General features: G+C 67.5%; 102 protein-coding genes and 1 pseudogene (2 of these 103 cut by a window edge). 65 read left to right on the top strand and 38 right to left on the bottom strand.

Annotation, left to right across the window (positions count from 1 at the left end; genetic code table 11):
* On the top strand, positions 1–794 hold the 3' portion of the coding sequence (locus tag AB0M45_RS02975; protein WP_364322252.1) for an AarF/ABC1/UbiB kinase family protein. The gene continues 604 nt to the left of window position 1, outside the view; 794 of the gene's 1,398 nt are visible here — the last part of the coding sequence; its start codon lies off the left edge, out of view; its stop codon occupies positions 792–794.
* A gap of 136 nt (positions 795–930) precedes the next feature.
* Here AB0M45_RS02975 and AB0M45_RS02970 read toward each other — a convergent pair whose 3' ends face one another.
* Entirely contained in the window at positions 931–1,830 is a 900-nt protein-coding gene (locus tag AB0M45_RS02970; RefSeq protein ID WP_364322250.1) for an AfsR/SARP family transcriptional regulator, read from the bottom strand.
* 235 nt (positions 1,831–2,065) lie between these two features.
* Between AB0M45_RS02970 and AB0M45_RS02965 the strand changes: the two genes are divergently transcribed.
* From AB0M45_RS02965 to AB0M45_RS02925, 9 genes are read left to right on the top strand one after another with little or no spacing between them, the layout of a single operon-like run.
* Positions 2,066–2,311: an acyl carrier protein gene (locus tag AB0M45_RS02965; RefSeq protein WP_364322248.1), complete on the top strand. Its 246-nt coding sequence runs from the start codon at positions 2,066–2,068 to the stop codon at positions 2,309–2,311.
* 10 nt (positions 2,312–2,321) lie between these two features.
* Positions 2,322–3,935, top strand: coding sequence for a pyridoxal phosphate-dependent aminotransferase family protein (locus tag AB0M45_RS02960; protein ID WP_364322246.1), 1,614 nt, complete (start codon positions 2,322–2,324; stop codon positions 3,933–3,935).
* Complete coding sequence (locus tag AB0M45_RS02955) at positions 3,932–5,473, top strand: amino acid adenylation domain-containing protein (RefSeq protein WP_364322244.1); 1,542 nt, start codon at positions 3,932–3,934, stop codon at positions 5,471–5,473. The genes AB0M45_RS02960 and AB0M45_RS02955 overlap by 4 nt, the downstream gene beginning before the upstream one ends.
* A gap of 17 nt (positions 5,474–5,490) precedes the next feature.
* Complete coding sequence (locus AB0M45_RS02950) at positions 5,491–6,318, top strand: alpha/beta fold hydrolase (protein ID WP_364322242.1); 828 nt, start codon at positions 5,491–5,493, stop codon at positions 6,316–6,318.
* Positions 6,315–7,367 carry a class I SAM-dependent methyltransferase gene (locus AB0M45_RS02945; RefSeq protein ID WP_364322240.1) on the top strand — a complete coding sequence of 351 codons (1,053 nt, stop codon included), beginning with the start codon at positions 6,315–6,317 and terminating at the stop codon, positions 7,365–7,367. The genes AB0M45_RS02950 and AB0M45_RS02945 overlap by 4 nt, the downstream gene beginning before the upstream one ends.
* On the top strand, positions 7,364–10,027 hold the full coding sequence (locus AB0M45_RS02940; protein WP_364322238.1) for a PEP/pyruvate-binding domain-containing protein: 2,664 nt from the start codon (positions 7,364–7,366) through the stop codon (positions 10,025–10,027). Before AB0M45_RS02945 ends, AB0M45_RS02940 begins: the two co-directional genes overlap by 4 nt.
* Before the next feature lie 7 nt (positions 10,028–10,034).
* Positions 10,035–12,764: a polyketide synthase gene (locus AB0M45_RS02935; protein WP_364322236.1), complete on the top strand. Its 2,730-nt coding sequence runs from the start codon at positions 10,035–10,037 to the stop codon at positions 12,762–12,764.
* On the top strand, positions 12,761–13,921 hold the full coding sequence (redW, locus tag AB0M45_RS02930; protein WP_364322234.1) for an L-prolyl-[peptidyl-carrier protein] dehydrogenase: 1,161 nt from the start codon (positions 12,761–12,763) through the stop codon (positions 13,919–13,921). Before AB0M45_RS02935 ends, redW begins: the two co-directional genes overlap by 4 nt.
* 15 nt (positions 13,922–13,936) lie before the next feature.
* Entirely contained in the window at positions 13,937–14,254 is a 318-nt protein-coding gene (locus AB0M45_RS02925; protein WP_364322232.1) for a hypothetical protein, read from the top strand.
* 17 nt (positions 14,255–14,271) lie between these two features.
* On the opposite strand, the gene AB0M45_RS02920 is transcribed toward AB0M45_RS02925, so the two are convergent.
* The 3 genes from AB0M45_RS02920 to AB0M45_RS02910 all read right to left on the bottom strand — a co-directional run bounded on the left by AB0M45_RS02920 (position 14,272) and on the right by AB0M45_RS02910 (position 18,302).
* Positions 14,272–16,449 (bottom strand): MMPL family transporter, encoded by a 2,178-nt coding sequence (locus AB0M45_RS02920; protein ID WP_364322230.1) that lies wholly within the window; start codon positions 16,447–16,449, stop codon positions 14,272–14,274.
* A gap of 62 nt (positions 16,450–16,511) precedes the next feature.
* Positions 16,512–17,657: a hypothetical protein gene (locus AB0M45_RS02915; RefSeq protein ID WP_364322228.1), complete on the bottom strand. Its 1,146-nt coding sequence runs from the start codon at positions 17,655–17,657 to the stop codon at positions 16,512–16,514.
* A 15-nt stretch (positions 17,658–17,672) separates the two neighbouring features.
* The gene (locus AB0M45_RS02910; RefSeq protein WP_364322226.1) at positions 17,673–18,302 is read right to left on the bottom strand and encodes a hypothetical protein; all 630 of its coding nucleotides are present in this window, start codon (positions 18,300–18,302) and stop codon (positions 17,673–17,675) included.
* 340 nt (positions 18,303–18,642) lie between these two features.
* On the opposite strand from AB0M45_RS02910, the gene AB0M45_RS02905 reads away from it, so the two are divergent.
* Genes AB0M45_RS02905 through AB0M45_RS02895 form a run of 3 tightly spaced genes read left to right on the top strand, consistent with a single transcriptional unit; the run spans position 18,643 to position 24,383 of the window.
* The gene (locus AB0M45_RS02905) at positions 18,643–20,694 is read left to right on the top strand and encodes an AMP-binding protein (RefSeq protein WP_364322224.1); all 2,052 of its coding nucleotides are present in this window, start codon (positions 18,643–18,645) and stop codon (positions 20,692–20,694) included.
* A gap of 1 nt (position 20,695) precedes the next feature.
* Positions 20,696–21,736, top strand: a complete 1,041-nt coding sequence (locus tag AB0M45_RS02900; protein WP_364322222.1) for a 3-oxoacyl-[acyl-carrier-protein] synthase III C-terminal domain-containing protein — start codon at positions 20,696–20,698, stop codon at positions 21,734–21,736.
* A 25-nt stretch (positions 21,737–21,761) separates the two neighbouring features.
* Positions 21,762–24,383: an aminotransferase class III-fold pyridoxal phosphate-dependent enzyme gene (locus AB0M45_RS02895; protein WP_364322220.1), complete on the top strand. Its 2,622-nt coding sequence runs from the start codon at positions 21,762–21,764 to the stop codon at positions 24,381–24,383.
* A 52-nt stretch (positions 24,384–24,435) separates the two neighbouring features.
* Here AB0M45_RS02895 and AB0M45_RS02890 read toward each other — a convergent pair whose 3' ends face one another.
* Positions 24,436–25,059: a MarR family transcriptional regulator gene (locus AB0M45_RS02890; protein ID WP_364322218.1), complete on the bottom strand. Its 624-nt coding sequence runs from the start codon at positions 25,057–25,059 to the stop codon at positions 24,436–24,438.
* 85 nt (positions 25,060–25,144) lie between these two features.
* Positions 25,145–26,185, bottom strand: coding sequence for an AraC family transcriptional regulator (locus tag AB0M45_RS02885; protein ID WP_364322216.1), 1,041 nt, complete (start codon positions 26,183–26,185; stop codon positions 25,145–25,147).
* A gap of 167 nt (positions 26,186–26,352) precedes the next feature.
* Between AB0M45_RS02885 and AB0M45_RS02880 the strand changes: the two genes are divergently transcribed.
* Genes AB0M45_RS02880 through AB0M45_RS02835 form a run of 10 tightly spaced genes read left to right on the top strand, consistent with a single transcriptional unit; the run spans position 26,353 to position 36,492 of the window.
* A complete protein-coding gene (locus tag AB0M45_RS02880; protein WP_364322571.1) occupies positions 26,353–27,126 on the top strand; it encodes an ABC transporter permease in 774 nt (257 codons plus the stop codon).
* Positions 27,127–27,129: 3 nt separating this feature from the next.
* Positions 27,130–27,996 carry an ABC transporter permease gene (locus tag AB0M45_RS02875; RefSeq protein ID WP_364322214.1) on the top strand — a complete coding sequence of 289 codons (867 nt, stop codon included), beginning with the start codon at positions 27,130–27,132 and terminating at the stop codon, positions 27,994–27,996.
* A 25-nt stretch (positions 27,997–28,021) separates the two neighbouring features.
* Positions 28,022–29,344 carry an MCE family protein gene (locus AB0M45_RS02870; RefSeq protein WP_364322212.1) on the top strand — a complete coding sequence of 441 codons (1,323 nt, stop codon included), beginning with the start codon at positions 28,022–28,024 and terminating at the stop codon, positions 29,342–29,344.
* Positions 29,341–30,414 (top strand): MCE family protein, encoded by a 1,074-nt coding sequence (locus tag AB0M45_RS02865; RefSeq protein WP_364322210.1) that lies wholly within the window; start codon positions 29,341–29,343, stop codon positions 30,412–30,414. Before AB0M45_RS02870 ends, AB0M45_RS02865 begins: the two co-directional genes overlap by 4 nt.
* Positions 30,414–31,427, top strand: a complete 1,014-nt coding sequence (locus AB0M45_RS02860; RefSeq protein WP_364322208.1) for an MCE family protein — start codon at positions 30,414–30,416, stop codon at positions 31,425–31,427. Before AB0M45_RS02865 ends, AB0M45_RS02860 begins: the two co-directional genes overlap by 1 nt.
* Before the next feature lies 1 nt (position 31,428).
* Positions 31,429–32,658, top strand: a complete 1,230-nt coding sequence (locus AB0M45_RS02855; protein ID WP_364322206.1) for an MCE family protein — start codon at positions 31,429–31,431, stop codon at positions 32,656–32,658.
* On the top strand, positions 32,655–33,905 hold the full coding sequence (locus tag AB0M45_RS02850) for an MCE family protein (protein WP_364322204.1): 1,251 nt from the start codon (positions 32,655–32,657) through the stop codon (positions 33,903–33,905). The genes AB0M45_RS02855 and AB0M45_RS02850 overlap by 4 nt, the downstream gene beginning before the upstream one ends.
* Positions 33,902–35,143 carry an MlaD family protein gene (locus AB0M45_RS02845; RefSeq protein ID WP_364322202.1) on the top strand — a complete coding sequence of 414 codons (1,242 nt, stop codon included), beginning with the start codon at positions 33,902–33,904 and terminating at the stop codon, positions 35,141–35,143. Before AB0M45_RS02850 ends, AB0M45_RS02845 begins: the two co-directional genes overlap by 4 nt.
* A 25-nt stretch (positions 35,144–35,168) precedes the next feature.
* Complete coding sequence (locus tag AB0M45_RS02840) at positions 35,169–35,801, top strand: hypothetical protein (RefSeq protein WP_364322200.1); 633 nt, start codon at positions 35,169–35,171, stop codon at positions 35,799–35,801.
* Between the two features lie 10 nt (positions 35,802–35,811).
* On the top strand, positions 35,812–36,492 hold the full coding sequence (locus tag AB0M45_RS02835) for a hypothetical protein (protein WP_364322198.1): 681 nt from the start codon (positions 35,812–35,814) through the stop codon (positions 36,490–36,492).
* A gap of 211 nt (positions 36,493–36,703) precedes the next feature.
* On the opposite strand, the pseudogene AB0M45_RS02830 reads toward AB0M45_RS02835, so the two are convergent.
* Positions 36,704–38,783, bottom strand: a pseudogene (locus AB0M45_RS02830) (AMP-binding protein).
* 762 nt (positions 38,784–39,545) lie between these two features.
* Here AB0M45_RS02830 and AB0M45_RS02825 point away from each other — a divergent pair.
* Entirely contained in the window at positions 39,546–40,778 is a 1,233-nt protein-coding gene (locus tag AB0M45_RS02825) for a helix-turn-helix domain-containing protein (RefSeq protein WP_364322196.1), read from the top strand.
* 105 nt (positions 40,779–40,883) lie between these two features.
* Here AB0M45_RS02825 and AB0M45_RS02820 read toward each other — a convergent pair whose 3' ends face one another.
* Positions 40,884–42,110: a saccharopine dehydrogenase NADP-binding domain-containing protein gene (locus AB0M45_RS02820; protein ID WP_364322194.1), complete on the bottom strand. Its 1,227-nt coding sequence runs from the start codon at positions 42,108–42,110 to the stop codon at positions 40,884–40,886.
* A 30-nt stretch (positions 42,111–42,140) separates the two neighbouring features.
* Here AB0M45_RS02820 and AB0M45_RS02815 point away from each other — a divergent pair, with 30 nt between their 5' ends.
* From AB0M45_RS02815 to AB0M45_RS02800, 4 genes are all read left to right on the top strand, one after another.
* On the top strand, positions 42,141–42,734 hold the full coding sequence (locus tag AB0M45_RS02815; protein WP_364322192.1) for a TetR/AcrR family transcriptional regulator: 594 nt from the start codon (positions 42,141–42,143) through the stop codon (positions 42,732–42,734).
* A 379-nt stretch (positions 42,735–43,113) separates the two neighbouring features.
* A complete protein-coding gene (locus AB0M45_RS02810; RefSeq protein ID WP_364322190.1) occupies positions 43,114–44,334 on the top strand; it encodes a helix-turn-helix domain-containing protein in 1,221 nt (406 codons plus the stop codon).
* Between the two features lie 922 nt (positions 44,335–45,256).
* Complete coding sequence (locus AB0M45_RS02805) at positions 45,257–45,769, top strand: transcriptional regulator (protein ID WP_364322188.1); 513 nt, start codon at positions 45,257–45,259, stop codon at positions 45,767–45,769.
* A 206-nt stretch (positions 45,770–45,975) separates the two neighbouring features.
* Entirely contained in the window at positions 45,976–46,773 is a 798-nt protein-coding gene (locus tag AB0M45_RS02800; protein WP_364322186.1) for an SDR family NAD(P)-dependent oxidoreductase, read from the top strand.
* 121 nt (positions 46,774–46,894) lie between these two features.
* Here AB0M45_RS02800 and AB0M45_RS02795 read toward each other — a convergent pair whose 3' ends face one another.
* Positions 46,895–47,809 (bottom strand): serine hydrolase, encoded by a 915-nt coding sequence (locus tag AB0M45_RS02795; protein ID WP_364322184.1) that lies wholly within the window; start codon positions 47,807–47,809, stop codon positions 46,895–46,897.
* A gap of 244 nt (positions 47,810–48,053) precedes the next feature.
* On the opposite strand from AB0M45_RS02795, the gene AB0M45_RS02790 reads away from it, so the two are divergent.
* Positions 48,054–48,209 carry a hypothetical protein gene (locus AB0M45_RS02790; RefSeq protein WP_364322182.1) on the top strand — a complete coding sequence of 52 codons (156 nt, stop codon included), beginning with the start codon at positions 48,054–48,056 and terminating at the stop codon, positions 48,207–48,209.
* Positions 48,206–48,649 carry a pyridoxamine 5'-phosphate oxidase family protein gene (locus AB0M45_RS02785; RefSeq protein ID WP_364322180.1) on the top strand — a complete coding sequence of 148 codons (444 nt, stop codon included), beginning with the start codon at positions 48,206–48,208 and terminating at the stop codon, positions 48,647–48,649. Before AB0M45_RS02790 ends, AB0M45_RS02785 begins: the two co-directional genes overlap by 4 nt.
* 27 nt (positions 48,650–48,676) lie before the next feature.
* Here AB0M45_RS02785 and AB0M45_RS02780 read toward each other — a convergent pair whose 3' ends face one another.
* From AB0M45_RS02780 to mftR, 6 genes are all read right to left on the bottom strand, one after another.
* Positions 48,677–50,962, bottom strand: coding sequence for a SpoIIE family protein phosphatase (locus AB0M45_RS02780; protein ID WP_364322178.1), 2,286 nt, complete (start codon positions 50,960–50,962; stop codon positions 48,677–48,679).
* The gene (locus AB0M45_RS02775) at positions 50,959–51,633 is read right to left on the bottom strand and encodes a SpoIIE family protein phosphatase (protein WP_364322176.1); all 675 of its coding nucleotides are present in this window, start codon (positions 51,631–51,633) and stop codon (positions 50,959–50,961) included. The genes AB0M45_RS02780 and AB0M45_RS02775 overlap by 4 nt, the downstream gene beginning before the upstream one ends.
* A complete protein-coding gene (locus AB0M45_RS02770; protein ID WP_051020806.1) occupies positions 51,626–52,039 on the bottom strand; it encodes an ATP-binding protein in 414 nt (137 codons plus the stop codon). Before AB0M45_RS02770 ends, AB0M45_RS02775 begins: the two co-directional genes overlap by 8 nt.
* Positions 52,029–52,418, bottom strand: coding sequence for an STAS domain-containing protein (locus tag AB0M45_RS02765; RefSeq protein ID WP_040779629.1), 390 nt, complete (start codon positions 52,416–52,418; stop codon positions 52,029–52,031). Before AB0M45_RS02765 ends, AB0M45_RS02770 begins: the two co-directional genes overlap by 11 nt.
* Positions 52,419–52,434: 16 nt before the next feature.
* A complete protein-coding gene (locus AB0M45_RS02760) occupies positions 52,435–53,328 on the bottom strand; it encodes an STAS domain-containing protein (RefSeq protein WP_357732523.1) in 894 nt (297 codons plus the stop codon).
* Between the two features lie 139 nt (positions 53,329–53,467).
* Positions 53,468–54,064: a mycofactocin system transcriptional regulator gene (mftR, locus tag AB0M45_RS02755; RefSeq protein WP_364322173.1), complete on the bottom strand. Its 597-nt coding sequence runs from the start codon at positions 54,062–54,064 to the stop codon at positions 53,468–53,470.
* A gap of 64 nt (positions 54,065–54,128) precedes the next feature.
* Between mftR and mftE the strand changes: the two genes are divergently transcribed.
* Both mftE and mftD read left to right on the top strand, forming a co-directional pair.
* Entirely contained in the window at positions 54,129–54,830 is a 702-nt protein-coding gene (gene mftE, locus AB0M45_RS02750) for a mycofactocin biosynthesis peptidyl-dipeptidase MftE (protein WP_364322171.1), read from the top strand.
* Positions 54,827–56,053 (top strand): pre-mycofactocin synthase MftD, encoded by a 1,227-nt coding sequence (gene mftD, locus AB0M45_RS02745; RefSeq protein ID WP_364322169.1) that lies wholly within the window; start codon positions 54,827–54,829, stop codon positions 56,051–56,053. Before mftE ends, mftD begins: the two co-directional genes overlap by 4 nt.
* 1 nt (position 56,054) lies before the next feature.
* Here the strand turns inward: mftD and AB0M45_RS02740 are convergent, their stop codons facing one another.
* Positions 56,055–56,525: a MarR family winged helix-turn-helix transcriptional regulator gene (locus AB0M45_RS02740; RefSeq protein ID WP_364322167.1), complete on the bottom strand. Its 471-nt coding sequence runs from the start codon at positions 56,523–56,525 to the stop codon at positions 56,055–56,057.
* Between the two features lie 278 nt (positions 56,526–56,803).
* Here AB0M45_RS02740 and AB0M45_RS02735 point away from each other — a divergent pair, with 278 nt between their 5' ends.
* Entirely contained in the window at positions 56,804–58,480 is a 1,677-nt protein-coding gene (locus AB0M45_RS02735; RefSeq protein ID WP_364322165.1) for a fumarate hydratase, read from the top strand.
* Positions 58,481–58,618: 138 nt separating this feature from the next.
* Positions 58,619–59,095 (top strand): hypothetical protein, encoded by a 477-nt coding sequence (locus AB0M45_RS02730; protein ID WP_364322163.1) that lies wholly within the window; start codon positions 58,619–58,621, stop codon positions 59,093–59,095.
* Between the two features lie 85 nt (positions 59,096–59,180).
* Here AB0M45_RS02730 and AB0M45_RS02725 read toward each other — a convergent pair whose 3' ends face one another.
* Positions 59,181–59,552, bottom strand: coding sequence for a hypothetical protein (locus AB0M45_RS02725; protein WP_364322161.1), 372 nt, complete (start codon positions 59,550–59,552; stop codon positions 59,181–59,183).
* Positions 59,553–59,842: 290 nt separating this feature from the next.
* Between AB0M45_RS02725 and AB0M45_RS02720 the strand changes: the two genes are divergently transcribed.
* Positions 59,843–60,367 carry a M15 family metallopeptidase gene (locus tag AB0M45_RS02720; RefSeq protein ID WP_364322159.1) on the top strand — a complete coding sequence of 175 codons (525 nt, stop codon included), beginning with the start codon at positions 59,843–59,845 and terminating at the stop codon, positions 60,365–60,367.
* A gap of 118 nt (positions 60,368–60,485) precedes the next feature.
* Here the strand turns inward: AB0M45_RS02720 and AB0M45_RS02715 are convergent, their stop codons facing one another.
* The 4 genes from AB0M45_RS02715 to AB0M45_RS02700 all read right to left on the bottom strand — a co-directional run bounded on the left by AB0M45_RS02715 (position 60,486) and on the right by AB0M45_RS02700 (position 69,159).
* Entirely contained in the window at positions 60,486–64,676 is a 4,191-nt protein-coding gene (locus tag AB0M45_RS02715) for a TIGR02680 family protein (protein ID WP_364322157.1), read from the bottom strand.
* Positions 64,677–64,679: 3 nt separating this feature from the next.
* Positions 64,680–66,104 (bottom strand): TIGR02678 family protein, encoded by a 1,425-nt coding sequence (locus tag AB0M45_RS02710; protein ID WP_364322155.1) that lies wholly within the window; start codon positions 66,102–66,104, stop codon positions 64,680–64,682.
* Entirely contained in the window at positions 66,104–67,819 is a 1,716-nt protein-coding gene (locus tag AB0M45_RS02705) for a TIGR02677 family protein (protein ID WP_364322153.1), read from the bottom strand. The genes AB0M45_RS02710 and AB0M45_RS02705 overlap by 1 nt, the downstream gene beginning before the upstream one ends.
* A gap of 107 nt (positions 67,820–67,926) precedes the next feature.
* Entirely contained in the window at positions 67,927–69,159 is a 1,233-nt protein-coding gene (locus AB0M45_RS02700) for an XRE family transcriptional regulator (protein WP_364322151.1), read from the bottom strand.
* 239 nt (positions 69,160–69,398) lie between these two features.
* Here AB0M45_RS02700 and AB0M45_RS02695 point away from each other — a divergent pair, with 239 nt between their 5' ends.
* Positions 69,399–69,704, top strand: coding sequence for a hypothetical protein (locus AB0M45_RS02695; RefSeq protein ID WP_067475793.1), 306 nt, complete (start codon positions 69,399–69,401; stop codon positions 69,702–69,704).
* Here AB0M45_RS02695 and AB0M45_RS02690 read toward each other — a convergent pair.
* Together AB0M45_RS02690 and AB0M45_RS02685 are read right to left on the bottom strand one after the other, a co-directional pair.
* Entirely contained in the window at positions 69,606–72,200 is a 2,595-nt protein-coding gene (locus AB0M45_RS02690) for an AMP-binding protein (protein ID WP_364322149.1), read from the bottom strand. The genes AB0M45_RS02695 and AB0M45_RS02690 overlap by 99 nt on opposite strands.
* A gap of 111 nt (positions 72,201–72,311) precedes the next feature.
* On the bottom strand, positions 72,312–73,196 hold the full coding sequence (locus tag AB0M45_RS02685; RefSeq protein ID WP_040779604.1) for a PAC2 family protein: 885 nt from the start codon (positions 73,194–73,196) through the stop codon (positions 72,312–72,314).
* Positions 73,197–73,421: 225 nt separating this feature from the next.
* Between AB0M45_RS02685 and metH the strand changes: the two genes are divergently transcribed.
* From metH to hisG, 8 genes are all read left to right on the top strand, one after another.
* Positions 73,422–77,018 carry a methionine synthase gene (gene metH / locus AB0M45_RS02680; RefSeq protein WP_364322146.1) on the top strand — a complete coding sequence of 1,199 codons (3,597 nt, stop codon included), beginning with the start codon at positions 73,422–73,424 and terminating at the stop codon, positions 77,016–77,018.
* A gap of 470 nt (positions 77,019–77,488) precedes the next feature.
* Positions 77,489–79,321, top strand: coding sequence for a protein kinase (locus AB0M45_RS02675; RefSeq protein ID WP_364322144.1), 1,833 nt, complete (start codon positions 77,489–77,491; stop codon positions 79,319–79,321).
* Between the two features lie 19 nt (positions 79,322–79,340).
* On the top strand, positions 79,341–80,012 hold the full coding sequence (locus AB0M45_RS02670; protein WP_364322142.1) for an HAD family phosphatase: 672 nt from the start codon (positions 79,341–79,343) through the stop codon (positions 80,010–80,012).
* A gap of 147 nt (positions 80,013–80,159) precedes the next feature.
* Positions 80,160–81,023 carry an arpA protein gene (locus AB0M45_RS02665; protein ID WP_364322140.1) on the top strand — a complete coding sequence of 288 codons (864 nt, stop codon included), beginning with the start codon at positions 80,160–80,162 and terminating at the stop codon, positions 81,021–81,023.
* A 44-nt stretch (positions 81,024–81,067) separates the two neighbouring features.
* A complete protein-coding gene (locus AB0M45_RS02660; RefSeq protein ID WP_364322138.1) occupies positions 81,068–81,904 on the top strand; it encodes a class I SAM-dependent methyltransferase in 837 nt (278 codons plus the stop codon).
* Entirely contained in the window at positions 81,901–83,715 is a 1,815-nt protein-coding gene (locus tag AB0M45_RS02655; protein WP_364322136.1) for a choline/carnitine O-acyltransferase, read from the top strand. Before AB0M45_RS02660 ends, AB0M45_RS02655 begins: the two co-directional genes overlap by 4 nt.
* A gap of 117 nt (positions 83,716–83,832) precedes the next feature.
* Positions 83,833–84,096 carry a phosphoribosyl-ATP diphosphatase gene (locus AB0M45_RS02650; RefSeq protein WP_039798430.1) on the top strand — a complete coding sequence of 88 codons (264 nt, stop codon included), beginning with the start codon at positions 83,833–83,835 and terminating at the stop codon, positions 84,094–84,096.
* Between the two features lie 42 nt (positions 84,097–84,138).
* Positions 84,139–84,990: an ATP phosphoribosyltransferase gene (hisG, locus tag AB0M45_RS02645; protein WP_364322133.1), complete on the top strand. Its 852-nt coding sequence runs from the start codon at positions 84,139–84,141 to the stop codon at positions 84,988–84,990.
* A gap of 77 nt (positions 84,991–85,067) precedes the next feature.
* Here hisG and AB0M45_RS02640 read toward each other — a convergent pair whose 3' ends face one another.
* The 3 genes from AB0M45_RS02640 to AB0M45_RS02630 form a co-directional block, all read right to left on the bottom strand.
* Entirely contained in the window at positions 85,068–85,577 is a 510-nt protein-coding gene (locus AB0M45_RS02640; protein WP_364322131.1) for a hypothetical protein, read from the bottom strand.
* A 22-nt stretch (positions 85,578–85,599) separates the two neighbouring features.
* The gene (locus AB0M45_RS02635) at positions 85,600–86,040 is read right to left on the bottom strand and encodes a hypothetical protein (protein ID WP_364322130.1); all 441 of its coding nucleotides are present in this window, start codon (positions 86,038–86,040) and stop codon (positions 85,600–85,602) included.
* 232 nt (positions 86,041–86,272) lie between these two features.
* Positions 86,273–86,476 carry a hypothetical protein gene (locus AB0M45_RS02630; protein ID WP_364322129.1) on the bottom strand — a complete coding sequence of 68 codons (204 nt, stop codon included), beginning with the start codon at positions 86,474–86,476 and terminating at the stop codon, positions 86,273–86,275.
* A gap of 471 nt (positions 86,477–86,947) precedes the next feature.
* On the opposite strand from AB0M45_RS02630, the gene AB0M45_RS02625 reads away from it, so the two are divergent.
* Genes AB0M45_RS02625 through AB0M45_RS02615 form a run of 3 tightly spaced genes read left to right on the top strand, consistent with a single transcriptional unit; the run spans position 86,948 to position 88,654 of the window.
* Complete coding sequence (locus AB0M45_RS02625; protein ID WP_364322127.1) at positions 86,948–87,313, top strand: hypothetical protein; 366 nt, start codon at positions 86,948–86,950, stop codon at positions 87,311–87,313.
* The gene (locus AB0M45_RS02620; RefSeq protein ID WP_364322125.1) at positions 87,294–87,815 is read left to right on the top strand and encodes a DUF6879 family protein; all 522 of its coding nucleotides are present in this window, start codon (positions 87,294–87,296) and stop codon (positions 87,813–87,815) included. Before AB0M45_RS02625 ends, AB0M45_RS02620 begins: the two co-directional genes overlap by 20 nt.
* A complete protein-coding gene (locus AB0M45_RS02615) occupies positions 87,773–88,654 on the top strand; it encodes a helix-turn-helix transcriptional regulator (protein WP_364322123.1) in 882 nt (293 codons plus the stop codon). The genes AB0M45_RS02620 and AB0M45_RS02615 overlap by 43 nt, the downstream gene beginning before the upstream one ends.
* Positions 88,655–88,861: 207 nt before the next feature.
* Here AB0M45_RS02615 and AB0M45_RS02610 read toward each other — a convergent pair whose 3' ends face one another.
* Entirely contained in the window at positions 88,862–89,773 is a 912-nt protein-coding gene (locus AB0M45_RS02610) for a RecB family exonuclease (protein ID WP_364322121.1), read from the bottom strand.
* Between the two features lie 75 nt (positions 89,774–89,848).
* On the opposite strand from AB0M45_RS02610, the gene AB0M45_RS02605 reads away from it, so the two are divergent.
* Positions 89,849–90,682 (top strand): tRNA (adenine-N1)-methyltransferase, encoded by an 834-nt coding sequence (locus tag AB0M45_RS02605; RefSeq protein ID WP_364322119.1) that lies wholly within the window; start codon positions 89,849–89,851, stop codon positions 90,680–90,682.
* Positions 90,683–90,732: 50 nt separating this feature from the next.
* Here AB0M45_RS02605 and AB0M45_RS02600 read toward each other — a convergent pair whose 3' ends face one another.
* Positions 90,733–91,248, bottom strand: coding sequence for a hypothetical protein (locus AB0M45_RS02600; protein WP_364322117.1), 516 nt, complete (start codon positions 91,246–91,248; stop codon positions 90,733–90,735).
* A gap of 178 nt (positions 91,249–91,426) precedes the next feature.
* Here AB0M45_RS02600 and arc point away from each other — a divergent pair, with 178 nt between their 5' ends.
* Positions 91,427–93,187, top strand: a complete 1,761-nt coding sequence (gene arc, locus AB0M45_RS02595) for a proteasome ATPase (protein ID WP_067475854.1) — start codon at positions 91,427–91,429, stop codon at positions 93,185–93,187.
* Positions 93,188–93,291: 104 nt separating this feature from the next.
* Here arc and AB0M45_RS02590 read toward each other — a convergent pair whose 3' ends face one another.
* Positions 93,292–94,308 (bottom strand): RNA polymerase subunit sigma-70, encoded by a 1,017-nt coding sequence (locus AB0M45_RS02590; protein WP_364322115.1) that lies wholly within the window; start codon positions 94,306–94,308, stop codon positions 93,292–93,294.
* A 107-nt stretch (positions 94,309–94,415) separates the two neighbouring features.
* Between AB0M45_RS02590 and AB0M45_RS02585 the strand changes: the two genes are divergently transcribed.
* From AB0M45_RS02585 to AB0M45_RS02575, 3 genes are read left to right on the top strand one after another with little or no spacing between them, the layout of a single operon-like run.
* Positions 94,416–94,781, top strand: a complete 366-nt coding sequence (locus AB0M45_RS02585; protein WP_364322113.1) for a nuclear transport factor 2 family protein — start codon at positions 94,416–94,418, stop codon at positions 94,779–94,781.
* A 37-nt stretch (positions 94,782–94,818) separates the two neighbouring features.
* Positions 94,819–95,454, top strand: a complete 636-nt coding sequence (locus AB0M45_RS02580) for a TetR/AcrR family transcriptional regulator (RefSeq protein ID WP_364322111.1) — start codon at positions 94,819–94,821, stop codon at positions 95,452–95,454.
* Entirely contained in the window at positions 95,447–96,970 is a 1,524-nt protein-coding gene (locus AB0M45_RS02575; RefSeq protein WP_364322109.1) for a glycosyltransferase family 39 protein, read from the top strand. Before AB0M45_RS02580 ends, AB0M45_RS02575 begins: the two co-directional genes overlap by 8 nt.
* Positions 96,971–96,979: 9 nt before the next feature.
* Here the strand turns inward: AB0M45_RS02575 and AB0M45_RS02570 are convergent, their stop codons facing one another.
* On the bottom strand, positions 96,980–98,980 hold the full coding sequence (locus AB0M45_RS02570) for an acyltransferase family protein (RefSeq protein WP_364322568.1): 2,001 nt from the start codon (positions 98,978–98,980) through the stop codon (positions 96,980–96,982).
* A 309-nt stretch (positions 98,981–99,289) separates the two neighbouring features.
* On the opposite strand from AB0M45_RS02570, the gene AB0M45_RS02565 reads away from it, so the two are divergent.
* Entirely contained in the window at positions 99,290–99,772 is a 483-nt protein-coding gene (locus AB0M45_RS02565; RefSeq protein ID WP_364322107.1) for a TrkA C-terminal domain-containing protein, read from the top strand.
* A gap of 6 nt (positions 99,773–99,778) precedes the next feature.
* Positions 99,779–101,035, top strand: a complete 1,257-nt coding sequence (locus AB0M45_RS02560; RefSeq protein WP_364322105.1) for a cation:proton antiporter — start codon at positions 99,779–99,781, stop codon at positions 101,033–101,035.
* A gap of 321 nt (positions 101,036–101,356) precedes the next feature.
* On the opposite strand, the gene AB0M45_RS02555 is transcribed toward AB0M45_RS02560, so the two are convergent.
* Positions 101,357–102,085, bottom strand: a complete 729-nt coding sequence (locus tag AB0M45_RS02555; protein WP_364322103.1) for a peptidylprolyl isomerase — start codon at positions 102,083–102,085, stop codon at positions 101,357–101,359.
* A 227-nt stretch (positions 102,086–102,312) separates the two neighbouring features.
* On the bottom strand, positions 102,313–102,825 hold the full coding sequence (locus tag AB0M45_RS02550) for a nitroreductase/quinone reductase family protein (RefSeq protein WP_364322101.1): 513 nt from the start codon (positions 102,823–102,825) through the stop codon (positions 102,313–102,315).
* A 105-nt stretch (positions 102,826–102,930) separates the two neighbouring features.
* Between AB0M45_RS02550 and AB0M45_RS02545 the strand changes: the two genes are divergently transcribed.
* Positions 102,931–103,299: an arsenate reductase family protein gene (locus AB0M45_RS02545; RefSeq protein WP_364322099.1), complete on the top strand. Its 369-nt coding sequence runs from the start codon at positions 102,931–102,933 to the stop codon at positions 103,297–103,299.
* Between the two features lie 124 nt (positions 103,300–103,423).
* Positions 103,424–104,104 (top strand): TIGR00266 family protein, encoded by a 681-nt coding sequence (locus AB0M45_RS02540; RefSeq protein ID WP_364322097.1) that lies wholly within the window; start codon positions 103,424–103,426, stop codon positions 104,102–104,104.
* Here AB0M45_RS02540 and AB0M45_RS02535 read toward each other — a convergent pair whose 3' ends face one another.
* Positions 104,105–104,698 (bottom strand): NUDIX domain-containing protein, encoded by a 594-nt coding sequence (locus AB0M45_RS02535; protein WP_364322095.1) that lies wholly within the window; start codon positions 104,696–104,698, stop codon positions 104,105–104,107.
* Positions 104,699–104,751: 53 nt separating this feature from the next.
* Here AB0M45_RS02535 and AB0M45_RS02530 point away from each other — a divergent pair, with 53 nt between their 5' ends.
* Positions 104,752–105,132: a nitroreductase family deazaflavin-dependent oxidoreductase gene (locus AB0M45_RS02530; RefSeq protein ID WP_364322093.1), complete on the top strand. Its 381-nt coding sequence runs from the start codon at positions 104,752–104,754 to the stop codon at positions 105,130–105,132.
* A 186-nt stretch (positions 105,133–105,318) separates the two neighbouring features.
* On the opposite strand, the gene AB0M45_RS02525 is transcribed toward AB0M45_RS02530, so the two are convergent.
* The 5 genes from AB0M45_RS02525 to AB0M45_RS02505 all read right to left on the bottom strand — a co-directional run bounded on the left by AB0M45_RS02525 (position 105,319) and on the right by AB0M45_RS02505 (position 108,908).
* The gene (locus AB0M45_RS02525) at positions 105,319–105,969 is read right to left on the bottom strand and encodes a slipin family protein (protein WP_364322091.1); all 651 of its coding nucleotides are present in this window, start codon (positions 105,967–105,969) and stop codon (positions 105,319–105,321) included.
* A gap of 178 nt (positions 105,970–106,147) precedes the next feature.
* Complete coding sequence (locus AB0M45_RS02520; RefSeq protein WP_364322089.1) at positions 106,148–106,453, bottom strand: hypothetical protein; 306 nt, start codon at positions 106,451–106,453, stop codon at positions 106,148–106,150.
* A gap of 97 nt (positions 106,454–106,550) precedes the next feature.
* A complete protein-coding gene (locus AB0M45_RS02515) occupies positions 106,551–106,838 on the bottom strand; it encodes a DUF427 domain-containing protein (protein WP_364322087.1) in 288 nt (95 codons plus the stop codon).
* 106 nt (positions 106,839–106,944) lie between these two features.
* Positions 106,945–107,697, bottom strand: coding sequence for an NUDIX domain-containing protein (locus AB0M45_RS02510; RefSeq protein ID WP_364322085.1), 753 nt, complete (start codon positions 107,695–107,697; stop codon positions 106,945–106,947).
* A complete protein-coding gene (locus AB0M45_RS02505; RefSeq protein WP_364322083.1) occupies positions 107,694–108,908 on the bottom strand; it encodes a DUF418 domain-containing protein in 1,215 nt (404 codons plus the stop codon). The genes AB0M45_RS02510 and AB0M45_RS02505 overlap by 4 nt, the downstream gene beginning before the upstream one ends.
* Positions 108,909–109,029: 121 nt before the next feature.
* On the opposite strand from AB0M45_RS02505, the gene dop reads away from it, so the two are divergent.
* From dop to AB0M45_RS02465, 8 genes are all read left to right on the top strand, one after another.
* On the top strand, positions 109,030–110,529 hold the full coding sequence (gene dop, locus AB0M45_RS02500; RefSeq protein WP_364322081.1) for a depupylase/deamidase Dop: 1,500 nt from the start codon (positions 109,030–109,032) through the stop codon (positions 110,527–110,529).
* A gap of 136 nt (positions 110,530–110,665) precedes the next feature.
* Positions 110,666–110,860, top strand: coding sequence for a ubiquitin-like protein Pup (locus AB0M45_RS02495; protein ID WP_014986166.1), 195 nt, complete (start codon positions 110,666–110,668; stop codon positions 110,858–110,860).
* Entirely contained in the window at positions 110,857–111,711 is an 855-nt protein-coding gene (gene prcB, locus AB0M45_RS02490) for a proteasome subunit beta (RefSeq protein WP_364322078.1), read from the top strand. Before AB0M45_RS02495 ends, prcB begins: the two co-directional genes overlap by 4 nt.
* Positions 111,712–111,713: 2 nt before the next feature.
* Positions 111,714–112,511 (top strand): proteasome subunit alpha, encoded by a 798-nt coding sequence (gene prcA, locus AB0M45_RS02485; RefSeq protein ID WP_364322076.1) that lies wholly within the window; start codon positions 111,714–111,716, stop codon positions 112,509–112,511.
* A gap of 220 nt (positions 112,512–112,731) precedes the next feature.
* Positions 112,732–114,090 carry a Pup--protein ligase gene (pafA, locus tag AB0M45_RS02480; protein WP_174186519.1) on the top strand — a complete coding sequence of 453 codons (1,359 nt, stop codon included), beginning with the start codon at positions 112,732–112,734 and terminating at the stop codon, positions 114,088–114,090.
* Positions 114,091–114,132: 42 nt separating this feature from the next.
* Entirely contained in the window at positions 114,133–114,372 is a 240-nt protein-coding gene (locus AB0M45_RS02475) for an antitoxin (protein WP_364322073.1), read from the top strand.
* Entirely contained in the window at positions 114,365–114,769 is a 405-nt protein-coding gene (locus AB0M45_RS02470; protein ID WP_364322071.1) for a type II toxin-antitoxin system VapC family toxin, read from the top strand. Before AB0M45_RS02475 ends, AB0M45_RS02470 begins: the two co-directional genes overlap by 8 nt.
* 67 nt (positions 114,770–114,836) lie before the next feature.
* On the top strand, positions 114,837–115,343 hold the 5' portion of the coding sequence (locus AB0M45_RS02465; RefSeq protein ID WP_364322566.1) for a YafY family protein. It continues 492 nt past the right edge of the window; only the first 507 of its 999 coding nucleotides appear in the window; it begins with the start codon at positions 114,837–114,839; the stop codon falls past the right edge of the window.

Raw genomic sequence — 115,343 nt, 5'->3', positions numbered from 1 at the left:
GTGAACTCGACTACCTCCGCGAAGCGCGGACCCAGCATGCAGTCGCGTCGCGTTTCCACGATCATCCTTTCATCACCGTCCCCGACAGCATCGGAGAACACTGCGCCCACCACGTTCTCGTGACAGACTTCGTCGAAGGGAAGCCCTTCCAGGAGATTCAAGCTTTGCCCGGGACCGACCGCGATCGGATCGGTGAGCTGATCTACCGCTTCTACATCAATTCGATATTCTCCGACTACGAGTTCTGCGGCGACCCGCATCCCGGCAACATCCTTCTGGAGAGGGACGGTCGCCTCGCCTTCGTGGATTTCGGGCTCTATCACCGGATTGATCCCGCCGACGCCGAATTCGAGCGTGCGTCCCTGCTGGCCGCCGGTGAACACCGGGCCGGGGATTTGCACCAGGCGTGGGTCGGACGCGGCATCATCGACCCGGACGCGGGCGTCACCCCGCAGGAATGCCTGGAATACGTGTGGGCCGCCTCGGGTTGGCATCTGCTCGACGAGGAGATCACGATCACCCCCGAACTCGCCACCGGGGCAGTGGTGCTCGCCGTCGACCCGAGGGCGGCCGAATTCCGGGGTGTACGGCATCAGCGGCTGCCGGCCGAGCACGTGTTCTCGAGGCGTGCGGACCTGTTCACCTTCGCGGCACTCGGTCAGCTCGAGACGACCAACAATTGGCATCGACTGGCCCGTGAGTGGCTTTACGGCGAGCCTCCGGCAACCGATATCGGGCGGGCGACGGCGCGGTGGCGCGCCGGGCGACTGTCGGATCCACCTTCCCGCTGCTGACCAGGTCATCGCCGCGCTACGGAGAAGTTGACCGGCCTCTCGATTCATCCTCGCCGATGTTCCTGGCGGGCCGCGAGTATTGGCTGACTGCCGTGGCGTCGATCAGACGGAGTCGCGCTGGACCGCAGCGACCGTGTCAGGCTGTCAGGCGGTTCTTCGTCACCGGACGCGGGTCGACTTCCGCACGTCTCAGTACCGCCGCGGCCGAGTCGAGCGCGCTGTCCTGCGCGAGGATGCTCTCGTAGAGGCGCGATAGCGCGCGGCCGGGTTCGACCCCGAGCTCAGTATCCAGGCGCTGTCTGGTCCGATGGAACAGATGCAGGGCCTCGGACTGGCGGCCGGTGCGGTAGAGCGCCAGCATCAGCAGTTCACACAGGTGCTCGCGCGATGGGTCGGCCGCGACGAGCCGTTGCAGTTCGACGATGGCCTGGCGGTTGTTACCGAGCAACAGGTGCGCGCTGACCAGATCCTCCCAGGCCAGGATGCGCTGCTCCTCGAGGAAGGCGGCGGCGGATCGGCATCGTTCGCCGGCGTGGGTGTTCAGCAGTGCCGGCCCGCGCCACAGCCGCAGTCCCTGCTGCAGTGACCGCAGCGCGCGCACCGGATCGACGGCCAGGTCGCTGAATCCACGCGTGGTGTATTCGAGGAACCGGTTGGCATCCACGGCATCGCGTGGAATGTCGAGCACGTAGCCGTTCTGCACCGCACGCAACTCAATCGGTTCCCCGATCCCGTCCGTGCATTTCTCCATTGTCTTTCGGATGCGCGTCGCCTGCGCCTGAATTGCGTTTCGTGGATTCTTGAGCAGCTCGCCCGGCCACAATTCTTCGGTGAGCTCGTTGTAGTAGACGGTGTTCCCCGCCTTGAGGGCGAGAACGGCCAGCATCGATCGGATCTTGCTGGCCCGCAATTCTGTTCGGCTGTCGGCGGTGACGAGGGAAATGGACCCGAGTATATCGATGTGGACGGCGCCGGTGTGTCGCACATCGTCCCGTGCGGTGGTGGCGGATGCGTCCCAGGACAGACTGAGCGCCATTGGTGAACCTCTCTTACTCGACATTTCCCCTGGTGAGAACGATTCTAATGACGGGTCACAACTATCGCACAGAGGGCATTGTGGTTATTTGTCACCATTGTCGCAGCGCCGGAATGTGGCCACACGACACCGAGTGGTGTGTCAGTAGCTCGTCAGTGGTTTCGTCAGCGTTGTGGGTCAAGGTCGGATTGTTTATGAGACATCCGTAGCCGTTGACTGCGACATTGGAGTATTTGTGACAGCGCAAGTTTTCCTGCTGGAGTGCATCGCCGATTCGTGGCTGGATGGAAAAAGTGAAGGACTGTCCGTGGACACGCCGCTGCTGGAACTGAACATCATCTCTTCTGCCGAAGTGTTCGATTTGGTGCATGCCATTCAGGCGGAATTCGGGATTGTCATTCCGCTCCAGGAGGTCAGGCCGGAGAATTTCCGGTCCGTCGCGGTTATCGCGGACATGATCGAGCGCTTTCGCAGGAAGTAGGGGACATTCGATGGCTGAAACTACAGCGGCGGTGGATTCGGTGTCCGAGGTGGTCATCGCGACGGCCATGCGGCATACGCATTACCGGCGCGACCAACTCGATCCAACGGCCGATCTCGAGGGCGAGCTGGGTATCGACTCGGTTGTGCTCGTCGCGATCATCGGGGACGCGGCGAAGCAATTGGCCCTGCCCGCCAATCTCACCTCCGACATCTCGGTCACCACCCTGGGCGCGCTGATCGGGGAACTGGAAACCTACGCCGACCGTGCGGCCACCGATGCGGCGCCGCCGGACCCCCGCACGTTCGCCGAGCCGGAGCTGGAGCCGGCGATCGGCGAGGTGGATCCGATCGGGCCTGCGGGAATCACGGCCTGGGATGGCCGCTCGATGCGCGACTTCCTGGTCAGCGACGAACGTGACCTGTTCGCCAAGGCTGCGGAGTTCGCCGCGCATCGCCGTGATCGCGAAGCCGAGCGCCTGTACTGGTATGGCATGCCGCTGCGGTCGCGGTGCACCAACCGGGCCCGGATCTACGACGAAATCTCCGGTCGCACTCGCGAATTCCTGATGTTCGGCTCGAACAACTATCTCGGCCTGGCCAACCATCCGCAGGTCGTCGACGCGATCTGCGCCGCCACCCGGGAATTCGGTGCCACCAATACCGGGTGCCGCATCATCGGCGGAACCAACCACCTGCACAAGGAACTCGAGCGCAGGCTCGCCGCCTTCAAAGGGCGCGAGGCCGCAATCGTGTACCCGGGCGGCTACGCCGCCAACCTGGGCGCGATCTCGGCGCTGGTAGGGGCCAAGGACGCGGTCATCGTGGACAAGCTCAACCACATGAGCATCGTCGACGGCTGGAAACTATCCGGCGGGCTGCGCCGGATCTACCGCCACAACGATATGGCACACCTCGAGAGCGTCCTGGATCGGTGCGCCGAGCAGGCCCGGGGGATGCTGATCGTCACCGACGGCGTATTCAGCATGCACGGCGATATCTGCGAGCTGCCGCAGATCGTCCGCTTGGCCCGGTCCTACGGTGCGCGGGTGCTGGTCGACGACGCGCACGCCACCGGGGTCCTCGGGGCCCGGGGCACGGGCACGGCCGAGCACTTCGGCCTGAAGGGTGAGGTCGATCTGGAACTCGGCACGATGAGCAAGACCCTGGCGGGAATGGGCGGCTTCGTCGTCGGCGACGAGGAGGTGATCGATTACCTGCGCTTCTACTCCAACTCGTATGTGTTCGCCGCGACCATCCCGGCCGGTGTCGCGGCGGGACTGATCGCCTCTCTCGACGTGATGGAGCGCGAGCCGGAGCGAATCACCATGCTGTGGAACAATATTCGCAGCCTGACCGGGTACCTCATCGATGCCGGATTCGACCTGGAACGTACTCGGAGCGCGATCTTGCCGATCGTCGTCGGCGACGAGCGCCAGGCCATGGAGATGGGCCGTGCGGTTCGGGCGCGCGGATTGTTCTGCCAGACAGTGGTTTTCCCCGGCGTCCCGCTCGGCGAGGCCCGGCTGCGCGTCAGCGTCACCTCCGAGCACACGCCGGAGGATCTGGCCCTTGCGGCCCAGATCTTCATCGACGCGGGGCGGGAAACCGGGGTACTGCCGTGAGCGACCGCGTCATCTGCCTGCCGGATATCGATTCCGACGAGCACGCGGCTCGTCCGGCGCTGCTCGGGCGGACCACGCTCACCTACGGTGAGCTCGCCACCGCGGTGCACGCGGTGGCGCACCGGCTGCGCGAACTCGGTGCCGCGCTGGGTGATCGCGTGGTCATCTGGATGGACAAACGCCCGGAGTACGTCCAGACCATGCTGGGTGCGCTGCACCGCGGGTGTGCGTATGTCGCCGTCGACGGCGCGCACCCGGTGAGTCGGCTGACGACGATCGTCGAGGACACCGAACCGATCCTGCTCGTCACTGACGAGCGGCACCTGCCCCAACTCGCGAGTCTGGAACTGCCGGACTCGGTCCGCACGGTGGTGGTCGTCGACCAAGTCGGCGACGCTGTCGTGACGGTGCGGACGGTCAGCTGGTCGAACTTCGTCGCCGGCGCCGAGGCGATCCGGGTGCCGCGCGCGGCGATCACGCCGTCCAGCCTGGCCGCGATTCTCTACACTTCCGGGTCCACCGGGACGCCGAAGGGAGTGCAGATCTCCCATCGCAACCTTGGTGCGTTCATCGACTGGGCATGCGCCGAGCTGGCCGTGGGCGCCGCGGACGTTTTCGCCAACCATGCCTCGTTCAACTTCGACCTCAGCACATTCGACCTGTTCGTCGCCATATCGGTCGGCGCGGCGATGTGGATCATCGAGGACGAGCAAGCGCGTGATCCTGCGGCGCTGTCCGCCGGCATCCGCGAACACGGTGTCACCGTGTGGTATTCGGTGCCGTCGATCCTGACCCTACTGACGGCGTGCGGTGCGCTGGTGCCCGAGACCGTCCGCGGCCTGCGCTATGTGCTCTTCGCCGGTGAGGTATATCCGAAACCTCGACTGGCCGAACTCGCGCTGCTGCTGCACGAGCAGACACAGCTCTACAACCTGTACGGACCCACCGAGACGAACGTGTGTACCTACCACCGGGTGACCGCCCAGGATCTGGCCTGTGACGAGCCGTTGCCGCTCGGGCTAGCGGTGGGCGATGTCAAATTGCTGATCGTCGACGAGGACGGGCTGCTGATCGACGGGCCCGACGCATTCGGCGAGCTAGTGGTCGAAGGCGATTGCGTCACCCCAGGATATTGGCGGCGGGAGCGGGAACCTATGGCAGAGCAGCATCGGCAGCGCCGCCACCCGACCGGCGATCTCGTGAGTTGCGTCGACGGCCACATCATCTATCGCGGACGCAAGGACCGGATGGTGAAACTGTCCGGGTACCGCACCGAACTCGGCGAGATCGAATCGGTGATCGTGCGGCACTCCTCGATCGACGAGGCGGCGGCGATCGTCGCCGCGGAAGGCTCGACCGCGCGGCTCGTGGTTTTCTACACGATCCGAGCCGGCGCGCCGGAGCCGACGCTCATGGACTTGAAACGTCATTGTGCCGAGCACTTGCCTCGATACATGCTGCCGCGCAAGGCGATCCGCGTAAAAGCGTTGCCGCGCAATACCAACGGCAAGATCGACTATCGGCGACTCGCCGGGTGAGCAAGACCATGCCGACGGTGCCACTCGTACTCCGCACGCAACGGCCGGCGCTGGACCCGAGGGGTCTGTGGTTCTCCGGTGTCGACGCACGGCCGGCGGCTGTCCGGCTGGTGTGCTTCGCCCACGCGGGCGGCGCACCGTCGGTTTTCCGGGACTGGCCGGATCATCTGGGCCCGGATGTCCATGTCGTTGCGGTGTTGTTGCCCGGGCGCGGACTTCGCTTGTGGGAGCCGGCCTCGACCGATATCCGGGCGCTGGCGCGCGAGGTCGCCACGGCGCTGATCGAGCAGGGCTTCCTCGACCGCTACGCGTTCTTCGGGCACAGCATGGGCGCCCTGCTGGCGTACGAGGTGGCTTGCGTGCTGCGCGAGCGAGGTGCGCCCGCGCCCGCGCACCTGTTCGTCTCCGGCAGCCGGGCCCCGCATCTGTACGGGACTTCACTCGGCGCCGAACTGTCCGATGACGAGCTCCTGGCTTGGGTGCGCGAGCTGGGTGGTCTACTCGGTTCCGGTGCGAGATCACAGTTCGATCGCCGACTTCCAACCCTGCGCGCGGACCTGCGTGCGTGCGAGACCTACCGGCCGCAACCCCGGCCGCCGCTGGATTGTCCGCTGACCGTGTACTCCGCTGCGGGCGATCTCATCGCCGACGAGGAGCAGACCGGCCAGTGGCGTCGGTACACCACGGGCTCGATGCGCCGCGGGTATTTCCTCGGCGGTCATTTCTATCTCGTCGGCCCGCATCGGTTCAGCCTGCTCCGCCGGCTGCGGGATGACCTCGCCGGCTACACCTCCACCCCCGGATCGACGGCCCCCACCGTCGATCGCCGAAGGATGCACCGATGAAATTCTCCACGCTGACCAAAGCGAATGCCGCAGGCAGCCTGCCGCTGCTGTTGTCGCTGGCCAGGCGCTTTGCCACCCCGCTGTACAGAGCGAGCTTTCTGGTCGCGGCGCTGGACCAAGGTGTGCTGCAACAACTCGCCGGCGGCGCGCGCGATGTCGACGCCCTCGCCGACGCCGTCGGAATCATGGGTGACCGTCGGCTGTTGCGCGCCTGGCTGGATCTGGGCGTGCGGCTCGGCGAGCTCGGTATCTCCGACGGTCGCTATCGGTTGGCGAGCCGCCGGGCCAGAGCCCTGGCCCGGCCCCGCAACGACGCGGTCGCCGCGGCGCTGGAAGAGCTGGTGCGCTTTCATCTTCCGGTCCTGCTGAACGCGCCCGCCATGGTGCGCAGCGGCACCAAGCTGACGATGTCGGATCAGGACGGCTCGATCATCGCCCGTTCCAGCCGGATCGTGCAGCCGTTCCTCGAGGAAGCGGTTGAAAGCGTGCTGCCCCGCACCGGCCCGGTCAGCCTGTTGGAAATCGGTTGTGGCAGTGGGGTGTACGTGCGCCACGCCGCATCGCTCAATCTCGAGCTGACCGCCGTCGCCATCGACTATCAGGCCGAGGTCGCCGCGGCAGCCGCCGCCAATCTGGCGCAGTGGGGATTGGCGGATCGCGTCGAGGTCACGCGAGCCGATGTGCGGGAGTTCGCCTGCTCGGAACTGTTCGACATCGTCACGATGCACAACAACATCTACTACTTCACGGCGGACGAACGCACCGAGCTGCTCGCGCGCGTGCGGTCGCTGCTGAAACCCGATGGGCGACTTCTGCTCACCAGCGCGTGCAAGGGCGGAAATCTCAGCACCGAAGTGCTGGGTCTGTGGTTCGAGTTCGCCGACTTCGGCGGCCCGCTGCCCGATTCCACCGAGCTGGCCCAGCAGTTCGAGGACTCGGGCTTCGTCGATGTCGAGGTACGCCGTCTGATTCCCGGTGAGCAGTTCTGCTCGTTCGTCGGCCGCAATCCGTCCTCATCGAACACCGACGCCGAGGAGCGCCTGTCATGACTGCTACCCGACAGACCGCGCATGACCTGATCGTCGTACTCGGCGAACCGGTGGCCGCAGACCCGGAATCACTGGGCGGCAAAGGAGCTCGCCTCGATGAAATGATGCGGGCCGGGCTGCCGGTGCCGCCGGCCTTTTGCCTCACCACCGAATTGTTCGATCGTTTCCGGCGCGAGATCGGCCTCGATGCCCAAGCGCTGGCGGGCGAGCCCGGCGCCGTCAGAGCCCGGGTGCTGACCGCCGAGATTCCCGCGGATATCAGCGACGCCATCCTCGACGCCTATGCGGCACTCGGCGCGCGGCGGGTCGCGGTGCGGTCCTCGGCCTGCCGCGAGGATTCGGCCGCGCAGTCCTTCGCCGGACAACATGACACCGTGCTGAATATCTCCAGCGCCGCAGGCGTTCTCGATGCTGTCAAGGCGTGCTGGGCCTCGCTGTGGTCGGACCGGGCGGCCGTCTACCGGGGTGCCGCCGATGCCGGATCAATCGCCGTGGTGATCCAGCAGATGGTCCAGGCAGAGGCGGCCGGTGTGCTGTTCACCCGGGACCCGATCAGCGGGCGCACCGACCGCTTCGTGGTGGACGCGGTGTGGGGGCTCGGCGAGGGACTCGTTTCGGGACGGGTGAGCGCCGACTCGTTCACGGTGGATCCGGCCGGGTCACGCGTGACCGACCAGAACGTCCGCTACAAGGTCGCCAAGACTGTGTCGGTGGCACCGGGCATCGTGGAGCTGGTCAAGGTTCCCGAGGAGCTGCGCGGCGTCGCGTGCCTGTCGCAGGAGCAACTGACCGGGCTCGCCGCACTGGCGGTGCTGGTGCGCGAGCGGTACGGCGCCGAGCAGGACATCGAATGGGCGGTAGCGGGCGGTGCGCTGTATCTGCTGCAGACGCGTCCCATCACTGTGGCGCCACCGCAGCCCATGCGCCGCAGCCCCTACCGGGATCCCCAGCCCGAAGCCGTGCAGCAGGGCACCCTGTGGTCGCGGATGGACATCGGTGAGATCTTCACCGGAGTCATGACGCCGCTGGGCATTTCGTTCGCCGAGTACTACCAGTACAACGTGCACAGCGATTGTGTGCGGGCGACCGGTATTCGCGATACCGGCGACATCGCCGTGCAGATGGGGTACCTCCAGGGTTATGTCTACCTGAACATCTCCTACACCAGCTACCTGCTCAGCCAGAGCCTCGGGACCAAGGACGAGAAGCGCATCACGGCGCGCTTCGCTAGCGAGGACGTCGACCAGGCCGCCTACCGGAATCCCTTCGGCAGCTACCGGACCGGTGTCCCCACCGCCAAATCGACGGCGTTCTGGGGCAAGGCGACCGTGACCGAGCTGCGAGATATGCGCAAGCGCGCCCGCCAGATGGTCACCGCGCGGGTGCGCGAGTTCGACCGGGCCCGCGGCCTGGACCTGACCGCGCTCGACCGCCGCGCCCTGCACACCGAAATGCAGCGCCGCCTGACGTTCTTCCACGATATGCATGTCGGCTACATGCCGTACTTCATCAACGCGTTCACGCTCTACGGCGCGCTCGAGATGATGTGCGGCAGTTGGCTCGGCGCGGCGGGGGAGCGGTTGCAGAACCGCTTGAAGACAGACATGTCGAACCTGCGTACTGTCGCGTCCGCGCGCGAAGTGTGGGAGCTCGCCCAAATCGTGCGCCAGCGCCCGAGGGTGCATCGGATCATGACGTCCGGTTCGGTCGCGGACGTCGTCGAACGCCTGCGCGCCGACCAGGTGGGCCGGGTGTTCTGGAAGGCGCATATGGAGCCGTTCCTGCGGGAGAACGGCGCGCGGGCGCAGCAGGAGATGGAGCTCACCCATCCGCGCTGGATCGACGATCTGTCCTACGTGGTCAAGATGATTCGCCGCTACGCCGAGGATGGGTTCTGCTTCGACGACGCCATCGAATCCACCCCGGACCCCCGCGCCGACGAGACGGACGCGGCCATGAGACGGCTGCCGCGGATCAAACGCCGTGCGCTGAAATCCGTGATCTCGCTCTATGAGAAGTGCAGCTCCCTGCGCGAGATCGCCCGGATGTCGATGATCACGTCGGTGTGGCTGGTTCGCGAGGTCGTCTACGAGGTGGGCGTCCGGTTGGCCGCGGCGGGGGTGTTGCGCTCGCTCGACGAGGTCGCCTACCTCGACTTCACCGATATCCTGCGCTACCTGGCCGGCGAGGACGATCCGCATGAGATCTTCCCTCGCGCAGCGATCGACGAGGCCCGCCGCACGGTTCAGAACTACGCCCGGTTGCCCGCGCCGCCAATGAGTTTCGTCGGCGAATGGGACCCCGGTCAGGCCGTGCGGCCTACCCCGGATGGTGTCGACCTCGAAGGACTCGGCACCAGCCCCGGCACCGCCATCGGGCGCGCCCGCGTCGTGGAGGACCTGGCCTGGCAGGCCGACGAATTACAGGTCGGCGAGATCCTGGTGACGCGGTACACCGACTCCTCGTGGACCCCGCTGTTCGCCATCGCGGGCGGCATCGTCACCGATATCGGTTCGATGCTGTCGCACTCCGCGATCGTGTCGCGCGAATTCCGGCTGCCGTCGGTCGTCAACACCAAACATGCCACCGCCGTGATCAAAACCGGCGACCTGATCATGGTCGACGGCGACCGCGGTGTGGTCCACATCGTCGAGGAGTGAGACGGCCATGCGGAACGAGCCCATAGCGATTGTCGCAATGGCGGGCCTCTACCCAGGGGCCCGTGGCATCGAGGCGCTCTGGCAGCTGCTCGTCACCGCCGAGCCGGCCACAGCGCCTCCGGGTTTGGACGACCTGGACATCGACATCGCCGCATTCCGTATCCCACCGGTCCAGCGCGGCTCGATGAGCAGGATGCAAATACTCATGGTGGAGGCGGCTGGGCAATGCCTCGCCGATGCCGGATATCCGGACCGTCCGCTGCCGAGCGAACGCACTGATGTCGTGGTGGGCACATGTTTCGGGCTCGACCGCCAGTACAAGAACGCACTGCGAATCGAAAGCGCCCGCTACGCCCGGGAACTCGAGCGGGCAGCGGCGGCTGACCACGACGATCGGGTCCGCCGGATCGCGGGTCTGTTCATCGGCGAGTTGCGCACCCGCCTCGCGCATCGTCTCGGCGCCTCGCGCCACGATCGGGTCGGCGAGATGGCGAGCACGATCCCGGCGCGCATCGCGGCGACCTTCCAGCTGCTCGGCCGCACGATCGCACTGGAATCCGCCGACGCGACCTCGTTCGTGGCACTGGAGACCGCGATGACGAACCTGCGCGCGGGCGCCTCCGACGCGGTGCTGGTGGTGACGGGCCAGCGCCGGGAAGGCTCGTTCATCGAGGAAGCCTTGGCCGCAAAGGGTCTCACCACGAGCCAGGATGGGAGCTTCACGTTGTCCGACGGGGTCGGCGCGCTGCTGCTCAAACGGCAATCGACCGCCGTCGCCGATGGCGACCGCATCTACGCCTCGATTCTCGAGTGTGTCCTGCGCCATGAACCCCACCGTGGCGCCTTCCGATACTCGACGACGACGGATGAGCGGTACCTGCTTGCCCAGCAGTGCCATCTGGCCAGCTCGGTGGATCCGGCGGCGGTGCGCTATGTCGAGAACGTAGGACCGGGGATCGCGGCCGTCGGGGCGGCCGACGTCAAGGGGTTCGGCCAGTTGCTCGGTGACGCCGCGCCGGCTTCGGCGGTCTTCGGTAGTGCCATCGATCGGCTCGGCCACACCTTCGCCAATGCCGGCCTTGCCGGTGTCACCAAAGCCGCGCTGGCGCTGCATCACCGCACGGTGCCGCCTCAGCACGCCGGGCTCGCCGGCCCACCCGGTGCGCAATTCCGGATCGCCTCCCGCCGCGAAAGCTGGCCTGCCGAGCCGGAATCCGGGACCAGATACGCGGCCGTGTGTGGGTCCGCCTTGGGCGGCATGCTCAGCTATCTGCTGCTCGAAGGCCACCCAGCACCCAGGTTTGTGACTACTGCGCGCCCCCGCCCGGCAATGAGCACCGAACCGATCGCGATCGTCGGGTTCGGCGGGGCCTTCGCCGGGTCCGCGGACGCGGCGAGCTTCTGGGCCAACAGCCGGTCCGGTCACGGGGGAATCGGCCCGGTGCCCGCGACCGTGCTCGATCGCGACCTGTATTTCGCGCCCGGCGAAATCACGCTCACGCACAGCTATTCCGAGGTCGGTGCGGCCATGCGGATACCGGATCGGCCACCGGCCGCGCTGCGCATCCCCCCGCGCCGCTACGCGGCGATGGACCCCGCACATCGCATCGCACTGTCGGTGGCCGGCGAAACGCTCACCCGGTACGGGCGGGCGGCGGCGCTGCGCGATCGCACCGGTGTCGTGGCGATCGGGAGCACGCTGTGCCTGGCGACGGAGCGCAGGCGGGCCGGCGAGCGGTCGTTCCACGAACTGGAGTCCGCTGCCGCCGATGTCGAGGCCTTCGCAGATCTGCCCGCAGCCGCTCGCACCCGGATTCTCGAGCGGGCACGCCGCGCCTACGCTCCTGGTGCGGAGCCGCTCGTGCCCGCGGACCTGGACGGATGGCTCGCCAGCGGCGTGGCGGGTGTCATTGCGAGCGAATACCAACTGCGCGCTGTCCCCATGGCCGTCGAGGCCGCCTGCGCGTCGGCGCTGGCGGCGCTCGACCTTTCGGTCAGTGCCCTGCGGATGGGCCGCGTCGATTTCGCCCTCGCGGGGGGAGTCGAATTGGCCTGCACACCGCGTGACCTGGTGCTCTGCTCGGCGCTCGGCCTGCTGTCGCATACCAGGATCACCCCATTCGACAGTGCGGCCGACGGATTCAGCCCCGGCGACGGCTGTGCGCTGTTCCTACTCAAACGTCACTCCGACGCGCAGCGCGACGGTGACGAGATCTTCGGCCTGATCCGTGGCGTTGGCGCCGCCAACGACGCGAAATCGCTGATCGCGCCCTCCGTCGATGGCCAGATCAGAGCCATGCGGGCAGCTTTCGCGCAGGTGGACTACGAGCCCGCCGCGGTGGACTATCTCGAGGCGCACGGAACCGGAACCCGCGTGGGGGATCGGGTCGAAATCTCCGCCACGGCAGCTGTTTACGCCGCACCGCAGCGTACTCGCCCGCTGGTGATCGGCTCGGTGAAGGCATTGATCGGCCACACCTTCGCGGCAGCGGGCGGAGCCGGATTGCTGCACGCGCTACAGGCCATGCGCGCGGGCGTGTATCCGTACAACACACACCTGACCACGATCAACCCCGATTTGCCATTGCATGACATCCCCGCGTTGCTGCCTCGGGCGTCGGCTCCGTGGCAGGCGGAATCGGGCAGGCCACGACGGGCGGGTGTGAGCTCCTTCGGCACCGGCGGCATCAACTACCACCTTCTCCTCCAAGAAGACGGGCAGGACCGAGCCAGATGAACTTCGATCTCCCCGCGGACACCGAGGCGATGTGCGCGGCGCTGACCGCATTCGCCCGCCGCGACCTGGGCGGCACCGGAACCTTTTCTCCCCAGGACTTCCGGCGCCGCTGGCAGCTCGCCGGCAGCCAGGGGATCCTCGGCGCGACCGTGCCCGAGGAGCACGGTGGTAGCGGCCTGGATGCCGTGTCGGCGGTCGCGCTGATGGAAGCCCTCGGGTTCGGCACCGCCGATACCGGATTCGGCTTCTCGGTGGCGGCACACCTGTTCGCCTGCCTGATGCCGATCGTCGAATTCGGCACTCCCGAGCAGCAGTCGTACTGGCTGCCGCGGTTGAGTTCCGGGGAATTGATCGCGGCGCACGCCATCACCGAACCCGAAGCCGGTTCCGATATTTTCGCCATGCGCACCACCGCCGAGCGGCGCGGTGAGGAGTATGTCCTCAACGGCGTCAAGGCATTCACTACGAACGCACCCGTCGCCGATGTGTTCATCGTGCAGGCTGTCACCACCCCCGGCGGCGGATTCTTCGGGCTGACCACCTTCATCATCGAAGCCGGGACGCCGGGACTGCACACGGGCCCGGCCTATGACAAGGTCGGGCTGCGCGGTTCGCCGACAGGGGAGGTGCACCTGGACCACGTCCAGGTGCCCCTGGATTGCGTGCTCGGCAGTCCAGGGGCGGGCGCCGCGGTGTTCTCCGATTCCATGCAGTGGGAGCGCACCTGCCTGTTCGGCGTCTATCTCGGCGCCATGCGGCGCGTCCTCGACAGCACCATTGAATTCGCGAGTGAGCGTGTGCAGTTCGGTGTGCCCATCGGCGAGTTCCAGGCGGTGAGCCATCGCATCGTCGACATGGTCATGCGGGTAGAGTCCGCGCGGTTGTTGCTGTTCAAGGCGGCCGCGGACCTGACCCGGGGCGGTAATGGTGAGGTGTGGCCGGCGCTGGCGAAGATCGCGGTCAGCGAGGCGGCGGTGCAGGTTGGCCTGGACGCCATCGGGGTGCACGGCGGCCTCGGCATCACCGATGGCGCAGCCGAAACGCTGCTCCGCGATGCGCTTCCGTCACGAATCTTCTCCGGCACCAATGAGATTCAGAAGAACAATATTGCGCGCGCACTGGGACTCGGTCGGCGCGGGCCGGTCCGGCGGCGCTGAAAGGGGAGACCAGCCATGCAGGTCATCGTTCATCTCATTCAGCTTCATCCCGGCGTCGACCCAACTGCATTCGAATCGTGGGTGCGAACAACTGATTACGCCACCTGTCCCCAACTGCCCAGTGTCCGTGCCTTCAGCGTGCAGCGCGCGGCCCAGTCCGCGGGCGAGCCCTGGCACTATTTCGAGATCATCCAGGTGACCAGCCACACCGACTTCGAAGCCGATATGCGCACTCCGGCCTTCGCCGGCCTGGTGAGTGCCTTCGACACGATGGCGTCGGTGGTGCAGGAGTTCGCCGGGGTACGGCTGGACCCCGGCTACACGGCTACCTGATTCCATCTCAGCGTTTTTCAGCTCGCATCGACAGCATCCTGCGCCCGCTTCCCGACACGGGGGAGCACGCGGTCCAGACCGGCGGGCAGCCACCAGTTCCAGTCACCGAACAGCTTGATCAGCGCGGGCACCAGCACGAGGCGCACCAGGGTCGCATCGATGGCGATGGCGATGGCGAGCGAGAAACCGAACTGCTTCAGCTCCGGGACCGGGGCGATGAGGAAGCTACCGAAGACCGCGACCATGATCGCCGCCGCCGCGGTGATCGGGCGTGCGGTGTGCTCGATGCCGACGGCTATGGCCGAATCGGTGTCGTGACTGTCCTCCCAGGCTTCCTGAATGCGGCGGATGAGGAAGACCTCGTAGTCCATCGACAATCCGAACAGCAGCACGAACACCGTGATGGGAATGTAGACCTGTAAGAATCCGGAGCTGGTGAAACCGAGCAGTCCGGCGCCGTAACCCCATTGGAAGACCGCGACGGTGAGCCCGGTGGCCGCGGCGGTCGCGAGCAGATTCATCAGGACAGCTTTCACGGGCACGGCGATGCTGCGGAATATCACCAGCAGGAACAGCAGCGACATGCCGAGGACCAGCATGATGACCCAGGGCAGCTTCTGCGTGGTCTCGTCGGACAGATCGACGAAAGCCGCTGTCGCCCCGCCGACCAGAACCTGTGTATCCGGCATATCCCCGGCCAGGTCGTCGCGAATGTGGCGGACCAGGGCGATAGCTTCCCCCGAGTCGATGGCTACCTTCGGCACCACGTTGAGCAGAATCCGGCCATCATTGGTCAGGGTTTCGATATCACCGACGCGGTGATCCCCGGACAAGGTGGTCGCGAGGACATGGGCCTGCTGCCGGCCCGCATTGTCGAGCGCGTCGTCGCCGCGCCCGGTGATGACTACCTGAACCGGGGACACCGCGCCGGGGGAGAACGAACGGTCGAGAACGAGCTGCGCCCGGGCAGTCGGCTGGTCGCCCATGGACGTGGTACCGAGATCGATGCCGTAGCGCAGGCTACCGATCGGGAGCGCGGCGACCACCAGAATGGCCCCCGCCGCCGTCGCGAACAGGAGCGGACGGCGCATCACCAGGTGCGCCCAGTGTGCCCACAGGCCTCGCGCGGCGCCGGAGTCGGAGCGCACATCGGCGGGGCGCCATTTCGGGGGCAACTGCCACTTGTTCACCCGGGGCCCGAGAACGGCCAGGACGGCGGGCAACAGCGTCAGCGCGGCGATCAGCGTGCAGATCACCGACACGAGGACGCCGGTACCGACCTCCCGGAAGATCGGTGAGTCCATGATGAAGAACGAACACACCGAAATGCCCACCACCACACCGGAAAACGCGATTGTGCGGCCCGAGGTGGCGATGGCGACCCCGGTGGCCTCTGCGATCGCCGCCGGGTCGGGCCCGGTGATCGCGCGCCGGGCGAGTTCTTCGCGGAACCGGCTGACGATGAACATCGCGTAATCGATGCCGATTCCGGTGCCGATCATCGTGACGATGGTGATCAGGAAAGCGTCGAAGGTCAGCCCGAAGCTGAGCAGGTAGAGCACACCGAAGGTGAGGGTGAGCCCGGCGATGGCGAGCAGCAGCGGCAACGCGGCGGCCAGCGCGGCGCCGAAGGCCAGCACCAGGATCACCAGCGCGAGAGGCAGGCCGATCGACTCGGCTTCGGTTGTCGCTGCGGTCTCCACCGCGGTGAGATCGTTCGTAATCGGCGAGAAGCCGGTCACATTCGCCGTCACTCCCGCCCCGGCGGCCCCGGCGACTGCCCGCTGTAAGGCGGCCGCGCGCGCGGGCAGTGAGCTCGCGTCACCCTCCAAGCCGACCAGCGCCAAGGCCGCGTGCCCATCCTCGGATACCTGATTCTTCGCGATCGGATCGAACGGCCCGACCACGGTGACCACTCCGGCTTCGGCGCGGGCCGCCGCCAGCACGCGATCGATGACGGCCCGCCGGCCGGGATCGGCGACAGTGCCGTCCGGACTGTCGAACACAATGACGTCCTGCTCGTTACCCAGGCCGGAGAAATGCCGTTGGACCAGTGTCGAGGCTCGCGTCGACGCCGCTCGGTCCACCCCGTAGTCCGGGGCCTTCAGCTGGCCGGCCAGGAGCGGGAAAACTGCGCCGCACGCGATCGTCAGTACGACCCAGGCCGTGATGACCAAGCGGCGGTGGCGTGCCATCAGGGCACCCCAGTGGTGGCGTCTCATCCTGTGTCTCTCGCTAGTCGGGATGCGCATGCTCGTCAGAGCACACGCAACGATGCGGCCGGATCCCGGCGGGGTGACGGGGGGAAATATCGTGCTGAATAGCCCAGGCGTGCAACGAAGAACACCCGCCCGGTCAGCGCGAACTCGGTTTGGAACCGGGCGCGCAGGTCCTCGTGCTGGATGACGATGCTGATCGGGTGCAGCACCAGGCCCGCGTCGGTGGCCCGCAGCCATACATCGGTGAGTATCTCCCCGGCGGTGAGCAGCTCGTCGTCGCCGGCGGCCGAATCCGGCAGGCTCAGCGCGACCACCGCCGGCGAACGTCGGACGACAGCGGCGAGCTGTCCGGCGAGAATCCGCGGAAACCCGGTCGCACTCAGCGCCCGCATGGTGGCGGGTGCCAGCACGATGCGCCGCAGCAGCATTTGTGGGCGCGAGAGCGGGCCGAACAGGTGCGTGTAGGTGAAGCCATCGCCGCGATCCTGTGCTTCGGTTTCGGTGCGGCGGATGAAGGAGTGTGTCTCCCGCCACGCCGCGGAGTGTGCGAAATCCCGGCCGGCGTGGCGAGCGACGAAGCGCGCAAACCGGTTTCGGTCGACTTCAGACTTCAGATACCGTAGATGAATTCGTTGCCTACCCTCCGCGTCGCAGCGGGCCAGCATGTCCAGAACGCCCGCCGGGACTGGCTTGTCCAGGTACGGCCCCCGATCGGTCTGCCGCGCCACGGCGAGATGCCGTAACTGCGTGAGCGATTCGGCCGTCTCGCCAGCGCGCTGGAGCCGGACCAGTCGCAGCGGACGCCAGTCGGCGGGGAGGCCGAACACGCCGAGGTCAGCGGCTGCCGAGGTCACGACAGCGCGCACCATCCAGCCCTGGGCGGCCAACGCCCGCTGCGCGAGTCGCCAGAACAGCCCGCAGCTGAGCTGCATTTCCGCGTGATGGGCGGGCAGTGCCTCGAGCTCGCGGGCACGATCGGCTGCGAGCAGCAGGAACTCGTCACCGGCGTCGGAGTCGGCGCACAATGCCGCGGCGCGACGGCGGGCCAGGTCGCTGACGACCTGTGCCAAACCCCACGGCTGGCTGTTGTGCGAGGACGGTGATCGTGCCGCGATGTCCGCCGCTGTCGCCAGCGCCGCGCTGAACGAAAGTTCCGCCTGCCGACGCGAACTCCGGATTGTCATGGTCATCTCCGTGCTCTACCAGATCAGGGCCAGGGAGTAGCCGGTGCGCTCGACCGCCCAGGCACGCTGCGGCCATCGGTCGGCGGCGGCCGCGGTTCGCAAGTGCGGGCCTGCCGCCCAGTGGTATTCGCCGTCCGGGCGCCACCGGGTGAGCCGCACCTCGCGGGGATCCACGCGCAGGCCGAACCCGAAATACTTGAGTACCGCCTCCCGGCACGCCCACCGCAGCGGCGTCCCCATCGTGTCGAGCCGCGAGTGTCCGCCGCCGGTCTCCGCGGGGGTCGCGGACCCGAGCCCGGCCACCAGCAGCGGCGAGAACACCCGGTTTCGTTCCAGGTCGATCCCGACCGGACCGGACATGCACGCCGCGACGGCGAGATCACCGGAGTGCGAGATGCTGATCCCGACAGCGGCGTCCACCACCGGCATACCCGCGCGGGGCCCGGCGCCGATGGTCCGCACCACGATGTCATTGGTGGCGTCGCGGATGTCGAAATGCCGCTGCCGGTACGCCTGGACGGCATGCTTGGCGGCCAGCCGTCCGGCCAGCCACTCGGCGCGACGCTTGGGAGTCGGCAAGGCCGCCGCGTGGGCCGCCTCCGCGGCGGACATATGCAGTGCCGTGGACGCCGAATTTATCGACACGACGGCAATAGTCGGCCCCCGGGCCGCGTGTGAAATGTGCAGCGGCCGCGCGGGATCCAGTATGCAATTCTCGCGTAGCGGCATTTCCGAAATCTCCAGTTGGTGGATGGTGTCATTCTCGGTGCTGCCGTTGACGATTCCGCTGACCAATTGCTGACGTATTGTGCCGGATCACCGCAGGTAGGCTCGATCCTCGTCAGGATTGCGGAAAGTATTGACCTGCTGTCGTTTCCGTGGGTAGCTTGGCCCGAGTTCGTCCGAATCGATTATCAAGTACGACCCCGATTCCGCGAGTGTTCGATTCGCCGAATACATATCGGGTCGTTACGTAGGGGCTGGCATGAAGACCTCGTCCATGGATACTGTCGTCGCCGCGCGCAACTGGGTCGATCTCGTCGCCACGCGAGCTCGGCAATTCGGTGATCGCACGGCATATATCTTCCTCGATGGGAACGGTCGGGAATCCGACGTTCTCACCTACCGCGAGCTGGATCGGCGTGCCCGGGCGATAGCGGACCGATTGGCCACTCGGCTCGACCGCGGCGACCGTGCGCTACTGCTGTACCCGGCCGGACTGGACTATGTCACCGCGTTCTTCGGATGCCTCTACGCCGGCGTGATCGCGGTGCCGCTGTACGAGCCGACGCGCAACCGGGCCGAGCAGATCGACGCGGTCGCACGGGATTGCGCCGCCGCCGTGCTGACCACACACGACATCGTCCTGCACCGATTCGCGTACGGCACGCAGCACTCGTTCGCCGCCCTGCCGCGGGTCGCCACCGATGCGTTGCGGGGTATCGATGACCCGGAACCGGCGACGACGACAGTCGACGGCTCCACCGTCGCCTACCTGCAGTACACCTCCGGCTCCACGGCCACGCCCAAGGGCGTGATCATCGACCACGCCATGGCGCTGCACCAGAGCGCGGACATGGCCCACTGCTGGCAGGTCGTGCAGGACGACACCATCGTGTCGTGGCTGCCACACTTCCATGACTTCGGACAGGTCACCGGCATCCTGCTGCCTGTTTACGCCGGGTGCAGCGCTGTACTCATGGCACCGTCCACCTTCGTCAAGAACCCGGTCCGCTGGCTCGACGCCATCACCGCCTACCGCGGAACCCATAGTGGCGCACCGAATTTCGCACTCGACCTGTGCGTGGACAAAACCACACCGCAGCAGCGCGCCGCACTGGACCTCAGCAGCTGGCGGGCGTTGAGCAATGGCGCCGAGACTGTGCGCAAGGCCTCGCTCGACCGCTTCGAGGCCACGTTCGCGCCGTGTGGGCTCAGCGCAACCGCGCTTACGCCCGGGTACGGCCTCGCCGAGGCCACTCTCAAAGTGACGTGCGCCGATGTGCGCGGCAGGCGCCTGGCGGTGCGATTCGATCGACAGGCACTCGGTCTCGGCAAGGCCGAACCGACCGCCGCCGCGGATGGCGTCGACTGTGTCGGCCTCGGCGTCACCGCCTTGTCCACCGAGCTCGCCATAGTCGACTCGGCAACCGCGTTTCCCCTGCCCGACGGCCGGGTCGGCGAGATCTGGGTTGCCGGGCCTGCCGTGTCGCCCGGCTACTGGCAGCGGCCGGAGGACACTGCACGGACCTTCGGCGCCCGGATCGAGGGCGACGACCGCGGCTGGCTGCGGACCGGTGATCTCGGGTTCGTGTACGCGGGCGGGATGTTCATCTGCGGTCGCGTGAAAAACATGCTGATCGTCAACGGTGTCAACTACTACCTCGAAGACATCGAGGGCACGTTGGCCGACGGGCACGATGCACTGCGGGCGGGCAGTGTCCTGGCTTTCGGCATCGAGAGAGGCGGGCAGGAGGGCCTGGTCCTCGTGGCTGAGTACCGGCCGGAAAGCGGGACCGAGCCGGCGCCGCTGGCCGTAGCGATGGTTGAGCTCGTCGCCCGGCGGCACGGCGTCCATCCGGCGGCGGTCGTCCTGATCGCCCACGGCACGATACCGCGCACTACCAGCGGAAAACTGCGCCGCCAGCAGTGCCGCAACGACTTTCAAGCCGGCCGACTGTCCGAGATACACCGCTGGGAAGGCGTGACCACCACAATGACGGAAACCACCACTGAGCACAGTGCCCCTGATTCATCCGGCGTGCGGAGCATGAGCGAGCTGATGCGGCTCGGTTTGATCGAGCAGGTGCGGACCTGGATGGCGAACCGCCCAGGCGCCGATGGATCCGCCCTGGATCTGAGCCGATCGCTCATCGACCACGGCCTCGGCTCGATCGACCAGATCGATCTGCACGAAAGCCTCGAGACCTGGGCGGGTAAGCGGTTCCCCGCGGAACTGATCTGGGATTCGAGAACCGTCGAGGACATGGTGGAAGCCATTGCCGACGCCTTGAGCCCCGCGACCGCGAGGATGTGAGATGCGACTTCGTTCTGTAGCGGCCGGTCTGCCATCGCGCACGGTGACCAACGCGGATATCCTCCGGATGATCGCCGAACACAGCTCGGGCGGTTTCGATGGCAACCTCGACGACACGTTGCGCGCGATCGATTCCATGCTGCGTTACACCGGTTCGGACGAGCGTCGCTGGCTCGACGCCGGCGAGCGGCCGATCGACTTGCTCCGGAACGCCACGAAAACCGCGCTGGACCAGGCGCAGGTGCGCCCGTCCGAGGTCGATCTGCTGATCTACACCGGTATCGGGCGCGGATTCATCGAACCCGGTGGTGCCTACCATTGCGCCACCGCTCTCGGGTTCGGCGAACCGGACTGCTTCGACATCATCGACGCCTGCATGAGCTGGACGCGTGCCGTGCAGGTGGTGGAATCGATGATGCGGACGGGTCGCTACCGCACCGCGGTGATCGTCAATGCGGAGTTCAGTCTCCGGATGGGCGGGATGGTGTTCCCCCACCTGTTCACCTTGCCCAACCGGGAAGCGCTCGCCTCGATCTTCCCGGCCTACACCCTCGGGGAGGCCGCGACGGCGACCGTACTGAGCGCGGAGGATGACCCGTGGGATTTCCGGTTCGTCTCCCGTCCGGATCTGGCACCGCTGTGCAATGTGACGTTGCCGGGCTATGAGGGCTTCTGCGAACCGTCGGACGAGCTGGCCGCCAACGGTGTCGGGTACTTCAGCTCGTTCGGGGCGCAGATGCACGAAGTCGGCGTGGCCGACACGCTGGATGTCTTCCAGCGTCTCGCGGTGAATCCCGAGAAGGTCTCCGCACTGTTCACCCATGCCTCCAGTAAGCGCCAGTGGCAGCTGATGGCCGACAGCGTCGGGCTCGGCGAGGTGATCCATCACATCTTCCCCACGACCGGCAACATCGTGTCGGCGTCGGTGCCCGCCGCGATGGCCTCGGCGATCGCGGCCGGTGCACTGCGGCGAGGTGAGCGCGCGGTCGGTTGGGTCGGCAGTGCCGGAATGTCTTTCGGCGCTTTCTCTTTCGTCTACTGACGAGCATCGGAAACGGGGTAGTCACATGCTCACACATCTCGCCAAGGCCGTTGGCTGCGTGGCGCTCGGCGCTGCCGAGTACTCGATCGGTTCGATGCGCCCGCGTAAGCAGGACAACCGGGAGGAGCGGCGTGCCCACGCGATCGTCGACTTTCTGCTGCGGATGGGGCCGATCTACATCAAGATCGGCCAGATCGCGGCGACCAGATCGGATCTGCTGCCCGAATCCTGGGTGAACAACCTACGTGTGTTGCAGGACAACACCCCGCACATGAGCGAGGACCGGACCCGGCGGGCCATTGAGCGTGAGATCGGCGCCCCATTGGCATCGAGGTTTCGGTCGTTCGACCTGGTGCCGATCGCCAGTGCCTCGGTCGCCCAGGTACACATCGCCGAACTGATCGACGGCCGCAAGGTCGCGGTGAAGCTGGTCAAGGATTCGGTGCCCGCCCAGATCGAGAACAGCCTGCGGTCACTGCGCACCGCGGTGCGGGTGGCCCACGCCGTGGCGTGGCCGGTGCGGTACCTGGACCTGCCCACACGGTTCGACGAAGTCGCCAGGCTGCTGCGGCCACAGGCCGACATGACCCACGAAGCTACCCAACAGCGGCGCATCCACGCCGACTTCGCGGCGCACCCATTCGTGAAAGTACCCGCGGTGCTGGACGAATACGTCACCGAGCGGATGCTGGTGATGGAGTACATGGCGGGCATTCCGGGCAAGGACGCCGCCACGGTGGGGGTCCCCCCCGAGCGCCTCGCGCAGCGGCTGCAGGACGCGATCTACACGATGCTGTACATGCACGGCATCTGCCACGGGGATCCGCATCCGGGCAACGTCATGTTCACCACCGACGGTGAAGTGATACTGGTGGACTACGGCGTCACCGCCGAGCTCAGCGAGGACGAGAAGTGGGGTCTGTCCTCCTTCTACTACGCGTGCAGCCGCAAAGAATGGGGTGTTGCCGTCGAGCGGTTCACTCGGCACTTTGTGCTCGCCGCGCCGACCCTGGCCGAGCGTCGCGAAGCCTACGACGCGGAAATGGTGCAGGTATTGCGCCAGCATTTCGACATCGCCTACAACAGGTGGTCGACTGTTGCCTACTTCAACGACGTCAACGCGGTGCTGCGCCGCTATGATGCGCGGTACACGACCACGTTCACCAAGGTGGAGTTGGTCTTCCTGTCGGGTGAAGGTTTCGCGACCCAGATCGACCCTGACATCGATATCTGGTCGAATGCACGCAAATTCACCGATCGCTACGCGCCGTACATGAGCGCCGAGGTGGAACAGCGGTTCGAAGCCGAATTCCAGGAGCAGATGCCCGCGTCGCTGGCCATGCGCGATCGCGCTCGAACGACGCTCGTTGCGCCGACGCACATCGACCGCTACTTCTTCCCCAGTAACTTTCCGGTGTTCGTCGAGGAAGCCGTCGGCGGCAGCGTGACCGATTGCGATGGAAACACTTTCATCGACCTGTCCGGCGGCTACGGGCCGCACTTGCTCGGGTATGCGCATCCGGCGATCAACGCCGCGATCGCGGGCGGTTTGGCCAAGGGGCTGGTGAACGGGATCGGCAACACACCGGAGTTGGAGCTGGCCGAGAAGCTGGTCGCCGCCTTTCCAGCCGCAGAGAAGGCAGTGCTGTGCAATTCAGGTACCGAATCGGTGCTGTTCGCCATCCGGATGGCGCGCGGATATCGGCGGCGGACCCGGGTGGCGAAGTTCGAGGGGCACTACCACGGCTTTTCCGACCAGGCGATGGTGAGTTCGTGGTTCCGGTTCTCCGGCACCAAGGACCGTCCCGAACCGATGGCCGGCTCGCTCGGCACCGATCCGGCCGCGGTCGCGGGCACCATCGTGATGCAGTACGGCGATATCGCCGGTCTGGCCCGGCTGCGCGAACACGCTGACGAGCTGGCTTGCGTTGTCCTGGAACCCATGCCGACCTCGGTGGTCACACTGAACGTGGACTTCCTGCGCGAACTGCGCGGCCTGTGTACCGAACTCGATATCCCGTTGATCTTCGACGAGGTGGTTTCCGGTTTCCGGGTCGCTTACGGCGGCGCGCAGGTGCTCGCCGACGTGCCCCCCGATCTCACCTGCCTCGGCAAAGTGATCGGCGGCGGGCTGCCGTGCGGGGCGGTGATCGGCAAGGGCTATCTGATCGATATGGCCAAGAGTTCGCAGGATCCGTTCTACGACTACGAGAACAAAGTGTTCGCAGGTGGCACGCTGAGCGGCAATTCGCTCACCTGCACAGCGGGTCTCGCGGTGTTGGACCACCTCGACAGCCACCCCGAGATCTATCCCCGGCTCGAAGCCAATACCCAGCACCTCGCGCAGCTGATGCGAGAGGCGACGCAGTCTCGGGAGATCGCCTGCCGGATCAATGCCCAGCACTCGATCTTCTCGCTGAATTTCAGCCACCGCGCCGCAGGGCTGTATCGGGAACGGATGGCGGGCAGCAACTTCAAAGCTACGATCGCGCTGGCGTACTACATGCGCAAGCACTACGTCTACCTGCCCGAAATGCACAGCTTCTTGATCAGCGCCGCGCACGGTGTCGAGGACCTCGACCAGATCGCGCACGCCTTCGAGAAGAGCCTCGACGAAATGCTGGCCGACCAGCTGTTCGTCACCTAGGAGTGATGGGCGGACGGCAATCTGCGGTGCCGTCGGACCCATCGCAAACCACTCACCGCGGTACTCCTTCCAACCCCGAGGAGGTACCGCGGTGAGTGCTGTGCGGGTCGGTCGGTGCGAAGGCGACCCGTTCCAGCAGTTCCAATGCCTCGGCGAGGGTCGCCATTTCGGTTGGGGCGAGCTGCTCGGCCAGGGCGCGGGTGAGGAAGCCATCCGTGGCTGTGGTCCGTATCCCGCGCACCCAGCCGCGCCCTTCTTCAGTGAGCGTGAGCCGGATTCGGCGGGCGTCCATGCTGTCCCGCTTGCTGACGACCAGGCCGCGGTCCCGCAGACCATCGACGACATTGCGGATGGTCTGGGGTCTGAGTCGCTCGATCTGCGCCAGGTCCGCCGAGGACATCGGGCCGCCGCGCTCGAGGCGGCCGAGAACCGATATCTGGGTTAGCGTCAAACCCGCGAGTGCGCTGTCGTTGCGGGTGTGTCGCAGGATCAGACCGGAGACGATCCGCAGCCAGGCCGCCAGCGCTGTCACGTCGATGTGCTGCCGCTCCCCGTCCGGGTCGTCCCGTTCGGCGATCGCCGGTCGCCGGTCCGATACGGCCTGCGGCCAGGTGGTTTCGGTGATCGGTGGGTAGGACCTGCGGTAGCGGTGGATACGAGGGTGTCGATACGTCATTGCGTCCCTTCACGGCGGGCATGTGGACCGCAAACCAGTCTCGATGACAGCCGCCGTCGAATTCTGTACCGAGTGCGACAAACTCTTACCCCGATGCGACACCGGGTACGCCGAGGGCGGCCGCACGGACGGCACTGGGGGTCCGGCCCCACCAGCGGTGACTGCACCGGGTGAAGGCGGATTGACTCGAGAGGCTGAGCAATCCGGCGATCTGGTTCAGCGACAGAGTGGTCCCGGTCAGATAGCGGTGCGCGACCCGCTTGCGCACGTCGTCGACGATGGCGGTCAGGCTGGTGCCCTCCCGTTCGAGCCTGCGCTGCACGGTGCGCCGGTGCAGGTGCAGTGCGTCTGCCACCCGCTCGAGGTCGGGGGCCGTGCTACCGAGCAGTCGCGAGACCACGGCGGCGACCTGTGGCGCCAGCTCGGTGCGTTCCTCCGGGAGCTGGCGGGCCAGCATGGCCAGCGCGAGTTCGCGCACCTGCCGGTCGCCGGTCCCGGCGACCGGCCAGGTCAGCACGGCGTGTGGGATGCGCAACAGGGCCGCGGGCCGGCGGTCCCGCACCGGCGCCTCGAAGAAGTTCTCGTACACCGACAGTGGCGCCGGCGCTGGATAGGGCAGCTCGACGCTGCGCAGTCCGTAACTGCGGCCCGCCAGCGTCGCGATGATGCGGTGCATGCAGCCCAGGCCGAAGTCGTTGGCCTGCCAGGTCCCCTGATCGTAGGTCGGCGGACCGTACCGGAGCGCGACAACACCGGTGGCCTGATAGGGGTCCGGGACGACGGTGATGCGCAGCGACCGGCTGTGCACGGAGAGGTATCGCGACGCAGCATGCAGCGCGCCCGAGAGTGTCGAAGAGTTGTGCAGCGCCATCGCCAGGGCGCCGAGCATTCCGGTACCGGTGCGTTGGGCGAGGCGTAGTCCGATGTCCGGGCAACCCAGCTCGGTCGCCGCCAGCCGCAACGCTTCGGCTACCGCCAGTTCCGGTATCGGCAAGTCGTCTTCGTCCAATGCCCGAATCGGCAGCCCCGCCCGGGTGGCGTATCGCTCGGGATCACCTCCCAGTTCGTTGATGGTCGGGCGGAATGCTCGCAGCGAAGCGGATCTGGCAACGGATATATCGGACACGCCGGATAGCGTATGTCGCGCAGGGCGAAGTATCGGTCGCGAAGGCGGGGTGATTTCTCACATCGGTGTCCGATCCATATGTCGATATTGCACAGCAAATGCAACTGCACGGTGCCGCACCGCAATTCACTGATAGCCTTCGCCAGGTGAATCTGAACCCGGCGCATATGCGGACATCCTTAGATCCCGCCTTCAGCCAGGTCGGCAATATCTTTGCGCTGTCGAATGATGTGCTGCGCAAGACGTTCAAGCGGCCTTTTCAATTCAGGGAGTTCATCGAACAGTCGTGGTTCGTCGCGAGTGTTTCGATCCTGCCCAGTGCATTGGTTGCCATCCCGTTCGGCGCCGTCGTGGCATTGCAAACGGGATCGCTGATCAAACAACTCGGCGCCGAATCGTTTACCGGCGCGACCAGCGTGCTGGCCACCGTACAGCAGGCCGCGCCGGTGGTGACGGCGTTGATCATCGCCGGCGCCGCGGGTTCCGCCGTCGCCGCCGATCTCGGCTCCCGGACCATCCGCGAGGAGATCGACGCCATGGAGGTGCTCGGCATCGATCCCGTGCAGCGGCTGGTCGTCCCGCGAGTCCTCGCGATGATGCTGGTGGCGGCGCTGCTCAACGGCCTGGTCTCGGTGGTCGGCATCGGGGGCGGCTACTTCTACAATGTGCTCCTGCAAGGCGGCACACCCGGTGCGTACCTGGCCTCGTTCTCGGCGCTGGCCCAGCTGCCCGACTTGTGGGTCGGGGAAATCAAGGCGCTGCTGTTCGGATTCATCGCCGGCGTGATCGCCGCCTACAAAGGTCTGCATCCCGGCCGCGGCCCGAAGGGTGTCGGCGAGGCGGTGAATCAGTCGGTCGTCATCACCTTCATGATTCTCTTCTTCGTGAATTTGATCGTGACGCTGGTGTATCTGCAGATCATCCCCGCCAAGGGGGCGTGATCGATGGCGACGAAGTACCACCCTCCGCGTATTGCCAAGACGACCCGCCGACTCGGCGGAATCGTCCGTGCGCCATTGGATGTCATCGATCGTGCGGGCGAGCAGATGGTGTTCTACTCACGCACCGTCGCCTGGATACCGCGCACGGTCGTGCACTATCGCAAGGAGGTCATGCGGCTGCTGGCCGAAGTGACCTTCGGGAGCGGCGCGCTCGCGGTGATCGGCGGCACGATCGGCGTCATCGTCTTCATGTCCGGCTCGGTCGGCGTGGTTGTCGGCCTGCAGGGCTTCAAGGCTCTCGACGCGCTCGGCAGCTCGACCTTGACCGGCTTCCTGACCGGCTACATCAATACTCGCGAGATCGCGCCGCTGGTTGCGGCGCTGGCGCTTTCGGCGACGGTGGGCTGCGGTTTCACGGCACAACTGGGCGCCATGCGAATCTCCGAGGAGATCGACGCGCTCGAGGTGATGGCGGTACCCGGTGTGCCGTTTCTGGTGTCCACCAGGGTGATTGCCGGTTTCGTCGCGGTGATCCCGCTCTACGTCGTCGGGCTGCTCGGCACCTTCGTCGCCTCTCGGCTGATCAGCATCTGGTTCAACGGGCAGTCCAGCGGATCCTACGACCACTATTTCGGGCTGTTCCTCCCACCGCAGGACGTCCTCTATTCCTTCCTCAAGGTGCTGGTCTTCGCGTTCGTCATCATCCTGGTGCATTGCTACTACGGCTTCCACGCCACGGGCGGGCCGGCCGGGGTCGGCGTCGCGGTCGGCCGGGCGGTACGCGCGGCCATCGTGCTGGTCAATGTGCTGGATCTGTTTCTCGGCCTGGCCCTGTGGGGCACGACAACCACCGTCCGGATCGCCGGATGAGCAGGGAGCTGGAGCATTGAATACGATGCGGAAGACGCGTGTCCGGATGGCGGGTATGGCGTTCTTCACGATGGCCGGTCTGTTCCTGTGGACCACCATCGCGATCTACAACAAGGAATTTGTCCGAACCGTGCAGGTCACGCTCGTGACCGACAGCGCAGGAAACGCCTTGGCCCGCCACGCGGATGTGAAGGTGCGCGGAGTCACCGTGGGCGAGGTGCGGTCCAGTCGCAGCGACCGCGGCCAGGTAACGCTGGACCTGGCGATCGAGCCGGGCAAAGCCGGCCTGATCCCGGCGAACGCGACCGCCCGGCTGCTGCCGAAGACCCTGTTCGGGGAACGGTATGTGGCACTGGTCGTCCCGGCCGATCCCAGCCCGGCGCGGCTGGCCTCGGGCATGACCCTGCATCAGGACCGTAGCGGCAATGCAATCGAGGTCGGCAAGCTGCTCGACGACCTGATGCCTTTGCTGGACGCCATTCCACCGCAAGATCTCGCCGCTGTACTCGGCGCGCTCTCGCAGGCGCTGTCCGGGCAAGGTGACGCGCTCGGTTCGACTGTGGACCAGCTGGACACCATCTTCGGCGACGTCAACGCGGTGATGCCGGAACTGCAGCAGGGGTTGCAACGCTTCGCCACGGTGGCGGCAACCTACTCCGATGCCGCGCCGCATTTGGTCGAGGCGCTGAACAACTTCCGCACCACCAACGCGACCGTCATCGACCGGCGCACCGATATCGAAAACCTGTACGCGACAGTGACGCCGAGCTCGTCGAGGCTCGCCGACTTCCTGATCGCCAATCGCGACAACATCATCGACGTCGCGGCCGACTCGCGCCCTGCGATGGAGTTGCTGGCCAAACACTCTCCGACCTATGCCTGCACGCTGGCGAATTTCGCCCAGATCAAGCCGCGCATCGATGAAATCTTCGGCAAGGGGACGAAGATGCCGGGTACCAGGGTGACGATCGAACTGGTCAACAACCGCGGCCGGTATTTGCCCAACCAGGACGAGCCGCGCTGGCTCGACCCCCGTGGCCCATGGTGCCTGCCCGAGATGCCGCTCGGAATCGACCCGGGCCAGTACCCGAGCGGGCCCCCGAACGACGGCGGCTACCAGCCGCCCAGCCGCAACCCCGGCGACCAGACCAGCGGGCATCTGCCGGAGCCGCAGCTTCGGGTGTTCCCCGCCGCGCAGCCGCCGACACTGGCCGGATCACCCGGTGAACAGGATTCACTCGGCGCGATCTACGGGGCGGCACACGGTGTTTCGCCAGACTCCGTGCCCGGCTGGCTGACCAGGGCCGCCGCGCCCGCTTTTCGCGGCAGTGAGGTGAGTGTCCGATGAGCGGACGTCGGCGTGGCCTGGCCGGCCCCCTCGTCAAAATGGCCGCATTCGTGGTGGTGACGGTGTTCGTGACCACGATGCTGGCACTGTCGATCGCCAACTACTCCGGCGGCGGCACCGTGTTCAAAGCTCGGTTCACCGACGTGACCTCCCTCGCGCCCGGCGACGAGGTGCGTATCGCCGGAGTGCGGGTCGGCACGGTCACCGCGGTCGGGATCGTGGACCGGCGCGAGGCCGAGGTGGAATTCGAACTGCACGACCGGAATTGGCTGCCGGCATCCGTTGCGGCCACCATCCGGTACCGAAACCTGGTCGGGCAGCGCTACATCGCGCTCGAGCAGGGCGCGGGCGAGCAGGGTCGCAAGCTGAATGCGGGTGCCACGCTCGGGTTGGACCGTACCCGCCCCGCGCTCAACCTGACCACGTTGTTCAACGGGTTCCGGCCGCTGTTCCGCACGCTCACCGCGGAAGACGTGAACAAACTGTCCTACGAGATCATTCAGGTCTTTCAGGGCGAGCAGGGCACCATCCACGACCTGGTCGCCTCGACGGCGGCGCTGACCAACAGGATCGCCGACAAGGATGTGGTGATCGGGAACCTGGTGCGTGACCTCACCGCCGTGCTCACCACCGTCAACGACCACGACGACCAGTTCGACCAGTTGATCGTGAACACCGAGGCGCTGGTGAGCGGCCTGTCCGCCGAGCGCGACATGGTCGCACGGTCGGTGACCTCGATGGGCAATCTGGCCGCGGCCACCGCGGATCTGCTGGTTCCGGTGCGCCCGACCCTGCAGGGCTCGATCGCGGGTTTGAGTGAGCTGACCGCCACCCTCAACGAGCGTTCCGACGAGGTGAACACCGCACTGGCGACCCTGCCGGTGAAGCTGGAAAAGCTCGGCCGCGTCGGCAGTTACGGCGGCTGGTTCCAGTTCTATCTGTGCGGCCTCGACATTCAGCTCGGCACGGGCGCCAAGGACGCGCCGCAGCTCAACCTGCCCACCATGCCGACGATCAACCAGCCCTTGTACACCAACACGGCCACGCGCTGCCACGGAAAGGCCCGCTGATGGAATACCGGACATTGCACCGCGGCAAACGCAGTCCCGCCGCGCTGGGCCGCCTCGGCATTGCCCTGGTGCTGCTGGCCACGATCGGCGTCTTCTTCCTGGACCGGGTCCCGTTGCTCGGAGCGAGCACCAGCTACACCGCGGAGTTCACCGAAGCCGCCGGTCTGAAGACGGGCAATGAGGTCCGCATCGCCGGGGTGAAGGTCGGTCAGGTGTCCGATGTCCGCCTCGACGGTGACAAGGTACTCGTCGAGTTCCGCACCTCCGGCGCCTGGATCGGCAACGAGACCACGGCCTCGATCCAGATCAAGACGGTGCTCGGCCAGAAGTATCTGGCCCTGGACCCGAAGGGGTCCGCGCCTGCCGATCCGGACTCGCCGATTCCACTGTCGCGCACCCTGTCTCCCTACGACGTGGTCGACGCGTTTACCGACGCTGCCGACAATATCGACGGGATCGACACCGCGCAGCTGGCCACCAGCATGCAGGTGCTCTCCGAGGCGTTCGCGACCACACCGGCCGAGATCCGCAGCTCCATCGACGGCATGGCCCGGCTCTCGGCAACAATCGCCACCCGGGACGACCAGCTGCGGAAGATGTTCGACGCCACCAGCGCCACCACGGCCGTGCTGGCCGAACGCAATGCCGAGTTCGAGCGGCTGCTCGGTTCCGGCGGGGCGTTACTCGCCGAGCTGAACATTCGCCAGCAGGCCATTCACCAATTGCTCACCGGCGCAGAGTCATTGGCCGCGGAATTGAGTGCGCTGGTGAAAGACAACAAGGACCAGATGGGGACCGCCCTGACCAATCTGCGCACCGTGATCGGAACCTTGAACGACAACCAGGCCAACATTGCCAAGACTCTCGAGCTGGCCGGCCCCTTCTACCGGCTCTTCGCCAACGTGATGGGCAACGGCCGCTGGTTCGAGGCCGTCATTGTGAATCTGGCCCCTCCTGCCCTGCCGGAGATTCCCGGCGTCCGGCCACCGATCCGCACCATCGGAGGTAACTGACGTGGCATTCAGGATTCGCTCCCTGCCCAGCATCGCGATCGCAGTGGTCGTGGCGTTGGTCGCGACCTTCGCCCTGTGGTGGGGATACGACCGGGTCACCAGCACCCGGATCGCCGCCTACTTCGAACGCACTGTCGGCATCTACGAGGGTTCGGATGTGCGGATCCTCGGTGTGCCGGTGGGTTCGGTGGAGTCGGTGGAGCCGAGTGGCGACCAGGTGAAAGTAGTGCTGCGAGTGGAGCACCGCTTCGACGTGCCCGCCGACGCCAGGGCCGCACTGGTGACCCCTTCGGTGGTCTCGGATCGCTACATCCAGCTCAGCCCGGTCTACCGTGACGGCCCGAAAATGGAAAGCGATGCGGTCATTCCGCGCGAACGCACCGTCACTCCGGTGGAAGTCGACCAGCTCTACCAGAGCATCACCGAACTCTCCGATGCTCTCGGTCCCAACGGTGCCAATAAGGAAGGCGCGGTGAATCAGTTGGTCCGCACCGGCGCGGCGAATCTGGCGGGAAATGGCGAGGCGATGGCCGACTCCATCACCCAGCTCTCCCGCGCGGCGCGCACCCTGTCGGATTCGCGCGGCGATATCGTCGAGACGGTTCGCAACCTGCAGACTTTCGTGTCCATGTTGACCACCAACGATCAGCAGGTGCGCGAATTCAACACGCAGCTCGCTGATCTGGCGGGATTCCTGGCCGGCGAGCGCGAGAATCTCGGTAACGCACTGAATCTGCTCTCGGTCGCCCTCGGTGATGTCGCCGACTTCATCGCCGACAACCGTGACCTCGTCGCGGACAACGCGGATGCGCTGACCACACTGACCAGAACCCTCGCCGACCACCGCGACGACATCGCGGCGGTGCTGCCGGTGCTCCCGGTGGCGATGAGCAATGTGATCGGCATGCACAACGGTGAAGCCGGCACCCTGGACATGCGGTCGAACTTCTTCGACCAGCTTCAGGACCCGTTCGGGACCATCTGCAAGTTCATGGACTTGGGCAAGCTGATGCCGGGCAATCCGACCTTCGACGAGGTCAGCCGGCAACTGCGGCCGCTGCTGGACCATTGCTCGACCATCGCCGCCTCGCTGGCGGCCGCAGTGAAATCTCCGATGATCCTGCCGTTCGGCATTCTCAGCGCCGAGAACATGCAGCGCGACCCGGTGCCGGGGACCGTGCCCGGCACACCTTCCAACCAACTGCCACCCTCGGAACAGGGAGATCGATGATGAGCGGACTTCGCTGCACCGCACGCGATTTCGGTGCCGCGTTGGTGATCGCGGCGACCGCCGCGCTGGTGAGTTCGTGCGCCTCCGACGGCATCTACAGCGTCGCACTGCCCGGCGGGGCCGATATCGGTGCGCGTCCGATGACGATCGACATCGAGTTCGATGATGTGCTCGACCTGGTACCGCAGTCCGCAGTGAAGGTCGATGGCGTCCCGGTGGGCCGGGTCGAGGAGATCACCCTCGCGAGGGATATGTGGACCGCCAGTGTGCGTACCGTGGTGAACTCCTCGGTCGAGCTGCCGGTCAACGCGCGAGCCGAGGTGCGGCAGTCGAACCTGCTGGGGGAGAAGTACATTGAACTTTCCCGGCCCGATCATGGCGAGGATCCGGCCCGGCTCACCGATGGTTCGGTGATCCCGGTCGCCAATACCCGCCACGCGACCGAGGTCGAGCAAGTGCTCGGCGCGATGTCGCTGCTGGTCAACGGCGGCGGCGTGGCGCAGTTGCAGCCCATCGTCAGCGAGCTGAACAAAACCCTCGGCGGGCGCCAGGACAAGGCCCGCTCCCTGCTGGAGCAGGCCACTACTCTCATCGAGGGCCTGAACACTCAGGTGAACGACATCACGGCGGCGATCGACGGCCTCGCCACCCTGAGCGGGCGGGTGAGTACCCAGACCGAGCAGATCGGCGCGATCCTCGACGAACTGCCCGAGGGCATCAGGATTCTCGAGGAGCAGCGGCCCCAGCTGATAGCGCTGTTGACCCAGCTCGACCGGGTCGGGCAGGCCGGCTTCGACGTGCTGAACACCGCCAAAGCCGATCTGATCAAGGACCTGACCGCGCTGCGGCCCGTCCTGCAGGAATTGGGCAAGGGCTCCGACGATCTGGTGACCGCGCTGCCGCTGATGCCCACCTATCCATTCCCGGACGCGGTGCTGGAGAGCACCTTCGGCGGTTCGGTCAACACCTGGCTCTCGGTCGATATGGAGATCGGCGTTCTGATGAACAATTTTGGTGTGGGTAAACCTGATCCGGTCTATACCCCCCCGCCGTTCGGGCCCTCGGTTCCGGTGAACCCGGACAACCCGTACTACAACGGCAACGGCCCGCGTCCGGGCTGGCCGACCATCACATTGCTGCCGACACTGCCGATACCGCACCTTCCGACGCTGCCGGGTGTGCTGACACCGATGCTGGAACAACTCGGGTTGACGCCCGCTCCTGCTGGGGAAGGTGGTCCGCGATGACCCGTCTGGTTCGGTATCAACTGATCGCCTTCGTGCTGATCGCCGTGATCGGTGTCAGCTATGTCGGTGCCACCTATGTCCGGCTCGACGAAATGTTCGGGCTCGGGGTCTATCACGTGCGGGTCGAGTCGGCGGAGACCGGCGGCCTTTACCAGGGCGCGGAGGTGACCTACCGCGGCGTCCCAGTGGGCCGGGTCGGTGAGCTCGAACTCACCGAGGCGGATGTGACGATGCGGCTGGATATCAGCTCGGACGCGCCGAAGATCCCGGCATCGGCGACCGCGGTGGTCGCCAACCGCTCAGCCATCGGGGAGCAGTACCTCGACCTGCAGCCGGACAGTCCGAACGGGCCTTTCCTGCGGAATGATTCGGTGATTCGCGGTGCGGTGACACCGGTCGCGGTCGAGCAGCTGCTCGCCGAAGTGGACCACTTCACCAACTCGGTGGACCTGGCCGCGCTACACACCAGCATCACCGAACTCGGAAGAGCGTTCCACGGCAAGGGCGATGACCTGCAGGTTCTCGTCCAGTCGCTGAACAACATCACCGCCGACTTCCACACGTCCCTCCCGCAGACCATCAAGTTGATCCGCGACGGCCGGATCGCCTTGGGCACCCAGGCCGAACAGTCCGGTGCCATCCGCGAATTCAGTGATGGCCTCGACCAGCTCACCGCGCAATTGCGCGCGAGCGATCCGGATGTGCGTCGCATGATCGGTACCGGCACGGATGCGGGCGAGCAGATCGACGGACTGCTGGTCGAGAGCGGGGCCGCGATCACCCAGAATTTCGCCTCGTTGCGCACCATGCTGAAGACGGTGTCGCCGAAATTCTATGCACTGCAACCAATCCTGATGATGATGCCGCCGATCTCCTTCGGTGGTTCGGCCGCTGCACCTGGTGACGGCACGACCCACTTCGGCTACGTCTTCGAGCTGAACTACCCGCCGGCCTGCTCGGTCGGATACGAGGGTACCCGGAAAATCCTGGCGGATATGAAGGCCGCGAATCCAGACTTCGACGACACTCGCGACGACTTCCCGTTCAACACCGAAGCGCAGTGCACGGTGCCCTTCGGTAACCCGACCGCGGTGCGCGGTGGTGCGCGCGCCGAATTCGCCGACCCGAGCATCCCGCAGCCGTGGGACGGCACTCCGAAGTCCGACCCGGACAAGCTCGATGTGAGCCCGATCGCCATCCAAGTGGCGACCCTGCTCGGGGTCACGCCCAAGCGGTGACCGACAACAATGATGTGAGGTATATATGGTGAGTGAGTCGAGCGAATCTCCGGAAGCGGCGGCCCCTGTCGCCCACCCGCCGACCGCGGTCACCGCGGTCGCGGTCGGTGCGCTGGTCGTGGCGATGATCGGGGCACTCTGGTTCGGTGGGGGCTGGGTGCGCGCGGCCTACCTCACCGACGGCCCGCGCGCCGAAGCCCGTGACGCCGCACTTACCGCGGCGTCCCAGGCCGCCATCAACATGACCACGGTCAAGGTCGAGGATATTCCCGGTTCCCTGGCCGTGGCCCGATCCTCGATGACCGGCGCGATCCTGGATTCGGCGAACCAGAACCGACAGAAGTCCGAGGAGATGGCACAGCAGGCCGCCGTCGGTATGCAGTCGCAGGTTCTGAACGCCGCGCTCATCTCGCTGAACAGTGAACTGGACAAGGCCGCGGCACTGGTGGTGCTGAAGGTGACCGAGGTCAAGCAGGACAAGTCGGCATCGAACTACCGCTACTCCTGGAGCCTGGACATGACCAAAGAGGGGGATGTCTGGAAGACCGAACGGGTGGCATCGCTGACCCAGCCGGTGCTGCTGGACAACCCTGCCGCCACCGCCGCCGTGCCGCAGGTACCGACACCGGCCGCTCCCGCCCCGCGGCCTGGATCGTAGGAGGGTCCTGATGGCAAACCGTCGACCGGTCAACCGGGTCACCACCAAACGCCAGCCCGTGGACGCGGAAGTCATGACGCCGGAGCCCGCCGACTCGGGCGAGGACGTGGAGGTCAGCTCGGCACCCGCCGAAGACGCGGCGAAGGAATCCACTCCGAAGTCTCGCGGCCGGTTCACCTTTCCCCGCCTCGCTCCTGGCCGGACCGGCTCGTGGCGTCAGGTGGCGGCCGCTGCTGCGGGCGCGTTGGTGCTCGGTGGATTCGCGGTGTTCGCGGCCGCGCATCCCGGCGTGAACGACGCCAACACGGCGCTGATCGACTCGGCGTCCACCGAGGAAGTGAAGGCCGCGGGCGTGCACGCCTTGCGCACCATCTACGGCTATGACGCGACGACCATCGATGGCTACGACGCCGCGGTGCGCGGAGTGGTCACCGGCCAGATGCTGACCGATCTGAACAGATTCTCGGCCACCACCGTGGACGCCATCAGGCAGGCGCAGACGAGTGTGCAGGCCGCCGCCGACCCCGTCGGGGTAGCCATGCTCACCGCCGACCACGCCGAACTGCTGGTCAATCTCACCGTCGCCGCCACCAAGGACGGGGTTGCCCAGCAGAGTGTCTCTGGGACTGTTGTGCTGCGCATGCGGAAGGTGAACGGCGCCTGGCTGGCGGGCGAGATACTCGACCGGTAAGGCGCGGTGTGGAGTTGCGAAGGTGGCTGGAGGTTCGCCCGACGCAGTGGCTCCGCACATCGTGCCGCTGCTCGCGGTGTGAATCATCCAAAGCGCCGGGCATATCCCGTACCCGCCGACGGGTGAGAATTCAGCGTCTGAGTTGCGGCCGCTGCATTCTCTGCGACCAGGACTGCGGCAGCTGCCCTGCCGCAGTCTCTGGCATTGAATTTCACACTGTCTGATCGATGGCCAGCAGCCGTTTGACGATCTTGCCGCTGGCCCCGCGGGGCAACTCCGTCAGGAACGCCACATCGCGTGGAACTGCGATCCGGCCGAGTCGGCTCCGGATATAGTTGCGCACCATCGCCGAATCCAGTCCGGAGTCGTGGCTTTTGACGACGAACGCGGCCAGACGTTGACCGAACTCGGAATCCGGTACGCCGACCACCGCGACGTCGGTGACATACGGCAGAAACGACAGCGCCTCCTCGACCGGCCGCGGAAAGACGTTCTCGCCCCCGGAAATGATCATCTCGTCATCGCGGCCCGCGATGAACAACCGGCCCGCCACGTCCACGTAGCCGAGGTCGCCGGTATCGAGCATACCGTCGGCCTCGGCTGGTGGGATGGCGTTGACGTAGCCGTCGAAGAGCATGTGATTGCCCACGAAAATCCGGCCTACCGCACCCTTCGGAACCGGGCGTCCGTCCGGGCCGAGCACCGCGACTTTGGTGCCCAGCGGTGGGCGACCCGCGGTGGTGGGGGAGATACGCAGATCCTCGGGATCGGCGATCGTCGCCCACGACACCTCGGTGGAGCCGTAGACGTTGTAAAGGACATCGCCGAAGGAGTCCAGGAACCGCAGGACGGTCGCCGTCGGAAGTGGTGCGCCGCAACTGGCTACGATTCGCAGGCTGCTGGTGTCGTAGCGGGCTCGGACCGCGGGCGGCAGGCAGAGGATGCGATGCACCATGGTCGGCACGACGATCAGGGATGTGACCCGATGCTCGGCGACCAGCCGCAGGCAGTCCTCGGCGTCGAACTGTTCCGGCAGCACGACGGTGGCGCGCAATGCGGTACTGAGTTGGAGGGCGGCCAGGCCCCAGGTGTGGAACAGCGGTGCCGGGATGAGCATCGTCTCGTGCATCCGCAGCGGGATACGTGAGAGCAGCGCCGCGATCGTGCCAAAACCTTTGGCGTGCGGCCGCCGCGCGCATTTCGGTGCGCCGCTGGTTCCGGAGGTCAACACCAGCAGCCGGCCGGGATGGACCGGTCTGGGGGCCTTACTGCGCCCCAGTGCAATCAGGTTGTCGATGGTCGACCGGTCAGGCTGCGAGTCCCGAATTGCGGTGAGGTAGCGCGGGATACCGTCATGCAGGTACTGCACCAGCGGTTCCAGTTCGGCGTCGACGAACAGGGCTGCCAGGCGTTCGCGCTGGGCGATCTCCTCGAGCTGGCCGCCGGAGAGCCCGGCATTGAGCAGCACCAGATCAGCGCCGATTTTCCCAGCGGCAACCATGGTTTCGACCATGCCGGCGTGGTTGCGTGCCAGCACGCCGATCGACTGATGGGAGTCGATGCCGAGATCGGCCATGGCGGTCGCCAGAGCATTGGTGCGCCGGTGTAATTCGGCGAAGGTGCGGCTGCCGCGGTCGTCGATGATGGCGGGCCGGTCGGGTTTCGAGCGCGGCTCCCGCCGCGTAGCCGCCGGGCAAGGTGAAGCGCCACTTGGCCAGTTCGGCCAGCTGCCGCACGCCGCGGTCCGGCCGGCTCGGGGCCAGGACACCGGTGCGGATCATCTGGCCGGCCACACCCGCGCGTCGGCGAATCGGCAGGTTCTCGCCGTTGATCAGCACGGATTTCGGGGCCTGCTGGGCGAATTCCAGCACTTGACGCAGCCCGGTCCGGGTCCAGGCGAGCACCGCGGCCTTGGATACCCGCGTCAGGCCCGGATGCACCCGAGCGGCCGCGAAGTAGGTCACCCGGACTCTTGTCCGCTCGACCTGGTGGTAGCCGCTGAACTCGCGCTCGAGTCGAATTGCCGCGAGGGCGCCGACATTTGGCGCGGACAGCTCGAGGCGTTCGTACCACTGGTGGACGGTCAGCCGGACTTCGACGGTTTCGATTCCGATCGCGGGCGACCCGGCACGAAATGCTGCGCGCCAGTAGCTTTCGTCCTGTTCCAGCTGTTCCATTCCGCCGACACCGCCGAACAGCCGCGCGTAGTTCTCCGGTTGGATGAGGATGTTCCACACCACTTGCCGCGCCAGCGGCAGCTCATGAACCACTTCGACGATTTCGGCAACCATTTCGCAACTCCTAATCCGCCCGTGATCTGACGGCGCGAAGCGGAGGTTACCGCCAGCGAAGGCCCATCCCGGCGGTGTTCGCTGCAGGTCGGTGGAACGCACAGCGGCAGGTGGCCTCGCACTGGGATGTCGTCACGATGCTCCCTCCCGTCCTGAGCAGATCATTGAGTTCGTGCCGCCGGAATCCGTTGCACATACTCCGGCCCGGGGTACGGCAAACCGCTGGCTCGGCTCGGCCGATCCACTGGCGTGACGAGGGATCCACCGCCGATGAGCGCGGATTATCACAGGTGCCGGGCCTGCGGCGAACACTCACCGGCGGTGGAATGCGCCCGCCGGGATCGGGGATTCGGGCAGGTATCCCGGCGGGTGCGTGAGGGGAGAACAACGCTGTTCACCGCCCGCCGTTGGTAGCGGCGGGTGCGGCCACTCTATGGGCGCTTCAATGCCGGGTGGGCCCAGGCGGTCGGGTCTGAGCGATATCACAGCGGAGAGGGGCCTGCGTTGGGACCCGATCACGATCCATTCGGAATTGTGATCGGCGCTTCCGGGTCGTGAGTTCCGTACAAAAGTGAGCAACCACGTTAGAACTTTGGCTGTCGAATTGCGCCGGAACGTAGCCATCTCGGAATACTCACTGGTCACCGACATGATCGGCGGCGAACGCGCCGCAGGTCAAAGAGGAGTGGAATATGAGCCCTCGACCATTTTAAGGTTCCATCACCGCAGGAACCGCAGCAACTGGGCGGAAGGGAGTCGACGATGACAACCAATGGGACGCTTCGGCCGGGGCTCACTGTCTCGGGCAAACCGATGTCCACACCTTTGAAGGATGTGCGGAGGGTATCGCGGCAGCTGGTCGGGCACTTCGTCGACAATGTGATCACCTGCGGCACCCTGCCCGGTGACATCATCTCCGGTGACGTCACCGCGGTCACCCGGATCTGTCTGGAGCTGTCGGTCAGCATGCTCGACGGCCGCGATATTCCGGCGAAGACCGACCGGCTGGCCGCGGCCGCCGCCGGGTGGGCGCGCGAAGGCGTGCCGATCGACACGATCCTGCATGCCATCCACGAAGGCTTCAAGGTCGGCATAGATCTCATCGTCTCCAACGCGACGGCGCAGGATTACGCCAATCTGATGGACGGCGCTAAACGGGTGGTTGAGCTGCTCGACACCATGAGCGGGACGGTTGCCCGCGCCTATGTCCGCGAGCACAAGGCGGTGGTGAGCGAACACCACACCGCAGTGCACACACTCACCTCCGCACTGCTGGGCGGCTATCCGACCTCGACCATGGCGCGCGAATGCGGAATCGCCCTCGCGCAAGCATATTCCGTGCTGGCACTAGATATTCCGAATCACCCGGACGAGCGGGGTCCGATGCTCGACGGCAAGGTCGTTGCGCGCCGCAAACTGCGCCGCCTGCAGGCCGAACTCGCCTCCCGGTGCGGTGAGAGCGCGCTCGCCCTGCTCAGCGTGGACGGTGGGACGATCCTCATCCCGACCCAGACGTGCGCCGATGAGCAGCTCGATGACCTCATCGCCCAGCTGTCGGCCGCCGCGCACGTGCCCGTGACCGCGGCCGTTGTCACCGCCGCGGTGGCCGAAGTGCCCGGCGCCGCCGACCGCGCGCACGAATTGCTCGATATGGTGCAGCGTTTGCAGTGTGTCCCCGGCGTGTACCGATTCGCCGATATGGCGTTGGAATACCAGCTGACCCGGCCGGGCCCGGCCCGGGAAACGCTCGGCTCACTGCTCGATCCCCTCGACGCCCATCCGGAACTGCTGAAAACTCTGCACAGCCATATCAGCAACAACCTGAACCGCCAGCGCACGGCCCGGGTACTGCACATCCACACCAATACTGTCGACCACCGGCTCCGGCGCATCAGCCAGCTCACCGGCCTGGACCCAACCGCCACCTTGGGGCTGTGGCAGCTGCGTTCGGCATTCATCGCCCGTTCGTTCCGGGAGCGCACCGATTCCACGTGACGACTCCCTCATGGTGGCAGGGGGCGGCTGGTACTCGCAGCGTGGACGAGGCGGGTCCTGGCCGATATGCGCACGAAACCGTCTACGTCTACCTGCGCGCCGCCGTCACGGTGTGGCTGGTTGCGGCGCGAGGAACGCGGTGAGCAGCGCGGCGGAAAGGTTTTCGACGTTGGCCTCGGGTGTTGTCCACGAACGGGTCGTCACGGTCATCGCGGTCGCAGTGGGGTTTCCGATGCAGTGGGGCGCGAATGCGGCAAAGAACTTTTCCGGGTCGATCAGTGTTTCCGGCGGATGCACTCCGGGACGGCGGATCGAGGGGAGGAGCAGGGTGGTGACAGCCAGGGGGACGCCGGTGTTCTCGCCCATTGTCAAGCCGGGAAGTTGAGCCAGTGCGGTCGCCGCCGTGGCGTGCCTGCCGTTGCGGGTACCGCGGACCAGAGCGAACAGTGGCGGCGGGCCGCCGGGTTTGATGATGTCGGCTGGGTTGGTAGGCAACACGCGTTCGGCGTAGGACGCGATACGCGCCGCGCGGTGCTGGGTCAGAATCCGGTGATCCATGCCGACTCGCAACGCGGACAGCGTCGCGAGGGTAATTCTGTCCCCTACAGCGATATTGATGTTGTCACGCAGGCCGGGGAATGCTCGGTGCAGAGTTACCGCCTCTGGATGCCCGAAACTGCGACCCTGGACCGGGCCGATGCCCGGATAGTCCAGGTCGACCTTCTCCAGCGCGGGGCAATCCACGAGCCGGCCGTTGCGGGTAATCCGAATCGTCCCACTGATTTGCCGCATCCCGTGCTCAACGGCCGCACTGGGCTGGTTGGGGTGTGGCGAGCCCGGCTGTGCGGCGTCGGCGATGTTCCATCCCGTGACCACGCTCTCGACGGTATCGAGTTCACGCCCGGCGGTGACAGCGAGTAGATTCGCGACGCCCGGACTCGCGCCCATGCCGACCAGGGCGGTGACACCCGCGGCGCGGGCGCGATCGTCCAGCGCCAGCATCTCCAGAGTCGGCTCCCAGTCGTCGCAGATATCGACGTAGTCGCGGCCCGCCTCGACAGCCGCCGACAAGACCCGCATTCCGAATCGGAAGAACGGACCGACGGTGTTCACCACGACGTCGCATTCACGCAGCATCGCGTCCAATGCCCGCCGATCGGTCACATCCACACGCCGGCCGAATGTCTTGGGCCCCAGGCTCTGGGCTACCGACTCGGCCCGTCGGCCATGGAGATCGGCGACGACCACTTCCGTCACCGTCGCAGCGGCGCTCAGGACGCGCGCCGCGACCCGGCCTATCACACCCGCTCCGCCCAGTACCAGCACTCGCATGACGAACGCTCCTCGAATAGATTTACTGTTGTGATAGTAAATAAAGTAGGTCGGCCCAGCAAGGCACGGGAACGAACAGCCGAAATCCTGCGGGCGATGGCGGGCGTGGTCGCCCGGGACGGGCTGGCCAACGCGACTCTGTCACGGGTGGCAGAAGCGGCGGGAATGCAGCGCACGCTGGTATTGCACTATTTCGGTAGTCGCGATGAGTTGACGCGCGCCTTTGTTGCCGAGGCCGTCGCCGCCTACGGGTCGGCCATGCTGCGGACCACCGCGACCGAACCTGTGGCGGTGCGGATCGACGCGATGTTCGAGCCAGGCGCCTATCACAGTCGAGAAGACCTGATCGTCTGGATCGAGCTGGTAGCCCTGAGTGCCCGCGACCCGCAGGTCCGAGCGCAGTTGCGTGAGTTGTGGATGCATCGTTGGCTACCGGAGTTGGAACAGCAACTCCACGAGGAGTTTCCGCACGCCGATGACGACCGGATAGCCATGGCAGCGTATGCGCTAGCCTGCCTCTTCGAGGCTCACTGGGCGTTCGACCTCCAGGATGTCGCCGGACCCCAGCGTCATAGTCAGGCCAAACGCGCCGCGCACGCCGTACTCGCGACCCTGGCTCACTAGCCCCAGATCCGGGGCCATTCCAAGCCGTTGCTCAGTGGCGCCTCTGAGGTGCCGATACCTGCAACGAGAGCTCTGGCGGATATCCAACGCCCTCAATGACGTGGTGTCGACCCGGGGTTCGGCGGCTTCTCCCGGTCGTGCTCGACTCACTCCGGCATCTCGGCACATCGGTCGCAGTTCAGCCGACCGCCGTTGTGAACTATCACTGTCGCTTGCTGATCGCTCCTCCCGAAATATCACGTTACTCGGAGTAACCCGTCCTCACGAATCTTGTTCTGGTTACTCTGGTGCAATAGCGCAGTTAACGGGGATGGAAGGAAGTTTGGCTATGCCTGTCACCGCTCCCCGCCGGCAAGGACTTACTGTATCCGGTCGGCCCATGTCGTTGCCGTTGCAAGACGTGCGGGCCTTGTCACGGCAGATGGTCGGGCATTTCGTCGAAACAGTCGCCCCCTGCGGAACCTTGCCCGGTGACGCGATTCACGGCGACATCACCATCATCACGCGCGTGTGCTTGGAACTGGCAGTCAGCATGCTGGACGGCAGCAACATTCCAGAGAAGACCGAACAGCTCGAGGACGCTGCGGCCCAATGGGCTCGCGAAGGCGTGCCCATTGGGACCATTCACCACGCTATCCACGAAGGCTTCAAGATCGGCTTCGACCTGGTGGTATCCCCCGCTTTGGCCCAGCAGCGTGCCTCCGGCTCGGCCGACACCGAGCAGATGCTCACCCCCAGCATGGCCGACTACCAAAGTATCCTCGACGGCGCCAAACTCGTCGTCGAAATGCTCGACACCATGACCACGGCGGTCTCGGTGGCTTATGTGCGCGAACTGCGCGCGGTCGTGTCGGAGCACCATACCGCGGTGCACACGCTCACGTCGGCGCTACTCGGGGGGCACCCCACCTCCACCATGGCTCGCGAGTGTGGCATCGACATCTCCGACCGCTATCGCGTAATAGCCCTCGCCGTTCCGTCCCACCTGGACGAGTCCAACCCGATGCTGGACGCGAAAGTCGTTGCCCGGCGCAAACTCCGGCGCGTGCAGGCGGAACTGGCCACCCGCTGCGACGACGCCGTGCTGTCGCTGCTGTCGATCGACGGCGGCACCCTGCTCATCCCCGCCGAGCACATCACCGAGGGCGCCCTGAAGGAACTGATCGGACATCTGTCGCGGGCGGCCCGTGTGCCCATCACCGCCACGGTGGTCACCGCCCCCACCGACGCCGTGCCCACCGCAGCCGATCAAGCCCACCAACTACTCGACATGGTCACCCGGTTGCGGTCGGTACCGGGCCTGTATCACTTCGACGATCTGGCCCTGGAATACCAGCTCACCCGCCCGGGCCCCGCCCGCGAATATCTCGGGTCGCTGCTCGATCCACTGGACGAGCATCCGGAACTGCTGGAGACCCTGCAGGTACATATCGCGCACAACCTGAACCGCCAGCGCACTGCGCGGGTACTGCACGTACACACCAACACCGTGGACTACCGGCTCAAGCGGATCGGTCAGCTCACAGGGTTCGATCCGACCCAGGCAAGCGGGCTGTGGCACCTGCGTTCGGCATTGGTTGCACACACTTATCGCAGGTGAGCGGAGTGCGGTCGAGCGGGTGCGGAACTACTCCAGTCGATCAGCGTCCGCCGTTCCCGCCGCAGCACGGCGGCGCCCGCGCTGAGAGCGCCACCAGGAGCTTCCAATCGCAGACTTCACACGACCCGGTACGCCTATGAGTTTTCGAATATAGGGGAATATTGCAGCATTTTGTCACCCATGCCCGCACCTGACCCGACCGATAATATTCGTGCACCAGAAGCAGCAGGAGGTCGAAATTGACAACGGTCGAAAACGCTCTGGAACAAAGTCGACGAGTTGGAAACCAAACATGGATGATATGCGACGAACCGAAGCCGACGGATTGCGCGCGACATGGCGGCCGTTTCAGGACCACCTTATTTCCATTGTCGCCGTCCACGAGGCATCCGGCGCCACACCGATCGTATCCTTCGGCCCCGACGACTTTCCGGATCTCGCACAAGCGCGAGAACTACTTCCGGAAATGAACAGGTTGTGGGACGCAGTACGCCACGACTTCTGGACCAAACTCATCCCACCGCAACCGCAGTGTCGACAATGGCGACGGACGCGATCTTGAACCCCGCGCCCACTGCTGCGTGCGCATCGGGCTGTCAGCCGACGACCACCGCTATGTGGTTCGACGCGACGCAGCCGGAAAGGGGCAGGGCTCTCAGGGAGGGTGCTCGTACAGGAATGACTTCTGCTGATTGGAAAGCTGTCGCTTGTTGGCTCGACCCGGGCAGGAATCATCCGATAGGACAGATGGGATCGGAATAGTGTGGATCCGCGCAGCGTAATGAATAGAGATCTGCCGGCCACGTCGGTTGCACCGGCGCGGGCATTCGGGATACCGCACTCTTCGAGTGCCGCGGGAGCGAACACGACGAGCCGACGGCCGGTGGTGTCGGCGGCCAACAGCAGTCGATCGCCTGCTTCGATGCGCGCCCGTTATGAGGCGCCCGGCGGTGTGCGCCGGGTGGGGCGCGCCCCGAAGGTGTACGAGCCCACCGACGCCGACGTGCGGGTGAGCATTCCAGAACGCCGCTATGAGGTGCTCGCCGAGATCCTGATGGGCGCGGTGCTCGGCGAGCGTGACGGCGAAACTGCGCGTGCGGCGGCGAGGCGAGTCGCGCAGCGCCGCGGGGAAGAACTCGGTGAGGCCGAGCGGGAACGGGTCAGACCCGGCCGGCTGGGCGCCGAGCGTGCCCTGAGCCTGGTGCAAGGCATGCTGGCCCGGCACGGCTTCGAACCCAGCCGTGAAGCCCCGACCTGCGTGCGGTTGCGAAACTGCCCCTTCCACCCGCTGGCGAACACCGCCCCCGAGCTGGTGTGCGGGCTCAACCATGCCTTCTGCTCCGGCATACTCACCGGCCTCGGCGCCGACAGCGTGCAAGCGGTACCAGCGCCGCGGGTCGGCGAATGCTGCGTCGAAGTGCGCGCGCCGATCTGAATCAGACCGATTCGCGGTAATCCAGTGACCAGGCGTCGTAGCCCGGAGCGGGGCGCGGACATCGGTGTGGGGCTGCCGGCTCGGCGGGCGGCGTGTGCCGAGACAGCGGCGATCACATCGTCCTGGGTCACGCCGAGCCCAGGATCGAAGCGGGTTACGGAGACGATCCCGTGTCTGAGTGCGGCAACGGTGGGTAGCCGCAGCACATGACCGAAACATCGCCACTCGCACTCGTCACCGGAGCGTCCAGCGGTATCGGATTCGAACTGGCCCGGCAGTTTCTCGACCGCGGCTACGACGTCGTGATCGCCGCGGAGGACGCGGGAATCAAGGCAGCCGCGGCGGCATTGCACCACCCACAGCACGAGGTCCGGCCGGTGCAGGTCGATCTGCGCACCGCCGACGGCGTCGAACAGCTGTACCGGGCAGCTACCGAGAACGGCCGCCTGCCGGACGCGGTCGCGTTCAACGCCGGAGTGGGCCGCGGTGGGGCCTTCGTGGACAGCGACCTCGACGACGAGCTCGCCATCATCGAACTCAACGTTCGCTCGACGGTCCATCTGGCCAAACTGGTGCTCGGTGACATGGCCGAGCGCAACGAGGGCAAGCTACTGTTCACCTCCTCTGTAGCCGCCACGACGCCGGGCCCTGGCCAAGCCGTGTACCACGCGTCCAAATCGTTCGTGCAGTCTTTCGCCAAAGCGTTGCGCGAAGAATTGCGCGACACCGGTATCACCGTCACCGCCCTGCTGCCCGGCCCCACCGCCACGGACTTCTTCCGGCGGGCCGGGATGCTGAGCACCCGGCTCGGCCGCCTGCCCAAGGACGATCCCGCCGAGGTCGCCCGCCAAGGAGTCGAGTCCTTGCTGAACGGCCGACAGCAGGTCTTCGCCGCCTCGCTGGTCACCAAAGCCGCTGACCTCGCCGGCCGCGTCCTGCCCGACGCCGTCAAGGCCAGAGCCAACCGCATCATGTCCGCACCCGCCCACGCCGGCTCACACTGATCGGGGTGGGCTGAGAACCGAGGACAGCTGTGCATTGCGGGTTCGTGTTGGCGGGCGGGTGGCGGACACGGTCGTCCGTGTGGCAGCGGATCGTCCTGGTGCGCACCGGGTTCCGTCGGCGCTAACTGATCGGCAGCACGCTCAGGATCGGGTTGTAGACCCAGTTCAGCATGCGCTCGGCGTCGTCCTTTGCGGCGACGTCGCTGTCGGGGGAGCTGTGCAGGACCACACCGATCAGCGGTATTCCCGCCCTGACCGTCTCGAACAGCAGGCAGGTTCCCGCGGCGTCGGTGTATCCGGTTTTGATGCCGATGGTGCCGGGATAGTCGTGCAGCAGCAGGTTCGTGGTCTGCCAGAGGTGATCGCGGTTGCCCGGGCCTGCGGGCAGGTGATAGCTCTGCGAGCTGACGATGTCGCGGAACGCCGGCAGGCTCATCGCGCGCAGGCCGAGGGCCACCAGGTCCGCGGGTGTGGAGTATGTGGAGTGGTCGGTGGGGGCGGGCAGTCCGCTGGGGTCGGTGAAATGTGTTCCTGCCAGGCCCATGTGACGCGCGGTGTCGTTCATTGTGGCGATGAATTCGTCTTGGCCGGGCCCGTAGGCCTCGGCAAGGGTATAGGCGGCGTCGCAGCCTGACGGCAGCAGCATCGCATAGAGGAGCTGTCGCGCGGTGAGCACCTCGCCGGGGACCAGGCCTGCGTTGCTCCCGTCGTACCTGGTGCAGTAGGCGACGATTTCTTGCGGCACGGTAATCGTCCGGTCGAGGTCGCCGGCGTTGATCACGACCAGTGCCGTCATCACCTTCGTGATGCTGGCTATCGGGACCGGGGTGTTCGGCTGTCGCGACCACAGCACCGTGCCGGCGATTCCTTCCGCGAGCGCTGCCCCCGGCGCCTGCACTCCGTCCGGCTCAGGACTCAGCCAGGGCAGCTGACTGTGGGCGACGCTCGCGGCGGGAGCGGCTGCGACGCCATGACCGGCTGCCACGACCAGCATCCCGGCGACGGCAGTCAGCAACAATCGGGCAAATGTCTGCATGGGCCACATTGTGCCGTTCGACCCCGTAGACCAGCGGGATGCGAAGGCCCAACAGTCGATGGCGTGGCGCGCTACCGGCTCCCCTCTCGCTGACTGCACGCGGTGGTCGCGCCGCGTCCGGATCGGGCATTCAGCGGTGCTCTGGTCATCCGGCACGGGGACTTTCGGCCCTACTCGGGGCGGCGCCGATCCGGGGATATTCGCGTAGTGGTGATCGCGGGAACGGAAAGCGAGTCGGTGCCGGGTGAGTACTTCCGAATTGGAGTCGGCTGAAGCCGCGTCGGTTCCGGCCACCAGGCGCGGGAAACTGCTGCTGCGGCGATACGACGAAAACCTGACCCTCGTGGCTCCCGCGCAGGGCGCGTGCGGCCTCTCGGGCCCGAGGCAGGCCGTCTCGTGACCGAGCGAACCGCCGAGGGGCCCACGGCCCGTGAGACCGTCGCGCTGGACCGTGCGGAAGCGATGCGACTGCTGGCCGGGGTGCCGATCGGACGAGTGGTCTTCACCCGCAACGCCTTACCTGCCATCCGCCCGGTCGATCACCTGGTCGACGACCGCGGCGCGATCATCGTGCGAACCAGTCTGTCGTCGGGGCTCACCACCGCAGTGCGCGGAAACTCGCCCGTGGTGGTCGCCTACGAGGCCGACGAGATCGATCCGGTCCGGCATCTGGGGTGGTCGGTCGTCGTGGTCGGCCTTGCGCACACCGTTACCGATCCCGCCCGTGCCGCCCACTACGAGCAGCTGCTGCGGCCGTGGGCCGACCAGGTGACCGACGCGGTGATCGCCATCGAACCCGACATCGTCACTGGTATCCGGCTCATCGAAAAAGAAAGGTAGGCAACACCATGCGCGGCGCCCGCATCATCACCCGGGAATCCGCCGGTTCGTGCCACGCAGCGGGTTGGCCACCGGGAAGGTGATGGCGGGCAGCGTCACCGACATCCGGACCGTCGTGCCCGGTCCGGAGTTGTCGATGTCGAGTTCCTCCGTCAGTGCGCGCATCATGTCGATGCCGCGGCCGCGATAGCCGGGATCGGAGGCACGTGGCTTCCAGTCGCCCGTGTCGGTGACCACGATCACGACCGTGTCGATATCGCAGGTGGCCGACAGCAGGACCTGCCCGGCGTTCCCGTTGCGGTAGGCGTGCTCGATGCTGTTGCTGCACGCCTCGTTGGCCGCGGCGACCAGATCGGCGGCCAAGTCGTGCGGCACCGCCGCGGCGGCCAGCCAGCCTTTCAGCGTGCGCCGCAAGACCGCGAGTTCGTCCGCGTGCGCGGGTACGTCCAGTCGCAGCGGCGCGGGCGGCTGGCGGTAGACCACCATGGCCACGTCGTCGTCGTATCCGGCCGCGGGCCGCAGCCGGGACAGCACCGCGTCGGCGACCTCGCGCGGCAGCCGTCCCGACGTGTCGGCGAGCACCGCGGCGATCTTGGCGAACCCCTCATCGATATCGACGCCGCGCTGTTCGACCAGGCCGTCGGTGAACAGCACCAGCGTCGAGCCGGGGGACACTGCCGTGGTGGCCTCCGGGCGGCGCGGCGGATCGAACGTCGCCAACGGCACCGAGCGGCCGCCCTCGAGCAGCCTGCCGGTCCGGCCGACATCGGCGAGGATCGGTGGCATGTGCCCGGCGCTGCTGTAGCGGACCAGCCCGCGCACCGGGTCCAGCACGGCGGCGCACACCGTGGTGCACATGGCGCCCGGGATGCGTGCGGCGACCGTGTCGAGCTCGGCGAGCAGCTGCGCCGGTCCCGCGCCCCGCAGCAGCAGCGCGCGCGCCGCGGTGCGCAGCTGGCCCATCACCACCGCGGCGGACAGGCCACGACCGACGCAGTCGCCGACCACCACGCCGATGGTTCCGTCGCGCAGCGGCACCACGTCGTACCAGTCGCCGCCGATCTCCAGCGGCGGCAGCGCGGGCTCGTAGTGCACCGAGAAGCGCGGCGGAAGCTCGATCGGGCCGAGCATGGCGCGTTGCAGGGTCAGCGACGTGGCGCGGGCCTGGTCGAAGTTGCGCGCCCGCTGGACCGCGAGGCTGAGGTGGCCGATCAACAGGGAGAACAGCGTCCAGTCCGCGGCGCTGATCGCGCGGGGCGCGGCGAAACGCAACCACATGGCGGCGTCGCGAGTCTCGCCGAGCGGCGCGATGAGGCCCTCGGAGCTCTCGGCGCCTTCGGGGATGGCCAGCAGGCTGCGTGGCGGCCTGCGCCTGGCTCGGTCCAGCAGGGCGCGCGACCGATCGTCGAGGGCGGCGGCACCGTTGTGCGAAGCACCGTCCGCGCCCGCGCCGGAGACGTACACCTCGGGTGCGGCAGTGCGGCTCGGCCACACCGCCACCACCGCGGTCTCCGCGCCCACGGTGCGGCGCAGCTCGTCGAGCCCGACGGCGAGCACCTCGACCACGCTGGTCGCCGCACCGACCGCGGTCGCAAGCCGGGAGGCCGCCTGATCGCGCGCCTGCGCATCGTGTTCGGCGGTCACATCGCGGATGGTGCCGACGAAGATCCGCTCATTGCCCTCGGGCTTGATCAGCGCGCTGGTGCTGACCGCGAGCCACACGCTGCGCCCGTCGCGATGCCGGATCGGGATGACGAAACGCTGCGCCTCGGTTCCCAGATCGGGGTAGTGCGTGCCCTCCGGGCTCGACCACGGATGCGGCAGCGGATAGGGGACACCCGCGGCGCCGTAGCCGGTCAGCGCGCCGAAGGCGGTGTTGACCTCGATGATGGTGCCCTGCGCGTCGGCGACGAAGAAGCCGTCCTGCAGCGATTCGACCAGCGCGGTGCGGAAGGCATCCCGTCCGGCGAGATCATCGGCGCGCGAACGCTGTTGCTCGTATCGGCGAGTGCCGTCGAGATAGCCGCGGGTGGCGATATCCAACGGAACCAGAGTTTGCAACAGGAATTCGAGAGCGTTCTCGGGCACACGACTCTCGGACTCGCCGCCGTCCGGTGCGACCTCGTGCCGCTGCTGTTCGTCGTGGACAACCCGGAAGTGATTCTCGGTGAGATCGAGCAGGCTGATGCCCTCCACCAGCGCACGCCTGCCGAGTTCGTACCCTTCGGCGAGACCCGCTTGGCTGGGCGCATGCAGATGCCGCCGTAGCGCGTTCGCGTAGGCGTCCAGGAAATCGGCCAGCAGCGCACTCATGTGCCCGCCTCGCCGGCGCTCCGCTTCGCCATGACCGCGCGGCCCGGCGCTGCTCCCGCGCCGCGGTGCCGGGCGGCCAGCACGAGCGCGTCGTCGGTGTCCTTGGCGTGCGCGGCGAGGAGTTCGGCGGTGATGTCGGCGGTGGACTTGGAAAGGTCGATGCCCGTGGCGGATTCGGCGACGATGCCGTCGGTGCACATCAGCAGTAGGTCGCCGGGGCGGACGGACACGGACTGCGGCTGGAGGTTCGCCGGCAGCCGGTAGCCCACGATGCCCGCGGTGAGCAGCACGGTGGCGCGCACGGTCAGACCGGCGGGACCCGCGGTGAGCACCTGTGATTCGACATTGCCCACGCCGAGCCAGCGCACCCTGTCGCCCTCGTCGAACAGGGCCAGTGAGATCGCCGCCCCACGGGTGTCGGCCATCGCGCGGTGACACAGCACCATCAGCACGTCGAGCGGTTCGGCGCGGTTCTCCGCGAGCACCCGCACCGCGCGGTCGGCCGCGTCCGCGGCGGCGGCGCCGTGCCCGAGCCCGTCCATGACCGCGAAAAGTGCTGTGCCGCCGCCGGTGTCGAGGACGACGCTGCGGTCACCGGAGACCTGTTGACCGGGCAGTGCGCGACCGGCCACCGCCCACTCGATCCGGCCGATGAGCCCGTCCTCATGCACCGTTGGGCACCCACTTCCACATTTCCACCAGGGTGCCGCGGCCGGGCGCCGAGTCGACGGTGAGCCGGTCCATCAACCGCCGGGCGCCGGGCAGGCCGAGGCCGAGGCCGCGACCGGTGGAGTAGCCGTCCTCCAGCGCGCGAGCGATGTCGATGATGCCGGGCCCCTGATCTTCGGCCTGCACCACCAGCGCTTGGCGCCCTTCTCGGTCATCGACAAGCAAACGGATTTCGCCGCTGCCCGCGTAACTGGTGATGTTGCGGGCGATTTCGGAGATCGCCGTGGAGATCATGGTTCGATCGGTGAGCGTGAATCCGAGCTTTGCTGCCAGTTCGCGTCCGGCCTGACGTGCGGTCACGATGTCCCCGGACACCCTGACCGCGATCACCACGTTCTCAGCGGCCACTGTCACGACCGTCTCGCTGGCGACGGGCTGGGGTCTTGCGGTCCAACCAGGCGAGTCCCTCTTCCAGATCGAGGGCGGTGTGCATGTCCTCGAACGTGAGACCGAGCTGCACCATGGCGAACGCGACTTCTGGTTGCAGGCCGACGATCACCGTTTCGGCGCCGCGCAGCTGCGTCATGTGCGCGATGGTACGCAACGATCTCGCGGCGAACGAATCCATCACGTCGATCGCGGTGACATCGACGATGATGCCATGTGCCCGATATTTGCTGACCTGTTTCATCAGGTCGTCCTGCAGGCGCTCGGTATCGGCGTCGGTCAGCGCGGACTGCACCGAGGCGATGAGATACGTGCCCTGTTTGAGAATCGGAACCGGCATCTGCCCGCCTGCCTGATCAGCGGCCGTCGCGTTCGGTGACGCGGGAAACCTCGTAACCCAGCAGGCGTTCGGCTTCCTCGATACCGCCCTGCAGGTCGCCGACCGCGTTCATCTTCGACAGATCGAGGCCGATGGTGACCAGGGTCAGCGCGATCTCCGAGGACAGTCCGGTGATGATCACGTTCGCGCCCATCAGTCCGGACGCGTCGACGGTCTGCACCAAGTGGTTGGCCACCGTGGAGTCGATCGCGGGCACACCGGTGATATCGATGACGACGACCTTCGCGCGGTTGGCGCGGATGGCGCGCAGCAGCTGCTCGGTGAGCTGGCGGGCGCGCTGGCTGTCCAGCACGCCGATGATGGGCAGGATCAGCAGCTGCTCACGCACCTGGAGCACCGGCGTGGACAGCTCCCGGATGGCTTCCTGCTGCTGGCGGATGACGCGCTCGCGCTCCTGGACGAAGGACACGGTCACCGTGTTGGCGATGCGGTTGGCGGCCGGCTCGTAGGCGTCGAGCACCTTGTTGAGGAGTTCGAAGTCCGACTGATACTTCTCGAAAAGGCTGCGTGCCAGCACGTCGCGCAGCAGCAGCACAATGCCGATGACTTCGTCGGTCTCGACGCCTCTCGGGATGATGCGTTCGGACAGGTCGCGCGCGTAAGCCTGCAGCGCTTCGACGCTACCGGTCTCGAGCACGTCGACGTAGCCGTCGTAGATCGAGGTCGCCTCGGAGAAGATCTCCTCCGGGGTCATGGCGGTGAGTAGCTGGGCGTCGGCGATGCGGCGGGCCCACTCTTCGCGCAGCGCAGTGCGGTTCTGGCGCAGGTGTTCGACGAGCTGGGGCAGCAATTGGTCGATCGGTCCTGCGGCCAGGGAATCCGCCGAAAGGCTCATAGACACCTCGGACATGGAAACTCCTGCCCCTTTCGACGGTTGAGTCGGGATTTTCGTGCTTCGGCTGCTAGCCGATTCCGAGCCTAGTCATACCCCACCCGAGTCGCCGACGAAACCTGCCGGTTGTTCGCCTGCCGTCCGGATGTGGTGGTTCTCACGGCACCGTAGCGAACCCGCGCTCCAGCGCCGCGAGCGCCTCGTCCAAATACACGGTGAGGTCCGCGTCGGCGCGGGCCAGCCAGGCGTCGAACGCGGCCCGGGCGGCCGCGAGCGTGGTCCGCCCGACGGCCAGCGGAATGAGTCCGTTCTCCGGCTCGCCGAGCCGTTCCGCGGCGAACGCGCTCACCGCGCGTTCCCAGGCGTCGTAGTGCGCTCCCGCGGTAGCCGCCAGCGCGGGGACGGTGGCGACCAGCTGCATCCTGGTGCGCAGTTCGGGGACGTCCTCGGCGCGATATCGGTTGGCGTTCACCACGACTCGGCGTACGGCGGTCATCATCGGGACGTCGCCGGGCACGGTGGCGAATGCCGCGCGCAGGGCCGCGACCTCGTCGTCGAACTGCCACCAGAGCACCTCCGCCTTGGTGGGGAAGTAGCGGAAGAACGTGCGTCCGCTGATGCCGGCGGCGGCGGCGATCTGCTCGACGGTGGTCTCGTCGAAGCCCTGCTCGGTGAACAGCCGCATGGCGATCAGTTCGAGTTCGCGTTTGGTGGTGCCGCGTGGGCGTCCGCGCGTGGTCTGATTCTGCCGCATCGTCTGATTCTGCTCGGCCGCCACGACTCTTGATTATGTCAGTGACTGACGATAATCTCGCCGCATGTTGGCGGATCTGACCTGGCCCGAGGCGGGGGAGCGGGCCGCCGCGGGCGCAATCCTCGCGTTCGCAGTCGGGGCGACCGAGCAGCACGGCCCGCATCTGCCGCTGTCCACCGACACCGACGTCGCGGCGGCACTGTGTGCCCGGCTGGCCGCCGCACGATCCGATGTGCTCGTCGGACCGGCGATTCCGTACGGCGCCAGCGGTGAGCACGCGGGTTTTCCCGGCACGCTGTCGATCGGGCAGGCGGCGCTGGAGTTGCTGGTGGTCGAGCTGTGCCGCTCGGCGACCGACACCTTCGACCGCATTCTGCTGGTGAACTGGCACGGCGGCAATGTCGAACCGCTGCGCCGGGCGAAGGATCTGCTGCGCGCCGAGTCCCGCGACGTGCGCGTCTACCTGCCGCGCTTCGACGGTGACCTGCACGCCGGGCGGTCGGAGACCGGGCTCCAGCTGGCGCTCGCGCCCGGCCGGGTGCGGGCCGACCTGGCCGCCGCGGGGGACCCGCGTCCGCTGGCCGAGCTGCTGCCGGTGCTGCGCGCCGCAGGCGTACGCGCGGTGAGCGCCAACGGTGTGCTCGGCGACCCGGCGGGCGCGACCGAAGCCGAAGGTGCCGCCCTGCTCGATTACCTGGGCGCCGACCTGCTCGACCGAACCCGGCTCTGGTGGCCGGAGAACTCCCCGGAAAGGATCGGAACATGAACCCGTGGTTCGAGACCGTCGCCGAAGCGCAGCGGCGGGCGAAGAAGCGGCTGCCGAAATCGGTGTACGGCGCGTTGCTCGCCGGTTCCGAGCGCGGCCAGACCATCGAGGACAACCAGAAGGCGTTCACCGAACTGGGTTTCGCGCCGCATGTCGCGGGACCGATCGGTGCGCGCGACCAGTCGGTCACCGTGCTGGGGCAGCAGCTTTCGATGCCGGTGCTGATCTCGCCGACCGGCGTGCAGGCCGTGCATCCGGACGGCGAGGTGGCCGTCGCACGCGCCGCGGCCGCGCGCGGTATCGCGATGGGGCTGAGCTCGTTCGCCAGCAAGCCGATCGAAGAGGTAGCCGCGGCCAACCCGGCCACCTTCTTCCAGCTGTACTGGTGTGGTGGCAAGGACGAGATCCTGCAACGGATGGCGCGGGCCAAGACTGCCGGGGCGGTGGGGTTGATCCTGACGCTGGACTGGTCGTTCTCGCACGGACGCGATTGGGGCAGCCCGGTCATTCCGGAAAAACTCGACCTGCGCACCATGCTGAAATTCGCACCGCAGACTCTGGCGCGTCCGCGGTGGCTGGCCACCTACATGCGTTCGGGCCGCATCCCGGACCTGACCGCTCCGAACATGGCCGTCGGCGACGGCCCCGCACCCGGCTTCTTCGGCGCCTACGGCGAATGGATGGGCACGCCGGCGCCGGATTGGGCGGACGTGCGGTGGGTCTGCGAGCAATGGGACGGGCCGGTGCTGCTCAAGGGCGTCATGCGGATCGACGACGCGCTGCGGGCGGTGGACGCCGGTGTGGCGGCGATCTCGGTGTCCAACCACGGCGGCAACAACCTCGACGGCACTCCGGCCGCGATCCGCGCGCTGCCGGTGCTCGCCGACGCGGTGGGCTCGCAGATCGAGGTGCTGTTCGACGGCGGCATCCGGCGCGGAAGCGACGTGGTGAAGGCGGTGGCGCTCGGTGCGCGGGCGGTGCTGATCGGGCGGGCCTATCTGTGGGGCCTGGCCGCGAATGGGCAGGCCGGCGTGGAGAACGTGCTGGACGTCCTGCGCGGCGGCATCGATTCGGCGCTACTGGGCCTGCGCAAGACTCGCGTCACGGATTTGGACCGCTCGGATGTGGTGGTGCCCTGCGGTTTCGAGCTCGCGCTGGGGGTGCCCGAAACCTCCGGTGCGGCAGGCACTTCGGGGGATCGTGCGGAGGCAGCACCCGCCTGAGTCAGCTCTCGGTCGCCGATCGTCGATGGTGTGCGAGCAGGGTGTCGTAGATATCGGCCAGGGCGGCCAGCTGCTGGCGATCGAGGACGTCGATCATGTGCCTGCGCACACTGCGCACGTGACCGGGCGCGGCGCCGGTCAGCACCTCGGCGCCGTGCGGGGTGAGCCGCGCGGCGGTGCGGCGGGCGTCGTCGGGGATCGGCTCCCGCGCGACCAGGCCGCGCTTCTCCATCCGGGTGATCTGATGCGACAGCCTGCTCTGCGACCACTCGAGTTTGGCCGCCAGAGCGGCGAAGGTGAGCAGGTGGTCCGGGGCGTCGGCCAGATAGGCCAGCACCGAATATTCGACATAGGTGAGGTTGGACTCCCTGGTGGAGTCTCGCCCGACCGCCGCGGCGATGAGGTCGCGGGTGCGCACGAAACCTATCCAGGCGCGCATCTCGACCTCATCTAGCCAGTGTGGATCGGTCACGATAGCGCTCCAAACTCTGACGTGATCTCAAAGACCGTCCGGCGTCGCCGCGTGCGGCGCGCGAACAGTCTGCGCGCGGCCGGGCGATCGGACGCCCGAGCGCGTTCTCAGAGATGAGAGGTAGCATCACCGGGGTTGAACGTGCAACCCTTCTTGGCCAACTGTCCGAGATAGGGTTGCCTAACCGTCGGTGCGCGTGCAGTGGTGGCTAGGCTCGCTGTGCTCGTGACCAGCCCGGCCGCTCATGGCGCCCGGGCCCATCCGAAGGAGTGCGACTGGTGACCGCGCCGGACTTCCGCTATTCAGATCTGCTGCCGATCGGCGCGGACGACACCCCCTACCGGTTGCTCACCACCGAGGGCGTCAGCACGTTCGAACGCAACGGGCGCACGTTCCTGCAGGTCGAGCCGGAGGCGCTGCGGCTGCTCACCGAAACGGCGATGCACGACATCAGCCATTTCCTGCGCCCGGCGCACCTCGGCCAGCTGCGCAAGATCATCGAAGACCCGGAGTCCAGCGGCAACGACCGCTTCGTCGCGCTGGATCTGCTCAAGAACGTGAACATCTCCGCGGGCGGCATCCTGCCGATGTGCCAGGACACCGGCACCGCGATCGTCATGGGCAAGAAGTCCGAGGGCGTGCTCACCGGCGCCGACGACGCGGAATGGATCAGCCGGGGCGTGTTCGACGCCTACACCAAGCTGAACCTGCGCTACTCGCAGCTGGCGCCGATCACCATGTGGGAGGAGAAGAACACCGGCTCCAACCTGCCCGCGCAGATCGAGTTGTACTCCACGGCAGGCGATCCGGCGCACCCGTCCTACAAGTTCCTGTTCATGGCCAAGGGCGGCGGTTCGGCGAACAAGTCGTTCCTGTACCAGGAGACCAAGGCCGTGCTGAATCCAACGCGGATGCTGGAGTTCCTGGACGAGAAGATCCGCTCGCTCGGTACCGCTGCCTGCCCGCCCTATCACCTCGCGGTCGTGATCGGCGGTACCAGCGCCGAGTTCGCTTTGAAAACGGCCAAATACGCCTCGGCGCACTATCTGGACAACCTGCCCACCGAGGGGTCGCTGTCCGCGCACGCCTTCCGCGACTTGGAACTGGAGGAAGAGGTCTTCAAGCTGACCCAGTCCTTCGGCATCGGCGCGCAATTCGGCGGTAAGTACTTCTGCCACGACGTGCGGGTGGTGCGTCTGCCGCGGCACGGCGCCAGCTGCCCGGTCGCCATCGCGGTGTCCTGCTCGGCGGACCGGCAGGCGCTGGCCAAGATCACGGCCGAAGGCGTGTTCCTGGAGCAGCTCGAGCGCGAGCCGGCGCAGTACCTGCCCGAGCAGACCGACGCCATCCTCGGCGGTGACGTGGTGCGCATCGACCTGAACCGGCCGATGGACGAGATCCGCGCCGAGTTGTCCAAATACCCGGTGAAGACCCGGCTTTCGCTGAGCGGCCCGCTGGTGGTCGCGCGCGACATCGCGCACGCCAAGATCAAGGAGCGCCTCGACGCGGGCGAGCCGATGCCGGATTACCTGCGCGACATGGCCGTCTACTACGCCGGCCCGGCCAAGACGCCGGAGGGCTACGCGTCCGGTTCCTTCGGCCCGACCACCGCGGGCCGGATGGACTCCTATGTCGACCAGTTCCAGGCCGCGGGTGGCTCGTTCGTCATGCTGGCCAAGGGCAATCGGTCCGCGCAGGTGACCAAGGCGTGCAAGGAACACGGCGGCTTCTACCTCGGCTCCATCGGCGGCCCCGCCGCGCGGCTCGCGCTGGACTGCATCAAGTCGGTCGAGGTGCTGGAGTATCCCGAGCTGGGCATGGAAGCGGTGTGGAAGATCGAGGTCGAGGATTTTCCCGCGTTCATCGTGGTCGACGACAAGGGCAACGACTTCTTCGCCGAAACGCAGAAGCCCATCGCGTTGCGCGTGCGTACCCGCTCCAAAGAGCGCGTCTGAGCCACCCTCGGCCCGCGGGCGGCAGTCCGCGGACACGGTGATGTCACCCCGATCGCCGGGATGGCCTCGCCGTCGCACCGGGCACCCTGACCGCAGTACGTCGTTGATTCCGGTACCGATGCGGGTCGAGGAGTGGCAATGAGTACATCGAGGAGCAAGTCCAGGCCGGTGCCGCCGTCGTTGTGCGTCTCGGAGTCGGCCGCGCGCCGGTTGGCGGAACGCGCCGCGCGCGAGGGAACCACCTGCGCCGTCCTGCTCGATCGGCTGATCCGCGAGGGTGTGGACCAGCTCGACCATCCCGGGGTCGTCTTCCGTGGCCCGCTGCACGATCGGCGCGCGGCGCTGGCCGCCGGACCCGACATCTGGGAAATCGTTGCGCGCCTACAGGAGTTGGACGGCCCGGTGGAGCGCCGCATCGCGGTGCTCAGCGCGAAGTCGGATCTGCACACGAGCAAGATCAGGATCGCACTGGCCTACGCCCGGGCACACGGTGGCGAGATCCTGGACCGGATCGGACGCAATAGGCAAGCGGTGGAAGCGATTCGCCGCGGTCGTCGGCGAGTAGCCGCGAGGGCTACGCGACCGAGCGTACTGGACGGTCCGCCACGCGCGTGATTCGGCCGGATTGTCCGGTGCGGAAGGTCTTCACATACTGTGGAGCGAAATGTGGAAACGCTCACACTCTATGCACAGTCTCGGGTCACTCGCGGACGGCTATCCGGCGGAGCTCGGTAGCCGTCCGCGATGCGTCGGCGGAGTTGCTCTTCACCATGCTTGGGAAGCAAAGGGTTTCGCGCGGTGTGCGTCCGCCGTTGCCGCGCTCCGCGAAGGGCTGTGTGACACCCGACTCGATCTCCGCATGGGGACGGAGTGTGAAATTCGGATCGAACGGAATGCCTCCCGAGGTGGGAAGGTGCTCGCGGATTGGCCCGGATGTACCTTGACGTGATCGCGCGAGGTCACCGGACTCCTCCAGAAGTGCTGCGAAGTCCGACAATTCCGGAGTGATAGCGCCTATCCATCCGACGTGATCCACAACACTGGAATAGATTGTGGACAGCAGCCCTTCCATGTGAGCGAAATGTTTGCCGCCTGAGGATAATTGGGCACATATAGGACATACCAGGTCGCTATCATGTGAAGTAGCGCCGTTCTCTGTGGAATTCGCTGAATGTTGTCCACAAGACCTCTTGTGGATGGCCGGGCGCCACGCCGCCGAGCGGCGGACAGTCGGCGTGTCGGGTACTCGCCGTCCGGACCGGCCGCTCGTGCCGAGAATTTTGCCGCAGACGCGGCGGCGCTCCGCACCCGACGAACCAGGGCATACCCGGCATAGGCGACCGCGGGCGATAGCATCGGCGCATGGTGCTTCGGAATCGTGGTCGGAGTCGGTTGCTCGCGCGACTATCGGTGGCGGTGCTGCCCGTGCTGGTCGCGACCGGCGTTCTCGCGGGGCAGGCACAGGCCGACCTTCGCGGTATAGATCAGCGGGAGTCGGTGGGCTCAGCGACCGGGACCGAAGGGCTCGAGCCCGCGTTGGCGCTGGCGTACACGCTCGCCGAACGTGAGGCGCATGCGCAGGGTGTACCGCTGTCCATCACGTCCGGATATCGCACGCCCGCCGAGCAGCAGGCGCTGTGGGAGGACGGCGTGGCGACCTACGGCCCGGACGGCGCACGTCGCTGGGTGCTGCCGCCGGAGGAGTCGACGCACGTCTCCGGGCAGGCGATCGACGTCGGTCCGCGGCAGGGCGCGCAGTGGCTGGAGGCGAACGGCCACCGATGGGGGTTGTGCCGGATGTTCGAAAACGAGTGGTGGCATTTCGAACTGGCCACCCTACCCGGCGTGGACTGCCCGCCGATGAAGCCGGACGCGAGCGTGCGTTAGTCGCGTACAGCAGGCGGGTAGTCCGTTACACCGTGGGGCGAGTGGACGCCCGCGCGGGGCTGAGCCGAGTCGCGCCCGCGCATCGTTGCGGCCTCCTTCGCGCGGCGGTGCCGGAGGTTCAGGTCACCGGCGCGAGTTCGAGCCCTCCCTCGATCGTGGTGGGAACGCGGCGGCGATCCGGGGAGCCGAGCGCGGCGGTCAGATCGGTCCCGTCGTGTTCGGCGAGCAGCTCGCCACTGTCCCACACCAGCAGCGTCGCGCTGACGGTGTTCTCGGCCGCGGCGTGGGCAAGGTCGTAGTGCGCGCAGGCCGGAACGTGCGGATAGGTGATCCACAGGTCGTAGCCGGTCATGAACAGGTCGAGGTCGAACTGCACGCTCAGCCCGAGCAATTCGCTGCGGCCGTTGTCGTCGACGCCGGCGAACGCCTCGTCCAGCGCGAGTAGGCGCGGAGCCTGCGGATCGGCCGAATCGAGCATGACGTGCGCCGCGGCGAACAGCGGTAGGTGCAGCGACACCGACTGCTCGCCACCCGACAGCGCACTGTGCCGCGCCACGGTGAGCTTGTCCTCGCTGCCGTCGGCGGAGATCAGCGTGAACGAGAACACCCGCCAGCTGCGGTAATCCAGGGTGGCGGCGAGGATCTCGGGATAGGAGCGTTCGGGGTGCGCGGCCCGTGCCGCCCGGATCTCGGCGGCGAAATGCGCCCGGATCGCCGCCAGGTCCTCGGCCGTCAGGGCCGAAGCGTCCCGGTCGAGCAGCTTGCACATGGCCCGTGCCGCGTCGGACAGGTTGTCGGCGAGCAGCCAATGCACGCCGATGGTGTTGCCCGAGGACATCCGCCGCTGCTTCATCTCCGCGCCCATTCTGGCGATCAGATCGCGTGCGTCGCTGGTGCGCTCGTGGATCTGCTGGGCCAGGCCGGTCAGCAGCGCGTCCTCCAGGATCCGTCGCTCGGCGTCGGTGAGCAGCAGTTCTTGGTCGCGGCGCGCGGCGTCGACGCGGTCGGCGAACTCGGCGAGCGCCGAGACGCCGTGCTCGTCCTGCACCTGCACGACGGTGAGGCCGTCGGCCGCGTCCCACTGGAGCCGGTAGTCGCGGCCGGAACCGGCGAGAGCGGCGTCGAACTCCTGGAGCGCCGCGGTCACCGCGCTGCGGGTGGACTTGCGTGTCGACTCGCCGGCCCGGACCGAGGCGGTGGCGGCGGCAAGGGCTTCGAACAGCTCGGCGACCTCGTCGGGCAGCACCCGCGGCTGCGTCTGTGGTCCCGCCGTCGAGATCTGGTACAGCAGTTGCTCGGGCGTCGACCACGCGGCGTCGCTGCTGGGCCAGCGCCCGTCGGTGGATGCACCCAGCAGGGTGAGCAGATCCGGCTGGGCGTACGGCGCAAGGGCTTTCACCTCCGCGAGCACCTCGGTGAGCGCGGTGGCGAGCGATTCGTGCGCGGTGCGGTAGGCGGCCTCGGCGTCACCGACCGCCTCGATGGCTTCGTTGGCGGCCTTGCGGGCGGCTTTCTGCTCGGCCTTGGTCGCCTCGATCCGCTGCCTGGCCTGCTCCAGCTCACGGTCGATGTCGGCCGCGCCGGCACCCAGCGCCTCGCGTAGGGTCTCCAGCTTGCGGATCTGTTCCAGGTAGCCGGACCGCGCGGCTTCGGCCTCCTCCGCGAAGGCCTCGGCCAGGTCGGCGGCCTCGGCCAGGCGGTCTTCGGCTTCCCGTTCGCGCTCGCGTTCCCGCTCGTGGTCGCCGCGCAGCCGCAGCAGTCCGGCGCCGGTGTTCTCGAAGTGCCGGATGGCGGCGGCGAGGGCGTCGATCTCCCCGCCCGTGCGCGGGGTGCGGTGCGCCGCCGCGGTGGCGCGCAGCTTCTTCTCCGCGGCGGACGATTCCGCGATCGCCTGGTCGAGTTCGCGCTCGGCGTGGGCGGCGGCTTCGGCGCGGGAGCGCATCATGCCCGCGGCCTCCGACACCGCACGCAGCGCGGTGATCACCGCGGTCGGGCGCGGAAGCCCTTTGGCGGCGGCGGAGATCCGCGCGAGTTCGGCGACGGCGTCGGCCTCCTGCCGCTCGGCGACGCGCCGGCCCTCCTCCGCGGTGGCGATGGCGGCCGTCAGCTCGGCGGAGCGGATCTCGCGGCGCCTGGCCCGGGCGGTCGCGCCGATGTACTCAGCGTCGGCCTTACGGTGTCTGCCGACCTGCACACCTTGGCGGAATCCGCCGTCCGCCTCGATCGTCACCATTGCGTTCGGTTCGTCCGAACCGTCGTGCAGGGCGATGGAGGCGAGCACGTCGGTCACGGCCTGCCGGGGCACGGTGAGCGCGTCTGAATCCTCCTCTACGACCAGCACGTCGGCGAGGGTGCGGCCGACCGGCCGGTCCGCGGCGGGCAGCGGCACCAGGAATTGATCCGACTCGAAGTCCGATGGGAGCGCATCTTGAGGGCAGACCCAGCCGTCGAGCAGGTTCGCGGCGTCCAGTGCTGCCTCGATATTCGCCGCGGTCTCGGGCGACACATCATCGGCGAAGCGCACCAGACGCCACAGCGCGGCGCCCGGCCGTTCGCCGGTACGGCCGGAACGGGCGGCGAATGCCGGTGGAGCGTCGTCGCGTTGGGCCGAGACGCGCTCGCGTTCTTCGGTCAGCTCGCTGATTCGCGCGGCCGCCGTCGCCGCCCGCGTGCGGGCTTCCTGGCGGCGGCCGCGGATCTCGTCGAGCAGGGACTCGGCCCGCTCCGCCAGCACTTCGGCGACAGTGGCTGCGTCCGAACCGGCCTCGGCCACCGCGGAGTTCAGCGCCTCGAATAGGCCGGCGCGGACGGGGGAGTAGACCTCGCGGTGCTCGTCCCACCAGCCGCGCAGCGCGCCGGCAGCCTCGGTGCGGGCCAGCGCGACCGTCGCCTCGGCGTGCGCGACCTCGGCGGCGGCCGCGTCACGCAGTTCGCGGGCACGCTCGGCGAGCCGCTCGGCCCTGGTGCGTTCGGCGGCCGTGGTGTCCATCGCACCCAACGCCTTGCGCACCGCGCGCACGTCGGCGTCGCGCTCCTCGGCGTGGCCCCGAACGGCCGCGGTGAGCTGTTCGGCCCGTGCTGTCTCGGGCAGTGGCGTCCATGCGATGCCCGCGTCCTCGGCGGCGCCGCGCAGGTCGTCCTCGCCGCGGGCGAGCGCGGCCGCGGCGGCGCGGACCGTGCTGCGCGCGCGTTCCGCCTCCGCGGTGCGCTGGTCCAAGGCCTGCTGCGCTTTGAGCGCCTTGTCGGCGTGCACGCCCGCCGAGGTCTCCAGCCGCCGTACCGCGTCGGCCAGGTCGTCGAGCTGCTGCTTGCCCTCGTAAGCGCTGGAACGCCGCAGGTTTTCCCGATCGGCGAGGGCCTGCTCGTAGGCGAGGTCGGCGTCCTCCGCCCGGGTCTCGGCGGCGATGCGTTCGGTTTCCCTGCGCTCGCGCAGTGCGGTCGCCGCGAACAGTGCGGTGCTCGCGTGCGTGACCGCGTCCAGCCGGGCGCGCACCTGATCGACGTCCGTTTTCGCCTGGACCGCGAGGTATTTCCGATAGACCTCGACGAAAGCCCTGGTCGCCGTGTCGGCGTGGACCAGCCCCTCCAGGGTGCGGGCCACCTCCTCCATATCGCTGAACGAACGGGCGGCGTCCAGGATCAGTTGCTCGTCGAGTGGGCGCAGGCCGTCGGTGAGCGCCTGGGACAGCCCGCGCGGATCCAGGTTCTTGGCCAGCTGCGGGCGGCGCAGCGTGAGGATCAGGTTGATCAGCTGGTCGTAGCGCTGCGCGCCGAGACCGAACATGCGCGCGTCGATGGCATTGCGGTAGTCCACCGGCCGGTCGACGATCGAGTCGCTGCCGATCTGTTCGGCGAGTTGCTTGCGGGTGAACGGACGGTCGTCCGGACCGATCAGCGAGAAATCCACGCCGACGCGGCCGTCGGCGACGAAGTACCAGCGGGTCACCTTGTCCGAGGACCGGGTGGCGCGCATGCCGATGCCGACCGTGACCACTTCGGGCTCGTCCCAGCGACCGCGCGCGAACTCCATCCAGACGTAGGAGTAGGCCGAGTCCTGCTTGCGGTAGAGCAGGTTCGACTTCATCGTGCGTTCCTCGCCGGCGAACGGGTTGAGCCGGCGCGGCTCGATCCGCCCGTCCAGCACGAACGGGAACAGCACCTCCAGCGCCTTGGTCTTGCCCGACCCGTTCGGCCCGCGCAGCACCAATCTGCCGTCGGCGAAGCAGAATTCCTGATCGCGGTAGTCCCAGAGGTTGACGATCCCGGCGCGGGTCGGAGTGAACCGCACTCCTGCGTGAATGAGCGACATCCGTCAGTTCCCTTCCGTCCCGGTGCCGTCGGGCCCGTAGGTGTCGGCCGCGGTGACGAACAGTTCCGCGGCCCTCTTGGTGCGCACCGTCACGACCGCGCCGCGGTAGCGGGCCAGAGCGGGGAGCACGAGCAGTCCCTCGTCGACCGCCTGAACGAGCCGCAGCCGCTCCAGCAGCGCCACCACCTCCGTGGTGAGACGGGGGACGTCGGCCTGCCACTGCGCGGCGAAGGTGGCACCGTAGCGGTCGGCGAGCGCTTGCATCGTCTCGCGCAGCCAGGCCGGGCCGACAAGTGGATAGGTGCTCGCCACCGGCCCGCCCTGCTGCTCCGGCTCGACATCCGGCGAAGCGGACCCGGCCGGAAGCGAATCCGGCGACCGCAGCTGGGACAGCGGCGCGAACAGGGTGGATTCGGGGATGGCCGCGTCCAGTTGCTCGGCGAGCGCCCCGCCCGGGTGCGGGGAGCCGCCGCGGCGCGGCAGCGGGTTGTCGATGTCCAGCACGCGGTCGGCGATCTCCCCCGCCAGCAGCAGGGCGACTTGGGCGAGCGTGCCGGCCCCGGGGAAACGCGTGTCCGACAGCCGTCCCGAGGTGTCGATCAGCGCGACACCTTCGGCGCGGCGCTCGGCGCGCAGGCCGGTGAACAGCTCCACATCCGCGACGATCCGGTCCTGCGCGAGCACCGGACGTTCTTCGGGCGGGAGGTCATCGATATAGACCACCGGTCGTTCGACCAGCGCCCTGCGCACCCGGCGGGCGATCTCGGCGGTGGTCGGGGCATGCGCGGAAACGCCGGTGGCGGTGGCCTCCTCGGCGAACAACCCGCGCACACTGTGCAGATGCTGCAACGCTCGCGGCGGCCGGAACAGCGCGAAGACCACCGGCCGGTCGATGTCGTAGAGCGCTTCACCGGCCTCCGGATCGCTGGCCCAACCGCCGGCGTCGCCGTCGGCCAAGGTGAGCGCCCCGCGCACGGTCAGCCAGCCAACCGCGTCGACGAACGCGTCCCGATCGGAGGCCCGGTCCGTGGCCAGCTCGAGACCGTCCACCCGGCCCGCGTAGGCGGCGACCTGATCAGCCAGCTCGGACAGCGTGATCTGATCACCCGCGCGCCCCAGCGCGGCGAGCGCCAAGGCGAGATAGGCGTAGCGTCGGCGATCGAACACGCGCTCGGCAGGTGTGCGGGCCGGCCTGCTCGCGTCGAGACGGTCCAGCACGGGGAACACCCGCGCCGTGGTCTCGGAGACTTCCAGCCGGTAGCCGAACAATTCGGCGAGATCCTCACGCAGCTCGGTGGCCCAGCGGCGGATCAGGGGCAGCGCGATCCGATCCGGGTAGGTGCGGGTCACCAGATGATTGGCCAGGATGACCCGGGCGGCGCGCTGATAGTTGTCCAGTGCGAGCGTGTTGATGGTGCGCCCGTGCATCAGCCACGCTCCCTGCGGGTGCGCGAGCGCGTGGTGGTCGTCTGCTCGATCTTCAGCGCCCGGTTGTTCAAGTGCAGCAGCCCGCGCGTGGTGCGCACGACGGTCGGGCCCTCGTGCTCGGTCACCGTCAGCGTGACCCCGCTGTCCGAACCGGTGGTGCCCGCCACCCGGCCGCGCACCGGAACCCACGCGGTGGACGCGGCGTCCAGCAGGCGCAGCAGCACTTCGGTTTCCCGTTCGTCCAGGACCCGCTCGTGCACGTCGCCGGAGGCGAGCGACCGGGCGGCCTCGGCGCGGGACCGCTGCGCGTCCAACTGGGCCTCGCGCAGCCGCCGGATTCCGGCGTCGTTGCGGTGGATACGCGCGGGCGCGCCCGCGGACGGGGGTCGCCCGGTCTCGGCGAGCGTGCGCGAAATCTCCAATGGCGGCGCGTCCCACCAGGACCGGATCGCCGGAATCAAGTCGGCGTCCGGGTGCTCCATCGCCAGATGCCGCGGCTTGCCGAGCCCGAACACCGCGTCGAACAGCGCGTGGGCGCTGTCCGCGCTCGGCGCCGCGGTGAACCAGGCGGCCAGATGCCGCAGCGCCGATTCCCGGCTCACCCCGCCACGCCGCGTCTCGGTGACCCGCCGCAGCAGCGAGAGCACCGCGGCGATGGCGCTCATGGTTGCCTCGCGCAGCCGCTCGGCTTCCGTCGTCCCCGCCTGCTCGCCGCTGCCGGACGCGACGAACCAGGTCCGCAGCCCGTCCCATCTGGCCTGCCAGTCCGACCGGCGTTCGGCGATGCTCAACAACACCCGCTCGTCACAGCGCGCCGCACGAGCGATCAGCTCCTCGACGCCGGTCTCCTCGATCTCCGCGATCGCCGCCGCCAGTCGCGGCGTGAATCTGGCCAAGTCGAGGCTGAACTCCCGCATGTGCGCCAGCAACGCGTCCTTGTGCGCGAGAAACGATTCCGGGGTGACCTCGGTGGTCCGGACCAGGTCGCCGAGCCCGAGATAGAAGTGCGCGGCGCGGGCGGCCAGGTCCGACAGCGCGGCGTCGAGGCGTCGCAATGTGCGGTACACCCGCTCGGCGTCGCCTGCCCGGTTGGCCTGGGCCAGCGCGTGCAGATCGGCCAGCAGCTCCGGCAGCACCAGACGCGAGAGCGAGGCCTCGTCGAGGCGGGCGCTGAGCACACCGGCGACCGCCCGGTATGCCTGAAATCCCGCCTGGGAGAACTGGTATACGTAGTGCCGATTGCGATACTCGGCCAGGGTCGCGGCGCGGGTTCCGTCGTAACTGCGCTCCAGCACCCGCCATTGGTGGAGCTGGTCGAGCAAGGGGCCGATCTCGGCGGCGGTCAGGCGCGCCGCCGCCTCCTGGCGTTCGGCAGGCGGTGAATGGTCCGGCGCAGGGTTTTCCGATTCGTCCCGTGCCGCGCCGCGCGGATCGCTTGGACGATTTCGCCGCTGTTCGGTGCGATCGACCTCCTGCAGATTCGCGACCGGTTGGTTTGTATCGTCCAGATCGGGTGTCCGCAGCGTGCTTCCATTGCGCTCGATCCACTCCGCGACGTCGTCCGCGTGCAGCAGCACCACGTACGCCGCCCGCGCGCTGTCGAAGGCGCGCAGCACCCGCAGGTAGTCCGCGCGGCGCTCGGCGGTGGCGAAGGAGAACAGCCGCAGCCGCTCGTCCCAGCGGTCGTCGGCGCAGCCCTCATCGGAGTCGGTCACCGGGAACAGGGTAGTAGCGGGCTGGTCGCCGCCTGCACGACGTTCCGGTGTTCGGCGTGGCCGCGTCCGGTTCGCCACTGTTCGCCGAGGCTGCGGGCCAGGTCGGCTCACTCGACGGACAGCGAGCGCAGCTGGTCCAGATACGCGCGGGTGCGCGGATCGCCGGGATAGCGCTCGATGATCTCGCGCGCGACTTCGCCGGCGATCCACATCAGCGACGGCAGCGAGCGTCGCCTGCCAGCGAACGCGCGCATACCCTCGGCCACCGCCGTTTCCAGATCACGGTTGCGGACCGCGACCACGGCCAGCGTCAGGTGCGCCTCGGCGATCCGCATCGGGTTGCGCACGGTGCCGTCGGGGCGGGTCGCGTTCCGGATCACTTCACGGGCGTAGGATTCGGCGAGCCGATCCTCGCCCGCCACCCGGCAGCAGTCCATCGCGTAGAAATCGAACTTGTGCGCGTCGATGACGAAATGGTTGTCCAGATTCGCCGGATGTTCGAGTCGCTCCAGGATTGCTCGCCCCTCCGCGAGAGCGGACTCCACCTCCCGTGGGTTGCCCAGCCTGGCCCAGGCTTTGGCGCACTGGGCGGCCAGTTGCACGCCGACGCGCAGTTCTCGGCTCACTTCCAGCGCCGGCCGCACCGTCTCGATCACGCCACGGTAGTTGCCCTGGGTGAGCGCGAACCACGCGGCCATTTCCGCTGCCCACGCGGTGATCTCGGCGTTCTCGGCCTCCTGCCCCAGCGAGAGGGCCGCCCGGCGGGTGGCCTCCGCGGCGGTGCGTCGGCCGAGGTCGTAGTCGACGCATCCGACCAGCAGGGCGACCCATCCGGCGAGGATGAGGATTTCGCGGTGCTGGGCCAGTGTCAGGCGACCGTCCAGCAACGAGGTGATCCTGCGTAGCCACGCGGTGCCTTCGGTGTGCAGCTCATGGGGGTCGGCGTAGGAGTACTCGCAGCACAGGCGCTCGGCGGTGATCCGGATGGCCTCCAGCGTCACCGGGGACACGTCCGAGATGCGGAGTCTGCCGATGAACTCGAGCGTGTCCATGCCCGTCGCGGAGAGCAATTCGTCGTCCCGGTTCGGTCTGGCCTTGGGAAAGAACGCCGCGGTCACCGTGTCGAACGTGGCGGCGATGATGGGGGCGTAGAAGTCGTCCGGGCGCGATTCGCCCGATTCCCAACGGCGCCAGTTGCGTAGGAGGGTGCTGTCCGTCGGCAGGTTGTGTGATGACTTTCCGCGCATCACGCGAACGGCGTCGGCTTGCGACCACCCCCTCGCGTCACGCTCGGAACGCATCCGGACTGCCCAGACGGGTCGATCGTCAGTAGCGGCCACGTCTGTAGTATCGCACCAGTTAACGTTTGGTGGCCCCGATAGGGCAGACAGATGTCATGGGGTTGACAGCTCCATTCGCGCTGCCGCATGGTGCATGCTGGACATCGACGCGGAAAGTTTGCCAGGCATCCTTACCAGAGCAACTGCAAGTACATCTGCTCTTGCATGAAGCGCAGTAACCCCGTAAAACGGGTGGATCCACTTCAGAGAACAGCGATCCCAATCCAACGGAGGTTCGGGTGGAAGCGTTGATCTATGGATACTTGCGTGACGATCTGGCCGATGGGCACAGCAAAGAGCTGGAGGCAGCGATGAGCAGCCTCGCTCGCGAAGAAGGGCTCTGCTTCGCCGCAACGTTCCATGAATCGACCGGAGGTGACGGGACGGCTCTGGCGGAGCTGACCGCGGAACTCAAGCGCGCCGACGCGCACCACGTGGTGGTTCCCTCACTCGATCACTTTGCCGGCCAGACCATTCCGCGCGACATCCTGATCGCGAAACTCGCCCAAGAGGCAGCGGCTCGGGTCTGGACCGTGGAGAGCTGACCGGCTCGACCGGATTGCCCGAAATCTCCTCGATCCCCATCGCCGCAGTATCGCCACCATCTCGGCCGCGGCCACACCCGCCGCGAGAGACACGAGCAGCGCCACCAGGTGGTACCGGCCGAACAGTGGATACACCTGCCAGTGGAGCAGATAGGCGAACAGCGAGCTATCGGCCAGCACCGCGGCGCAGGCGGCGACGATGGCGGGAACCCGGATCGCGGCCACCCATACCAACGCGAGCAAACCCGCCATGACCAGCCTTTCCCGATCGGGAACGCCGAAATACCCGGGCACCGTGACCAGTACGACGGCACTGATCGCGACCCGCTGCCACACCGAACTCGCCTTCGCCGCCGCCCAGCCGAGCGCGAAGAGCCACACCGCCAGCGGGGAGAACGGAACATCCTTCGCCGGATACAGACCGAACGCCTGGTATCGGAACACGAGACTCACCGCGACGAGCGTCATCGCGAACCAGAACGGGTCGGCCCGTTGCATGCGGTCCACCCAGGGGATCCGGATCAGCAGCGCGGCGGCGAGCATGAAGTAGACGAGCACCTCGAGAAACCACAGGTGCCCGGCGGTCGGGCTATCGCTGGGGCCGAGAATCTTGTTCAGCAGCAGCACGTTCTGCCAGCCGTAGTAATCGCCGCACGCCAGGGTGAGCGCGACCCAGGCCGCGGTCGGGACCGCGATCGACGCCACGGTGCGCAGCGTGTGGCGCAGTCGCTCGGCGCGCGGTGCCGTGGTCACCGCGAAACGCGCGAAGTTGAATCCCGCGACGCCGAGCAGCACGTGCGCCGCACCCCACAGCACGAACACGCCCGCGTGTGACCCCACGATCAGCACGATGCCGACGGCGCGCAGCAGCGTTCCGGTATCCAGCGCACGTCCGAAGCGCCTGCGGCTCTCTGGAATCCGTTCCAGGTCCGCCACGGACGTGTTCGGCCAGTCGGTGGGGAGGTGGCCGAGCATACGCTCCAACCGGGCCGCGGTGGTCACATAGGTCAGCGAGTTGCCGCCGAGATCGACGAACGTGCGTTCCGGCCGGATCCGCGTGGGGTCGATGCCGAGGGTCGCGGCGTACAGGGCGCGTACGTCACGCATCTGCGGCGCGGGTTCGGCCAGTCGCCGGATAGCCGGGTAGTCGGGTTTGCCGCTGGGTAACCGCGGTATCCGCTCGACCGGAAGGATCCGGAGCGCCGCGGCGGGCAATCCGGCCAATCGTGCCGCGATTTCGGTGGGGTCCGTCCGGGGAGTGTCGACCGCGACGATCAGGTGTGCGTCGTCATCGGTGCAGCACACCGTGAATCCGGCATCGGCGAGACCGCATTCGAGGCGCTCCAGATCGATACGGAGGCCGAAGATCTTGGCGAACCGGCTACGCCTGCCGACCACCTGATAGAGCCCCTCCGGGGTGCGGCGGGCCAGGTCACCGGTGCGCAGCGCGCCGATGGTGCGGCCGAGGGCGAGCTCCTCAGCGGACCGGGCGTAGCCCATCATCACGTTGGGGCCGTGATAGACCAGCTCGGCTGGCCCCTCGGTGTCTTCCTCGATCGGTTCGAGGGTGAATTCGCCGCCGGGGATCGGGATCCCGATGCAGTCGGGATGCTCGGTCGCCAGATGGGCAGGCAGATAGGCCATCCGGGCGGTCGCCTCGGTCTGGCCGTACATGACGACGAAGTCCCAGCCGGATCGCCGGCCGAGCCCGGCGTACTCGCGTACCCGATCCGGCGCGAGCCTGCCGCCCGCCTGGGTGACATAGCGCAGGTGCGGCAGCGTCATGCGGGCGAAACCGATACGGTCGAGCAGGTCGATGGTGTAGGGGACGGCGGCGAATGACGTTGCGCGGCAGTCCCGGAACGCGTGCCAGAACTCCGCGTCCAATACCGACCGGTCGCTGAGGAGCAAGCTCGCACCGCGTAACAGATGACTGTGCACCACCGAAAGCCCGTAGCAGTAGTACATCGGCAGTGTGGTGGCCGCACAGTCGTCCGGGCCGATCGCCAGGTACTCGGCGATCGCAGCGGCGTTGGCCCGCAGGTTCGTCGCCGAGAGCCGGACCAGCTTCGGAGACCCGGTAGAACCCGACGTGCTCAGCAGCAACACGAGATCCGGGTGCAGGCGATGCGCGGAGTTCTCCCGGACCACGTCGGCACGGCCGGCCTCGATGACGACGTCCGGATCGTAGGTGGCCCGCAACTCCGCGGTGATCTCTCCGGTCAACAGCACCACGCATCCGGCGCTGAGCGCGCCGAGGTAGGCCACGAGCGAGGCGAGGTCGTTGCGTGCGGCGAGCGCGACGAGGCGGCGGGACGGCCCGAGCTCGGTCGCGTAGTCCTCGACGAGCGCGGCCAGCCGGGCGTACGTGACCCGCTGCGCGGCTTCGGGCATCGGCTCCGCCGCGATGTCGTTCGCCGCATCCGGGTCCGGGCAGCGGACGGCGATCCGGTCGTCGAAGCTGCGCAGATGCGCGACGATCGGGAGCACGGTCACCGGCGAGAGTGTAGGAGGCGGCCGTTTTCCGGTCCGAAGGCGGCCCCCCGGCGAACTTCCGGTGAATCAGCCGGGCGGCCGCGCGAGCCGAGGCCGCCACGGACCGGGAGTTCAGAGCCCGAAGCTGCCCGGGCCCCGCCTGCGCAGGTACTTTTCGAATTCGGCCGCGATGGCGTCACCGTCGATCTTGGCCATCGCCTCGTTCACGTCGGCCGCGGCGTCGCCGCGCTCCTCCAGCGAACGCACGTATTCGCTGATCTCATCATCGCCCACGGTCATCTCGTTCACCGCGGTTTCCCAGTCCTCGGCCTGTTTGGGCAGCTCGCCCAGCGGGACCTCGATGTCGAGCACGTCCTCCACCCGGTGCAGCAGCGCGATGGTCGCCTTCGGGTTCGGCGGCTGGGAGACGTAGTGCGGAACGGCCGCCCAGAACGACACCGCGGGCACACCCGCCTTCACACACTGATCCTGCAGCACACCGGTGATTCCGGTCGGGCCCTCGTAGCGGGTCTGCTCCAGGTTGAACCGCTCGGCCGCCTCCTTGCTGTAGGCCGAGCCGGTCACCGGCACCGGCCTGGTGTGCGGGGTGTCGGCGAGCAGCGCGCCCAGAATGACGACGGTCTGCACCCCGAGCTGTTCGATGAACTCCAGCAGGTCGCCGCAGAAGCTGCGCCAGCGCATGTTCGGTTCGATGCCGCGTAGCAGCACCACGTCACGATCGCTGCCCGGCGGCGAGCAGACCGACAGCATCGTCGACGGCCACTGGATTTCCCTGGTCACACCGTCCACCTGGCGTACCGTCGGGCGGTTGACCTGATAGTCGTAGTAGTCCTCGGAGTCGAGTTCGGCCAACGGTTCGGCGTCCCAGATCAGTTCCAGATGCTCGACGGCGCCGCTGGCGGCGTCCCCGGCGTCGTTCCAGCCCTCGAAGGCGGCGACCAGTACTGGATCCCGCAACGTCGGCAGTTCCGGATCGGGAGTTTCACTGGCGTTCACTCGGTCAGCCTACGGCGTCGGTCGACATGGCGTGCCGTATGCCGGTGGGATCGGGTGATATGTTCCCCGCGGCTGGGACGGACAAGGCGGCGGCAGCAGCGGCATGAACGGTGGCGTACAGCGCGACCCAGCAGTGTCCGGCAGCGGCATGAACAGTGTGGTGCAGGACACCGAGCTTCTACGTGGTGGCCTGGATTGTCCGGCCCGCCCACTACGCTGGAGCGCATGTCTGCGTCCATCCCCGCCGAGTTCGACACCACGCTACTCGATACGCTGCGCCGCCGTGTCGTCATCGGCGACGGTGCGATGGCCACGATGCTGCAAGCCACCGATCTGACCCTGGACGATTTCCGCGGGTTGGAGGGCTGCAACGAGATCCTCAACGACACCCGGCCCGACGTGCTGCGCGCGATCCACCGCGCGTATTTCGAGGCGGGCGCCGACGCGGTCGAGACCAACACCTTCGGCTGTAATCTATCCAACCTCGCCGACTACGACATCGCCGACCGGATCCGCGACCTGTCCGAGCGGGGTACCCGGCTGGCCCGCGAAGTCGCCGACGAGATGGGCCCGTCCTCCGATGGCACGCCGCGGTATGTGCTCGGTTCGATGGGGCCGGGCACCAAGCTGCCGACGCTGGGCCATGCCCCGTTCGCCGCGCTGCGCGACGCCTACACCGAGGCCGCGCTCGGCATGCTCGACGGCGGCGCCGACGCCATCCTCATCGAGACGTGCCAGGACCTGCTGCAGGTAAAGGCGGCGGTGACCGGCAGCAGGCGGGCCATGGCACGGCTCGGCCGCCGGATCCCGATCATCACGCACGTCACGGTGGAGACCACCGGCACCATGCTGGTCGGCAGCGAGATCGGCGCCGCGCTCACGGCGCTCGAGCCGCTCGGCATCGACATGATCGGCCTGAACTGCGCCACCGGCCCGGACGAGATGAGCGAGCACCTGCGGCACCTGTCCCGGCACGCGCGGGTGCCGGTCTCGGTGATGCCGAACGCCGGGCTCCCGGTGCTCGGCGCCGACGGCGCGGTGTACCCGCTCACCCCCGAAGAGCTGGCGGTCGCGCTGCGCGGGTTCGTCACGGAATTCGGGCTCGCGCTGGTCGGCGGCTGCTGCGGCACCACCCCCGAACACATCCGCCAGGTCACCGCCGCGCTGCGCGAGGTCGAGCCGACGCTGCCGCCGATCGCCGAGCGTCGCGACCCGGTGCACGAGCCGAGCGTGTCCAGCATGTACACCGCGGTGCCGTTCGAGCAGGACGCCTCGATCCTGATGATCGGCGAGCGCACCAACGCCAACGGCTCCAAGGCATTCCGCGACGCCATGCTGGCCGGGGATTGGCAGAAGTGCCTGGACATCGCCAAGGACCAGACCCGCGACGGCGCGCACATGCTCGACCTGTGCGTGGACTACGTGGGCCGCGACGGTACCCAGGACATGGCGGAGCTGGCCGGCCGGCTCGCCACCGCCTCGACCCTGCCGATCATGCTCGACTCCACCGAGACCCCGGTGTTGCAGGCCGGACTGGAACATCTCGGTGGGCGCTGCGCGGTGAACTCGGTGAACTACGAGGACGGCGACGGCCCCGAGTCGCGCTTCCAGCAGACCATGCGGCTGGTCGCCGAGCACGGTGCCGCGGTGGTCGCGCTCACCATCGACGAGGAGGGCCAGGCCCGCACCGCGGCGAAGAAGGTGGAGATCGCCGAGCGGCTGATCGCCGACATCACCGGCAACTGGGGCCTGTCGGAGAGCGACATCATCATCGACACGCTCACCTTCACCCTCGGCACCGGTCAGGAGGAGTCGCGCCGCGACGGCCTGGAGACCATCGAGGCCATCCGCGAGCTCGAGCGCCGCCACCCGCGGGTGCAGACCACGCTTGGTCTGTCCAACATCTCCTTCGGTCTCAACCCGGCGGCCCGGCAGGTGCTCAACTCGGTCTTCATGCACGAATGCGTCGAGGCCGGTTTGGATTCCGCGATCGTGCACGCGTCGAAGATCCTGCCGATCAGCCGGATTCCGGACGAACAGCGCCAGGCCGCCCTGGATCTGGTGTATGACCGCCGCGCCGAGGGCTACGACCCGCTGCAGAAGCTGATGGCGCTGTTCGAAGGCGTGTCCACGTCGTCGTCGAAGGCGTCGCGGGCCGAGGAACTGGCCGCGCTGCCGCTGTTCGAGCGGCTGGAGCGGCGGATCGTCGACGGTGAGCGGGCGGGAATGGAGGCCGATCTGGACGCGGCCATGACCGAGGTGCCGCCGCTGCAGATCATCAACGAGACCCTGCTGGCGGGGATGAAGACGGTCGGCGAGCTGTTCGGCTCCGGCCAGATGCAGCTGCCGTTCGTGCTGCAGTCCGCCGAGGTCATGAAGGCCGCCGTCGCGCATCTGGAACCGCACATGGAGGCGACCGACGACAGCGGCAAGGGCCGCATCGTGCTGGCCACCGTCAAGGGCGACGTGCACGACATCGGCAAGAACCTGGTCGACATCATCCTGTCCAACAACGGCTACGAGGTGGTCAACCTCGGCATCAAACAGCCGATCTCCACCATCCTCGACGCCGCGATCGACAAGAAGGCCGACGTCATCGGCATGTCCGGTCTGCTGGTGAAGTCGACCGTGGTGATGAAGGAAAACCTCGCGGAGCTCAACGCCAAGGGAGTGGCCGGGCAGTTCCCGGTGCTGCTCGGCGGTGCGGCGCTCACCCGCTCCTACGTGGAGAACGATCTCACCGAGGTATACGAGGGCGACGTGCACTACGCGCGCGACGCGTTCGAAGGCCTGCGGCTGATGGGCGACATCATGACCCGCAAGCGCGGCGGCGGCCCCGACCCGGACAGCCCGGAGGCCATCGCCGAGCGGGAGAAAGCCGCCGAGCGCAAGGCGCGGCATGAGCGGTCCCAGCGGATCGCCGCGGAACGCAAGGCGGCGGAGGTGCCCGTCGTGGTGCCCGAGCGCTCCGACGTCGCGGCGGACCTGCCGGTGCCCGTGCCGCCGTTCTGGGGCACGCGCGTGGTGAAAGGTCTCGCGCTGCACGAATACTCGGGCCTGCTCGACGAGCGGGCGCTGTTCCTCGGGCAGTGGGGCCTGCGCGGGCAGCGCGGCGGCGACGGGCCCAGCTACGAGGAACTGGTGGAGACCGAGGGCAGGCCGCGCCTGCGCGCCTGGCTGGACCGGCTGAGCACCGAGGGCGTGCTACAGCACGCCGCGGTGGTGTACGGCTATTTCCCCGCGGTGTCCGAAGGCGACGAGGTCATCGTGCTCACCGAACCGGATCCCGATGCGCAGGAACGGTACCGGTTCACCTTCCCGCGCCAGCAGCGCGACCGGTTCCTGTGCATCGCCGACTTCATCCGGTCGCGCGCCTACGCCAGGGCGACCGGCCAGGTGGACGTCCTGCCGTTCCAGCTGGTCACCATGGGCCAGCCGATCGCCGACTTCGCCAACGAACTGTTCGCTGGCGACAGCTACCGCGACTATCTCGAGGTGCACGGCATCGGCGTCCAGCTGACCGAGGCGCTCGCGGAGTACTGGCACCGCCGCATCCGCGAGGAACTCGTCCTCGAAGGCCACGCGGTCGCCGACTCCGATCCGGCCGACGTGCTGGAGTACTTCAAACTCGGCTACCGCGGCGCCCGCTACTCCTTCGGCTACGGCGCCTGCCCCGACCTGGAAGACCGCGCCAAGCTGGTCGACCTGCTCGAGGCCGACCGCATCGGCGTCGTGCTGTCGGAAGAGCTGCAACTGCATCCGGAGCAATCCACCGACGCGTTCGTCCTCCTGCACCCGGAGGCGAAGTACTTCAACGCCTGAGCGGGTGGCCGAAAGCGGCCTGCCGCGTGCCTCCCGGCGGACGAACCGGATCGGCTTCGCGGCAGGCTCTTCGAAACCGGGCGGCTCGGCGAGCCCGTATACGTTCGGCTCGGTTCGCTGATCGGCGCCGCCTGTCCTCGGACGGGCCGCAGCCGCGCCAAGGGCGTTTTCTACCTGCTCGGATGTCGTGTCCGGCGTGGATCCGCGCACCCGGACGGCGCGTCGCCTGAGGCGGGCGCGCGGTGTTGACCTGGGCGATCGCCCATCTCGGCGCGGGCAGGTGGATGTCTGTCGGGTGGATGTGCCATTGTCGAAGGCGTTGTAACTGCATCCGGAGCAGTCGGCGGATGCGTTCGCGTCCCTGCTCGGTGGTGCAAACACCCTCGGCGCGTAACTGTTTCGGAGATTTCTCGGGGCTTGCGCGCGGAGTGTGGAGCGGCTCGGCGCGTAAGTAGGAGAGGCACACCACGATGACGGCGGATCGATTGATCGCGGGACGATACCGGCTCACGGATCCGATCGGCACCGGCGCCATGGGTGTGGTCTGGCGAGCCACCGACGTGCGGCTGCAGCGCACCGTGGCGGTCAAGCAGTTGCTGCTCGGTCCGGGACTGTCCGGGTCGGCGGCGCTCGAAGCGAAGCTGCGCGCCATGCGAGAAGGCCGGATCGCGGCGCGCCTGCACCATCCGAACGCCATCACCGTCTTCGACGTCGCCGAGGAAGACGGTCAGCCCTGGCTGGTCATGGAGTATCTGGACGCGCCGAGCCTGGCGGCCAAGCTGTCGGGCAATCGGACCCTGCCCGCGGTGGAGGTCGCCAAGATCGGCGCACAGGCCGCGAGCGCACTGGCCGCCGCCCACGACGCCGGCATCATGCACCGCGACGTCAAACCGGCCAACCTCCTGGTCGCCGACGACGGCACGGTGAAGATCACCGATTTCGGCATCTCCCGCGCGGTCGGCGACGTGACGGTCACGGCCACCGGCTTTCTCGCCGGGACACCCGCCTACCTGGCGCCGGAGGTGGCGCGCGGCGAGAATCCGGAACCGGCCTCCGACGTCTTCGCTCTCGGTTCCACGCTGTACGCGGCGGTGCAGGGCAGCCCGCCGTTCGGCGAGGGCGACAACCCGCTCGCCCTGTTGCACGCGGTGGCCAGGGCCGAGATCCCGCCGCCCGAGTCCGCGGGCCCGCTCGCTCCGGTGCTGATGCGCCTGCTCGCTCCGACCATCGATGCCCGGCCGACCATGCACGAGGCGAAGGAAGCGCTGGAAGCCGTTGCCGCCGACCGGAATCCGGAGCTGCCCGCGCCGGTGACCATGGTGATGCCCGCACCGGGTGCGGCCGCGACGACGGTTCTGCCGCAACGGGCAGTGACCGCGTCGGCCGGGAAGTCCGGTGACAACGGCGCGACCGCGGTCGCGCCCGGCGCGGTCATGGGTCCGCCCGCGCCGCCGGTTGCCGCCCAGCGCCCTCCGATCGCGTGGCAAGGTCGCATGGCCGCGACCTTGCCGGGCGTTCTGGTCGGGTCCAACCGCGGCCGGATGCTCGCCATAGCCGCCGCGGCGGTGGTAGGGGTACTGATCCTGGCTGGAATCGTCGCGACGGTGAGCGCCGGGGACCGCGACGGAGATGGCGCCACACCGACATCGGCAGTCGTGCCTCCGGGTGTGGCCGCCGAGAATTCGCCACCGTCGGCCGATTCGGGTAGGCCGGTCCCGCAACAGGCCCCGGCGCAAGCCCCGGCACAGGCTCCGGGGCCCGCCACCGCCGCGTCCACGTCCGGATCCGCATCGGTGCCCACGTCCGGGCCCGCGCCGGCGACCACCTCAGCGGTCGCGCCGCCCCCACCCGCCCCTGCCACTACGCCCCCGGCGACACCGACCCCCGGACCGAGTTCCGCTTCGCCCACGCCGACTCCCTCGCCCCAGCCCACGACGCCGCCCGCCACGTCGACCACGACCGGCCCGGCCACGACCGCAACGACCACCCAGTCCGGCCCGCCGACGTCGGACCGGGTCGCCTCCTTCATCCAGGGCTACTACGGCATGCTGCCCGGGAACGTGTCCGGCGCCTGGACCCAGCTGTCGCCCGGCTACCAGGCGCAGACCGGCTACGACTCCTACGTGAACTTCTGGGGCACGATCCGTGCGGTGCGCGTGGGCTCGGTCACGCAGAACGGTGCGAATCGGGCGGTGGTCGCGTTGACCTATACCCTGAAGAACGGCACGACGACCTCCGAGAACCGATGGATCGAGGTCGTCGGGGACAGCGCCAAGCTGCAGATCGCCGCATCGGGAACCTGACAGAGGAGATACACCGCACGTGACAGCGCGACTGGCCGGAGTGCTCTGGGACATGGACGGCACGCTGCTCGATTCGGAAAAACTCTGGGATATCGCGGTGCGCGAACTGGCGCGCGAGCACGGCCACGAGATGACCGACGCGATCCGGCACGCGCTGATCGGCGCGTCCGGCCCGAACGCCCTGCGGATCATGTTCACCGGCCTGGGCATCGAGCCGACCCCGGCATCGCTGCGGGCGGCGGGGGAGTACCTGGAACGGCGGGTGACCGAGTTGATGACCGGCCCCATCCCGTGGCGGCCCGGCGCGAAGGACGCGTTGGCCATGGTTCGCGCGGCCGGTCTGCCCAGCGCGCTGGTCACCAATACCAAGCGGTCGCTCACGGAATTCGGGCTCGACACCCTCGGCCGAGACTTCTTCGATGTCTCGGTCTGCGGCGACGAGGTGGCGCACGGCAAGCCGGAACCGGATGTCTACCTGCGCGCCGCCGAGCTACTCGGCCTGGAACCGGGACACTGTGTGGCGGTGGAGGATTCTCCTACCGGTGCGCGCGCCGCACAGGCAGCCGGCTGCGCGGTGATGGTGGTTCCGTGCGAGATTCCGGTGCCGCAGGCGCGAGGGAGAGTATTCCGCGACTCACTGGTCGGGCTGACCTTCGGCGACCTCGAAACGATACTGCGTCTGCGCGTTTGAACCGCCCGGAGCGGCAGAGTCGATCTCGATTCACCGAGAGTTGCTGTGCCGCAACGGGAGTGAGTGCAGATCATACGTGTGACCGCGATCACCGGCAATCTCGCCGAATCTCGGGCGTGTCGGCAGGCGCTGCACCAAAATGACGCCATGGCAGCGTTGGGCGTACTCGACGAGATCGTGGACACCGCACGGTTTCCTCTTGCGGATCCGGACGGCCCCGGTCTGCGTGCTGTGGTGCGTCGCGCCCGCGCGGACCTGGCCGACAGTGGTTGCACCGTATTGCGCGGTTTCATCCGGCCGGAGCTGACCGACACCCTGCGAGCGCAGGGAGAGCAGATGGCCCCGCACGCGTACTACGAGGTCGAGCGGGTCAACGCGTACAACATTCCGCTGGATACCGAACTGCCGCAGGACCATCCCGGCCGGATCGTGCTGGAGCGCGGCAATGCCTTCGTGCCGCGCGATCGCATCCCTGCCGACGCGCTCATCCACCAGCTCTACACCGACGTGCTGTTCCAGCGGTTCGTCGCCGAGTGCTTCGGTCTGTCCGAGTTGCACGAGTTCGCCGATCCCCTCGCGGGACTGTGCCTCAACGTCGTCGCGCCGGGCATGTCGCATCCCTGGCATTTCGACACCAATGAATTCACCGTCTCCATGCTGACCCAGCCGGCGGACAGCGGTGGCGTCTTCGAATACTGTCCCAACATCCGCACGCCCGAGGCAGAGCACCTCGATGACGTGCGCGCGGTGCTGACCGGCTCCGGTGAGCGTTTCGTCCAGCGGCTGGATTTGCGTCCGGGCGACCTGCAATTGTTCCGCGGTCGTTTCTCGTTGCACCGCGTCTCGCCCGTCAGCGGTGCGCGCCAGCGCCATTCGGCCATCTTCGCCTACACCGATCGCCCCGGAATGGTCGGCACGGTGGAGCGTACTCGGCAGCTATTCGGCCGAGTGTTACCCGACCACCTAGCCGCCGCGGCCGACGCTGTCCGGGGCGATCGACTGCTCGACTGAGCCGAACGGCTCGACTGACCGAGCTCGACCCGAGAGGACCGACAGTGCCAGTGCCGTTACACACCACCGGGAAAGCGTCTTTCGACGATATCTATGACCGCCCCGATCCGCGCGCGTATTACGCGCGCATGTCCGATCTGGACTATCGCATTCCGGAACTGGCGAAGCCGTTCTTCCAGCAGCAGATCCGGGAGTACCGCGCCTCCGCCCGGGTCACCACACCGACGGTGCTGGACATCGGCTGCTCCTATGGCGTGAACGCCGCGCTGCTGCGCTTCGACACGACCATGCGCGATCTGGCCGAGCACTACGCCGATGCCGGCTCCGACCGAGCCGGTCTGGTCCGGCGCGACCGAGCCCGGGTGACGGCGGGCGGCGGACCGGCCGACGTCCGCTTCCTCGGCATGGACGCCGCCCGCCCCGCGCTCGAGTACGCGCACGAGGCCGGGCTGATGCACGACGTGGTGCACGCCGACCTCGAGTCCGGCGAGCCGACCGACGAGCAGCGCGCGCTGCTGGCCACCGCCGACCTGGTGGTCTCCACCGGCTGCGTCGGGTACGTCACCGAAAAGACCCTGACGCGCGTGGCCACGGCACACCCGCGCAGGCGGCCGTGGATGGCACACTTCGTGTTGCGCATGTTCGACTTCGCTCCGATCGCGGCGGAACTCGCCGCGCTCGGCTACCGGACCGAGCAGGCGCCGGGGCTGTACGAGCAACGCAGGTTCGCCTCCGAGGCCGAGCAGGCGCAAGTGCTGAACACCCTGTCCGCCAATGGGATCGACACGACCGGCCGGGAAGACCAGGGGTGGCTGTATGCCACCCTGTACGTGTCCAGGCCGCTGCCGAAACATCACGCCGACACCGAGGATCCGCATTGACCGAACGCACGTTCGCCGCCGACGACCACCTACCCCGGGTGCCCCTGCCGACGCTGGAGGACAGCTGCGGCCGGTTCCTGCAGTGGTGCGAGCCGCTGCTGACCGCCGATGAACTCGCCGCCACTCGCGCCGCGGTCGACGACCTGCTGCGCGCCGACGGGCCGGGCCGCGTCCTGCACGCGGCGCTCGCGGAATACGACGCCACACCCGGGGTGGGCAGCTGGCTCGATCTGTTCTGGCCGTCGCGGTATCTAGGCCGGCGGGACCGGATCGCGCTGAACGCGAACTTCTTCTTCCTGTTCCGGGACGACACGCCGCTGGCCACTTCAACGGCCGCGACTCAGGTGGATCGTGCCGCCGGCATCATCTCCGCCGCGGTCGACTACAAGCTGGCCCTCGACCAGGAGGCCATCCCGCCGGTGACCCAGCGCGGGCAGCAGCTGTCGATGTGGCAGAACAAGTACCTGTTCTCCGAGACCAGGATTCCCGGCGCCGAGCAGGACTCGGTGCGGGTTCCCTACAGCGCGGAGTGGCCGGGCCACTCGCAGGCCCGGCACATCGCGGTGTTCTTCCACGGCAGCATGTTCCGGATGGACGTGATCGGTCCGGACGGGGCGCCCTACTCGCCGGGGGATCTCGCCGACGGGCTGCGCGCGGTGCTGAAGGCGGGCGCGCGTCCGGTCCGCACCGACTCCGCCGTGGGACATCTGACGACCAAGGCTCGCGCGGAATGGGCGGCGAGCAGGCAGCGGCTGCTGGCCGAGCCCGCGAACGCCGCGCCGCTGGACACCATCGAGACCGCGCTGTTCGCCATTTGTCTCGAGGACTTCGCCCCACGGGACGAATTGCACGCCTGCGATCAGCTGCTGCACGGGGACAGCGCGAACCGGTGGTTCGACAAGTCGGTGTCGTTCATCGTCTTCGGCGACGGGCAGGCGGGCATCAACGTCGAGCACTGCGGGCTGGACGGCACCACCATCCTCTCGTTCGTGGACGCCCTGCTGGAAACCTCGGTCCAGGAACACGCCAACCGCTCCGGCGCGCAGGCGCAAGGGCTGCCCTCCGTCGAGCCGATCGAGTTCGTCCTCGACGCGGAGCAGCGCGCCGATATCGCAGCGGCGGGCGCCGACTTCGCCGGCTATGCCGCCGAGAACGCCACCCAGACGGTGTCCTTCGAGGATTTCGGCACCGCCCGCGCCAAGCAGCTGGGCATCTCACCGGACGCGTTCGCGCAGCTGAGCTACCAGCTCGCCCATCGGCGCAGCAAGGGACTCACCGGCGCCACTTACGAGTCCATCGCGACGAGGCAGTACCGCAACGGCCGCACCGAGGCCATGCGGGTGGTCACCCCGGAGATGGTCGCCTTCGTGGACACGATGCAGGACCCGTCCGCCGACGCCGCGGCGAAGCTCGCCGCGGCACGGGCGGCGGCGGCCGCGCATGTGCAGCGGGCCAAGCAGTGCCAGGCGGGAGACGCGCCCGAGCAGCACCTGTGGGAGCTGCAATGGATCCAGCGCCGCCGCGGTGCGGAACTGGACGTCACCGATCCGATCCCGCTCTACGACAGCCCCGGCTGGACCATCATGCGTGACGACTATCTGAGCACCAGCTCGGCGCCGTCGGTGAACATCCGCTACTTCGGTTTCGGCTCCACCAGCTCCCGATGCATCGGCGTCGCCTACGTCCTGCTCCCGGACCGCTGGAATATCTACCTCGCCACACCGACGCCGGTCGCCGACCAGATGTATGCCTTCGCCGACCACCTGCGCACGGCGGTGGCGGATCTGACGGCGCTGCTCGCCGGAAACTAGTCGCGTCCCGCCCGGCTCTTCCGCACCTCGAGCGTGGGGGAGCCGGGCGGGCGCCGTTCGCGGTCACCGTGGGCCGGAGCAACAGACCCGCATCCGGGTCTGAAACAATGGCTCATCGTGAAGAACTTCGAATCCCTGTTCGCCGAGCTGCAGGATCGTGCGGTCAACCGCCCCGAGGGGTCCGGAACTGTCGCGGCGCTGGACGCAGGCGTGCACACCCAGGGTAAGAAGGTGCTCGAGGAGGCCGGTGAGGTGTGGCTGGCCGCCGAACACGAGAGCGACGAGTCGCTCGCCGAGGAGATCTCCCAGCTGCTGTACTGGGTGCAGGTGCTGATGGTGGGTCGTGGGCTGAAGCTCGAAGACGTGTACCGACATCTGTGACGGCCGTCTCATACCCGGTTTCTCCTCCCGAAAGGACTCCCCATGCTGCGCGTCGCAGTCCCCAACAAAGGCGCTCTCTCCGAATCCGCCGTCTCCATCCTCGCCGAGGCGGGCTACCGCAGGCGCACCGACTCGCGTGACCTGACCGTCCTCGACCCGGCCAACCAGGTCGAGTTCTTCTTCCTGCGGCCCAAGGACATCGCGATCTACGTCGGTTCCGGCGAACTCGATCTCGGCATCACCGGGCGTGACCTCGCCCTGGATTCCGGCGCACCCGTGCAGGAACGGCTCGCCCTCGGCTTCGGCCGCTCCACCTTCCGCTACGCCGCCCCCGCCGGGCGGGAGTGGAAGGTCGAGGACCTCTACGACAAGCGCATCGCGACCTCCTACCCGAACCTGGTGCTGAGCGATCTGCGCCGCCGCGGCATCGAGGCCGAGGTGATCCGCTTGGACGGTGCGGTGGAGATCTCCATCCAGCTCGGCGTCGCCGACGCCATCGCCGACGTCGTCGGCTCCGGGCGCACTCTGCGCCAGCACAACCTGGTCGCGTTCGGGGAATCGCTGTGCGATTCCGAGGGCGTGCTCGTCGAACGCAAGGACGCCGATCAGAGCGACCGGGCGCGCAACCAGCTCGTCGCCCGCATCCAGGGTGTGGTCTTCGCCCAGCAGTACGTGATGCTGGACTACGACTGCCCCAAGGACCTGCTCGACGAGGCGTTCGTCATCACCCCGGGCTTGGAGTCGCCGACCGTGGCTCCACTGGCCGACACCGGCTGGGTCGCCGTGCGCGCGCTCGTCCCGCGCAAACAGAGCAACGAGCTGATGGACAAGCTGGCCGACCTGGGTGCGAAAGCCATCCTGGCCACCGACATCCGCTCCTGCCGCGCATTCTGAACGCCGGAATCGTCCGCCTGACCGACTCACGCTGAACACAATCGGCGTGCGCTGCGACCGAGCGTTGCTACTCGTGATCAGGCCACGAGTGGCCCGGCCGCGACTCGCCGCCCGTCTCGGGTGTGCACGTAGATTCGTGGGTCTTCGCTTGTCCGTGCCCGGACGACTACGAAGGCCAGCCCGTCAGTGCTGATGGGCACGGTTTGCTCGTCCAATTCAGAGGTCACCGACACTCGAACAGCATCCACAGCGGCGAGGCCGGTGACGGCGAACCAGCTTTCGTCTTGGGGTGTGCCGTCAGAGTTGGGGAGGGTAAACAGCTTGGCCGACTTTCGATGCAGCGGTTGGTGGTTCGGCGTGCGGTCCGCGCGGGGGCCGTCGGGTCGGGGCGAACCGGTGATCATGCTCGGCGCGATCCAACGCCCATGATCGAGCCGCACGAAGCTGACGTACCGCCCTCGCTCACCGTCGATGAGCACCGCGACGACCTCATCCCGGACGATGACGCTGACTGGGGTGAGGTCCCGGTCAGCGCCCGATAGGGTATCGATCGCTACAGTGACCGCTGGATGGTCCAGTGTGTCCATTGGCCTGCCCTTTCCGTTCAGGTCAGCACAGAGCCCCGATGGTAATGCTGTCGTCGTACTCCCGGTCCCAGTTGCCGTTGAACGCCACCATGGTCGCCTTGGTGTGGAACTGGTAGAGGATTGCCGCCGATGAGCACGACGCGCTGTAGAGCGTTTCGACATCTGGGTCGGTGGTGTCGTCGTTGCGCTCGGAGTGCACGTGGTGCTTACCGTCTCCCGGGTCGTATCGGTACAGCTTCGTGTTGACGCTACGCAAGGAGGGCCTGCCGGTGCAGTGCACCTTGAACCCGAAATTGATGGAGGCGATGCTTCCCGCGCCGGTCTTGTAGGGCGGGATAGCGCTGATGAAGCACACCACGTTGTCCTTGGCGGCGGAGATAGGTTCGGCGTGAGCGGCGGTGGCCGTGCCGAGCATCAGCGTGCTGGCGAGCACGGTAGTACGGATCGCGGTGGCGATGGTCATGGATTCCTCCCTTTCCGGCGGTGTCCTCGGTAGACCGGGCGACGGACCTCCGACTGGCCTCGCGTGGTAATCGACCAGTGGTCCCTGTGGTTGCAGCAGACGAGACCCCTCCGGCTCATGCGGTTCAACGCCTTGCGCACCGCCGCTCCGGAAAGACCGGTTCGGGCGCGCAGGTCGTCGAATGCCATCGACTTTTGCGGAAGCACGCTCAGCACGATTACCTCGGTGAGGGTCAGCACTCGAACCGTCCGATTGCCTCGGTGTCCACGACACCGGTCGGGGCAACGTCGATAACAGGCACGCCGAGAGTGCGTGCGACTGTGATGTCTTCGAGTTCGCCATAGGCGCGGATCGCGACGGGCCACCCGTCCGGACCGACGACAGACCATGTGCCGTCGTCGGATTGCATGAAGCCGAGGGGCTCGCCACCAGTCATCGGACGGCCCTCGCGGGAGTGACGCGTCCGGCGGCGATCAAGACGTCCAGAGCGGCGCGTTTGGCATCGCAAGTGTCTGTGTCGCAGTCGATTAAGCGCTGCATCACCCAGTGGGCCTCGTCAGGGCGGTAGGGCGTGTCCGGCGCCGCGTGGCACCCGCCTAGGCGCCCGATGATGGCAGGTAGGCCGAAGAAGATCGACCAAAGCATGAAAGCTACTGCTGCGACGACAATTAGGGCCTTTGCGTATTCGGGCATCGTGCACCCCCTGGCGCGTGTGTGCTCTGCTGGGATGGCAGCACCCGACGCCGGGGGCTCCGTGATCGGCACCGGCATCACCCCGACGTCGGGTGCTGCGTTCGACGGTAAGAAGCCGTGAGCACGCACGTCTAGCTTCATGCTCTAGCATGCTCAGTATCCACATTAGCTGTGCAAGAATGGGATTGGGCAGCGATCATGGCCAGTGTGGAGCATGAACACGCTTGAACCGATTGGAGGCCAAACCATGCGGTTATATTTCCTCGGCAGAGGCGGCACAGAGGGCGGCGGCTGCCCGTCGTTGTTCGTCACCGACAGAGGTACCTATGTCGTGCAGGGATGGACGACGGACACACCGGGAATCATCGAGATACCACACTTGTTACTCGGCTTCGCTCTACCGGACACGTTCATTGGTGCCACCATGACCGACACCGGCCGGGGGACCTTCGTTCTGTCCGGCGCACCGGTTATGGACCTTGAAGCGCTGGCACAGATGGACATCTACCCCGACGAGACGGCTATCGAGGTGGCCAAGCTGGAAAGGACGTTCTACGGCAATGCTGCTAGCACAGGGTGAGGCATTCAACGACCTGTTCCGAGACGCCAAGCGGGAAGCCTTTCACCTGGAGGTAAAAGACAACTACTACCCCGCCGACTACCCGCCTCTTCAGCGTTTCCTGAACCACGAACCCGAGGACTACGAGTGGTTCCAACCGTGGCTGAAGCACGTCCGGGAGACGGTCGGCCGAGGCGTAGCGGTCAGTCGGGCGCGGGTAGTCACCGTGCCGCATAACGACTACACCCGGTATGCGAAACACGTTGCCCGCCTCAATGCGGAGGCAGGCGAAGACGTGCGGTATCTTCCGCGCCACCTGATCAGCCCCGATGAGTTGACGACCGACGATTTCTGGATATTCGATGACGAAGTAGTCGCGTTTACCGTATTCGAGCCCGGCAAGCGTGGGCGCTGGCTTGGCGGTGCGGTGACGACGGATCCGAAGATCGTTGACTATATCCGTACGGTGAAAGAACGGGTGTGGTCGCTGGCCGTGCCGTTGTCGGAATACAGCGAGCCGTGACGAGCTCTTTGGACCAGGCAAAGGAAGCTCTCGGGGCACGGCTCCGGGAGCTTCGCCAAGATGCGGGCTTGACCGGCACCGAGCTTGCCCGCCGCGCGGGCTGGCATCAAACCAAGGTGTCGAAAATCGAATACGGGAGGACCAAACCCACCGACGCCGATATACGAATCTGGTGTGCCCACACCGACGCTGAAAGTCAGCTACCCGACCTGATAGCTACCCTCCGCAATATCGAGGCTGCATGGCTCGAATGGAGGCGCGTACTCGGCACCGGCACCAAGCGACGACAAGAAGCCTCAATCAGGCTGGAAGCCGAAACCGAGGTAATGCGGGTGTACCACCCGTTCCTGATACCGGGCTTACTTCAGACAGCGGAGTACGCCGAGGGCGTGCTACGAAGCGTTGTCGAATTCCAGCAAGTACCGAACGACGTTGATGAAGGCGTATCCAAGCGGATGGAACGGCAACAGGTTTTGTATCGCCGTGACCACCGATTCCACTTCGTCATAGCTGCGCAAGCCCTACATACCACGGTCGGCAATGACCAGACCATGATCGGACAACTGGACCGGCTCTTGGCCGTGGCCGGTATGCCCAGAGTCGTTCTCGGGATCGTTCCGGCTGAAGCGCCGTACCGAGTGTCGATGACGAACTTCACGATATTCGACAACGACAGGGTCATGGTCGAAACCGTGACGGCTGAGCTGACCATCACCCAACCACGAGAGATAGCCCTGTACGGCCGAGCCTTCGACATCCTGGCGAAGCAGGCGGTGACCGGCCAACAGGCGCGCGAGCTGATCTCCGCGGCACTCGACATGCGAGCCGCGTCCGCCTGACCTGCCACGCGTTCGTGGTCGAAGACCGGCCCCAGTTGCTCGGGCAACGTCAGCGTGATTTCGGTCAGTCAGGAACCACACTCAGGCGACTTTCCGCCCGCCGCAACGGCATCCAGCCATGCAAGAGCCCCGTCCAGCCCTGTTCCCGACCATGGCTGGCGCTCTGGCGTCGGTGCCGTACTTTCAGCGTTGAACGGCATCCAGCGCTCAGTCGGAGACAGCCTCGGCCAGCGTCTCGTCCGGTGACTCGGCGGCCCCGCCGGTCGGCCAGCCGGGGTAGGGCGGCGGTGTGCCGCCGAATTCCGGGCACAGCGGTTTGTAGTCGCAGTAGGAGCACAGCCAGCTGGTGTTCGGCTGGAAGTCTCCCGTGCGCCCCGCCTCCAGGATGGCCGCCCACAGGGCCGACAGTGTGCGCTCGAAGCGCAGCAGCTCCTGCTCGTCGGGGGTGTAGGTGAGGATCTGTTCGTCGGCCAGATAGATCAGCCGCAGCTGGGCGGGCACCAGGCCTCGGGTGCGCAGCACCACCAGCGCGTAGAACTTCAGCTGGAACAGTGCCTTGGTCTCCTGCAAGGGCCCCGGCGCCCGGCCGGTCTTATAGTCCACGACGCGCAGCGCACCGTTCGGGGCGACGTCGATCCGGTCGACGAACCCGCGCAGCAGCGCGCCGTCGTCGAGTTCGACCTCCACGTGCGCCTCGCGCGATTCCGGATCGAACCGGGTCGGATCCTCCAGCCGGTAGTAGCGCCCCACCAGCGCGCGCACCTCGTCGAGGAACGCGTCGAGCTCCTCGTCGACGATCAGCTCGGCGACCTCGGGCTGCTCGGTGCGCACCCGCGCCCACGCCGCGGGCACCAGCGCGTCGGCCCGTTCGGGCAGGCGCTCGGCCGCGGGCAGCCCGTAGAGGTCCTCCAGCACCGCGTGCACCACCGTGCCACGCACCGCGTGCCGCGAGGGCGGCTCCGGGATCCGATCGATCGCACGGAACCGGTACTTCAGCGGGCACTGCTTGAAATCCATTGCCCGGGAAGGCGACAGCGCGGGCCTGGCACGCCTCGCCGTCGCCTCGGGCCCGGACGTCTGCGCGTCGTCGGCAGGGGGCGTGGACACGGGCGAGCACATACCTGGCAGGCTATCCCGCGGCACCGACACGCCGGTGCGCGACAGCACGGATTCGAACCAGGGGAACGGAGATTCATGACGGCCAGACGGACCGGGCCATTCAGCGTCGGTGACCGGGTGCAGCTGACCGATGCCAAAGGGCGCCTGTACACGGTGGTCCTGGAGCCGGGCAAGGAGTTCCACACCCATCGTGGCGGCATCAAGCACGATAGCCTGATCGGTGCCGACGAGGGCAGTGTGGTGCACTCCACCAACGGCACGCCGTATCTGGCGCTGCGTCCCCTGCTGATCGACTATGTGCTGTCCATGCCGCGCGGCGCCGCGGTGATCTACCCCAAGGACGCCGCGCAGATCGTGCACGAGGGCGACATGTTCCCCGGCGCCCGCGTGCTCGAGGCCGGTGCGGGTTCGGGCGCGCTCACCTGCTCGCTGTTGCGCGCGGTCGGGCCCCAGGGCGAGGTGATCTCCTACGAGATTCGCGCCGACCACGCCGAACATGCCGTCCGCAATGTGGAGACGTTCTTCGGCGAACGCCCGGCTAACTGGTCGCTGACGGTCGGCGACGTGGCCGACTACGCCGGGGAGCCGGTCGACCGCGCGGTGCTGGACATGCTCGCGCCATGGGAGGCGCTGCCCGCGGTGTCCAAGGCACTCGTGCCGGGCGGCGTGCTGATCGTCTACGTGGCTACCGTCACTCAGCTGTCGAAGGTGGTGGAGGCGCTGCGCGAGCAGGAGTGCTGGACCGAGCCCCGCTCCTGGGAGTCACTGGTGCGGCCGTGGCATGTGGTCGGCCTCGCGGTGCGTCCGGAACACCGCATGCAAGGCCACACCGCCTTCCTCGTCAGCGCCCGCAGGCTGGCCGAGGGCACCGTCACCCCCAAGCCGCAACGCAGGCCCTCGAAGGGGTGAACGCGGCCGGGCGGGCGAGCCCGGGTCGCCCGCCGTCGGGTGCGCCCGGCTCAGGCCGGAACGCAGGGCGCCTGTGCGAAGCCGAGCAGCAGGCAGCCGCTCGCGTCCGACAGCTTCCAGGTTCCGTCGACGTTTTCCCATGTCAGCGGCACGGCAGGCGCGGAGCCGTGCGGGGAGGTGATAGTCACCTGCGCGTTCGCGGTGTTGCCCTGGGTGGTGATGTCGGCGACCGTGAAGGTGAGCTTGTAGCCTTGCAGGCCCGCGTTCATCCGGTCGATGTTCGAGGCGCGCTGCTCGCCGTTGACGATCAGCTTCGTCTTCTCGGCGGTGGGCACGGTCGGGTCGGCGAGCGCGGCCAGTACCGCCTGCAGCGTCTCGGCGGTCGGCGCGCCCGCCGCATGGTCGCCGTGGCCGTGGGTACTCGACGTCGCGGTGGCCGACGCCGCCGAGGTGGTCGTGGCGGCGGAGTCGTCGTCGGACCCGCAGGCCGCCAGACCGCAGGAAATGGCCAGCGCGGCCGCGGCGGCGGCAACGGAAACGCGCAGAGTTCTGGCGGGAAGGAGCATGGTCAGCAACCTTTCGGCTAGGTGGCGAGCAGGTTCGCCACGGTCTGGTTAGGGCAGGCTAACATGGTGGTCCGGCGGCCGATCGCGGCCCAGATGTGATCACGAAGAAACCATGTCGGAAAGCGAGAACGGGTCGCGCCCGGTAGCGTTGATAGACCGGGACTGGGAGGAGCAGCACATGAGCCCCATCGAGAATTCGGATTCGGCGGCCTGGAGAGAACTCGAGGCAGTACGCGCCGAGGCGGCTGCACTCCGAAGGCAACTCGCCGATTCGCCGGATCGCACACGGGAATTGGAAGCCCGCATCGATTCGCTGACCATTCGCAACACGAAGCTGATGGACACACTCAAGGAAGCGCGCCAGCAGTTGGTCGCGCTGCGTGAGGAGGTCGATCGGCTGGGTCAGCCGCCGAGCGGATACGGCATTCTGATCGGTGTGTACGACGATCAGACGGTCGACGTGTTCACTTCGGGTCGCAAGATGCGGTTGACGTGTTCGCCGAATATCGAGACATCGACGCTCGAGTACGGCCAGACCGTCCGCCTCAACGAGGCGCTCACGGTCGTCGAGGCCGGGCACTACGACGCGGTCGGCGAGATCGGAACCCTACGGGAGATCCTCGACGACGGACGTCGCGCCTTGGTCGTCGGCCACGCCGACGAAGAGCGCGTGGTGTGGCTGGCGGGTCCGTTGGCCAACATCGCCGAGCTCGACGACCTGGAAGACCCCGATTCCCCGATTCGCAAACTGCGCCCCGGCGACTCGCTCCTGGTGGACACGAAGGCCGGTTTCGCGTTCGAGCGCATCCCCAAGGCCGAGGTCGAGGATCTCGTGCTGGAAGAGGTCCCGGATGTCGACTACAGCGACATCGGTGGCTTGGGCAGGCAGATCGAGCAGATCCGCGACGCGGTGGAGCTGCCGTTCCTGCACAAGGATCTGTTCCGTGAGTACGCGCTGCGTCCGCCGAAGGGCGTGCTGCTCTACGGTCCGCCCGGCTGCGGTAAGACGCTCATCGCCAAGGCGGTGGCGAACTCGCTGGCCAAGAAGATCGCCGAGGCACGCGGTGAGGACGCCAAGGAAGCCAAGTCGTTCTTCCTCAACATCAAGGGCCCCGAGCTGCTGAACAAGTTCGTCGGCGAGACCGAGCGGCACATCCGGATCATCTTCCAGCGGGCCAGGGAGAAGGCGTCCGAGGGCACTCCGGTGATCGTGTTCTTCGACGAGATGGACTCGATCTTCCGCACCCGCGGTTCCGGCGTCTCCTCGGACGTGGAGACCACGGTGGTACCGCAGCTGCTGTCGGAGATCGACGGCGTCGAGGGCCTGGAGAACGTCATCGTGATCGGCGCCTCCAACCGCGAGGACATGATCGATCCGGCCATTCTGCGACCGGGCCGCCTGGACGTGAAGATCAAGATCGAGCGTCCGGACGCGGAGTCGGCGCAGGACATCTTCTCGAAGTACCTCACCGAGCACCTCCCGCTGCACGACGACGATCTCGCGGAGTTCGGCGGCGACAAGGCGCTGTGCATCGCCGCGATGATCGAGCGGGTCGTCGACCGGATGTACGCCGAGAGCGAGGACAACCGCTTCCTGGAGGTCACCTACGCCAACGGTGACAAGGAGGTCCTGTACTTCAAGGACTTCAACTCCGGCGCCATGATCCAGAACATCGTGGACCGCTCCAAGAAGTACGCCATCAAGGCGGTGCTCGACACCGGCAATCCCGGCCTGCGCATCCAGCATCTCTACGATTCGATCGTGGACGAGTTCTCCGAGAACGAGGACCTGCCCAACACCACGAATCCCGATGACTGGGCCCGCATCTCGGGCAAGAAGGGCGAGCGGATCGTCTACATCCGCACACTGGTCACCGGCAAGAACGCCAGCGCCAGCCGCGCGATCGATACGGAGTCGAATACGGGCCAGTACTTGTAGGAGAAGGGCGAGCGGATCGTCTACATCCGGCTGCGTGTGATTTACAACCGAGGGCCGCGTCTCCGCTGGAGGCGCGGCCCTCGGCATTCGGGAGTGGGCCGGCCTCACCCACGCGGCGAGGTCGGCAGCTGACCGGGGAGCCCGAACCTCGGGTAGAGATCGTCGAGATGGAAGCGGGTGATCGCACCGATCCGGTCGCCCGCGAGCGTCAGCACGATCAGCCCGGCCGGAGTCGCCACCGGTCGCGCCGGGTCGTCTAGGTAGGCGCCGAAGGCTGGCTGGGTGTTGGCCCGGACAGGTACCAGGTGAACCCGGCGCTCGCCGCGGTAGGCGATGGACGTGCCCAAGAACGCGGCGATCGCGGCTGGACCGCGGTACTCGTGCGGTGCGGGCGGCATGGACAGCCAAGCATCGTCGGTGAGGAGCGTGACCACGCCGTGGACGTCGCCCGCGATATAGGCCGCGGCGAAGCGCCGTGCGAGGTCGAGTTCGGTTGGCGCGGGTGGCCGCCGGTCGAGACGACCACGGTGCCGGTCCAGCGTCGCCCGTGCGCGTTGCAAGCTGCCCTTGACCACGGTGGGTGTGCTGTCGAGGAGTTCGGCCACCTCGGCAAGAGGGAAACCGAGTACGTCGCGCAGCACCAGGGTGGCCGCTTGGCGCGGCGGTAGCCGCTGCAACCCCGCGACGAAGGCCAGTTCGACGGCTTCGGCGGCCTGATACCGGGCTTCGGGGCCCGGCTCGGGATCGGCGACGTCCAGCCTGCCGTCCGGGTAGGGCTGCAACCAGCGGAGCTCACCCCACCGGGTGGGCGCGGGCGGCGAAAAGGGCGGCGTCGGCTCGGGTGGCCGCCGCCGACGGGCATCCCGCTGCGCGTTGAGGCAGCGGTTGGTGGCAATGCGGTACAGCCAGGTGCGCACCGAGGAGCGCTGCTGGAACCCTGCCAGGCCCCGCCACGCCGCCAAGAGGGTCTCCTGGACCATGTCCTCGGCATCGGTCACAGAGCCCAGCAGGCGATAACAGTGCAGCTCCAGCTCGCTCCGGTATGGATCGACGAGGGCGCGAAAAGCCTGCTCGTCGCCGGCGCGCGCCTGGTCCAGCGGGGTTTGTCGCACATCGCTCATCGTGTCACGCCGCGATTTTTTCATGCGGTGCGTTCCGTCCCGCTCGCAGGTGGTGTCAGTACGAACAGCACGGTCTCGAACCGATGCATCTACCGAAAGGAAATACCATGTCGTACCCCACCGGCAGTGTCGCTCTGCAGACCTCGCTGGCGTTCTATCACGCCTGGACCGGACACGACTTCGACAAGGCGATGACGTATCTCGCCGACGACATCATCTGCGATGCGCCCTCGGGGCGGTTGGAAGGGGCCGCGGCATTCCGCGGCTTCCTCGAACCGTTCCGCCGGGATCTGCTGACCGACGCGACATTGCTGGCGTCGTTCGGCGACGAACGCACCGCGCTGCTGATGTATGACACCGCGACCGTTCCGGTCCCGAGCGCTCCTGCCGCCGAATGCCACACCGTCGTCGATGGCCGGATCACCCACATCCGGATCATCTTCGATCGCGCGCCATTCGACGCCGCACGCTAGAGCCGCAGCTGTTGGCCGCCCGTGCTAAAATTTGGCCATGCGGCCAGAAAATGAGCCGGGCGGTCAGCGCAGGTCGTTCATCGAAGAGGCGCGGCGTCGGCAGATCATCGCCGCGGCGGTGGAGGTGATCTCCGAGGTCGGATACGGCAACGCGTCGCTGGCGCGGATCGCCGAGCACGCAGGAATTTCCAAGGGCGTCATCTCCTACCACTTCGCTGGGAAAGACGATCTGATGACGCAGCTGGTGATCCAGCTGTACGTCTCGGCGGCGGAGTACATCGCACCGCGGGTGGGAGCGGCCGTCGGCGCGCGCGCCCAGCTGTTGGCCTACCTCGAATCGAATCTGGGCTTCATCGCCGCGAACACCACGTACGTGGCCGCGCTCGTCGACGTCGTGACCAATCTGCGTGACGCGGACGGCAATCCGAGGTTCGCGTCCGCCGATGGGGAGCGCGACATCATCGTGCCGCTCGTCGACATCCTCACCGAAGGTCAGCGCGCGGGCGAGTTCGGGCAATTCGATCCTCTGCTGATGGCCAAGTCGATTCGCGACGCCATTGACGGCGCTGCCGGGCGCGCGGTTCGGGAACCGGATTTCGCGCTTGCCGCGTATTCGGCGCATGTGTGCACGTTGTTCGACATGGCGACGCGGAAGGCGGGCAATGATGACTGAGGTACTGGATGCCGAACGCAGCCGGACGGCTTCGGGGACGCCGCTGCCGCCTTTCGCGCTCGGCGGCGTCGGCGCGGTAGCGGCGCTTGCCGCGCTGGCGCTGCTGGTCTCGATCGGGCGGTACGGATTCTTCGGCGACGAGCTGTATTTCGTCGCCGCCGGACGTAGGCTCGCGGTCAGCTACGCCGACCAGGGGCCGCTGGTACCCGCGATCGCCCGGGTGATGGATCTGCTCGCCCCGGATTCCCTGGTGGCGTTGCGGCTTCCGGCCGTACTGATCACCGTGGCCGCGGTGGTGGTGACGGCTCAGATCGCCCGGGAGTTCGGCGGCACCCGCCCCGCGCAGGTGCTGGCCGCCGCGGCGTACGCCACCTCGCCGTTTTTGCTGGTGCAGGGCGACCAGCTGGCCACCAACACGATCGACACCGCGTTGTGGGTGGTGGTCAGCTGGCTGGTGATCCGCTGGGTCCGGACCCGCCGCGACGGGCTGCTGCTGGCGGCGGCAGTGGTCACCGCGGTGGACATGCAGGTCAAGTGGCTGATTCCGTTCTTCTGGATCGCGATCGCGATCGGTGTCGCGGTCTACGGACCGCGTGAGCTGCTGCGCCGCCCGGCCCTGTGGTGGGGCGCGGGTATGGTCGCGCTGGCCACGGTGCCCAGCCTGGTCTGGCAGGCGGCGCACGGGTGGCCGCAGCTGCGTCTCGGGGGAGTGGTCGCCGCGGAACAGGCCACCATCGGCGGCCGCTATGTCTGGTTGCCGCTGGCGTTGGCGTCGGCGGGATTGCTCGGCGGCCTATTGCTGATCTATGCGGTGTGGACGCTGTTTCGAGCCGAATCCTGGCGTACCTACCGGTTTCTCGGGCTGCTGCCGCTGGTGTTGATCGCGGTCTTCGTGGCGACCAACGGACGCCCGTACTACGCGGCGGGCTGCTATGGCGCGCTGATCGCTGTGGGCGCGGTGCGCTGGACGGAGAACTGGAGCCGTACGCGTGGGATAGTCACCGTCGCGCTCGTCGCGCTGTCCACGGCACTGGTGGTGTTCATGCTGCCTTTGCGCCCGGAGTCCGAGATCGAGTCGGTGGACACCCAGGCCAAGGCGGGCTTGGAGATCGCGGTCTACGGACGTTTCGGCTGGTCGGAACTCGCGGCGGAGACGGCCGCCGCCTACCGGGCGCTGCCCGAACCGGAACGCGCGTCGGCCGTGGTGGTCGCCGATTCGTATTGGCAGGCAAGCGCTCTGGATGTGCACCGCACGGCCTACGGCCTGCCCGCCGTCTACAGCCCGAACCGCGGTTTCGGCTACTTCGGCACCCCACCGGACGACGCGACCACGGTGCTGTGGGTGGGTGGCACCGAGGCGGATGTGCGCGCGCACTGTGCCGAGGTGACCTCGATCGGACGCGTCGACGCCCGGCTCGGATTCCCCGGCGTCACTCGCGATGTCACCCTCTGGCGCTGCGCGCAACCGCGCACGCCATGGTCGCAGGCGTGGCCGGACATGCTCCGGCTGAACTGACCGCCCGCATCACCACCAGCCGAGGACCGGCGACAATCGCCTGCCGAGCTCCGGAGCGAGCGATCGCGAGTAGCTGGCCGTGAGGTGGTGCTCGTCGTGATAGATCAAGATGTTGCCTTCGGCGACCGCGCACACCTCGTGCTCGCAGACCGCGTCGGACAGGTCCAACAGGAATACGTTGGGGAACGAGGCGGCGAACTCCAGGGCCGGATTGACCTCGTCCAGCGCCGCCGTGCGTGGCATGCCGCAGCTGATCCGGTCGCCCTGCTGGGCGAGGCAATCGATCGCCCGGTACCGCACGCCGTCGCGGCGTAGCCACGGAGTGTCGCGAATGGCCAGCACGTTGAGCCCGCGCTCGGCCAATTGCGACCACACGTCCAGATAGTCCGCCGGGGTTTCGTCGCCGACACCGTCGCGTGGGCGGGTAGCGGTGGTGAACACCCAGTCCGGCCGGTCGGCCCCCAAGCGGTCGATCACCTCGGCGGACCAGTCGCGGCAGTCCGGGATGGCTTCGCCCTTGTACCTCGGTTCCGCCGCCGCGGTCAGCGGGCAGCCCATCTTCAGATAGACCTCGACGCGGAAGCCGTGCTTGCGGGCCAGCACATCAAGGGCGGGCACCCAGTGTTCGGCGTGTGAGCTGCCCACCACCGCCACGGTGCGGTGCGCGTCCACGTCTCCGTAGGTACAGGTGATGACGTCGCGGGTGTCCCAGTCGGCGATGCAGCCGTCGCGCGCCGGGTAGGCGAAGTCCGCGGGAGCTTCGTATACGGTCGGACGCATCCGAACTGGGGGCGCGCTCGCTCCATTGACCAGCGCTTCCGCTCCGGGATAGTGCGTCGGGTCGAGAAGGGCCACCGCCTCTGGCGGATTGATCCGGGTCACCACCTGCTGACCCACCGAGACCGTGAGGACGGTGAGGCCGAGCGCGGTGACGAGCCGGCCGGTTCGGCTGGTGCGAACGGGTGTCCGGTCGGCCGATCGCATCCGCAGCGGCTCCTCGACGAACCTGTTCGTCAGGTAGGCGAGCAGCAGCGACGCCGCGACGACGCCGAGTCCGCCGACGAGTCCCACGGTGGCGGTTCCGGTCCGCGTGAGAACGCAGATGAGGATCGGCCAGTGCCACAGATACAGCGCGTAGGCCAGCGCTCCGAGCCGCACGGCGCCGGGCGCGCCGAGCAGACGGTTGGGCAGCGGACGCGCGCCGGCGGGCAGGTTGCTGCCCGCCACGATCAGCGCCGATGCGGCGCCCACCGGAACCAGTGCCGCCGGACCGGGAAACCGGTCGGCGCCATCGATCAGCCAGCCGCAGGTCGACACCGCGACCACGCCGAGCACGGCCGCGGCCACGCGCACCGGCCGCGGGGGCGACAGCCAGGGCGCCGCGACCGCCAGCAGTGCCCCGGCCAGCAGCTCCCAAGTCCGCGCGAAACTGTCGTAGTAGTTCCAGCCCTGGTGCACCGCGGTGCCGTGCGCTGCGTACACGAAGGAGGCCACCGCGCCCGTCGCGAGGACGATCGCCAGAACCGGCCGCAGCGCGACAGGACCCAGGAAACGCCTGCACAGCCGCGCCGCGAGCGCCACACCCAGCAAGGCGGCCAGGTAGAACTGCGTCTGCACCGCCATCGACCACAAATGTTGCAGCGGGCTCACGGACGGATCGGCGGCCAGGTAGTCCGACCAGGACAGCGCCAGATACCAGTTCTGGTAGTACAGCAGCGACGCCAGCGTTTGCGCGGCGATCTCGCCCCACTGGGTGAACGGCCGTAGCAGAATCGTCGCCGCGACGACAGCGGCGAGCACGGTCACCAGGGCCGGTAGCAACCTGCGGGCAAGCCTGCGCGCGCTGCGCAGGACCGCGACCGTGCCGGTGGATTCCGCGCCGCGCAGCAGCGAGCCGGTGAAGAAGAACCCGGACAGCACCAGGAAGACGTCCACCCCGCCCGAGACCCGGCCGAACCAGACGTGGAACGCCACCACCAGCGCGATCGCCACCCCGCGCAGCCCGTCCAGGTCGTGCCGGTAGCCACTGTCCTTCTCGCGCGCCGGCGGTGCCGCCGCGACGACGAGCGCACCCGGTCGCCGCAACCGGTTCACCACACGGGCGACCGTCACAGGACTCGCATGCTGCGGCCGGATCGGATGCCGGAAGTGACGGCTCGGCGACGAGCGAATGTACGGGGCACGCCATTTCTCTTATCACGCGCGGTAAACCACGGTCCATCAAGCGGGTTGGAGTGTCGTACGGAAACGGCGGTATCGATACGGACAATTCAGTCACCTGCTGTCTTGGCTGCTACCCGTGGTCGATAGGGTGGAGTGGTGAACGTTGAGGTGACGCCCCTTCCCGGCATCGGTGTGCGCAAGGAGTTTCCGCTGGCCAACACGCGGCGCCGGATAGGGGTGATCGATCATCGTGACGGCACGATGGACCTGATCGTGAGCAAGGTCGACAACCCCGACGAGACCGAACAGATACCGTTGTCCGCGAAAGAGGCCGCCGTGCTGGCCAACCTGCTCGGTGCGCCGCAACTGGTCGAGCAGCTACGCGAAGAGCACCGCCAGTTCACCGGCCTGACCACGCGCCAGATGTCCATTCCGGATCGCTCCCGCTACGACGGGCGCAGGCTGGGTGAGACCCAGATGCGCACGCGGACAAAAGCATCCATCGTCGCGGTGGTGCGCGGCGGTCAGCCGATTCCGTCGCCGGGACCGGACTTCACCTTCACCGCCGGTGACGTGCTCGTCGTCGTCGGCACCGTGGAGGGCCTGGATGCCGCCGCCAAGATCCTGACGGACGGCTGAGCGGCGATGGTGGCGCACGAGACCGCACTCGCACTGATCCAGCTGGGCGCGGTGTTCTTCGGCCTCGGACTGCTCGGCCGGATCGCCGCGCGCATCGGCATGTCGCCGATCCCGCTTTACCTCATCGGCGGGCTGGTGTTCGGCACCGGCGGCTTGGTCGAGCTGCGGCAGGTCGACGACTTCATCCACCTGGCCAGCGAAATCGGCGTCGTCCTGCTGCTTCTGCTGCTCGGCTTGGAATACAGTGCGGCGGAACTGGTCACCGGTATGCGCCGATCGTGGGCCGCGGGCGTCATGGACATCGTGCTCAATGCCACACCGGGCGTGCTGGTCGCCCTCGCGCTCGGTTGGGGTTTCACCGGCGCGATTGCGATGGCGGGCGTCACGTATATCTCGTCCTCGGGCATCGTCGCGAAAGTGCTCAACGATCTGGGCAGGCTCGGTAACCGCGAGACACCGGTGGTGCTGTCCATCCTGGTGTTCGAAGACCTGGTGATGGCCGGGTATCTGCCGGTGCTCACGGCCGTGCTGGCCGGTGTCGGTTTCCTCGCCGGGCTGCAGACGTTGAGCATCGCCCTGATCGCCGTCACGGTGGTGCTGATCGTCGCGTTACGCTACGGCCGCTACGTCTCCGCGATCGTCGACAGTGACGTTCGCGAGATCTTCCTGTTGAAGCTGTTGGGCTCCGCGCTGCTGGTGGCCGGAGCGGCCTCCGCGGTCCAGGTGTCCGCGGCGGTGGGTGCGTTCCTGCTGGGCATCGCGATCTCGGACTCGACCGCACACAACGCCACGAAGGTGCTGGAACCGCTGCGTGATCTGTTCGCGGCGCTGTTCTTCGTGCTGTTCGGATTGAGCACCGATCCGGCGACCATACCGCCGGTGCTCGGCTGGGCGTGCCTGCTGGCGTTCGTCACGACGGCGAGCAAGGTCGCCACCGGATGGTGGGCGGCCAAGCGCGCCGGTGCGGGCCGCTACGGCCGGGCGCGCGCGGGCACCGCTCTGGTCGCCCATGGTGAGTTCTCGATCGTCATTGCGGGTCTCGCCGTCTCGTCGGGCGCCGTTCCCGGCGAGTTCGCCGCCCTGGCCACCACCTACGTGCTGCTGATGGCGGTTCTCGGCCCGATCGCCAGCCGAATCGTCGAGCCGGTTCTCGCGATGGTGGTCCGGCGCCGCACGGTGTCTGCTGACCGACACCTTCCGCCGGATACCCGTCCGGTTCCGATGTCCGATTCGTTCAAGACCCCCGGCGGACAGGAGAGTTGACTCGACTCGGCAGATAGTCGGTCGACAGTTCGGAGGTTCCGCCGTGCAGGCGCGGGCATCCCGCTCGACCGGGTCGACGGTTCGCCGATCAGCCTCGGGTGGTTCGTCGGCAGCCGCGCGGAGGTGGACAAGGCTTTGGAGATCGCACACGGCAGGCGGGAGCATCGTGCATTCGGCGAGGCAGCGGCCGAGGGGCATCTACGCGGGCTACTTCGCGGACCCGGACGGCCATCTCTGGAGGTCGTGTATTTCGAGGACCGCAAGAGCTGATCCCCGCAGGACAGCGCGGTGGCGGTACCGCACCGCCACCGCGCCGGGCGCTCAGTTGCGCACAGCCACAACCGAATTCAGCACGACATCGACAGCGGGTGCGCCGTCGCCCGAACGGTCCTTGACACCCGCGGCGGCGATGGACGTGAGCACGTCCATCCCTGCGGTGACCCGTCCGAACGGGGTGTAGTCGGGCGGCAGCTGACTGTCGCGGTAGACCACGAAGAACTGGCTGCCGTTGGTGGCGGGGCCCGCATTCGCCATCGCGACAGTGCCCGCCGGGTACGTGGCGCCCGCCAAATTCTCGTCGGGGAAGCTATAGCCGGGGCCGCCCATACCGGTCGCCGTCGGGTCACCGCACTGCAGGACGTAGATGCCCTCGGTGGTGATCCGGTGACACTTCGTGTGGTCGAAATACTGCTCACCGGCAAGGAAGACGAACGAGTTGACCGTGCGCGGAGCGCGCGCCGCGTCCAGCGCGATGGTCACGGTGCCGCACGTGGTGGCCAGCGTCGCCGTGTATCCGGCGTTGGAATCGATGGCGAGGCCGGGCTCGGCGGGCCACTGCTTGCCGTTGGGCTGACCCGCGACCGGAGCGGCGCAGGTGGTAGGCGCTTGCTCCCGTGCAGGTCCCGGGTTCGCCGAGACGCCGCCCGCCGTGAACACCGCCACCGTCGCGCCGACCGCCAAGATGCCGATAACCCGCAGCGAGCGCCACGGTAAGCGACGGCGCCCCGCGCGCCGACCGTTGACGAGTTGTCGCGCCTGGACTTTGCTCACCGCTGGAAATCTCCTTCATTCGGGATACGCACCGGACGATGCAGCGCGAATCATTCCATTTCGCCCCGCACGGCGTGGGCGTACGGCCCGATTACCCACCACGCGAGGCGGGCACACATCGGTCTGCGGCCGGGCTCAGACCCTGCGGATGCGGCCTTTGCCGCCGCTGACCACGACGGCGGGCGAACTGCGTGATGGCCTGGCGGTCGTCGACGAGGTGGTAGTGCTCAACGCGGGGTCAGCTCGACCACGACGCCGCCCTGCTGCCAGGTCTGGTAGATGTCGGCCTTCGACGGTGTGCCATCGGCGGCGAAGCCGATCCCGTTGAACTTCGCGTTCTGCGGGTTGTCCCGGGCGACGATCTCGTAGAGCCGCAGCACGTCGGCTTCGTCGGTGTGGACCACGGGGTCGAACGCGCGCGGCTTGCCGCCGAACGATGCCCGCACGGGGTCGCCCGCGCGCAGATTCTTGACCCACGGGCGCAGGGCGGTTCCGATCAGCAGGGTGTCGCCGTGCTTGGTGTAGGCCAACGGCACGTCGTAGACCGTGCCCGACTTACGCCCGACGACGTGCAAGATCATCAGCCGTGTACCGACGACGCCGGCGACGCCCGGCACGCGCAGCAGGGTCCGCACGATCCGGTTGACCACCTTCTGGTAGGACCGGATGGGTTCGGGACCGGATGTGGTCGGTGTGCCGTAAGGGTTTTCGGACGAATCGGGAACAGATGCCTCGCTCATGCACCCAGTATCGAAGCACGCACCGCGGTACGCCCCCGTACGGCCGAGATCCGCCTGCACCGTGGTCCGTACTATCGCCGTCAGCACCCTCGGTACCCTGCCTGTATGACTTCCGGGCATACCGAGATCTGGCACAACCCGCGGTGCAGCAAGAGCCGCAACGCCACGGCGTTCCTGGACGATGCCGGTGTCGACTACACCGTGCGGAAGTACCTGGATCAGCCGCCGACCGCCGCCGAACTCCGAGAGGTGTTGCGGCGGTTGGGCGCCGAACCATGGGACATCACCCGCACCGGCGAACAGATCACCAAGGACCTCGGCATGGCGAGCTGGGGACGCACCGCCGCGGACCGGGACCGGTGGATCGAGGCGCTCGTCGAACATCCGAACCTGATCCAGCGCCCGATCGTGCTCACCGTCGACGGCGCGGCGGTGGTCGCGCGCGACGAAGCCGCGCTGCGCGACCTGCTCTGACGAGCACCCATCCCGGCGTCCGTATTCGCGAGCCGATCCAGCCGAGATCGCGTAGCGGTGTCCGCTGTATGGAGCGGATCCGGCCCACCCTACGGTTCCGGCTCTGCGGGTAGGGTCGGCGGGCATGAAGGTACAACTGCGCCACAGCCCCGCCTCGACCGTCGCGCGGTGCTTTCTCGCCGGGGGCGAACCGATGCGCGTCGAGAGCGGCGCCATGGTCGCCCATTCGGCGGGAGTCACGTTGCAGGCCAAGGCCGAAGGCGGCATCCTGGCCGGGTTGAAGCGGTCGATGCTGGCCGGCGAATCGTTCTTCGTCTCGACGTTCACCGCGCCGCCGGAGGGCGGCTGGGTCGACGTTGCACCCGCGCTACCCGGCGACATGCTGAACCTGCAGATCACCCAGGAGCGGCCGTTCTTCATCAGCCGCGGCGGCTGGATCGCCAATTCCTCCGGCGTGCAGGTGGAGGGCAAATGGGGTGGCTTCGCGAACCTCTTCGGCGGCGAGGGCGGTTTCGGTCTGCGCGCGCACGGTGCGGGAGAGGTTGTCGTCGGCGTGTTCGGCGCGATCGATGTGATCGATCTGCAGCCGGGCGAGCCGATCACGATCGACACCGGTCATGTGGTCGCCTACGACTTGGCGATGAATTTCACCATCCGGCGGGCGGTTTCAGGCCGTTCGATCCAGTCGCTGAAGTCCGGCGAAGGATTCGTGTTCGACTTCACCGGTCCCGGCCGGGTGCTGCTGCAGACCCGCAACCCCGGCGCGTTCGCCGCTTGGGCGGGATCGGTCGCCTCGTCCAGCTGATCATGGTGGGTGCCCCGCCGCGTCCTCCGGTCGCCGTGCGGCGAGCAGGTCGGGGATCAGCAGCCGGGTGTCGGGGACGAACGGCCAATCCTGGTCGGCCAGATGCGCGCGCAGCTCGGCGTCGGTCCACCACCAGCCCTCGGCGATCTCGTCGGGTTGGTGCCGGACCGGCCCGTCGTAGCGCAGTTCGTACGCGAACAGATGGCAGCGCATCGGCCGGTCGTCCCACTCGCCGTCCCAGGTGGTGGTTGCCAGTGGGGCGAGTTCTTCGGGCTCGGGCGTGACGCCCAATTCCTCGGCCAGTTCGCGCAGGGCGGTGTCGCGCGGTGATTCGCCCGGCGCGACCACCCCGCCCGCCAGGCAGTCGTGCATACCCGCGAACACCAGTTTGGTGTCGGTGCGGCGGTGCACGTAGACCCGTGTGCCGTCGCGCGAACGCAGCAGCACACCGGCACTGGCATGCCACAATCCGTCGCGGTAGACGGTAGTGCGCTCCGCGGCGCCGATCGGGTTGCCCGCCGGGTCGTAGACCGCGATCGGCTCGATGCGCGGGTCTCCGGTGTACGGCGAGTCACGATGCGGCGGAGCGGACATTGATCGAGAGTAACGTGAACACCGCACGCCACCCTGAGAGAGGATCGCCGCCCATGGTGCTTCCGCACGCACTGGCGAATTTCAACCGGCATGTCACCAACCCGACCACGGGCCTGGTCGCGGGCCGGGCGCCTGGCTTCGGCATCGTGCTACACAAAGGCAGGAAGTCCGGGCGGTCCTATCGGACTCCGGTGATGGTCTTCGACCAGGACGGCGCCTACCGCATCGCGCTGACGTACGGGCGAAACGTCGACTGGGTCAAGAACATTCGCGCCGCGGGTGGATTCGCGCTGGAGACCCGCGGACAGGTCGTCGAGCTGACCGACCCGGTGGTTCGGCACGACCGGTCCGCGAGCTGGGCGCCGCTGGGTGTCCGGCAGGTCCTGAAGACCATCTCGGCCGAGTACTACGTCGAGGCCCGCGCGGCCGACTGAACCCGACCTGGTTCCGTGCGCCGCCGCGGTCTGACGGTGGCTGGGCAAAAACAGCGAGCCGGTTCCTCCGAACCGAGCAGCGGCAATTCGCTGTCCCGATCCGATTACCACTTCCGCCTCGAAACACGGGGCGCCGAGCCGCGAAGCCCGGTCGACGGCTCGGCGTCCGCGTGTGCGGTGTGGTGGTCAGGCGTTGTCGCGTGGATCCAGCACGATCTGCGCGCCGGGCACGGTCGCGACCTGCAGCGTCCGCAGGCGCAACAGCGCCGGGTGCTGCTCGAGCAGCCGCGCGGTATTGGCCAGCGAGCGCAACGCCGTCGCCTCCGCACGCGCCTTTTCCAGCTCGGCGCGGCCGCGTTCCTTGGCCAGCACCGTCTCCAGCGCTGCCTTGCGCAGTTCGCCGGGCAGCATCAGATCGCGAGCGCGGACCCCGGCGACCCGGATGCCCAAGCTCGCCACGGCCGTGCCGATCTCGCCGGGATCACCGGTGAGCAAAACGCGATCGGCGATGAGCTCGTCGAGCGTGTGCGCCGCGACCGCGCCACGGGCCGCGTCCTGGACCGCGGCGTAGAGCACCGTCTCCGCGTTCTGCGCGCCCGTGGTGAACGCGACCGGATCGGTGACCTGCCACTGCGCGGTGTAGCTGGCGCGCAGTGCCAGCCCGTCGCGGGTGAGCAACTCCTGCCCGGTGACATACAGCAACCGGGGACGCATATCGACCTCGATCAGCGTGCAGCGCTTCGCGTCGTACCGGTGCCGTCCCGGCTCCAGAACCCGCTCCAGCGTGCCGTCCCGGTACAGCAGCGTGCGCTGCCACTCCATCACCGTGGTGTACATGGTCTCGCTCCTTCCCCCGACGTAAGTCGTTGTGCGCGTTGTCCTTCAGATGCCTCCGTCACGGCCGCGGCGACGCGGCGGGGGCGTTGCCGGACGGTGCCGGCCGGCCCGCAGGGCCGCGTCTGGCGCATGTGGCCATGACGGAGGACATCGGGAGAGGAATCGAACCCCAACAGACTTAAAAGGTCTGCGCCCACCTGAAGGACGTGGCTGCGCCGACACGGGGAACGCGATCCGGAGATTCCGGTGCGCCCCTTACGCAACCGAGAACGACGATAGAGAACCAGGTAGGTGGAACGCGAGCCATTTTCGCCTCGATGGTCTCGCGTCGCGCGACATCCGCGCCGCGCACCGAGCCCATCCGCACCAGCGCGGGCGGCAAGTGCAGCGCCGCGGTGACGACGGTGTGCCGCTCGCTCGTTCCGTCCGCGGGGTGACGCGGCAGCAGATCGTCGACGACTGCGCCGACTCGTGGTGGCCACATCGGCGTAGATGTCGGCGATCCCGACGGTGTCCGCGCTGTCGGTCCAGCCTTCATCAGGGGCTGCTCCCGGCGTGCGGGCGCCGAGGAAGGTTTCGGGTCAGTTGTCGGTCACGTCCACGCCGCGCCAGAAGGCGACGTAATCCTTGAGCTGCGCGGCTTTGGGCTTCGGGTCGGGGTAGTACCACGCGGCGTCCGGGTTGGTCTCGCCGTCGACCACCACGGTGTAGTAGCTGGCGGTGCCCTTCCACGGGCAGATCGTGTTGGTGTCGGAGGGCTGGAAGAACTCCGGGCGCACCGAATCCGGCGGGAAGTAGTGGTTGCCCTCCACGATGATGGTGTCGTCGCTGGTCGCGAGGACGCGGCCGTGCCAGGTTGCCGTTGCCATATCTCGATTCTGCCCCAGTTCCACGGACGGTGGGCGGGCGGGCGGAGCTTGCCGCTCCCGGTCCGGCGGATTCGCCAGTCCTACCGTATTCGGGCAGTTCATGCGGTTACGCGGGGCGGTTCCGATCCGCGGTCGGCCGAGCCGCCGAGCGATGGAGTTCGACGGCCAATGCGATGAGTTCGCTCATATGATCGCCATCGGTCCGGGCGCGCCGCATGGCCTCGGCGGCGGGGAAGGTGCGGACCTCGAGGACCTGTTCGGCATCCTCGGGGTTGGTCGGTGCGGAGTCGAGTACCACGTCCGCCGTGCACCACAGCCACGCCTTATGCGGATGCGGCTGCCACTCGCGGTGCGGCGCGGACCGGTTACTCGTCGCGTGGTGGGCGCCGAACCATCGGATCGGGCCGACCGGGCGCGCGCCCGCCTCCTCGCGTAACTCCCGGCGAACGCACGCGTCGACGGACTCGCCGCGCTCCCTGGTGCCGCCCGGGACCAGCCAGACGTCGCGATCGTCGCGGCAGAGCACGATCTCCTCGCCGACGAAGCAGACGACGTGGATATTGGTGACCAGCTCGTCGGACGGAAGCGTGGTGGAGAAACGCACGTCCAGATCACCCCAGGCCCAGTGCGTCGGCGCGTGCAGCAAGGGGTAGCGGTCGGCGAGCGTCACAGCTCGACGGTAGCGGTCGCCGACCACGATGTCCGCTATTTCCGGCCTGGGATTGCGAAATTCAGCGCGAGACGTGAAGTGACGCAGCTGGATTCGGCCGTGCGAGCACTTCACCGGCGGCAATTGCCGGGCGGCGTGCTCGACCACAGCGAGGCGGTCGAGGACGCGGGCAGGGCCGGTGGACGTCATCGATCTCGGGTCAGCGCCCGGTAGCTGACGTGCCACAACCACTCCACCGGCCCCCGCTCGAAGCGGCGCAACCACAGGTGTGCGCCGAGGGCGATGATCAGCGACACCAGCAGATAGACCCCGACGGTGAATGGAACGCGGTCGCCCGGCGAGACCCGCGCGGCGAGCCCGAAACCCCAGCCGTAGCACAGGATGGACGCCACCAGGTTCTGCAGGATGTAGCAGCTGAGCGCGGTCCGGCCGATCTCGGTGAGCCGACGCCCGGCGAATCCGGCCCGGGGCCGCCGCACGTACCACTCGGCTGCCGCCGCGAGGATGCCGAGAGAGACGAACGGAGCGCTGCCGTAGCGGGTGAACAGGATGAGGTCGCCGCCACCCGCGGTACCGGCGATCAGGTCGATCGGCGCGGCGACGCCCAAGCCGATGATCATGAGCCGCTTGCGGATCCGCGCGCCATCCGGGCGGAACACTCCCGCGCGGAACAACCGGGCGCCGACCAGGAACAGCGCGACCGACATCGCGAACACGAAGACCGCCTCGATCCGGAACAGCCCCGCATTCTCCAGCCGGAACAGCGCGAGATCCCAGAACGACCCATCCGCGTAGGGATTCGGGTCCAGTGGCCGATCCGCCGCCGCATCCTCTTGCGGTACAAAGGTCATGGCGATCGCGATCGAGGTCAGCATGGCCACGTGCACGCTTACCGCGCCGACCAGCCAGCGTCGCTGCGCGCGCTCGCCGGTGGCCAGCACGAACGCGACGACCAGGCCGGTCACGGCGTAGCCCATCAGCACGTCGAACTCGGCGACGAGCACGAAATTCAGCAGGCCGTCCAGGAACAGCAGTCCCGCGCGCCACGGGTACTTGCCCGGCCAGCGCCGCCCGGCTTTGGTCGCCGAGCCTTGCTGGATGGCCAAGCCGATGCCGAACATGATGGTGAGCAGCCCGAGGAACTTGCCCTGCGCCAGTTGCTGGAGCACTCGCTCGGTCCACATCCATCCGCCGGATGACCCGCCCAGCTCTTGGAGGTAGCCGACCAGCCCCCGCGGGTTGGTCAGGATCCAGATGTTGGTGCCGAGCGTGCCGAGAATGGCGATGCCGCGTAGCACGTCCAAGGCGATGAGCCGGGCAGGTGCGGATGACTTCCGCGGAGCCGCCGTGCCGCGGCGGCCCGGCGTGTCGGCGCACGGGTCGGCAATCGATTCGGTCATGCCCAGACTATCGCGCCGACCTGCGCCACGACGGGTCCTCCGTAAGTACCACCTGCGGTATGACATTCAACTCCGCCGGTCGTGACAGGTGCGGCGGGGTGCGTCGCCTAGGCTCGACATCATGCAGCGCATCATCGGAATAGAGGTCGAATACGGCATCTCGACCCCAACCGAGCCGTCGGCCAACCCGATCCTCACCTCCACACAGGCGGTTCTGGCCTACGCCGCGGCCGAGGGCGTGCCGCGTGCGAAGCGCACCCGCTGGGACTACGAGGTGGAGTCGCCGCTGCGTGACGCGCGGGGATTCGACCTGAGCCGGATGAACGGCCCTGCTCCGGTGATCGACGCCGACGAGGTCGGTGCGGCCAACATGATCCTCACCAACGGCGCTCGGCTCTACGTGGACCACGCCCACCCGGAATACTCCGCGCCGGAGGTCACCGACCCGCTGGACGCGGTGATCTGGGACAAGGCAGGCGAGCGGGTGATGGAGGCCGCGGCACGGCATGCCTCGAGCGTGCCGGGGGCGCCGCGGCTGCAGCTGTACAAGAACAATGTCGACGGCAAGGGCGCCTCCTACGGCACCCATGAGAACTACCTCATGAGCCGGGAGACCCCGTTCAACCAGATCATCGTCGGCCTCACGCCGTTCTTCGTGTCCCGACAGGTGATCTGCGGGTCCGGCCGGGTCGGCATCGGCCAGTCCGGTGACCAGGCCGGGTTCCAGCTGTCCCAGCGCTCGGACTACATCGAGGTCGAGGTCGGCCTGGAGACCACGCTCAAGCGCGGGATCATCAACACGCGCGACGAACCGCACGCCGACGCCGACAAATACCGCAGGCTGCACGTCATCATCGGTGACGCGAACCTGGCCGAGATGTCGACCTACCTGAAGGTCGGCACCACCGCCCTGGTGCTCGACCTGATCGAGGCGGGCGAGGACCTGTCGGATCTGCAGCTGGCCCGCCCGGTCACCGCGGTGCACACGATCAGCCACGACCCGACGCTGCGCGCAACCGTCGCGCTCGCCGACGGGCGCGAACTCACCGGTCTCGCACTGCAGCGCGTCTACCTGGACCGGGTGATCAAGTTCGTCGACCGCACCGGCAACGACGACAAGCGCGTTCAGGGCATCATCGAGAATTGGGCCATGGTGCTGGACCTGCTCGAACGCGACCCGATGGAGTGCGCGAGCCTGCTGGACTGGCCCGCCAAGCTGCGCCTGCTCGAGGGCATGCGCCACCGGGAGGGCCTCGGCTGGGCGGCCCCCAAGCTGCACCTGATGGATCTGCAGTACTCCGACGTGCGGCTGGACAAGGGTCTCTACAACCGCCTGGTCGCCCGCGGCTCGATGAAGCGTCTGGTCACCGAACAGCAGGTGCTGGACGCCATGACCAACCCGCCCACCGACACCCGCGCCTACTTCCGCGGCGAATGCCTGCGCCGCTTCGGCGCCGACATCGCGGCCGCGAGCTGGGATTCGGTGATCTTCGATCTGGGCGGCGATTCCCTGGTGCGCATCCCCACCCTGGAACCGCGCCGCGGCACGAAGGCGCATGTCGGCAAGCTGCTCGACGGCGTGGACACCGCCGCAGACCTGGTCGAGCAACTGACCACCTGACACCGCACGGCGGCAAAATCGGCACACTGTCGGTGCTGGTAGGTAGTGTTGAGGGACGAGCACGGACAATGCTCATGATCGGGATCGTGCTCACGATGGGTACCGGTCATGATGAGGACAGAGGAGGTCGGCTGCCATGGCACAAGAGCAGACCAAGCGCGCCGGGGGCGGCGACGAGGACGAGGGCCCGGACGGTGTAGACGCCGCCGGTCAGGAGCGCCGCGAGAAGCTGGCGGAGGAAACCGACGACCTGCTCGACGAGATCGATGACGTGCTCGAGGAGAACGCCGAGGACTTCGTCCGCGCGTACGTGCAGAAAGGTGGCCAGTGACAGTCGGTGACCCCTCGCGTCTCCACCTGGGGTACGCCCTCTCTTCCTTCTCCGAATACCTACGCGTGCATGCCCCGGACCTCTTGCCCGCCATGAGGTTCGGACAGGGTGCCGCCGGAATTTCCGGCGGCACTTCCGCGAAGGACATCGCTCCGCACGGCACCACCATCGTCGCGGTCAGCTACCGCGGCGGTGTGCTGATCGCCGGTGACCGGCGTGCCACCCAGGGAAACCTGTTGGCCAGCCGGGACATCGAGAAGGTCTTCATCACCGACAGCTATTCCGCTGCGGGCATCGCTGGCACCGCGGGCATGGCGGTGGAGATGGTGCGGATCTTCGCGGTGGAGCTGGAGCACTACGAGAAGCTCGAGGGCGTGTCGCTGACCTTCGACGGCAAGGCGAACAAACTGTCGAAGATGGTGCGGGAGAATTTGCCCGCGGCCCTGCAGGGCCTGGCGGTGGTGCCGATTCTGGTCGGCTACGACCTGGACGCCACCGATCCGGACAAAGTGGGCCGTATCGTGTCGTTCGATGTGGTGGGTGGACGCAGCGAGGAACGTTTCGGGTACGCCGCGGTCGGTTCCGGCTCGGTGTTCGCGAAGTCCGCGCTGAAGAAGTTGTACGCCAAGGGAATCGATCAGGACCGCGCGCTGCGCATCGCCGTCGAGTCGCTCTACGACGCGGCCGACGACGACACCGCGACGGGTGGCCCGGATCTGGTGCGCGGCATCTTCCCGACGGCGATTCTGATCGATGAGGAGGGTGCGGTCGAGGTGACCGAGTCGCGGCTCGCGGAGATCGCTCGCGGGATCGTCGCCGACCGCGAGGCCGTCGAAGAAGGGAGCGCCTGATCATGACGTTGCCGTACTACGCGTCGGCCGAACAGATCATGCGCGACAAGACCGAGCTGGCGCGCAAAGGCATCGCTCGGGGGCGCAGCGTCGTGGTGCTGACCTATGACAAGGGTGTGCTGTTCGTCGCGGAGAACCCGTCCGCGACGCTGCACAAGGTGAGTGAGCTCTACGACCGGGTCGGGTTCGCCGCGGTCGGCAAGTACAACGAGTTCGAGAACCTGCGCAGGGGCGGCATCCTGCAGGCCGATATCCGCGGCTATCAGTACGACCGCCGCGACGTCACCGGCCGCGCGCTGGCCAACGCCTACGCGCAGACTCTCGGCACGATCTTCACCGACCAGCTCAAGCCGTACGAGGTGGAGATCTGCGTGGCCGAGGTGGGCTATCCGGAGCAGGCCGCGCAGTCGGTGCTGTACCGGATCACCTTCGACGGGTCGATCGTGGACGAGCGGGAGTTCGTGGTGATGGGCGGCACGACCGAGCCGATCGTCACCGCGCTGAAGGCCTCCTACCAGTCGGGTCTGGACCTGGCCGGGGCGGTCGGCATCGCGGTGCGCGCGCTGCAGGCGGGAGTGCCGGAGGGCGCGGAGAAGGAGAAGCGTGTGCTCGGCGTGAGCTCGCTCGAGGTCGCCACCTTGGAGCAGGCGCGTCCACGCCGGGCGTTCCGCCGGGTCACCAACGCCGCGCTGGAGCGTTTGCTGAGCCCGGCGCAGGCCGGCACCTCCGCGTCCAAGAACGGCAAGCCCGAGTCGAAGGACGAGGAAGCCCCGGGGGAGGACACTCCCTCAGCGGAGTGACTCACCCGGATGGGGAGGCGCGACGGCTCGCGAACGATGGCTCGTTCGCGGGCCGCGCCGTCATGTCCGGATACGGTGCTCAGGTGGGCATCCTTCCGGCGGAAGCGCCGTTTCGCACGCGCAAATTCCGACAAAGCGGGCCAAATCGTTGTGAAGACGTATGCATACGGGTTGTTCGGTGCCCCACGCAAGTCCCTGTCATGGCTGTAATGTCGATGGTGTGCAGCGACGAATTATGGGGATCGAGACCGAGTTCGGTGTGACATGCACCTTCCACGGTCACCGTCGACTGTCCCCCGACGAGGTGGCCCGGTATCTGTTCCGCCGGGTGGTGTCCTGGGGCCGTAGCTCGAACGTGTTCCTCCGCAACGGTGCCCGGCTCTACCTCGATGTCGGGTCGCACCCGGAGTACGCGACCGCGGAGTGCGACAACCTGGCGCAATTGGTGACCCACGACCGTGCGGGCGAGCGGGTCCTGGAAGAGCTGCTGATCGACGCCGAGCAGCGTCTGGCCGAAGAAGGTATCGGCGGCGACATCTATCTGTTCAAGAACAACACCGACTCCGCGGGCAACTCCTACGGCTGCCACGAGAACTTCCTCGTGGTCCGCGCGGGGGAGTTCTCCCGGATCTCGGATGTGCTGCTGCCGTTCCTGGTGACCCGTCAGCTGATCTGCGGCGCGGGCAAGGTGCTGCAGACGCCGAAGGCCGCCACCTTCTGCCTGTCGCAGCGCGCCGAGCACATCTGGGAGGGCGTCTCCTCGGCGACCACCCGCTCGCGGCCGATCATCAACACCCGCGACGAGCCGCACGCCGACGCGGAGAAGTACCGCCGCCTGCACGTGATCGTCGGTGACTCCAACATGTCCGAGACCACCACCATGCTCAAGGTCGGCACGGCCGCCTTGGTGCTGGAGATGATCGAGGCCGGTGTGTCGTTCCGCGATTTCGCCCTGGACAACCCGATCCGTGCGATCCGCGAGGTCAGCCACGACCTGACCGGCCGACGGCCGGTGCGCCTGGCGGGCGGCAGGCAGGCCAGCGCCCTGGACATCCAGCGGGAGTACTACGCCCGCGCGGTGGAGCACTTGCGTAACCGGGACCGCGATCCGCAGATCGACCAGGTGGTCGACCTGTGGGGACGGACCCTGGACGCGGTCGAGGCGCAGGACTTCGCGAAAGTCGACACCGAGATCGACTGGGTGATCAAGCGCAAACTGTTCCAGCGCTATCAGGACCGGTACGGCATGGAACTGTCCGATCCGAAGATCGCTCAGCTGGATCTGGCCTACCACGACATCAAGCGCGGACGCGGCGTGTTCGACCTGCTGCAGCGTAAGGGTCTGGCCAAGCGCGTCACCGAGGACGAGGCCGTGGACGCCGCGGTCGACACCCCGCCGCAGACCACCAGGGCCAAGTTGCGTGGCGATTTCATCACCGCCGCCCAGGAGGCGGGACGCGACTTCACCGTCGACTGGGTGCATCTGAAGCTGAACGACCAAGCGCAGCGCACCGTGCTGTGCAAGGACCCGTTCCGGTCGGTCGATGAGCGCGTGGATCGCCTGATCGCCTCGATGTGACGAAGCGCTGATTCGGCGCTGATGCAGCGCTAGTATAGCGCTATGGCCACGATCCAGATTCGCGATATTCCGGAAGAGGATGCCGAGGTACTTCGCCGCCGAGCGGAAGCCGCTGGGATGTCGCTGCAGGCGTATATGCGTAGGGAGCTGATCACGCTTGCGCGGCGGCGAACCAAGGCGGAAGCCATGGCGGCCATCCGAGACGCACTAGAGCGTGATCCCTTGCCAGGGGGTGACCGCGAGACCGTGCTGGCGGCGCTGCGGGAATCCCGTGATGAGTGACGAGATGGTGCTCGACGCGTCTGCGGCAGCAGAGGCGCTCCTGCGCAAGGATGCCGTCGGCTCAGCCGTCGCCGAGCGGATCGCATCGTCGGTATGCCACTCGCCGCATCTGATTGACGCGGAAGTCGGGAACGTACTGCGGCGGCACGAGCGACAGGGGCTGATCAACGAAGAGTCCGCAATCACAGGTCTCCGGTTGCTGAAGTCGATGGTGGACGAGCGGTACGCGCATCATGGCTGGCTCGCGATCGAGGCATGGGCACTGCGGCAAACGGTGACGTTCTACGATGCGCTCTACGTTGCGCTGGCGGCTCGATTGGATATTCCGCTGTTGACTGCCGACGAGAAGTTGACCAAGGCGCCGGGTCTGCCCTGTCAGGTGGAATTGATCTCCTGAACATGTGATCGAGGCGAATCGCGCGCCGCCGCGCGGCGACGCCACCATGCCGATTACCCTCTATCGCGTGGCGATATCCAAGGTCGAGCGGCTGATGAATCTGGTCATCGCGCTGCTGTCGACCCGGCAGTTCCTGACCGCGGAGCGGATCCGGGACAGTGTCGCCGGATATGAGGACTCCGCCAGCGACGAGGCGTTCAGCCGGATGTTCGAGCGGGACAAGAACGAGCTGCGCGATCTGGGTATTCCGCTGGAAGTGGGACCGGTGAGCCGGTACTCGACGCTGGAGGGCTACCGGATCAACCGGGACGCCTACGAACTGCCCGATATCGACCTGACCGACGAGGAGGCCGCCGCCGTCGCGGTGGCCGTGCAGATGTGGGAGTCGCCCGAGCTCGCCGCGGCGGCGGAGGGCGCGCTGCTCAAACTGCGCGCGGCGGGCATCCACGTGGAGACCGACGCCGCCGTGGCGTCGGTGCCCGCCGTACCGGCCCGCACTCGGGGGTCGGAACCGGTGCTGGGCAAGCTGCTGGCCGCGATCGACGCGGGGCAGGCGGTGCGATTCGAGCACCGC

This window comes from Nocardia sp. NPDC051787 (assembly GCF_040681325.1).
Taxonomy (GTDB): Bacteria; Actinomycetota; Actinomycetes; order Mycobacteriales; family Mycobacteriaceae; genus Nocardia.
Note: the sequence above shows the minus strand (reverse complement) of the source record. Positions and strands in the feature narration are given on the sequence as shown.

What these genes read in the sequence shown, in the direction of transcription:
- AB0M45_RS02970 (WP_364322250.1), bottom strand. Translation starts at nt 1,830, where the DNA reads ATGGCGCTCAGTCTGTCCTGGGACGCATCCGCCACCACCGCACGGGAC.
- AB0M45_RS02960 (WP_364322246.1), top strand. Translation starts at nt 2,322, where the DNA reads ATGGCTGAAACTACAGCGGCGGTGGATTCGGTGTCCGAGGTGGTCATC.
- AB0M45_RS02945 (WP_364322240.1), top strand. Translation starts at nt 6,315, where the DNA reads ATGAAATTCTCCACGCTGACCAAAGCGAATGCCGCAGGCAGCCTGCCG.
- AB0M45_RS02940 (WP_364322238.1), top strand. Translation starts at nt 7,364, where the DNA reads ATGACTGCTACCCGACAGACCGCGCATGACCTGATCGTCGTACTCGGC.
- AB0M45_RS02935 (WP_364322236.1), top strand. Translation starts at nt 10,035, where the DNA reads ATGCGGAACGAGCCCATAGCGATTGTCGCAATGGCGGGCCTCTACCCA.
- redW (WP_364322234.1), top strand. Translation starts at nt 12,761, where the DNA reads ATGAACTTCGATCTCCCCGCGGACACCGAGGCGATGTGCGCGGCGCTG.
- AB0M45_RS02925 (WP_364322232.1), top strand. Translation starts at nt 13,937, where the DNA reads ATGCAGGTCATCGTTCATCTCATTCAGCTTCATCCCGGCGTCGACCCA.
- AB0M45_RS02920 (WP_364322230.1), bottom strand. Translation starts at nt 16,449, where the DNA reads ATGGCACGCCACCGCCGCTTGGTCATCACGGCCTGGGTCGTACTGACG.
- AB0M45_RS02915 (WP_364322228.1), bottom strand. Translation starts at nt 17,657, where the DNA reads ATGACAATCCGGAGTTCGCGTCGGCAGGCGGAACTTTCGTTCAGCGCG.
- AB0M45_RS02905 (WP_364322224.1), top strand. Translation starts at nt 18,643, where the DNA reads ATGAAGACCTCGTCCATGGATACTGTCGTCGCCGCGCGCAACTGGGTC.
- AB0M45_RS02900 (WP_364322222.1), top strand. Translation starts at nt 20,696, where the DNA reads ATGCGACTTCGTTCTGTAGCGGCCGGTCTGCCATCGCGCACGGTGACC.
- AB0M45_RS02895 (WP_364322220.1), top strand. Translation starts at nt 21,762, where the DNA reads ATGCTCACACATCTCGCCAAGGCCGTTGGCTGCGTGGCGCTCGGCGCT.
- AB0M45_RS02890 (WP_364322218.1), bottom strand. Translation starts at nt 25,059, where the DNA reads ATGACGTATCGACACCCTCGTATCCACCGCTACCGCAGGTCCTACCCA.
- AB0M45_RS02880 (WP_364322571.1), top strand. Translation starts at nt 26,353, where the DNA reads ATGCGGACATCCTTAGATCCCGCCTTCAGCCAGGTCGGCAATATCTTT.
- AB0M45_RS02875 (WP_364322214.1), top strand. Translation starts at nt 27,130, where the DNA reads ATGGCGACGAAGTACCACCCTCCGCGTATTGCCAAGACGACCCGCCGA.
- AB0M45_RS02870 (WP_364322212.1), top strand. Translation starts at nt 28,022, where the DNA reads ATGCGGAAGACGCGTGTCCGGATGGCGGGTATGGCGTTCTTCACGATG.
- AB0M45_RS02865 (WP_364322210.1), top strand. Translation starts at nt 29,341, where the DNA reads ATGAGCGGACGTCGGCGTGGCCTGGCCGGCCCCCTCGTCAAAATGGCC.
- AB0M45_RS02860 (WP_364322208.1), top strand. Translation starts at nt 30,414, where the DNA reads ATGGAATACCGGACATTGCACCGCGGCAAACGCAGTCCCGCCGCGCTG.
- AB0M45_RS02850 (WP_364322204.1), top strand. Translation starts at nt 32,655, where the DNA reads ATGATGAGCGGACTTCGCTGCACCGCACGCGATTTCGGTGCCGCGTTG.
- AB0M45_RS02845 (WP_364322202.1), top strand. Translation starts at nt 33,902, where the DNA reads ATGACCCGTCTGGTTCGGTATCAACTGATCGCCTTCGTGCTGATCGCC.
- AB0M45_RS02840 (WP_364322200.1), top strand. Translation starts at nt 35,169, where the DNA reads ATGGTGAGTGAGTCGAGCGAATCTCCGGAAGCGGCGGCCCCTGTCGCC.
- AB0M45_RS02835 (WP_364322198.1), top strand. Translation starts at nt 35,812, where the DNA reads ATGGCAAACCGTCGACCGGTCAACCGGGTCACCACCAAACGCCAGCCC.
- AB0M45_RS02825 (WP_364322196.1), top strand. Translation starts at nt 39,546, where the DNA reads ATGACAACCAATGGGACGCTTCGGCCGGGGCTCACTGTCTCGGGCAAA.
- AB0M45_RS02820 (WP_364322194.1), bottom strand. Translation starts at nt 42,110, where the DNA reads ATGCGAGTGCTGGTACTGGGCGGAGCGGGTGTGATAGGCCGGGTCGCG.
- AB0M45_RS02810 (WP_364322190.1), top strand. Translation starts at nt 43,114, where the DNA reads ATGTCGTTGCCGTTGCAAGACGTGCGGGCCTTGTCACGGCAGATGGTC.
- AB0M45_RS02805 (WP_364322188.1), top strand. Translation starts at nt 45,257, where the DNA reads ATGCGCGCCCGTTATGAGGCGCCCGGCGGTGTGCGCCGGGTGGGGCGC.
- AB0M45_RS02800 (WP_364322186.1), top strand. Translation starts at nt 45,976, where the DNA reads ATGACCGAAACATCGCCACTCGCACTCGTCACCGGAGCGTCCAGCGGT.
- AB0M45_RS02795 (WP_364322184.1), bottom strand. Translation starts at nt 47,809, where the DNA reads ATGCAGACATTTGCCCGATTGTTGCTGACTGCCGTCGCCGGGATGCTG.
- AB0M45_RS02780 (WP_364322178.1), bottom strand. Translation starts at nt 50,962, where the DNA reads ATGAGTGCGCTGCTGGCCGATTTCCTGGACGCCTACGCGAACGCGCTA.
- AB0M45_RS02765 (WP_040779629.1), bottom strand. Translation starts at nt 52,418, where the DNA reads ATGCCGGTTCCGATTCTCAAACAGGGCACGTATCTCATCGCCTCGGTG.
- AB0M45_RS02760 (WP_357732523.1), bottom strand. Translation starts at nt 53,328, where the DNA reads ATGTCCGAGGTGTCTATGAGCCTTTCGGCGGATTCCCTGGCCGCAGGA.
- mftR (WP_364322173.1), bottom strand. Translation starts at nt 54,064, where the DNA reads ATGCGGCAGAATCAGACCACGCGCGGACGCCCACGCGGCACCACCAAA.
- mftE (WP_364322171.1), top strand. Translation starts at nt 54,129, where the DNA reads ATGTTGGCGGATCTGACCTGGCCCGAGGCGGGGGAGCGGGCCGCCGCG.
- mftD (WP_364322169.1), top strand. Translation starts at nt 54,827, where the DNA reads ATGAACCCGTGGTTCGAGACCGTCGCCGAAGCGCAGCGGCGGGCGAAG.
- AB0M45_RS02730 (WP_364322163.1), top strand. Translation starts at nt 58,619, where the DNA reads ATGAGTACATCGAGGAGCAAGTCCAGGCCGGTGCCGCCGTCGTTGTGC.
- AB0M45_RS02725 (WP_364322161.1), bottom strand. Translation starts at nt 59,552, where the DNA reads ATGGAAGGGCTGCTGTCCACAATCTATTCCAGTGTTGTGGATCACGTC.
- AB0M45_RS02720 (WP_364322159.1), top strand. Translation starts at nt 59,843, where the DNA reads ATGGTGCTTCGGAATCGTGGTCGGAGTCGGTTGCTCGCGCGACTATCG.
- AB0M45_RS02715 (WP_364322157.1), bottom strand. Translation starts at nt 64,676, where the DNA reads ATGTCGCTCATTCACGCAGGAGTGCGGTTCACTCCGACCCGCGCCGGG.
- AB0M45_RS02710 (WP_364322155.1), bottom strand. Translation starts at nt 66,104, where the DNA reads ATGCACGGGCGCACCATCAACACGCTCGCACTGGACAACTATCAGCGC.
- metH (WP_364322146.1), top strand. Translation starts at nt 73,422, where the DNA reads ATGTCTGCGTCCATCCCCGCCGAGTTCGACACCACGCTACTCGATACG.
- AB0M45_RS02675 (WP_364322144.1), top strand. Translation starts at nt 77,489, where the DNA reads ATGACGGCGGATCGATTGATCGCGGGACGATACCGGCTCACGGATCCG.
- AB0M45_RS02665 (WP_364322140.1), top strand. Translation starts at nt 80,160, where the DNA reads ATGGCAGCGTTGGGCGTACTCGACGAGATCGTGGACACCGCACGGTTT.
- hisG (WP_364322133.1), top strand. Translation starts at nt 84,139, where the DNA reads ATGCTGCGCGTCGCAGTCCCCAACAAAGGCGCTCTCTCCGAATCCGCC.
- AB0M45_RS02640 (WP_364322131.1), bottom strand. Translation starts at nt 85,577, where the DNA reads ATGGACACACTGGACCATCCAGCGGTCACTGTAGCGATCGATACCCTA.
- AB0M45_RS02635 (WP_364322130.1), bottom strand. Translation starts at nt 86,040, where the DNA reads ATGACCATCGCCACCGCGATCCGTACTACCGTGCTCGCCAGCACGCTG.
- AB0M45_RS02630 (WP_364322129.1), bottom strand. Translation starts at nt 86,476, where the DNA reads ATGACTGGTGGCGAGCCCCTCGGCTTCATGCAATCCGACGACGGCACA.
- AB0M45_RS02625 (WP_364322127.1), top strand. Translation starts at nt 86,948, where the DNA reads ATGAACACGCTTGAACCGATTGGAGGCCAAACCATGCGGTTATATTTC.
- AB0M45_RS02620 (WP_364322125.1), top strand. Translation starts at nt 87,294, where the DNA reads ATGCTGCTAGCACAGGGTGAGGCATTCAACGACCTGTTCCGAGACGCC.
- AB0M45_RS02610 (WP_364322121.1), bottom strand. Translation starts at nt 89,773, where the DNA reads ATGTGCTCGCCCGTGTCCACGCCCCCTGCCGACGACGCGCAGACGTCC.
- AB0M45_RS02605 (WP_364322119.1), top strand. Translation starts at nt 89,849, where the DNA reads ATGACGGCCAGACGGACCGGGCCATTCAGCGTCGGTGACCGGGTGCAG.
- AB0M45_RS02600 (WP_364322117.1), bottom strand. Translation starts at nt 91,248, where the DNA reads ATGCTCCTTCCCGCCAGAACTCTGCGCGTTTCCGTTGCCGCCGCCGCG.
- arc (WP_067475854.1), top strand. Translation starts at nt 91,427, where the DNA reads ATGAGCCCCATCGAGAATTCGGATTCGGCGGCCTGGAGAGAACTCGAG.
- AB0M45_RS02590 (WP_364322115.1), bottom strand. Translation starts at nt 94,308, where the DNA reads ATGAGCGATGTGCGACAAACCCCGCTGGACCAGGCGCGCGCCGGCGAC.
- AB0M45_RS02585 (WP_364322113.1), top strand. Translation starts at nt 94,416, where the DNA reads ATGTCGTACCCCACCGGCAGTGTCGCTCTGCAGACCTCGCTGGCGTTC.
- AB0M45_RS02580 (WP_364322111.1), top strand. Translation starts at nt 94,819, where the DNA reads ATGCGGCCAGAAAATGAGCCGGGCGGTCAGCGCAGGTCGTTCATCGAA.
- AB0M45_RS02575 (WP_364322109.1), top strand. Translation starts at nt 95,447, where the DNA reads ATGACTGAGGTACTGGATGCCGAACGCAGCCGGACGGCTTCGGGGACG.
- AB0M45_RS02560 (WP_364322105.1), top strand. Translation starts at nt 99,779, where the DNA reads ATGGTGGCGCACGAGACCGCACTCGCACTGATCCAGCTGGGCGCGGTG.
- AB0M45_RS02550 (WP_364322101.1), bottom strand. Translation starts at nt 102,825, where the DNA reads ATGAGCGAGGCATCTGTTCCCGATTCGTCCGAAAACCCTTACGGCACA.
- AB0M45_RS02545 (WP_364322099.1), top strand. Translation starts at nt 102,931, where the DNA reads ATGACTTCCGGGCATACCGAGATCTGGCACAACCCGCGGTGCAGCAAG.
- AB0M45_RS02540 (WP_364322097.1), top strand. Translation starts at nt 103,424, where the DNA reads ATGAAGGTACAACTGCGCCACAGCCCCGCCTCGACCGTCGCGCGGTGC.
- AB0M45_RS02535 (WP_364322095.1), bottom strand. Translation starts at nt 104,698, where the DNA reads ATGTCCGCTCCGCCGCATCGTGACTCGCCGTACACCGGAGACCCGCGC.
- AB0M45_RS02530 (WP_364322093.1), top strand. Translation starts at nt 104,752, where the DNA reads ATGGTGCTTCCGCACGCACTGGCGAATTTCAACCGGCATGTCACCAAC.
- AB0M45_RS02525 (WP_364322091.1), bottom strand. Translation starts at nt 105,969, where the DNA reads ATGTACACCACGGTGATGGAGTGGCAGCGCACGCTGCTGTACCGGGAC.
- AB0M45_RS02520 (WP_364322089.1), bottom strand. Translation starts at nt 106,453, where the DNA reads ATGTGGCCACCACGAGTCGGCGCAGTCGTCGACGATCTGCTGCCGCGT.
- AB0M45_RS02515 (WP_364322087.1), bottom strand. Translation starts at nt 106,838, where the DNA reads ATGGCAACGGCAACCTGGCACGGCCGCGTCCTCGCGACCAGCGACGAC.
- AB0M45_RS02510 (WP_364322085.1), bottom strand. Translation starts at nt 107,697, where the DNA reads ATGACGTCCACCGGCCCTGCCCGCGTCCTCGACCGCCTCGCTGTGGTC.
- AB0M45_RS02505 (WP_364322083.1), bottom strand. Translation starts at nt 108,908, where the DNA reads ATGACCGAATCGATTGCCGACCCGTGCGCCGACACGCCGGGCCGCCGC.
- dop (WP_364322081.1), top strand. Translation starts at nt 109,030, where the DNA reads ATGCAGCGCATCATCGGAATAGAGGTCGAATACGGCATCTCGACCCCA.
- AB0M45_RS02495 (WP_014986166.1), top strand. Translation starts at nt 110,666, where the DNA reads ATGGCACAAGAGCAGACCAAGCGCGCCGGGGGCGGCGACGAGGACGAG.
- prcA (WP_364322076.1), top strand. Translation starts at nt 111,714, where the DNA reads ATGACGTTGCCGTACTACGCGTCGGCCGAACAGATCATGCGCGACAAG.
- AB0M45_RS02475 (WP_364322073.1), top strand. Translation starts at nt 114,133, where the DNA reads ATGGCCACGATCCAGATTCGCGATATTCCGGAAGAGGATGCCGAGGTA.
- AB0M45_RS02470 (WP_364322071.1), top strand. Translation starts at nt 114,365, where the DNA reads ATGAGTGACGAGATGGTGCTCGACGCGTCTGCGGCAGCAGAGGCGCTC.